At 36.7% G+C, this 115,343-nt stretch carries 86 protein-coding genes, 5 tRNA genes and 1 pseudogene (2 of these 92 cut by a window edge); 47 read left to right on the top strand and 45 right to left on the bottom strand.

Features of this window, described 5'->3' with window-relative positions:
- From ACFINO_RS02905 to ACFINO_RS02890, 4 genes are all read right to left on the bottom strand, one after another.
- Positions 1–102, bottom strand: partial view of an integration host factor subunit alpha gene (locus tag ACFINO_RS02905; RefSeq protein ID WP_375633144.1) — the beginning only. The gene continues 213 nt to the left of window position 1, outside the view; the window shows 102 of its 315 coding nt (coding positions 1–102); its start codon is at positions 100–102; its stop codon lies off the left edge, out of view.
- A gap of 77 nt (positions 103–179) precedes the next feature.
- The gene (locus ACFINO_RS02900; RefSeq protein WP_375607115.1) at positions 180–1,154 is read right to left on the bottom strand and encodes a beta-ketoacyl-ACP synthase III; all 975 of its coding nucleotides are present in this window, start codon (positions 1,152–1,154) and stop codon (positions 180–182) included.
- A gap of 49 nt (positions 1,155–1,203) precedes the next feature.
- Positions 1,204–2,274: a phosphate acyltransferase PlsX gene (gene plsX, locus ACFINO_RS02895; protein WP_375655017.1), complete on the bottom strand. Its 1,071-nt coding sequence runs from the start codon at positions 2,272–2,274 to the stop codon at positions 1,204–1,206.
- A 149-nt stretch (positions 2,275–2,423) separates the two neighbouring features.
- The gene (locus ACFINO_RS02890; RefSeq protein WP_375618504.1) at positions 2,424–2,981 is read right to left on the bottom strand and encodes a DUF177 domain-containing protein; all 558 of its coding nucleotides are present in this window, start codon (positions 2,979–2,981) and stop codon (positions 2,424–2,426) included.
- Between the two features lie 221 nt (positions 2,982–3,202).
- Between ACFINO_RS02890 and ACFINO_RS02885 the strand changes: the two genes are divergently transcribed.
- On the top strand, positions 3,203–3,682 hold the full coding sequence (locus ACFINO_RS02885; protein ID WP_375607172.1) for an outer membrane protein assembly factor BamE: 480 nt from the start codon (positions 3,203–3,205) through the stop codon (positions 3,680–3,682).
- A gap of 75 nt (positions 3,683–3,757) precedes the next feature.
- Here the strand turns inward: ACFINO_RS02885 and nusB are convergent, their stop codons facing one another.
- The 6 genes from nusB to glyA all read right to left on the bottom strand — a co-directional run bounded on the left by nusB (position 3,758) and on the right by glyA (position 8,297).
- Entirely contained in the window at positions 3,758–4,228 is a 471-nt protein-coding gene (gene nusB / locus ACFINO_RS02880) for a transcription antitermination factor NusB (protein WP_015856452.1), read from the bottom strand.
- A 2-nt stretch (positions 4,229–4,230) separates the two neighbouring features.
- The gene (locus ACFINO_RS02875; RefSeq protein ID WP_375611572.1) at positions 4,231–4,686 is read right to left on the bottom strand and encodes a 6,7-dimethyl-8-ribityllumazine synthase; all 456 of its coding nucleotides are present in this window, start codon (positions 4,684–4,686) and stop codon (positions 4,231–4,233) included.
- 81 nt (positions 4,687–4,767) lie between these two features.
- Positions 4,768–5,385 (bottom strand): riboflavin synthase, encoded by a 618-nt coding sequence (locus tag ACFINO_RS02870; protein WP_375655016.1) that lies wholly within the window; start codon positions 5,383–5,385, stop codon positions 4,768–4,770.
- Positions 5,367–6,497 (bottom strand): bifunctional diaminohydroxyphosphoribosylaminopyrimidine deaminase/5-amino-6-(5-phosphoribosylamino)uracil reductase RibD, encoded by a 1,131-nt coding sequence (ribD, locus tag ACFINO_RS02865; protein ID WP_375633148.1) that lies wholly within the window; start codon positions 6,495–6,497, stop codon positions 5,367–5,369. The genes ACFINO_RS02870 and ribD overlap by 19 nt, the downstream gene beginning before the upstream one ends.
- Entirely contained in the window at positions 6,490–6,972 is a 483-nt protein-coding gene (gene nrdR, locus ACFINO_RS02860) for a transcriptional regulator NrdR (protein ID WP_375633149.1), read from the bottom strand. The genes ribD and nrdR overlap by 8 nt, the downstream gene beginning before the upstream one ends.
- Before the next feature lie 11 nt (positions 6,973–6,983).
- Entirely contained in the window at positions 6,984–8,297 is a 1,314-nt protein-coding gene (gene glyA, locus ACFINO_RS02855; protein ID WP_375634485.1) for a serine hydroxymethyltransferase, read from the bottom strand.
- Between the two features lie 323 nt (positions 8,298–8,620).
- On the opposite strand from glyA, the gene argC reads away from it, so the two are divergent.
- A complete protein-coding gene (gene argC / locus ACFINO_RS02850) occupies positions 8,621–9,553 on the top strand; it encodes an N-acetyl-gamma-glutamyl-phosphate reductase (RefSeq protein ID WP_375655015.1) in 933 nt (310 codons plus the stop codon).
- 20 nt (positions 9,554–9,573) lie between these two features.
- On the opposite strand, the gene ACFINO_RS02845 is transcribed toward argC, so the two are convergent.
- The 4 genes from ACFINO_RS02845 to hfq form a co-directional block, all read right to left on the bottom strand.
- Positions 9,574–10,650 (bottom strand): COX15/CtaA family protein, encoded by a 1,077-nt coding sequence (locus ACFINO_RS02845; protein WP_375655023.1) that lies wholly within the window; start codon positions 10,648–10,650, stop codon positions 9,574–9,576.
- Between the two features lie 151 nt (positions 10,651–10,801).
- Positions 10,802–12,628 carry a hypothetical protein gene (locus tag ACFINO_RS02840; RefSeq protein WP_375655014.1) on the bottom strand — a complete coding sequence of 609 codons (1,827 nt, stop codon included), beginning with the start codon at positions 12,626–12,628 and terminating at the stop codon, positions 10,802–10,804.
- 149 nt (positions 12,629–12,777) lie between these two features.
- Positions 12,778–14,115 carry a GTPase HflX gene (gene hflX / locus ACFINO_RS02835; protein WP_375633154.1) on the bottom strand — a complete coding sequence of 446 codons (1,338 nt, stop codon included), beginning with the start codon at positions 14,113–14,115 and terminating at the stop codon, positions 12,778–12,780.
- 53 nt (positions 14,116–14,168) lie between these two features.
- The gene (gene hfq, locus ACFINO_RS02830) at positions 14,169–14,408 is read right to left on the bottom strand and encodes an RNA chaperone Hfq (RefSeq protein ID WP_005773461.1); all 240 of its coding nucleotides are present in this window, start codon (positions 14,406–14,408) and stop codon (positions 14,169–14,171) included.
- A 652-nt stretch (positions 14,409–15,060) separates the two neighbouring features.
- On the opposite strand from hfq, the gene ACFINO_RS02825 reads away from it, so the two are divergent.
- From ACFINO_RS02825 to mazG, 8 genes are all read left to right on the top strand, one after another.
- On the top strand, positions 15,061–19,620 hold the full coding sequence (locus ACFINO_RS02825) for a hypothetical protein (protein ID WP_375655013.1): 4,560 nt from the start codon (positions 15,061–15,063) through the stop codon (positions 19,618–19,620).
- A 1,000-nt stretch (positions 19,621–20,620) separates the two neighbouring features.
- Positions 20,621–22,939, top strand: coding sequence for an NADP-dependent malic enzyme (locus ACFINO_RS02820; RefSeq protein ID WP_375618513.1), 2,319 nt, complete (start codon positions 20,621–20,623; stop codon positions 22,937–22,939).
- 189 nt (positions 22,940–23,128) lie between these two features.
- Positions 23,129–23,413, top strand: a complete 285-nt coding sequence (locus ACFINO_RS02815; protein WP_005773457.1) for an acyl carrier protein — start codon at positions 23,129–23,131, stop codon at positions 23,411–23,413.
- Between the two features lie 10 nt (positions 23,414–23,423).
- Positions 23,424–24,599 carry a beta-ketoacyl-ACP synthase gene (locus ACFINO_RS02810; protein WP_375655012.1) on the top strand — a complete coding sequence of 392 codons (1,176 nt, stop codon included), beginning with the start codon at positions 23,424–23,426 and terminating at the stop codon, positions 24,597–24,599.
- Positions 24,600–24,614: 15 nt separating this feature from the next.
- Positions 24,615–25,889, top strand: a complete 1,275-nt coding sequence (locus ACFINO_RS02805) for a beta-ketoacyl-ACP synthase (protein WP_375633157.1) — start codon at positions 24,615–24,617, stop codon at positions 25,887–25,889.
- Positions 25,890–25,946: 57 nt separating this feature from the next.
- On the top strand, positions 25,947–26,975 hold the full coding sequence (locus ACFINO_RS02800) for a zinc-binding dehydrogenase (RefSeq protein WP_375633158.1): 1,029 nt from the start codon (positions 25,947–25,949) through the stop codon (positions 26,973–26,975).
- Between the two features lie 6 nt (positions 26,976–26,981).
- Positions 26,982–27,911: a lipid A biosynthesis lauroyl acyltransferase gene (locus ACFINO_RS02795; protein WP_273791402.1), complete on the top strand. Its 930-nt coding sequence runs from the start codon at positions 26,982–26,984 to the stop codon at positions 27,909–27,911.
- A gap of 33 nt (positions 27,912–27,944) precedes the next feature.
- Positions 27,945–28,760: a nucleoside triphosphate pyrophosphohydrolase gene (gene mazG, locus ACFINO_RS02790; RefSeq protein ID WP_375633159.1), complete on the top strand. Its 816-nt coding sequence runs from the start codon at positions 27,945–27,947 to the stop codon at positions 28,758–28,760.
- A 70-nt stretch (positions 28,761–28,830) separates the two neighbouring features.
- Here mazG and ACFINO_RS02785 read toward each other — a convergent pair whose 3' ends face one another.
- A complete protein-coding gene (locus ACFINO_RS02785) occupies positions 28,831–29,196 on the bottom strand; it encodes an iron-sulfur cluster assembly accessory protein (protein WP_375633160.1) in 366 nt (121 codons plus the stop codon).
- 607 nt (positions 29,197–29,803) lie between these two features.
- Between ACFINO_RS02785 and ACFINO_RS02780 the strand changes: the two genes are divergently transcribed.
- Positions 29,804–29,880, top strand: a tRNA-Pro gene (locus tag ACFINO_RS02780).
- Positions 29,881–30,132: 252 nt separating this feature from the next.
- Here the strand turns inward: ACFINO_RS02780 and ACFINO_RS02775 are convergent.
- Complete coding sequence (locus tag ACFINO_RS02775; protein ID WP_375613075.1) at positions 30,133–30,600, bottom strand: Hsp20 family protein; 468 nt, start codon at positions 30,598–30,600, stop codon at positions 30,133–30,135.
- A 260-nt stretch (positions 30,601–30,860) separates the two neighbouring features.
- On the opposite strand from ACFINO_RS02775, the gene ACFINO_RS02770 reads away from it, so the two are divergent.
- From ACFINO_RS02770 to ACFINO_RS02760, 3 genes are all read left to right on the top strand, one after another.
- The gene (locus ACFINO_RS02770; RefSeq protein WP_375655011.1) at positions 30,861–31,778 is read left to right on the top strand and encodes a serine aminopeptidase domain-containing protein; all 918 of its coding nucleotides are present in this window, start codon (positions 30,861–30,863) and stop codon (positions 31,776–31,778) included.
- An 842-nt stretch (positions 31,779–32,620) separates the two neighbouring features.
- Positions 32,621–32,983 carry a cell cycle two-component system response regulator CpdR gene (gene cpdR, locus ACFINO_RS02765; protein ID WP_005773448.1) on the top strand — a complete coding sequence of 121 codons (363 nt, stop codon included), beginning with the start codon at positions 32,621–32,623 and terminating at the stop codon, positions 32,981–32,983.
- Positions 32,984–33,080: 97 nt separating this feature from the next.
- A tRNA-Val gene (locus ACFINO_RS02760) sits at positions 33,081–33,155 on the top strand.
- Positions 33,156–35,017: 1,862 nt separating this feature from the next.
- Here ACFINO_RS02760 and ACFINO_RS02755 read toward each other — a convergent pair.
- From ACFINO_RS02755 to ACFINO_RS02735, 5 genes are all read right to left on the bottom strand, one after another.
- A tRNA-Arg gene (locus ACFINO_RS02755) sits at positions 35,018–35,094 on the bottom strand.
- Between the two features lie 39 nt (positions 35,095–35,133).
- Positions 35,134–35,439 carry an ETC complex I subunit gene (locus ACFINO_RS02750; RefSeq protein WP_375617799.1) on the bottom strand — a complete coding sequence of 102 codons (306 nt, stop codon included), beginning with the start codon at positions 35,437–35,439 and terminating at the stop codon, positions 35,134–35,136.
- An 88-nt stretch (positions 35,440–35,527) separates the two neighbouring features.
- Positions 35,528–35,604 (bottom strand) — tRNA-Pro (locus tag ACFINO_RS02745).
- Positions 35,605–36,315: 711 nt separating this feature from the next.
- Positions 36,316–37,005 (bottom strand): DnaA regulatory inactivator HdaA, encoded by a 690-nt coding sequence (gene hdaA, locus ACFINO_RS02740; protein WP_375617798.1) that lies wholly within the window; start codon positions 37,003–37,005, stop codon positions 36,316–36,318.
- The gene (locus tag ACFINO_RS02735) at positions 37,002–38,213 is read right to left on the bottom strand and encodes an AI-2E family transporter (protein WP_375617797.1); all 1,212 of its coding nucleotides are present in this window, start codon (positions 38,211–38,213) and stop codon (positions 37,002–37,004) included. The genes hdaA and ACFINO_RS02735 overlap by 4 nt, the downstream gene beginning before the upstream one ends.
- A 158-nt stretch (positions 38,214–38,371) precedes the next feature.
- Here ACFINO_RS02735 and purM point away from each other — a divergent pair, with 158 nt between their 5' ends.
- The gene (purM, locus tag ACFINO_RS02730) at positions 38,372–39,481 is read left to right on the top strand and encodes a phosphoribosylformylglycinamidine cyclo-ligase (RefSeq protein ID WP_375655010.1); all 1,110 of its coding nucleotides are present in this window, start codon (positions 38,372–38,374) and stop codon (positions 39,479–39,481) included.
- Entirely contained in the window at positions 39,478–40,089 is a 612-nt protein-coding gene (gene purN / locus ACFINO_RS02725; protein ID WP_375633163.1) for a phosphoribosylglycinamide formyltransferase, read from the top strand. The genes purM and purN overlap by 4 nt, the downstream gene beginning before the upstream one ends.
- Positions 40,090–40,368: 279 nt before the next feature.
- Here purN and ACFINO_RS02720 read toward each other — a convergent pair whose 3' ends face one another.
- Positions 40,369–42,903, bottom strand: a complete 2,535-nt coding sequence (locus tag ACFINO_RS02720; protein WP_375655009.1) for a response regulator — start codon at positions 42,901–42,903, stop codon at positions 40,369–40,371.
- Between the two features lie 219 nt (positions 42,904–43,122).
- Between ACFINO_RS02720 and ACFINO_RS02715 the strand changes: the two genes are divergently transcribed.
- Positions 43,123–43,599, top strand: coding sequence for a hypothetical protein (locus ACFINO_RS02715; RefSeq protein WP_375634478.1), 477 nt, complete (start codon positions 43,123–43,125; stop codon positions 43,597–43,599).
- 51 nt (positions 43,600–43,650) lie between these two features.
- Here the strand turns inward: ACFINO_RS02715 and dksA are convergent, their stop codons facing one another.
- On the bottom strand, positions 43,651–44,067 hold the full coding sequence (dksA, locus tag ACFINO_RS02710; protein ID WP_015856486.1) for an RNA polymerase-binding protein DksA: 417 nt from the start codon (positions 44,065–44,067) through the stop codon (positions 43,651–43,653).
- 308 nt (positions 44,068–44,375) lie between these two features.
- On the bottom strand, positions 44,376–44,915 hold the full coding sequence (locus tag ACFINO_RS02705; protein ID WP_375606632.1) for a flavin reductase: 540 nt from the start codon (positions 44,913–44,915) through the stop codon (positions 44,376–44,378).
- A 146-nt stretch (positions 44,916–45,061) separates the two neighbouring features.
- Here ACFINO_RS02705 and rpe point away from each other — a divergent pair, with 146 nt between their 5' ends.
- The 10 genes from rpe (at position 45,062) to ACFINO_RS02655 (ending at position 54,164) form a co-directional block, all read left to right on the top strand.
- The gene (rpe, locus tag ACFINO_RS02700) at positions 45,062–45,748 is read left to right on the top strand and encodes a ribulose-phosphate 3-epimerase (protein ID WP_375633165.1); all 687 of its coding nucleotides are present in this window, start codon (positions 45,062–45,064) and stop codon (positions 45,746–45,748) included.
- Positions 45,748–47,055, top strand: coding sequence for an adenylosuccinate lyase (gene purB, locus ACFINO_RS02695; protein ID WP_375655022.1), 1,308 nt, complete (start codon positions 45,748–45,750; stop codon positions 47,053–47,055). Before rpe ends, purB begins: the two co-directional genes overlap by 1 nt.
- Positions 47,056–47,123: 68 nt before the next feature.
- Positions 47,124–47,672: an RBBP9/YdeN family alpha/beta hydrolase gene (locus ACFINO_RS02690; RefSeq protein WP_375655008.1), complete on the top strand. Its 549-nt coding sequence runs from the start codon at positions 47,124–47,126 to the stop codon at positions 47,670–47,672.
- 173 nt (positions 47,673–47,845) lie between these two features.
- Positions 47,846–48,610: a phosphoribosylaminoimidazolesuccinocarboxamide synthase gene (purC, locus tag ACFINO_RS02685; protein ID WP_273791179.1), complete on the top strand. Its 765-nt coding sequence runs from the start codon at positions 47,846–47,848 to the stop codon at positions 48,608–48,610.
- A gap of 78 nt (positions 48,611–48,688) precedes the next feature.
- On the top strand, positions 48,689–48,928 hold the full coding sequence (purS, locus tag ACFINO_RS02680; RefSeq protein ID WP_375611546.1) for a phosphoribosylformylglycinamidine synthase subunit PurS: 240 nt from the start codon (positions 48,689–48,691) through the stop codon (positions 48,926–48,928).
- 11 nt (positions 48,929–48,939) lie between these two features.
- The gene (gene purQ / locus ACFINO_RS02675) at positions 48,940–49,611 is read left to right on the top strand and encodes a phosphoribosylformylglycinamidine synthase subunit PurQ (protein ID WP_375633167.1); all 672 of its coding nucleotides are present in this window, start codon (positions 48,940–48,942) and stop codon (positions 49,609–49,611) included.
- Between the two features lie 291 nt (positions 49,612–49,902).
- Positions 49,903–52,113 carry a phosphoribosylformylglycinamidine synthase subunit PurL gene (purL, locus tag ACFINO_RS02670; protein WP_375634475.1) on the top strand — a complete coding sequence of 737 codons (2,211 nt, stop codon included), beginning with the start codon at positions 49,903–49,905 and terminating at the stop codon, positions 52,111–52,113.
- A 58-nt stretch (positions 52,114–52,171) separates the two neighbouring features.
- The gene (locus tag ACFINO_RS02665) at positions 52,172–52,405 is read left to right on the top strand and encodes a BolA/IbaG family iron-sulfur metabolism protein (protein ID WP_005773427.1); all 234 of its coding nucleotides are present in this window, start codon (positions 52,172–52,174) and stop codon (positions 52,403–52,405) included.
- Between the two features lie 98 nt (positions 52,406–52,503).
- Complete coding sequence (grxD, locus tag ACFINO_RS02660; RefSeq protein ID WP_015856495.1) at positions 52,504–52,836, top strand: Grx4 family monothiol glutaredoxin; 333 nt, start codon at positions 52,504–52,506, stop codon at positions 52,834–52,836.
- A 71-nt stretch (positions 52,837–52,907) separates the two neighbouring features.
- Positions 52,908–54,164 (top strand): multidrug effflux MFS transporter, encoded by a 1,257-nt coding sequence (locus ACFINO_RS02655; protein WP_375655007.1) that lies wholly within the window; start codon positions 52,908–52,910, stop codon positions 54,162–54,164.
- A gap of 339 nt (positions 54,165–54,503) precedes the next feature.
- Here the strand turns inward: ACFINO_RS02655 and parC are convergent, their stop codons facing one another.
- Both parC and aspS read right to left on the bottom strand, forming a co-directional pair.
- Positions 54,504–56,753 (bottom strand): DNA topoisomerase IV subunit A, encoded by a 2,250-nt coding sequence (gene parC, locus ACFINO_RS02650; protein ID WP_375633171.1) that lies wholly within the window; start codon positions 56,751–56,753, stop codon positions 54,504–54,506.
- 774 nt (positions 56,754–57,527) lie between these two features.
- Positions 57,528–59,321, bottom strand: a complete 1,794-nt coding sequence (gene aspS / locus ACFINO_RS02645) for an aspartate--tRNA ligase (protein ID WP_375636836.1) — start codon at positions 59,319–59,321, stop codon at positions 57,528–57,530.
- Between the two features lie 132 nt (positions 59,322–59,453).
- Here aspS and rnd point away from each other — a divergent pair, with 132 nt between their 5' ends.
- Both rnd and ACFINO_RS02635 read left to right on the top strand, forming a co-directional pair.
- Complete coding sequence (gene rnd, locus ACFINO_RS02640) at positions 59,454–60,608, top strand: ribonuclease D (protein WP_375617784.1); 1,155 nt, start codon at positions 59,454–59,456, stop codon at positions 60,606–60,608.
- Positions 60,609–61,253: 645 nt separating this feature from the next.
- A pseudogene (locus ACFINO_RS02635) lies at positions 61,254–61,438 on the top strand (DNA-binding protein).
- Between the two features lie 276 nt (positions 61,439–61,714).
- Here the strand turns inward: ACFINO_RS02635 and ppx are convergent.
- Together ppx and ACFINO_RS02625 are read right to left on the bottom strand one after the other, a co-directional pair.
- A complete protein-coding gene (gene ppx, locus ACFINO_RS02630; protein ID WP_375655006.1) occupies positions 61,715–63,232 on the bottom strand; it encodes an exopolyphosphatase in 1,518 nt (505 codons plus the stop codon).
- A gap of 6 nt (positions 63,233–63,238) precedes the next feature.
- Positions 63,239–65,419, bottom strand: coding sequence for an RNA degradosome polyphosphate kinase (locus tag ACFINO_RS02625; protein WP_375634470.1), 2,181 nt, complete (start codon positions 65,417–65,419; stop codon positions 63,239–63,241).
- 325 nt (positions 65,420–65,744) lie between these two features.
- Here ACFINO_RS02625 and ACFINO_RS02620 point away from each other — a divergent pair, with 325 nt between their 5' ends.
- Together ACFINO_RS02620 and ACFINO_RS02615 are read left to right on the top strand one after the other, a co-directional pair.
- Positions 65,745–65,993 (top strand): zinc-finger domain-containing protein, encoded by a 249-nt coding sequence (locus ACFINO_RS02620; protein ID WP_375617781.1) that lies wholly within the window; start codon positions 65,745–65,747, stop codon positions 65,991–65,993.
- Positions 65,994–66,045: 52 nt separating this feature from the next.
- Positions 66,046–67,293, top strand: coding sequence for an FAD-binding protein (locus tag ACFINO_RS02615; RefSeq protein WP_375655005.1), 1,248 nt, complete (start codon positions 66,046–66,048; stop codon positions 67,291–67,293).
- Between the two features lie 192 nt (positions 67,294–67,485).
- Here the strand turns inward: ACFINO_RS02615 and dnaE are convergent, their stop codons facing one another.
- The gene (gene dnaE / locus ACFINO_RS02610) at positions 67,486–70,953 is read right to left on the bottom strand and encodes a DNA polymerase III subunit alpha (RefSeq protein WP_375655021.1); all 3,468 of its coding nucleotides are present in this window, start codon (positions 70,951–70,953) and stop codon (positions 67,486–67,488) included.
- 402 nt (positions 70,954–71,355) lie between these two features.
- Here dnaE and recG point away from each other — a divergent pair, with 402 nt between their 5' ends.
- Positions 71,356–73,464, top strand: a complete 2,109-nt coding sequence (gene recG / locus ACFINO_RS02605) for an ATP-dependent DNA helicase RecG (RefSeq protein WP_375655004.1) — start codon at positions 71,356–71,358, stop codon at positions 73,462–73,464.
- A 391-nt stretch (positions 73,465–73,855) separates the two neighbouring features.
- Here the strand turns inward: recG and glmS are convergent, their stop codons facing one another.
- From glmS to ACFINO_RS02580, 5 genes are all read right to left on the bottom strand, one after another.
- Positions 73,856–75,679, bottom strand: a complete 1,824-nt coding sequence (gene glmS / locus ACFINO_RS02600; protein ID WP_375655003.1) for a glutamine--fructose-6-phosphate transaminase (isomerizing) — start codon at positions 75,677–75,679, stop codon at positions 73,856–73,858.
- A gap of 172 nt (positions 75,680–75,851) precedes the next feature.
- Positions 75,852–77,201: a bifunctional UDP-N-acetylglucosamine diphosphorylase/glucosamine-1-phosphate N-acetyltransferase GlmU gene (glmU, locus tag ACFINO_RS02595; protein ID WP_375655002.1), complete on the bottom strand. Its 1,350-nt coding sequence runs from the start codon at positions 77,199–77,201 to the stop codon at positions 75,852–75,854.
- A gap of 14 nt (positions 77,202–77,215) precedes the next feature.
- Positions 77,216–78,001, bottom strand: a complete 786-nt coding sequence (locus ACFINO_RS02590) for a cytochrome c biogenesis CcdA family protein (RefSeq protein WP_375642986.1) — start codon at positions 77,999–78,001, stop codon at positions 77,216–77,218.
- A gap of 46 nt (positions 78,002–78,047) precedes the next feature.
- Entirely contained in the window at positions 78,048–79,037 is a 990-nt protein-coding gene (locus ACFINO_RS02585) for a carboxypeptidase regulatory-like domain-containing protein (RefSeq protein WP_375633193.1), read from the bottom strand.
- Between the two features lie 39 nt (positions 79,038–79,076).
- Positions 79,077–79,400 (bottom strand): HesB/IscA family protein, encoded by a 324-nt coding sequence (locus ACFINO_RS02580; protein ID WP_375633181.1) that lies wholly within the window; start codon positions 79,398–79,400, stop codon positions 79,077–79,079.
- Positions 79,401–79,508: 108 nt separating this feature from the next.
- Here ACFINO_RS02580 and ACFINO_RS02575 point away from each other — a divergent pair, with 108 nt between their 5' ends.
- The 3 genes from ACFINO_RS02575 to ACFINO_RS02565 all read left to right on the top strand — a co-directional run bounded on the left by ACFINO_RS02575 (position 79,509) and on the right by ACFINO_RS02565 (position 85,167).
- The gene (locus tag ACFINO_RS02575) at positions 79,509–80,711 is read left to right on the top strand and encodes a deoxyguanosinetriphosphate triphosphohydrolase (protein WP_375655001.1); all 1,203 of its coding nucleotides are present in this window, start codon (positions 79,509–79,511) and stop codon (positions 80,709–80,711) included.
- Between the two features lie 30 nt (positions 80,712–80,741).
- Positions 80,742–82,499, top strand: coding sequence for an arginine--tRNA ligase (gene argS, locus ACFINO_RS02570; protein WP_375633183.1), 1,758 nt, complete (start codon positions 80,742–80,744; stop codon positions 82,497–82,499).
- A 151-nt stretch (positions 82,500–82,650) separates the two neighbouring features.
- Positions 82,651–85,167: an SPOR domain-containing protein gene (locus ACFINO_RS02565; RefSeq protein WP_375655000.1), complete on the top strand. Its 2,517-nt coding sequence runs from the start codon at positions 82,651–82,653 to the stop codon at positions 85,165–85,167.
- Positions 85,168–85,343: 176 nt separating this feature from the next.
- On the opposite strand, the gene ACFINO_RS02560 is transcribed toward ACFINO_RS02565, so the two are convergent.
- Positions 85,344–85,619 carry a hypothetical protein gene (locus ACFINO_RS02560; protein WP_375642999.1) on the bottom strand — a complete coding sequence of 92 codons (276 nt, stop codon included), beginning with the start codon at positions 85,617–85,619 and terminating at the stop codon, positions 85,344–85,346.
- A 306-nt stretch (positions 85,620–85,925) separates the two neighbouring features.
- Between ACFINO_RS02560 and ACFINO_RS02555 the strand changes: the two genes are divergently transcribed.
- The gene (locus ACFINO_RS02555) at positions 85,926–87,032 is read left to right on the top strand and encodes a branched-chain amino acid aminotransferase (protein ID WP_375643002.1); all 1,107 of its coding nucleotides are present in this window, start codon (positions 85,926–85,928) and stop codon (positions 87,030–87,032) included.
- A 105-nt stretch (positions 87,033–87,137) separates the two neighbouring features.
- Here ACFINO_RS02555 and glpX read toward each other — a convergent pair whose 3' ends face one another.
- Positions 87,138–88,124 carry a class II fructose-bisphosphatase gene (gene glpX / locus ACFINO_RS02550; RefSeq protein WP_375634464.1) on the bottom strand — a complete coding sequence of 329 codons (987 nt, stop codon included), beginning with the start codon at positions 88,122–88,124 and terminating at the stop codon, positions 87,138–87,140.
- 143 nt (positions 88,125–88,267) lie between these two features.
- On the bottom strand, positions 88,268–89,584 hold the full coding sequence (locus ACFINO_RS02545; protein WP_375633188.1) for a homoserine dehydrogenase: 1,317 nt from the start codon (positions 89,582–89,584) through the stop codon (positions 88,268–88,270).
- A 1,254-nt stretch (positions 89,585–90,838) separates the two neighbouring features.
- Between ACFINO_RS02545 and ACFINO_RS02540 the strand changes: the two genes are divergently transcribed.
- The 3 genes from ACFINO_RS02540 (at position 90,839) to ACFINO_RS02530 (ending at position 94,457) form a co-directional block, all read left to right on the top strand.
- Positions 90,839–90,913: transfer RNA gene (locus ACFINO_RS02540), tRNA-Glu, on the top strand.
- Positions 90,914–91,696: 783 nt separating this feature from the next.
- The gene (locus ACFINO_RS02535; RefSeq protein ID WP_375633834.1) at positions 91,697–92,911 is read left to right on the top strand and encodes an NADP-dependent isocitrate dehydrogenase; all 1,215 of its coding nucleotides are present in this window, start codon (positions 91,697–91,699) and stop codon (positions 92,909–92,911) included.
- Between the two features lie 118 nt (positions 92,912–93,029).
- Positions 93,030–94,457 carry an MFS transporter gene (locus tag ACFINO_RS02530; RefSeq protein WP_375643009.1) on the top strand — a complete coding sequence of 476 codons (1,428 nt, stop codon included), beginning with the start codon at positions 93,030–93,032 and terminating at the stop codon, positions 94,455–94,457.
- Between the two features lie 43 nt (positions 94,458–94,500).
- On the opposite strand, the gene ACFINO_RS02525 is transcribed toward ACFINO_RS02530, so the two are convergent.
- Together ACFINO_RS02525 and tgt are read right to left on the bottom strand one after the other, a co-directional pair.
- Positions 94,501–95,700: an MFS transporter gene (locus ACFINO_RS02525; protein WP_375617766.1), complete on the bottom strand. Its 1,200-nt coding sequence runs from the start codon at positions 95,698–95,700 to the stop codon at positions 94,501–94,503.
- Positions 95,701–96,979: 1,279 nt separating this feature from the next.
- Entirely contained in the window at positions 96,980–98,098 is a 1,119-nt protein-coding gene (gene tgt, locus ACFINO_RS02520) for a tRNA guanosine(34) transglycosylase Tgt (RefSeq protein WP_375634460.1), read from the bottom strand.
- Positions 98,099–99,105: 1,007 nt separating this feature from the next.
- Here tgt and ACFINO_RS02515 point away from each other — a divergent pair.
- Positions 99,106–99,228 carry a hypothetical protein gene (locus tag ACFINO_RS02515; RefSeq protein WP_375633837.1) on the top strand — a complete coding sequence of 41 codons (123 nt, stop codon included), beginning with the start codon at positions 99,106–99,108 and terminating at the stop codon, positions 99,226–99,228.
- A 305-nt stretch (positions 99,229–99,533) separates the two neighbouring features.
- Here ACFINO_RS02515 and ACFINO_RS02510 read toward each other — a convergent pair whose 3' ends face one another.
- The 5 genes from ACFINO_RS02510 to ssb all read right to left on the bottom strand — a co-directional run bounded on the left by ACFINO_RS02510 (position 99,534) and on the right by ssb (position 104,709).
- A complete protein-coding gene (locus tag ACFINO_RS02510) occupies positions 99,534–100,046 on the bottom strand; it encodes a peptidylprolyl isomerase (RefSeq protein ID WP_375654999.1) in 513 nt (170 codons plus the stop codon).
- An 18-nt stretch (positions 100,047–100,064) separates the two neighbouring features.
- A complete protein-coding gene (locus ACFINO_RS02505; RefSeq protein WP_375654998.1) occupies positions 100,065–100,658 on the bottom strand; it encodes a peptidylprolyl isomerase in 594 nt (197 codons plus the stop codon).
- A gap of 2 nt (positions 100,659–100,660) precedes the next feature.
- Positions 100,661–101,167, bottom strand: coding sequence for a pantetheine-phosphate adenylyltransferase (coaD, locus tag ACFINO_RS02500; RefSeq protein WP_375634457.1), 507 nt, complete (start codon positions 101,165–101,167; stop codon positions 100,661–100,663).
- Positions 101,168–101,191: 24 nt separating this feature from the next.
- Positions 101,192–103,975, bottom strand: a complete 2,784-nt coding sequence (gene gyrA / locus ACFINO_RS02495) for a DNA gyrase subunit A (protein WP_375654997.1) — start codon at positions 103,973–103,975, stop codon at positions 101,192–101,194.
- 227 nt (positions 103,976–104,202) lie between these two features.
- Complete coding sequence (gene ssb / locus ACFINO_RS02490) at positions 104,203–104,709, bottom strand: single-stranded DNA-binding protein (protein ID WP_375633841.1); 507 nt, start codon at positions 104,707–104,709, stop codon at positions 104,203–104,205.
- 333 nt (positions 104,710–105,042) lie between these two features.
- On the opposite strand from ssb, the gene uvrA reads away from it, so the two are divergent.
- The 4 genes from uvrA (at position 105,043) to ACFINO_RS02470 (ending at position 111,542) form a co-directional block, all read left to right on the top strand.
- The gene (gene uvrA / locus ACFINO_RS02485; protein ID WP_375654996.1) at positions 105,043–107,958 is read left to right on the top strand and encodes an excinuclease ABC subunit UvrA; all 2,916 of its coding nucleotides are present in this window, start codon (positions 105,043–105,045) and stop codon (positions 107,956–107,958) included.
- 1,074 nt (positions 107,959–109,032) lie between these two features.
- Complete coding sequence (locus tag ACFINO_RS02480; RefSeq protein WP_015856528.1) at positions 109,033–109,371, top strand: P-II family nitrogen regulator; 339 nt, start codon at positions 109,033–109,035, stop codon at positions 109,369–109,371.
- Between the two features lie 59 nt (positions 109,372–109,430).
- Positions 109,431–110,840, top strand: a complete 1,410-nt coding sequence (gene glnA / locus ACFINO_RS02475) for a type I glutamate--ammonia ligase (protein ID WP_375634454.1) — start codon at positions 109,431–109,433, stop codon at positions 110,838–110,840.
- Positions 110,841–110,996: 156 nt separating this feature from the next.
- The gene (locus ACFINO_RS02470) at positions 110,997–111,542 is read left to right on the top strand and encodes a hypothetical protein (protein WP_375621407.1); all 546 of its coding nucleotides are present in this window, start codon (positions 110,997–110,999) and stop codon (positions 111,540–111,542) included.
- Positions 111,543–111,576: 34 nt separating this feature from the next.
- Here ACFINO_RS02470 and ACFINO_RS02465 read toward each other — a convergent pair whose 3' ends face one another.
- Entirely contained in the window at positions 111,577–112,359 is a 783-nt protein-coding gene (locus ACFINO_RS02465; RefSeq protein ID WP_375643021.1) for an ATP12 family chaperone protein, read from the bottom strand.
- A 646-nt stretch (positions 112,360–113,005) separates the two neighbouring features.
- On the opposite strand from ACFINO_RS02465, the gene ACFINO_RS02460 reads away from it, so the two are divergent.
- The 3 genes in view from ACFINO_RS02460 to ACFINO_RS02450 are tightly spaced (each overlapping or abutting the next) and all read left to right on the top strand, a layout consistent with a single transcriptional unit that may run on beyond the window.
- A complete protein-coding gene (locus tag ACFINO_RS02460; protein WP_375654995.1) occupies positions 113,006–113,566 on the top strand; it encodes a prephenate dehydratase domain-containing protein in 561 nt (186 codons plus the stop codon).
- Positions 113,553–114,758: a DUF6421 family protein gene (locus ACFINO_RS02455; RefSeq protein WP_375654994.1), complete on the top strand. Its 1,206-nt coding sequence runs from the start codon at positions 113,553–113,555 to the stop codon at positions 114,756–114,758. Before ACFINO_RS02460 ends, ACFINO_RS02455 begins: the two co-directional genes overlap by 14 nt.
- Positions 114,755–115,343, top strand: the 5' portion of a protein-coding gene (locus ACFINO_RS02450) for a DMT family transporter (RefSeq protein ID WP_375654993.1). Its footprint extends 356 nt past the window's final position; 589 of the gene's 945 nt are visible here — the first part of the coding sequence; its start codon is at positions 114,755–114,757; its stop codon lies off the right edge, out of view. The genes ACFINO_RS02455 and ACFINO_RS02450 overlap by 4 nt, the downstream gene beginning before the upstream one ends.

The following is a 115,343-nucleotide window of genomic DNA, read 5'->3' as shown; positions in this document are numbered from 1 at the left end:
CAAAACCAATTCGACTAAAGCTGCTGATTCAGTATGTGACAAGCCCACTCTTTTACAAACTACGCTCGCTAAATCTGCACGCGTTACTGTCTTACTTGTCATTATAACCACCTATTAAAATATTAAAAATTACAAAATGACTTATACGTTTTCTTGAAATATGGTCAAGTAGCCATAATTTACCAACGAATAAGAATTGCTCCCCATGTAAATCCACCTCCCATGGCTTCTAACATGATAAGATCTCCTTCTTTTATTTTTCCATCGCAAACAGCTGTTGTTAAAGCCAACGGAACTGATGCAGCAGACGTATTACCATGTTGATCAACGGTAATCACAACTTTATCTAGTGAAATTCCTAGCTTTTTAGCAGATGCTTCAATAATGCGCTTATTAGCCTGATGAGGTACAAACCAATCTAATTGTGAAGAATCCATACCTGCAGCTGCAAAACAATCATCAACCACATCCGTTATCATACCAACAGCATATTTAAAAACTTCTCGTCCTTCCATACGCAAATAGCCTGTCGTTTGTGTTGTTGAAGGTCCACCATCAACATATAGCTTATCTATATAAGCACCATTAGAGCGCAATTTCGCAGACAATATACCACGCTCAAAAGCAATATCCCCCTCAGTTTCTTGTGCTTCCAAAATAACAGCACCCGCACCATCACCAAACAAAACACATGTCGTACGATCTTCCCAATCTAAAATTCGAGAAAATGTATCGGATCCAATAACTAAAATTCTTTTAGCTCCCCCACACCGTAAATAAGAATCTCCTGTTGTTAAAGCAAAAATAAAACCAGAGCAAACAGCTTGAATATCAAAAGCAAATCCATGGCTCATTCCCAAAGCATGCTGAATTTCAACAGCAGAAGCAGGAAAAGTACGATTCGGGGTAGACGTTGCTAAAATAATACAATCGATGTCTTTTATTGTTAAACCAGCATTTGTAAGTGCTGCTTGCGCAGCCTCAACTCCTAAAGAAACAGTTGTTTCATTTTCACTGGCAATATAACGTTGGCGTATTCCTGTACGCTGAACAATCCATGAATCTGACGTTTCAACAAACTTTGCAATCTCATCATTTGATAAACTTCTTTTCGGCAAAGCACTTCCTACACCACGTATAATTGACCGAATCATTCAGCTCTTACCTTTTCTTCAAATTTTTCATTTCTATTATAAGAGCTTATCATAAGGACTCTCCATTCATCACCGCTTCATCTTCTTGGTCAAAAAGTGTTTCTTTATTTTCATGAAATCGCCGTAAATCAGCCGTTATTTTTTGTAAAAGTCCATTATTAACCATTTTATAACCAACGCGGATAGCAGAAGCAAAGCCATTAGCATTAGCACTGCCATGACTTTTTATAACAACACCATTCAAACCTAAAAGCACTCCTCCATTCACCCTATCAGGATCCATTTTATGTTTCAGTATACGAAAAGCACCCCGTGATAAAAAATAACCAAGAGATGTTAAAAAAGAACTGCGCATTGCAGAGTTTAAAATCTCTCCTATCTGTCGTGCGGTTCCTTCTGCGGTTTTTAAAGCGATATTACCAGAAAACCCCTCTGTCACAACAACATCGACTGTTCCTTTTCCAATGTCATTGCCCTCAACAAATCCTTTATATTCCAATCCTTCTAATTGCACTTCACGCAATATCATTCCTGCTTTTTTTATTTCATAAAGTCCTTTAACCTCTTCCACCCCCACATTTAAAAGCCCAATACTTGGTCTTTCAGTGTGATATAAAGCGCGAAACATACCTGCTCCCATAACCGCCAAATCAACCAACTGACTAGCAGAGGCACCAATTGTTGCTCCAATATCTAAAACAATACTCTCACTGCGCAGTGTTGGCCAGATACCCGCAATACCAGGACGTTCAGCCTCTGCAAGCATTTTCAAACAAAAATAAGACATGGCCATGAGTGCACCCGTATTACCAGCAGAAATGCAAGCATCAGCTTCACCATTTTTTACCGCTTCAATGGCGTACCACATTGATGATTTACCACGTCCATTACGAAGTGCTTGGCTTGGCTTTTCATCCATGCGTGTATAACTTTCTGTAGGGCAAAAGCGCGATACAGAATCCAAACAGGGATATTTTTTTAAAACCGGACGAACAGCCTCCTCTACTCCATAAAATAGAAAATAAATATTTGATAAATATTTTTGTACAATTGCTGCTCCTGCAATAGCTGCTTCTGGACCGTAATCACCGCCCATGACATCCACAGAAATTCTAATCACGCTTGCATATCCCACATCTTTTCATTTACATCTTTAAATACATATTATGATTTTTGGCTCCTGAATACTCACACAGCACATCTTGCGAAAATCGCTTCGCAGAAAATACCGTTTAGCATACAATAGATATTTTTTGTATGTTTTTACAATCACTTCCAATTTTTCAAAACAGAAAATGGAGAGAATTTTCGCTCTGCTTCTTCTAAATTTTCACCCATATTCATCTTTATCCCTTCTTTACGTGGATAATGATTAATAGACAACTCAAAAAACTCTTCCATGATTGCGCCAATATCAATTTTATCATCATAAAATACTTCAGGAGTATCAAGCCCCTCCACATCTAAAAACAATTCCCCTGTATCCTCTGATATTTTGGGCTTCATCAAATTTGAATCTTCAGGAACAAAAACAACCTCAATATTTTCACAAAGGATATTTTCTAATGGTTCTAATGTAACAACACATAACTGTAGTATACGCGCTTGCAACAGACCTTTTATACGCACTCCGCGTTTTTTCCACGGGAAAATATGGAATTTTCCCTCACAAGATTTTACTTCAATTAAATCATGGTTCTGGGCTAAATGTGTACATTCTTTTTTGTTTGCACAAAAATGAACCCTTATACCTTTAGCAGGTAGAGAACGTACAGATATTGGATAAGCCAAAGCAAATGTCATTTGAGGAACATTTTGAACATTCATTGACAACTCCCAAACATAAAAACGCGTAAAGCACTATGTTTTTATTTATCTCAAGTATTTATGCATTTTTTTCTTTTCTAAAGAAATTCTATATGGCATAATTTGCTTTATAACAGGGAAACTCAGTGTAAGCTACGGTAGATTAAGTTAAAATTAGAAAAAACTTGAGGTTGCCTTCTTGTCCTACATCTCAGTATAAAAAGGAGATACTATTGTTTCAAATGCCTCACATAATAGCCTTAATCAAACGTAAATTATTGATTGGTCTATCAATAGCAAGCATAGGAATGCTTGCTGGGTGTAGCCTTCTTGATTCTTCAGGTTCGAGCCAAATTTATAGAGAAGGCTATGTTCTTGATAAAAATGCTCTAAGTTCTATCTCTATTGGCTCAAGTCAAGAGCAAGTTCTTTTAACTTTAGGGACCCCCTCATTAAAAACAAAATATGATAATGAAGTTTTTTATTACATCTCACAGACACGTTATCGTGGGATGCAGTTTATGAAAACAAAGATTATTGATCGCAAAGTTTTAGCCATTTACTTCAATAAAAATAATCAGGTTGCAAAAGTTGCAAATTACGGATTACAAGACGGTCAAGTGTTTGATTTTATTACACAAACAACGCCAACTGTAACAAAAGAACATCCTTTCTTAATTCAAATTATAAAAGGCCCTGCGAATTTGCCACCCCATAACTGAATTATATAGTCTGCATACCGTTTCAATATTATAGGTCTGATAATATCAGATCTATAATAGGGGGATTTGTAACTCTTAGAGGCGAACTTTTTTTGCCATACTGTCAAGAACTGCATTAACAAGTTTTGGCTCATCACCTTCAAAAAACGCCTTTGCTATGTCAACATACTCATTCATGACAACCGCAACGGGAACATCTTTACGGTTGATCAACTCCCATAAACCTGCTCGTAAAATTGCTCGCAATATAGAATCAAGACGTGAAAGAGACCACTCTGCAGAAAGCTGTTGATGAAGCAGAGGATCAAGCTGCTTTTGATCTTTTACAACACCCGTTATAATAGCCAAAAACCATTGAAAATCAGCTTCAAGATATTGGTCTCCATCAATATCTTTTCCCAAACGATAAGCCTCATACTCAGCTGCCGTTTCCATCACCCCCGAACCCACGATATCCATTTGATAGAGTGCTTGAACTGCAGCGAGTCTTGCTGCTCCACGTTTATTGGCTGAACGCGGAAAATGTCTGCTTTTTATATCAGCCATATTTAACGATTATCTCCAAATCTCTTTTTTAGAGCGATCATACATAAAGCAGCTTCAGCCGCAAAACCACCTTTATTTTTGTCATCTAATTTTGCACGCACCCATGCTTGTTCTTCGTTTTCAACAGTCAAAATACCATTTCCAATAGCCAAGTGCTGATGAACAGTTAAATCCATCAATGCACGACAAGAATCATTAGCAACAATTTCAAAGTGATATGTTTCACCTCGAATAACACAACCAAGAGCAACATAACCATCATACGATATCTTGTTTTGTTCAGCAAAAGCTATTGCACTTGGTATTTCTAATGCTCCAGGAACCGTTACAACATCATAACTTGCTTCAGCTTTTTGCAAAGTATTCACTGCACCTCTCAAAAGTGCATCAGAAATCCCCTCATAAAAACGTGCCTCAACAATCAATACGTGAGGCTTTTTACCTATCTCTTTCATCATAATGGAATTCCACAAAAAACGAATCAAAAAAATCAAAGTTATAAAGCATAAAATTCTGAAAACGATCAATAGAGTGTTGGCTTATTCATCTTCTCTTTTTAAAGCAAAAAGTTTTGCAGCATAACGAGTAAGTTGATCAATTTCCAAATTGACCCGATCTCCAATTTTAGCTTGTCCCCACGTTGTCATTTCAAGTGTATGGCGAATAATAAGAACATCAAAAACACAATCCTCAACACCATTAACAGTCAAAGATGTCCCATTAAGTGCAAGAGATCCCTTATTAACAATGAAAGGCATAAATTGTCTTGAAACTTTTAAATAAAAACGAATTGCATCCCCTTCATTTTTTTGATCAATGATTTCAGCCAAACCATCAATATGACCAGAAACTAAATGTCCTCCCATTTCATCACCCAATCGAAGCGAACGTTCCAAATTAACAAAAGTTCCTTTTATCCATTGTGCAAGATTCGTTAAACGTAATGTTTCTTCCCACGCCTCAACAACAAACCAATTGGTATCTTCTTGCTTTAATCCTCGCTCTACAATTGTCAGACAAATTCCTGAACAAGCAATTGACGCGCCAATTGCTAAGCTTTCTATAGCATAGCGGGTAGAAATCTTTAAACGCATCCCCTGCTTTAAAGGTTGAACATCTTCAACACAACCAATATCCGTTATAATTCCTGTGAACATAATGTCTTACGTCTCCACTTATAAAAACGGTCATTTCCAAACATTCTTGTCTCAATCTCATGAAACTGCGAGAGATAATTTCCAAAATGAGGGGCTTCAATACGATTTTTGCCTAAAACAATAGGGGTATGAAAACATATCAAATGATCAACACAACCAGCATTCAAAAATTTTTCCCCTGTCTTGACGCCCCCTTCCAATAAAACACTATTAATCCCATGTTTATAAAGCATCTGTAAAAGAGCAAAGGGTTCTACACAACCATTGTTCATCTCGACCGAATAAACAGACACACCATATTGCTCCAATGCATTTTTTTTGCTTTTCTTTGAAAGATCCACATCACAAATAACCCATGTAGGAATTTTTATGGCTGTTTGGACAACTTTTGCATCAAGGGGGATAGATAAATCTGCATCCAAAATAATACGAATTGGTGAGCGCATTTCCATCCCTGGCAAGCGGCAATTGAGTTGTGGATCATCTGCTAATATAGTACCAATACCAACGAGGATAGCATTATTTTGAGCACGTAGAATATGCGTATGAGCATGAGAAAGTGTTCCACTAATTTTTACGCTGCCCTTCTCTCTTTTTCCAACACCATTATCGGCAGAAATTGCCATTTTAAAAGTGACCGCACAGCGTTGTATCTTCCTTATGCACCAATGCGTCCATAAGGATTCAAAAGCCTCTTCAGCTAAAATGCCCTCAACCACTTCAATACCCGCTGCTCGCAAAAGAGCAATACCATGACCATCAACACGCTTGTCACAATCAGTCAGCGCAACAACAACTCGAGAAACACCTGAATCAATAAGCGCATTCACACACGGCGAAGTTTTTCCATAATGCGCACAAGGTTCTAAAGTAACATAAGCAGTCGCTCCTTGAGCCAAAGAACCTGCCATGTGTAAAGCTTGCACTTCCGCATGAGGACTCCCATGAATAGCTGTTACGCCATAGCCAACAATAAAAGCCCCCACAGCACCATTATCGTTTCGCACAATTAACGTACCAACGGAAGGATTCTCACCTGTAAGACCGACATGACGTTCTGCTAAACGAATAGCTGCAGCCATAAACCGTTCATCTTGCACTTTTTTATTCATCAAAACGAGATTCTGTATCCGCGATACCCTTTGACAATTCATCTATAACATCGTGAAAATCGCTTGCATTACGAAAATCTCGATACACAGAAGCAAAACGAATATAAGCAATATCATCAATTCTTTTCAATGCTTCCATCACAAGATGCCCAATTTTTTCTGAAGCAATCTCTGGTTCTCCCAAACTTTCAAGCTGGCGTACAATGCCAGAAATTGCTCGTTCAATATGATCAGGATCAATATTGCGCTTACGTACAGCCACATCAACTGATCGCATTAACTTATCACGATCGAAGAGTTCACATCGTCCACTTTTTTTAGCAACCAAGAGCTCACGCAACTGAACACGTTCAAAAGTTGTAAAACGACCACCACAAACGGAACACACACGGCGGCGGCGAATCACTGCCCCCTCTTCTGCTGGACGTGAGTCTTTGACCTGTGTATCCTCATATTGGCAGTAAGGACAGCGCATCCTTTGTATCCTTAACGAGTGGTAAGATAAGAGTAAAGAGGAAATTGATTCGTTATATCTTTTACCTTTTTCTCAACAGCCATTTCAACGACATGATTATCTTCATCACTTTTTGCACTCCGAAGACCATCAAGAACTTCTGAAATCAGATGACCAACTTGAATAAACTCTTTTTCTAAAAAACCACGCGTCGTGGCAGCAGGTGATCCCAAACGAATTCCTGATGTTATAGATGGCGTTTCAGAATCAAAAGGAATGCCATTTTTATTGCAGGTAATATGAGCGCGTCCCAAAGCCAATTCAGCACGTTTACCTGTTAGATTTTTGGAACGTAAATCAACCAACAACAAATGATTATCTGTACCACCAGAAACAATATTAAAACCATTACCCTGTAATGTTTTTGCTAAAGTTTTCGCATTAGCGACAACATTAGCACTATAACTCTTGAAAGAGGGACGCAAAGCCTCCTCAAACGCAACAGCCTTTGCGGCAATCACATGCATTAAAGGACCACCTTGAAGACCAGGAAAAATTGCAGAATTAATTTTTCTGGATAAAGCCTCATCATTTGTCAATATTAAACCACCACGTGGACCTCGAAGCGATTTATGTGTTGTTGTTGTTACAATATGCGCATGTGGAACAGGTGAAGGATGCACGCCACCAGCAACAAGACCAGCAATATGAGACATATCAACGAGTAAATGAGCACCGATTTCATCTGCAATTTCACGGAATCTTTCCCAATCCCATAGCCGTGGATAAGATGAGCCCCCTGCTATAATAAGTTTTGGCTTACGTTCTTTTGCAAGCTGCTCAACCTCATCCATATCAATAATCTGATCTTCTTGACGCACACCATAGGAAACAACATCAAACCATTTTCCTGACATATTAACAGGTGAACCATGCGTAAGGTGACCACCAGCATTTAAATCCAACCCCATAAATGTATCACCAGGCTGAAGTAAAGCTAAAAAGACAGCTTGATTCATTTGGCTACCAGAATTAGGCTGTACATTCGCAAACGCAGCACCGAAAAGCTGTTTTGCCCTTTCAATAGCTAAATCTTCAACGACATCAACAAATTGACACCCACCATAGTAGCGCTTTCTTGGATAACCTTCTGCATACTTATTGGTTAAAACAGACCCCTGCGCTTCAAGGACCGCTCTTGAAACAATATTCTCTGAAGCAATCAGCTCAATTTCATGTTGTTGACGCTCAAACTCCCCTCTAATTGCGTCAAAAATTGCACCATCAACAGTTTGTAAATTATCATTAAAAAAGCGCTTTTGTGCGTCATTTTCTTGCTGAGTCATAAAACACATTCCTAACATAAAAAAATAAAGTCAAGGAACGATAACACAGCAAACCATGCAAACCAAACATTTTAAACTACTTACACTCAAAAATAATGAGGTAAATATTTATCTTAGTTCTTTGTTATAAAAACAACGAAAAACTTCCCTCTCGAGAATGGTAAAAAATGAGATTACATTTCTTTTTTTACACTCTTATTTGTTTACACCTTTTACAAAAGGTATCTATAATCTAAAGAAATTCAATAATTTAATGATTAAAAATAATTTATAATGTGAAAAGCTGAATATAATAGGCAAAGTTAATACGAAGGCAAATAAGAATGCTAATCAAAGTTTTTATTGATGGTGAACATGGCACAACCGGACTACAAATACAAAAACGCTTAGAAAGGCGTACAGATTTAAAACTACTCTCTCTTGCTCATAAAGATCGCCATAATGTTCATCTGCGACAAGACTATCTTAATCAAGCCGATATTGCTATTTTGTGTCTTCCAGATGATGCTGCACGCAAAACAGTTCATTGGCTTAAAAAAAATAAAAACATTAGGATTATTGATAGCTCGACAGCCCACCGTGTTGCACCAGACTGGGTTTACGGTTTTCCTGAAATGACAGCAGGACAAAGAAAGCGCATCCAAGCAGCACATTATATAACCAATCCCGGATGCTATCCTACCGGTGCCATTAGTTTGATTCGTCCACTCCGTGAAGCAGGATTGCTAGACGCCGATTATCCCATCTCGATTAATGCAATCTCCGGCTATACCGGTGGTGGAAAACAGTTGATTTTACAAATGGAAAATCAATCTCAACAAAATATTCAGGACAATTATTTTATCTATGGTCTTAATCTTGAACACAAACATGTGCCAGAAATCAAAATCTATGGACAAATCAATCAAACCCCAATTTTTATACCAAGTGTGGGTCGTTTTCCCCAAGGAATGATTGTGAATCTTCCTCTGCATCGCCATTTATTCACAAAATCAGCAAACTGTTCTGATTTGCGCGAAATTCTCGCAAACCATTACGATGGACAAAATACCATTTTAGTAGCATCACAAGAAGAAACTGTTTCACTTGAAAGACTTAATCCAGAATGTTTAGCCAACAAAGATGGTATGAAACTGTTCGTATTTGGAAATGATCGTGAAGGCATTTTTAATCTCAGCGCCCTATTCGATAATTTAGGAAAAGGCGCATCAGCTGCTGCTGTCCAAAACCTTGATTTAATGCTTTCAGGCAACTAAACTTCATCTAGATACAAGCTTTATTCAACAGCACAAGATGCCCCTTTTGTTGCTCGCCAATGCGCAACAACAAAACACAACACGACTAATGCCATACTTTGATGAATGAGCCCCAAACTTATCGGAACCTCATGTAACAGTGTCAAAATACCTAAAAGTGCTTGGATAATAATCATACCACAGATAAGAAATGCACGACGAGAGTGGGTTGAACGGGGAACATTTTTTTGTACATAGAAAGCATGAATAGCCGAGGCAATCAATAAAAAATAAGCAAAAAATCTATGAATAAACTGAACCGTTAAGGGATTTTCGAATAAATTGAGCCAAACAGGACGATGCTGTAACAATCCATCAGGAATAATCTGACCATCCATAAGGGGCCATGTATTATAGACTTTTCCTGCATGAAGCCCTGCAACCAAAGCACCCCAATAAATCTCTATCAAGACGAGAATAACAAGCCAAGCCGCAAAATATTGCACCTTTTGATTTGCTGGCTTTTCTGAATATTCTGCAAGCCCTCGAGATAAATAAGTAACAAAAACAATAACAAAACATGCCGTTATAAGATGAAATGCCAAACGATATTGGCTCACACTTGTTAAACTACTTTGCCCAATCCCTGAAGCAACCATCCACCAACCAATAAAGCCTTGAAAGGCGATAAGAATAGGTACAACAATAAGCGGGAGTAAGATATTTTTTTCAACACGCTTAGTCGCCCAAAACCAAATGAGCCCCAATAAAGCGACAAGACCAACAAGACGCCCAAGAACACGATGCGCCCATTCCCACCAAAAAATGACCTTAAAAGCACTTAAGGTCATATCAGGATTAAGCAGCTTATATTGTGCTATCTGTTGATATTTTAAAAATTCCTCTTGCCATTGATCCACACCAATCGGTGGAATAACGCCGTGTATTGGCTTCCATTCCGTTATAGATAATCCTGATCCCGTCAAACGAGTAGCGCCACCCACTAAGACAATTGCCAAACACAGCAATAAAATAGAGTAAAGCCACACCTGTATATGTTTTCTATTTTCCTTTTGCACAGGCGTTAAAATGCTATTGTTTAATCTCTTTACTACCATATCTGATTGCCCCACGCTTCTCTCCAACTAAAATGCATTTTAAAATTTAAACATTAACTCTTTGTCTATTTTAGTATGTACTACAACTTTAGCAAAAAACAAGCGTACCACTATAACATGCGATACATATTTCTTTTTTACTTTACGAAGCTTATGATGCTACAACGCGATAAACAGTCTTTGGAAAGCTGTCTACCATCCGCATCATCCATTCTTGTTCATTAAGAACAGTATTACAAATATAATAGTCTGTTAGCTCTGCAAATTGCTCAAACCCATATTTTGGTTCGCTTGCCATCTCTAGGATGATAAAATCATATTCTTTTTTAAATTCTTGTAATATATGAAAAATATCATTTGAAAAATCTTGTGCTGAAATGGCACTTGTTACCCCCTGAGGAAGAATATCAACCCCCGTATCATAATCACGGTAAATAACATCATGCAACTTGGCATTGCCCGTTAAAATATCACTCAGTCCGCGATGTGGACCAATGACTTTCTCTATTTGTTGACCAGAAATATCGACCAACAAAATTGTTTTGTTCTCTTTTGTGAGATGAAGTGAAAGCTTTGCCGCTGTCCGTGCAGCCTCTGGTCCAATGATTGAAATAATGGTTGAAGCACGCCATTTCAAAACATCAGATAATCCCTCTATCGTAATAAAAGCTTCAAAATTTTTCATTTCTTGAGAGACTAAAATATTCTCATTCTTCTTAAGAGAATTTTCTTTTGATCTCAAATCCTCTTCTGAGATTTGGTCTTTTTTCCTTTTAAAGCACGGATAGAATAACAAGATTCCTAGCAAAAGAGTAAGGAAGCTGGCCAATGCACTCACAAGAATATTTTTTCCATAAAGAGCCATAAAAGAAATTGGTGCTAACGTTATTGGCATAACCACGTGGATATTTGTATTTTGTAAGAGAAGAGGATTATCACTCAATCCCCAATATGAACCAATGACTTTTTCTCTTCGTTGAACAGACTTGCTCATCGCTTTATTTTGGACATCGATCGCTGCTTTTATTTTATTTTCAAATTCATTAAATATTTCATTCAAAGATTGGGATTGATCTCTTATAAAAAAACTCACCCTTTTTTGAAGCTGTTTTTCCAATTCCGTTGCAATAACCTCATCTGAATGAACTTGATAAACAATCTGTAAAATTTTATTTTTTAATTGATGAGAAACTGTCTCTAATTCTGCAGTCATCGCTTTAATTTGAGGATGTGTCCACCCTAATTGTGCAGCCATATGTGCTCTTTGCGTTTCCAAGAGATCACGTTTAGATTCCAGAGAAACAATTGCTGAATTGCCTGCAATAAACGATAAAGACAGTAAAGACTGCCCATTTTCACGCATCATGTTAATCGTTGAATTCAAACTTGTTAAATGAATACGCTTTAAAGTTGCTTGCGTTAATTGCATCGAAAGATTATGAAGTTCTGTTTGTTTTACACCACGCTGAATAAAAGAATCAATAGATTTACGAAATTCCTGCACGATATTAAGGATTGCAATATTATCATATTGTTTGTCTTCTAATTTATCATTTAACAAGAATTGTTTCTGTTTTATGATTGCTTGTGAAAATGCGGAAAACCAAGTTTCCAACCCACGTTGAGCTGCTTCAAGTGTCTCGGCTTCAAAAATAAGATCGATAAAATCACCATGACGCGATAAACGGATATTTTCATGATTTTTTTTCTTATAAGAAGCACTTAAAGAAAAATTCGAATCATTGAAGAACATAGGCTGTGAAAACAAAAAAGCGATAACATTGTCTTGCTTTTTAATTGGTAATGGCTTTCCTACAGAATCAGATAATGAAAATGTTAAAGTTGCTTGGTAACCACGGGGCTGGACAAAATAATACAACCAAATCAAAGATACACATAGAATTTGTAATAGCAAAACAATCAAAATGCTTCGCCATACGGTACGTACGAATAGTCTTTTATTACATGTAAGACTCATCTTTATTTTAACCAGCAAAATACTTCTTCATATTGTTTTATTAAGAGAAAGTAGTAACTATCCTCTTAACTTGCTGTCATATTATTTTGAGATAATAAAAATATAAAATTTAAGCACAAATGTTCAAAAATATTTTTAAAGAACTTAATTCATATTTTTTTGAGGCTCTCTAGTTGTTTTTTTGCTTCAGAAGTAACAACCGCTCTAATGGTAATAGACCCATCATCATGCCCTTCTTGCACTATTTCCGCAGAGTTTTCATAAAACCAATCAATAAGCGACATTTCATGAGGTTGTAAAAGATATTCAATGCTTTGCACCTCTCCAAAAATTAGCTTTTCAATGGCTCTTAATAATTGATCGAGTCCATCCCCTTTAAGTGCTGATACCATGAGAGCAGGATTTAATCGCGTCTTTGCGCTTGTTTGTAAAACATTCAATGCTTGCTCATCTAACATATCAATCTTATTCCAAACTTCTATGATGTGCTCCATATCATCAATATCGATATCAAGACTTGAAAGCACTTCTAAAACATCTTGGGCATGTGCTCGATGATCAAGATCTGACATATCTCTTACATGAAGAATGAGATCCGCTTCAACCACTTCTTCAAGGGTTGCTCTAAAAGCTGCAATCAAATTCGTTGGCAAGTTAGAAATAAACCCTACAGTATCAGACAAAAGAACAGTTTTTCCATGGGGAAGAACAACTTTGCGCAAAGTCGGATCAAGCGTTGCAAATAACATATTCTTTGCTAAAACATCTGCACCGCTTAAACGGTTAAAGAGAGTTGACTTTCCTGTATTCGTATATCCTACCAGTGCCACAACAGGATAAGATGTTTTTTTCCTTTTTGCTCTATGAAGTGCACGCGTTTTAATAACCGTTTGCAATTCGCGGCGAATACGAATAATTTTTTCTTGTAAAAGACGCCTATCTGCTTCAATTTGCGTCTCACCAGGTCCACCTAGGAAGCCACGCCCCCCCCGTTGCCTTTCCAAGTGCGTCCAACTCCGCACAAGCCTCCCTTTTTGATAGGACAAACGCGCTAACTCTACTTGCAAAACTCCTTCTTTTGTTCGTGCACGGTCCCCAAAAATTTCAAGAATCAAAGCCGTTCTATCGATAACTTTGCAATTCCACAATTTTTCTAAATTACGCTGCTGTACTGGCGTTAAAAAGTGATCTACAATCACAAGCTCAATAGAATATTCATCTATATAACAGGTTAACGCATCTACTTTACCTTTTCCAAAGAGAGTCGCAGAGCGAGGCGTTGCAATATTTATCGTTTCATAATTAACAACTTCTAACCTTATGGCACGTGCTAACCCCAATGATTCTTTAACACGAGAAGATATAGAACACTCTCTCAAAGAGCTTTCACTTCTATTTTCTTGAAAAATCGGTATCAAAACAAGTGCGCGCACCTGTCCTGTATTCTGCGAAAATACCCCTCCTAATCTCTCATTTTCATTTATCATAGCAATCTAAGTACTTTTAAATGGGATAAGAGGTCTATCTTAAAATGATATGTTTACTCAGGACTTTCACCCTCAAACATCTGTACAGGCTGTCCAGGCATAATCGTAGAAATAGCATGCTTATAAACTAATTGCGCGTGTCCATCTCGGCGCAAAAGAACACAAAAATTATCAAATGAAGTTACAATACCCGTGAGTTTAACGCCATTGACAAGAAAAATTGTAAGGGAAATTTTTTGCTTACGCACCGTATTTAAAAACACATCTTGCAGGTGTTGTGATCGCTCTGCCATTATTCTTACACCTTTATCTAGATTGCATAAAATATTCGTGCATGCATATCGACTGAAAAATATCCAATTGTCAACGTAGAAGCTTAAAAATTCAGCAACAAACAACTGAAATTAGAGAAAAAACGGCTCTTTAACACAATAATAAAGTACAACTTACGAAAAGCTATATTAAATTAAAAATTTTTCCACGTTTACTTTTTTATGAGCTTACAATTCAAAGGCATACTTTTATACATCCTAAGCTATTACAGACTATATGTGATGATGAATCTGCTTCGTTTAGAATCAATAAAAGTAAGCGGACAACAACATTTATTAACGATTACCGATATTAAAGAGAGGCATTTGCACCTTACTGTATATATAACCGCTATTAAAGTCCTTATTTCAAAGACTGCCGGCTTATAAAGCTTTCTATAAACACAAGTTGTAAACAGTATTTTTGTTTTAGTTAGATTTAAATAATAAATTGTTTTTACTATATTTTATAACATTTTTAAACAGGGTACAAGAAACCGCGTTAACTTTATCTTGATAAGTTTTTAAAATTTTTCCCTAAGCATATTCCTTTCTAAATAATTAACAGCTAGTATGTAGAAATTATGTGGAAGAGGACGTATCCCTTTTCCGGCTGTAAGAGTACGAGGCGAGTATGGCACGCAGAACAAAATTGCAAACATTTGAAGTTGAAGTTGAAGAAGCCCTCACAAAAGCTATGAACTTTGATTTCGATGACACAGAATTTGAAACGATATCATCCAATAATTCTGAAAATGTTGTTAATGTCGATGATCTGATTCAAAAAATTGCAATGGCAGAAGAAGAATTTTTTGCTGAAAACGGTACGTCAACTTTTGTTTCTAATATTTATGATGAAGCTGTTATTGATAAATCCGTTGTTGAACAGCTTTTTGCTCCAAAACCTTCACCTGATATTTCAGGTGGAACCGTTCATAATACATTATTGCCTACAAAACTTCTTCCCGCAAATGATGATATAACAACCCCTGTAAATTTTGGACCATTCAAGCAGCGTTCTTCCTCTCGAGTCTACTGGTATACAACAGCGCTTAGTGCTTTATGGGCAACGGGAGGAGCTTTTATTGCGCATAAGCTCGCACCTACCGGACTCAGCTCCTTATCCAATATCAGCACTTTTGTTACATCCCCAACAGGACTTACTGTAGCAGCCGGAACAGCAATTCCTATCCTTATATCTTGGGGCGTTGCTCAATTAACAAAACGTTCAAACGACTTGCATAATATTGCGCTTCTTATGACCAATGCTGCACAGCGCCTTAGTGAACCACAACATCTATCTGAAAAACAAGCTATTGCTATAGGGCAAACCATTCGTGAAGAAGTAGCAGCAATGAACGAAGGTATTGAACGTACCCTCGGACGTGCTGTTGAACTTGAAGCAATCATACAAGGTGAAGTTCATAATCTAGAACAAGCCTATGCTGAAAATGAATCACGCATTCACACATTAATCAAAGAATTGAGTAATGAACGCATAGCCATTTTGAATCATGCAGATCGCGTACAATCAACAATTAAAGGAACCCAAGAACAACTGAGTGATGAATTTGGTTTGGTTACCTCTAACATTGTAACCAATGTTGAAAAGCTTGCACAAACCCTTTCTCAAACTTTACAAAAACAAGGCGAAGACCTCGTTGAAAAACTTTCCTATGCTGGTGATGGCGTAACAAATCAGCTTGTTGAAAAATTTAACAAAACAACAACACAAATTCAGCAGAAAAACACGGAATTTTTTCATGAATTAGGAAAAAACTTCGATGGCTTTGCAAAACGATTTGATCATAATGAAAAACAAATAGAAAAAACTTTTAATGAAACAGCTGAAAAAGCAGAAGTACATGTTGCTAAAATTGCAACACATATACAAGCAGTAACAGATCAAACTTTGCACGCTGTCGATGAAAAGTTTAAAGCCTTGGATAAAGCTCTTATTGATCGTAATAATCAATCTCTACAGAATTTTGATGAGAAGATCTTAAAGCTCGACGACCAAGCACATAAACTCTCTTCTAAATTTGATAACGTAACCTCGCAAGCAATTGGAGCCTTTGAACAACGTTTAGCAACGGTTGATCTTTCTCTTAAAGAACATAGTGATTCCATCATTGATTCCTTTATAGAACGCAGTCAGGCTTTAGAGGATAATGCTGAAAAACTTGGTAACTTCTTGGAAGCTCATGTCTTGAAAATAAATGAGAACCTCCAAGAAAAAACAGCAGACATTACCCATGCATTTACAAATGGACGTGAAGCTATTCTTTCTGCAATTGATAAAAGTAAAGAAAGTCTGAGAGAAGAAATTCAATATGTCGACAATGCCATTGTTGATATCATACAAGAACGTTCACAAGATTTTAAAGTACAACTTTCTGATCAACGAGCTCTTATGGCAGACATGCTCGATAACGAGAAGAATAAAATTGCGGATACATTAAGAAATCAAATTGATGTTTTATCCCAAAATACTTCTCATATTGAAAAAGTTTTGGCTGACAATATTCAAGTCGTTGATAAACAAGCTGAAAATCATATTACAAACATCATTCAATGCACTGAAAAGTTACAAGATGTCATTGTACAAAGTTGTAATACAACCCAAGATGCTTTAGAAGCACAAGCGAGAAATATTGATATCCGTGCCGATGCTCTGCGCGACTCTTTAGCGATTAATAGTTTTTCTCTCAATGAAGTTCTTGCCGATCAAGCACGCACACTTGAACAACGCATGGAAACAATCCATAATCTCATTGCAAAAAGTGATATACGTGTCGATGTTGCATTGAAACAACAAATAGATTTAGTTGAGAGTGCAATTGTCGCCAATAATAAAAACATTACTGAAACGGTTCAAGATCATATCAAAAACCTTGAAAGCCATGCCGAAATTTTAAAGAATACGCTCTCTCAATCGAGTGGTGTTTTCTTTGAAACCCTTGAAACACGTATGGAATCATTCGATACAGATCTAGAAGATCGTGCACACAAAATTTTTGAACGGACAACAACGCTAGAGGAAACATTATCTGAAAAATTTAGCCAAATCTGTGAAGCCATTGATATGCAAACATCTGTTATTGAGGAACGTTCTGACACATTAAAAACGTCTCTCATGATTAATAATGAGCAAAGTCAGATAATTCAACAAGCGCTGGAAAGCAGTGTTGACAATATGCGTGTAACCTTAGAAGACTCTGTTAATACAGTGACAGATAACCTGCATAATAAGATTATAAAAGCTTCTGATATTCTTTCTTCTACGAGTGAACAAATTCTTTCATCTGTTACAAATGTTACTGCACAAGCAGAAAATATTCTCTCAGAATCAGGCAATCGCATTGTATCAAATGTCAAAAAAACTGTTTATGATACCAGTGAAAAAGTTCTGTCAGTTCTGTCTGAACAAACAGCGCATACTGTCGAAGCTTTCGCAACAGCCAGTCATAATGCACAAGCATTATTGAATGAAACTATTCACACATCAACAACAGCAATAGAACAAGTTCTTAATGAACGCTGTGATGTTCTTCATCACTCTATGCAAAATCTTAAAAATAATTTAGGATATCAACTCTCTGATGTAACGAGCCGTCTGGAAGATGCTGGAAATCAAACAACAACACAAATTTCAGAACATGTTGGAAAAATAACAGAGCTTACAAATCACTTAAATCAAGCAGCGCAAAATACGACAGAATCAATTGATTCTTTAACACAGCATATCGGTGAACAACTCTCTCTTTCCACACAAAATGCTGAACAAAGAATTTATGCACATAATGAATCTTTAGTGAATAGCTTAACCAAAGCTAACTCTGAAACACTTCAAACAATAACGATTATGAAGGAAGAGCTTGTTAATAATGTCTCATCCATCTTAACACAGTTGAATCAATCAATTTACAATTTTCAGGAAAATAGTAATGTTTTATTATCGGCTGTTCAAAATATTGATGGGCAGTTTAATGAGAGTACGAATAATTTTTTCCGCAACACGGACCAAGTAGCAGAGCGTTTGTCAGCCTCAAATCAAGCGCTCAATACTAATGTTGAAATTCTGCAAGGACTTTCAAAGAGTACCTTTGAACAAATTAATCATATAACGAGTAGTTTTGGTGAACATGCAAAGACACTTTCCCAAACTATTCATGTTCTTGAACAGTCTGAAAATTCACTTAGTGCAACACTTGAAGAAAAACATAATACGCTTTCTGTATTAAGCGATGCTCTTGTTTCAAAGTCTCATGAAATTAATCAAATGATTGGGCATTATGAAAAAATCTTCAACTTAGCACTTGAACGCTCTGATAAGAATGCGCGTAACTCCACAAATTCATTCCAACAATCACTTAATAAGCTTGTTAGTGAAGCATCAACGCGTTTTTCAGAAGCAGCAGAAGATATACGTCGCTCCGCTGATGAAGTTCGTTTAGAGCTTTCAAAGATTAATAATGATATCAATGAAAATGTAAAAAAACTTCCAGAAAAAACAAAAGAAACAACGCAAACAATTCGCACAGCTTTGAATGAACAGATTACAGCGTTACAAGATTTAGTCAGTGTTATACAAAATGATCAAAAGAGCGCACAAAAACAGCTAATATCAGCATTTCCTACATCATCAATGTTTAATCAAAAAAGTGACAGTTCCACTGAGTCTGTTAAAAAGATTGTGCCACCTAAGCCTATTTTGCAACAAGATCAAAGCAAAAAAAGACCAAATAAATGGGTATCAAATCTCTTAGAAAGAGCTTCACGTGAAGAAACATTTTATGATGCTCCCCCTAGTGATGATGTTTTAACATCAGTGCAAACAAAACCATCTCCTGCAAACTGCTCTCTTAATTCATTAGCTTCTGGTATAGTGCAAGCTATTAATCACAATGCCATTGTTGAGCTATGGGATCATTATCAACGTGGACAAAAAAACATCGTAACAGAACGCCTTTATACCTTAAATGGACAAAAAATATTTGAAATGATTAAGAAAAAATATATGAGCGATTTTGGGTTTAAACGTTCAGTGAATCAATATGTTACGGATTTCGAAAAGCTCTTACGTGATATATCGCGCAGTTCTGGCTCTTCCAACTCAGTTCGCAAGTACTTGATATCAGATACCGGAAAAGTTTATACTATGCTTGCTCATGCAAGTGGTCGAATCCAATAACAAATAAGAAAGTGGAAAAAGATATTTTTCCACTTTCTCTCTCCAGTTGTTTTAATGGCTCATCATAGAATGCTTTTTTTTCAACTGTAGCTTTGTACTTCAAAGGTTGGGATAATTGGCATGCGGTTTTCTTTGACATCCTAAGCAATAACCCTAAAGAAGCGTAATGGCTTATCAAACAACGTATCATTCTAAGAATGATAAAGCATGTCTTCTATTTCCTTATCTTTTTCTTAACTCCTTTATTTTTCATAGTTTCATAAAGGTACAAAATCGGTAATAATTATTTTTATTAATTGTGAAAAAATTCATGCTTTTGTATTAAAATAGCTCATAGAAACACTTCTATTTATTTTTTTTAATGTTTTTTATCCACATATTACTCTCGTTGAATTATCTAAGTAAATATTTTTTATTATATTAGGTGAATTTGAGCTAAAAGAATCTTATTGTATTCAAATTTCTCATTCAACATACGAGATGATTCATTATAAATTATAAAGTTCGCATTATTAAGAGTTCAATTGAATAATAAATAAAACAACTCCCATTTTTAAAGTTCCAATTTCCTTTTAAATAGCTGCAAAAATAATTTATAAATTGCAAATTGTTATTTAAAATTTCTTCTACCTCCCTATAGAAATTTAAATAAAGAAGATGAAGTTAATAGAAAGCACTCTTCTTTTCTTTCCTTAAGTTGTAAGCATTGCAAAAAAAATAATGGCTTGGTAATGTAATTATTAGTAATATTTTATTCGTTTGTAGACTAATCAATTTTTACGGGTTTTATTAAGGAAAGAAAAAACTAATCGTGCTGCTATCAATGAAATTATTCATGCACACAAACAAAAAGAATTATCAAACTGGTTTTACAATCCAGAAGAGTTTTCTCATACTCATACATTTTGATATTCAGAGAAATGAGGATTTATTAGTGGACAAAACCTTATCGTAGATGGAACATCTCATATACACATACGCTAACTTGGATATCATAAAAATGTCTAGAGAACAAAATAGTGATTTCAGTTCACCAAAAGCTGAACTTGACAGTGCCGCACTTTTTTATCACCAACACCCAAAACCTGGAAAATTGGAAATACAAGCAACAAAACCTCTTGATAATCAACGTGATTTAGCTCTTGCTTATTCTCCAGGCGTTGCAGCACCATGTCTTGCGATTCATGAAGATCCCAATCTTGCTGCTCAATATACCTCCCGTGCTAATTTAGTCGCTGTTATATCCAATGGAACTGCTGTTCTTGGTTTAGGGAACATTGGTCCACTCGCTTCCAAGCCAGTTATGGAAGGCAAAGCCGTTTTATTTAAAAAATTTGCGAATATTGATGTTTTTGATATTGAAATTGATGCATCCGATATAGAACAAATGGTACAAACAATATCGACCTTAGAACCTACATTTGGTGGTATTAATCTTGAAGACATTAAGGCTCCTGAATGTTTTGACATCGAAGAAAAACTTCGTGCTAAAATGAAAATTCCAGTTTTTCATGATGACCAACATGGAACTGCCATTATTGTTTCTGCGGCTGTATTAAATGCCTTAAATCTTTCAGGAAAAAAAATTGAAAATGCAAAAATAGTTACCTCAGGTGCAGGTGCTGCTGCCCTCGCTTGCCTTAATCTTTTGGTTCGTCTTGGGGCAAAAGTTGAAAATATTTGGCTTAGTGACTTAGAGGGAGTTGTATATGAAGGTCGCAAGACCCTTATGGATCGTTGGAAAATCAATTACGCACAAAAAACGGACGCACGAACTTTATCTGATATTATTGATGATGCGGATATTTTTCTAGGCCTATCTGCGGGTGGTGTTTTAAAGCCTGAATATCTTAAAAGAATGGCTCAAAATCCACTCATTTTAGCACTGGCTAATCCAGTACCAGAAATTATGCCTGAAGAAGCACGCTCTATACGACCAGATGCAATGATCTGCACAGGACGCTCTGATTATCCCAATCAAGTTAATAATGTCCTTTGTTTTCCCTATATCTTCCGTGGTGCATTAGACGTAGGTGCTAGTGCAATTAATGAAGAAATGAAAATGGCCGCTGTTCATGCGATTGCTGCCCTTGCACGTGAAGAAACTTCAGATGTTGTAGCACGTGCATACTCGAAAGAACCACCCAATTTTGGACCAGACTATCTGATCCCCTCTCCTTTTGATCCGCGTTTAATACTGCGTATTGCTCCCGCTGTTGCTAAAGCAGCAATGACAACTGGTGTCGCCATTCGTCCCATTGAAGATATGGAGGCCTACTATGATATCCTCAATCGATTTGTCTTTCTTTCTGGTTTAACAATGAAACCTGTTTTTGCTGCAGCAAAAACAGCAAAACGTAAACGCGTCATCTATGCCAATGGTGAAGATGAACGCGTCCTTCGTGCAGCACAAGTTGTCATTGAAGAACAAACAGCAACGCCCCTCCTTATCGGCCGTCCACATGTCGTAGAAGCAAGATTAAAACGCTTTGGTTTAAGAATTCGTCCTGGTATAGATTTTGAATTAACAAACCCTGAAGATGATCCACGTTTTCGTGATTATGTTAATTTATTTTTTCATTATACAGGGAGGCGTGGTGTTACGCCTGAAATGGCAAAAACAGTAGTGAGAACATCAACAACGGCTATTGCTGCCCTTGCCGTTATGCGTGAAGAAGCAGATGCAATGATTTGCGGCTTAGAAGGACGCTTTGAACGTCAACTTGAATTGATTGAACAAATTATCGGTCTTGATCCTCATGTTCACCGTTTTTCTGCTATGAGTTTGCTTATCTCTCAACAACGTACTCTTTTCCTCACAGATACTTACGTCAATGAAAATCCTTCTGCAGAAGAAATCGCTGAAATGACTGTGTTGGCAGCTCAAGAAGTTGAAGCATTTGGAATAACACCAAAAGCAGCCTTATTATCACACTCAAACTTTGGTTCTAAAAACACAGAAAGTGCGCGTAAAATGCGACGAGCAACAGAAATTCTTGCCAAATTACACCCTGATTTAGAAGCAGATGGTGAAATGCATGCTGATGCTGCCCTTTCCAAAGTTTTTCGTGATCGTGTTTTTCCTAATTCTCGTCTTAAAAGTGAAGCTAATTTGCTTGTCTTTCCAACACTTGATTCAGCCAATATCACGCTCAACACTGTTAAAAGCCTCACAAATGCACTCCATGTTGGTCCTATTCTAATCGGGGCAGCACGTCCCGCCCATATCTTAACGCCTTCAGTAACTTCCCGGGGAGTTGTTAATATAACAGCCCTTGCTGTCCTTGCTGCCAATAGAAAAAATAGTCTTGTAAAATAAATGCGCAATAAAATTTCAAAGTTTTTTAAATATTGAGATATAGTATTTCATGTACTGTAAACCTCTTTTCTCTATAGATAAAGACAGCTATATTCTGGATTAAGTCTTTTTTTTAAAGAGAAAAAAGGCTAGAAGAACAATATTAAATGTATTTTGAATTTACTAACTCTATAATAAGGAATCCGTACATTGCCTTCCACGTTTGATAAAGTTGCTGATATCATTGCAGAAATCAGTGAAATTGATCGCAATACAATTACACCTGAGAGTCATACAATTGACGATTTAGGAATCGACAGTCTTGATTTTCTTGATATTGTTTTCGCTATTGATAAAGCTTTCGGAATAAAAGTCCCTCTAGAACAATGGACACAAGAAGTCAACGAAGGTACCGTTGCAACAGAAGAATACTTTGTTCTTAAAAACCTTTGTGCAAAAATTGATGATCTCGTTGCCTTAAAACAGGCGGAGTAGTTTTTTCGCCATGCATGATCAATCTGTATTCATTACTGGTATAGGTCTCATAAGCTCTCTGGGGGCAGGAACTGATCAACATTGGAATCTCTTAAATGATCCAATCCGTACACCAAACCTAGATTATACAACTTTTTCACCTTACACGGTTCATAAATTGCCCGAAATTGATTGGAGTTTACAAATTCCTAAAAAAAGTGATCAACGGCAAATGGGAACATGGCAGCGTCTTGGTACCTATGCGGCTGGTCTTGCTCTTGATGATGCCGGCATAAAAAATAATGAACAACTCACTTCAACAATGGATATGATCGTAGCGGCAAGTGGGGGAGAACGTGATATTACTGTTGATACACAGATTCTTTCTAAAGCGCGCGCAGTTGCCGATCATGCTTCTATGTTAAATGTTGCTCTTTCAACTGAACTTCGTCCAACATTATTTTTGGCACAACTTTCAAACCTTTTGGCAGGAAACATTTCAATTGTTCATAAAGTCACTGGATCATCTCGTACATTTATGGGAGAAGAAGGCAGTGGTCTTTCTGCACTTCAAATTGCTGTAGCTCGTATTAAATCAGGTCAAAGTACCCATGCTCTTGTAGGAAGTTCCTATAATGCACAAAGTTATGATATGTTGTTGGCGCATGAGCTTGGTGGTCTTTTAACCCATAATGGATGGAGCCCAGTGTGGGATCGTGGAATCTATCCAGGCGGCGGTGTCATAGCAGGTTCTGGTGGGATCTTCCTAGTTATTGAAAGTGGAGAACATGCCAAAAAACGCAACGCACGTGCTTATGCTGAAATTAGCCAAATTATTACAGACCAAACAGATAGAACCAAAATTCCACTTAGAGATTCAATTGCAACAATGTTAAAAACTGCGGGCGCTAAATCTGCCTTAGCCATTTCAGCAGCCTCAGGAGCTCACGAAGCAACAAAAGCAGAACAAAATGCTCTTGATAATGCTGATCTATTTTACCGTGGCATTACAACATTATTTGGTTATATGCGGGAAGCACAATTTCCTCTAGCTCTAGCTCTTGCAGCACTTTCAATTGAAAAAAAACGCGGTTTTCCAGTGTTAAGTCCTCATGAAAAACCTTTTTCTAAAGAAGTACGTGAAATATTTGTTACAACGATTGGTATAAAAAGAGCTGAAGGTATTGTGCGTCTTACTGCTGTTTGAAGGGGAATTTCTATAGTGAAATATCATGATCATTTTGGGCGTCCACTTGTAGCAATAACTGGTGCAGGCATTGTCACATCACTGGGACAAGGGAAACATGAAAATTGGCAAAAATTAACTAGCGGTGTAAGTGGTATCCACAAAATAACACGTTTTCCCGTTGAGGGATTAAATACATATATTGCTGGAACAATTGATTTTCTTAAAGAAAGTACACTTGGTGCTTCAGCTCTCTCTGAGAAGCTTGCACATCTTTCTGCTGAAGAAGCTTTAGAACAAGCTACTATTGATAAAAAAAATTTTAATGGACCACTCTTTCTAGCTGCTCCTCCTGTTGAACTTGAATGGAAAGCACGTTTTAGTCTTGATCAAGAGGAAGAATTCAATAATGAGCCTTCTTATGCACATCTTCTTAAAGTCTGTAAGGATAAACTCCATGAGACGCTTTTTGAATCCACACAATTTGGTGCAATTGCAGAAAAACTTCAAAAAACATTTGGCACAAAAGGACTTCCTGTTACACTTTCCACTGCCTGTGCATCTGGTGCAACAGCAATTCAATTAGGTGTTGAGTCTATTAGACGGAGAGAGACAAATAGAGCTCTCATAATTGCGACAGATGGATCAGTTTCAGCAGAATCTCTTATTCGTTTTTCGCTACTATCTGCTCTTTCAACTCAGAATGAGCCTCCAGAAAAAGCAGCAAAACCCTTTAGCCGTGATCGAGATGGTTTTGTTATGGCAGAAGGCTCAGGCGCTCTTGTTCTTGAATCTCTTCAAAGCGCATTAAACCGTAATGCTACAGTTTTAGGAATTTTAGCTGGCTGTGGAGAAACCGCCGATGACTTTCACCGTACACGTTCAAAACCCGATGCATCACCAGCAATTGAATCCGTTCGCAAAGCTTTAGACGATGCAAAAATAACCATCAATGAAATTGACTATATTAATGCCCACGGAACTTCAACACCTGAAAATGAGAAAATGGAATATCTTGCATTATCAACAGTATTCGGTGATCTTTTAGAGCATATTCCTGTCTCTTCTAATAAATCAATGATTGGGCATACATTAACTGCTGCTGGTGCAATAGAAGCGGTTTTTTCGCTTTTAACCATTCAATCGGGAATACTTCCACCGACAATAAATTATGATAATCCTGACCCTACTATCCCTTTAGATGTTGTTCCTCATCATAGCCGTAAGTCCTGTGTCAATGCGGTTTTGTCAAACTCATTTGGATTTGGTGGTCAAAATATGAGTCTTGTTATCACTGCATATAAAGGATAATCCTTTAATAATAAAATTTTATAACGCTAACCAATAATATATTTAAGGGGGATGATAATGCGTGCACTGAAACTCTTCGATGATCGTCGGCTTGAAATCACCAATATTTCCCCGCCATCTTCACCTAGTATAGGTGAAGTAACTGTGCGGATAAAAGCCGTTGCTCTTAATCATATTGATGTATGGGGATGGCGTGGCATGGCTTTTGCGAAAAGAAAAATGCCACTCATCATTGGTGCAGAAGCCTCTGGTGAGGTTATACAAATAGGAGATGGCGTTGAACATCTCCAACTTGGACAGATTGTCTCAATTTATGGTGCACAAACCTGCGGAGTATGCCAAGCTTGTCATGAAGGACGGGATAATCTTTGCAGTAATGTAAAGGGAGTCTATGGTTTTCACCTTGATGGATTTGCGTGTGAGCTTGTCAATTTGCCAGCACGTTTATTAGTTCCATCACCTCCCCAATGTGATGAATTGCAAGCAGCAGTTGCTCCAATTACTTTTGGTACCGTAGAACATATGCTTTTCGATAACGCAAAACTACAAGCAGGAGAAACAATCCTGGTACAGGCTGGTGGCTCAGGTATTGGTTCTGCAGCCATTCAACTTGCAAAACACATGGGCTGTACAGTTATCACAACTGTAGGTTCAGATGAAAAAATTGCAAAAGCGCACTCTCTTGGGGCAGATCATGTGATTAATTATCGTAAAGATCGTTTTGAAGGTGTAGTGCGTAAATTAACCCAAAAAAAAGGTGTTGATGTTGTTTTTGAGCATGTTGGTGTCGATACATGGAACGGTTCTCTGTTATGTATGAAAAAAGGAGCACGCTTAGTGACTTGCGGTTCTACCTCTGGTGTTTCAGCACCAATAAATCTCATGCAATTATTCCAGCAACAGCTCAAGATATTCGGTTCATTTGGCTGCCGTATGGAAAATATGAAAAATGCCATGCAAAAAATGGCACAAAAAGCCGTACACCCTGTCATTGATACAATTGTTGGGCTGGATGAAATTGATACAGCTTTAAAACGAATGGAGAGTCGTGATGTTTTTGGTAAAATTATCCTTAAAATCGATTAAATCATGATGAAGCTTTCTCTTAAAAATCTCATATATCGTATTAAAATTATAGCTAAAAAAATATCCTACTTGTTATGGGCATATCTACTCTTTGGTTCTTTATTTATTCTAAAATGTTTTCCAGCCAAAATGGGAATTTCTTTTTTTGCTTGGTTAGCAAAAAAAATTGGTCCCCTTGTACATCGTCATCAAATCACACTTGCAAACCTTAGGAGTGCATATCCAGAAAAAACAGAGCAAGAACTCCGTGCGATTGCAATAGAAATGTGGGAAAATATAGGACGTTTCCTAGCTGAATATATTTTTCTTGATAAAATTTTTGATTTTGATCCTCATGCAGACGAGCCAGGTTTCATTGAGGTTAAAGGCATTGAAATATTTGAGCGATTAAAAAATGAAAAAAAACCACATATTTTTTTCACCGCACATACTGGCAATTTTGAACTTCTGCCTATTTGTGCACAAAGTTTTGATCTTAATGTTACGGTATTATTTAGACCACCCAATAATCCCTATGTTGCCAAACGAATCCTTAAAGCACGACAAACTTCTATGGGACATCTTGTTCCCTCCAAGGCCGGTGCAGCATGGGCATTAGCAGCCAAATTAGAAGAAGGTGAAAATGTTGGTATGCTCGTTGATCAAAAATTTCGCCGCGGTATCATGGGAACATTTTTTAACAGACCTCTTAAAACAAACCCCTTAATTATAAAACTTGCTCGACAATATGACTGTGATATTTATCCAGCACGTTGTATTCGTTTGCCTAGTGGACGTCATCGTTTAGAGTTATATGAACATGTAGAACTTCCACGTGATGAAAAAAATGATATCGATATAGCTGCTTCTACGCAAAAATTAAATGATATTGTTGAATCTTGGGTCCGTGAATATCCTGGACAATGGATGTGGTTACATAGACGTTGGGACATCTAACATAAGCTCTATTGCTTACAAAGGAAGTGCAAAATGTTAGCCTCAAAAGATATCAGAGATCTCACTACAATTATCACTGCATTACGAAACTCTGATAATGGTTGTATCTGGCATAAAAAACAAACTTTTGAATCCCTCATACCCTATATGCTCGAAGAAGTTTACGAAGTCATCGATGCCATTGAACGAAAAAATCGAAAGGATCTCTGTGAAGAACTTGGGGATCTTCTTTTACAAGTTGTCTATCATGCTACCATAGCACAAGAAGAAGGCAGCTTTACTTTTGAAGATGTTGTTTATGCAATCACGGAAAAAATGATTCGACGCCATCCTCATGTTTTTGGAAATGCCGAGCAAAAAAAACGAGGATTTATAAAAGAGGAGTGGGAATATATAAAAAAAAGAGAACAGGTTGAACAAAAAAGAATGTGCGAAGAAAAAAACAACAATTCCTCCACAAGCATACTCGCAACAGTAAAACAAATCCAGCCAGCAAACCAAGAGGCACTTGCTTTACAAGAAGCAGCAGCTAAAGTAGGTTTTGATTGGCAAAAAAGTGATAAAGTTTTTGAAAAAATAGAAGAAGAACTGGAAGAGCTCAAAGAAGCCATCAAAAGTAAACAAAACTCAGAAATAGAAGCAGAGTTTGGAGATCTCTACTTTATACTTCTTAATCTCGCGCGCCACTTAGCGATTGATTCACAAAAAGCATTAAAAAAAACGAATATAAAATTTCGAAATCGTTTCGCCTATATTGAAGAAAAGCTATCCACTCAATCTAAAACACTCACTGACGCATCCTTGAATGAAATGGAAGCACTTTGGAAGCAAGCTAAAAATGAACGATAAAAAATAGTAGATTTCTTCTACCTAAAAGAACAAGCCCCTCTAAAATTACTAAATTATAATTTAGCTCAGCTCAATTTGTTTTATATTGATCCTGCGTAGCAGGACGAAGTTCCACCGATTCGCCACACCCGCATGCTGAAACTTGATTAGGATTTTTAAAGACAAAACCAGACCGCAACGTTGTCACTTCATAATCCATCTGCGTTCCTAATAAAAATAATACCGCATCATGTGCTACAAAAACACGGGCACCATTCACTTCAACAACATCCGCAGCTATCCCCTTTTCTTTGACAAGAGTAATTGTATACTCCATCCCTGCACAACCACCTTTTTTGATACCAACAAGAATACCCTGTGCATCTTTTGCATCCATAATCGCTTTAACACGATCCACTGCTGCTTGCGTCAAATTTATTACCGAAAAACGGCTCATCCTTTACTCTTTTCTTAGTTCAATAGACACTTTGAAAGTTTTTCCTCTATAATATTTTATCTGATATTTTAGAAAAAAAAACGAAACATCAATTAAAGCATTCTGACCTTGTTTATTTGGATAAAAATACATACCCGTAAAACGAGATTTGTAATTATACAATCCAGAACTTACAATTTTTTATCCACATAAAATGCAAAATACCTCATCTATAAAACTCTAAAAAACGAAACTTTTCAAAACCATACATTCACTCCTCTTCTTTTGAAAATCCTTATCTTTTTAGAAAAGTAACGATTAGGTAAGAAAACAATATACCTTCCGCACTCATTTGCTCCAATTCATACCCCTAAAATCACCAATCTTACCCCCCTCCTCACAATCTCAAAAGTAATTAAATGCATACATCTATTAACTATAAAGCTAAAAATTTAATGATCACAAAGAATTTTACAAATTCGTTATTTATCTTGAATTAACAACAAAATATTGATGTCCAAAATTTTTACTTTCAAAAGCTCTAAGTGCAAAAGCATTTTAGATTTTATTCTGTTTATTTTTTCTCTTGCCTTTAAAGAAACAGTCATTTAATCGTTTTACACGAACTCGGAGCGTAGCGCAGCTTGGTAGCGCACTTGACTGGGGGTCAAGGGGTCGTGGGTTCAAATCCCGCCGCTCCGACCATTTTTAAAATGCTATAAAATAAGCTTACTTAAAAAGTGAATTATTATGCATTTCAATTGCACACACATGATTTTTTTCTTCAACGTAGAATAATGTGCAATGATATTTTATCATAAATTCGAGATAAGCTGTTTTATTAAAATGCGCTTCGCTCTTAGGAAAACACATACGAAACGCGAGACCTTTTGCCTCGCGTTTTTTATTCTTCAGAAAAATTTATAATTATCCGATCTCATATTTTCTAAATTTTCTTTACACGATAACGTCGCTGTTATCATTTTTTGTAATGGATGGTGACATCTGTACGGTTATCTTTTTGGGTTTTAATTCAGCTGGCATTTCCCTTTTAAGCTGAATATGAAGAAGCCCATCTCCAAGTTCTGCCCCAATAACCTTAACATGATCAGCCAAATGAAAACGCCGTTCAAAAGCACGCGAAGCAATACCTCGATAAAGGAATTCTCGCTCTTCATCATCATTTTTAGACTTTCTGTCTCCCTTAACGATCAGCTGGTTACAATGCGTTTCAATATCAATTTCATCTTGAGAAAAACCAGCAACAGCCATAGAAATTCTATAAGAATCTTCAGTTAAACGCTCGATATTATAAGGGGGATAAGAAGAAACTTCGTCTGGTTGTGTTCTAGAATCAAACCAGTTAAAAAGATGATCAAAACCTACTGTGGAACGATAAAATGGTGAAAAATCTACTTGACGCATAATATTGCCCTCCTCTAGAGCGACTATAATTTATAATTAATTCACAAAGTTCCCACATGGCAAACTTACTTGTGAACCTGCGGCCCCATCATGGCAACCGCACTATATTATCTAGTAATCGTTTTTCTTTATTTCAACTCTTTGGGACCTAAATTGATAAAAACTATCTAAAAAGCAATATACCCCTTTTTTAATCCTCTTTCTTCATTACATAAATATCAAAGCACTAAACGGCAAATACACTGTAAAAAGGATTTCAATTGGAAACACCTCTTTATCCCATAGACTGGGGTTCCACTTCTCTTAATATCCATCATGATACTCTTAAAATAGCAATAGATCACGAAATTCGTTTTGCTATAACATATCCTGAGGTGAAAAAATCTAAGGGAACAATTGTTATTCTCAAAAGCTACGCAAATACTTTAGAAAAATATTTTTTATTAATAAATGAAATTTCTAAACGCGGTTTTCATACAGCAATATTTGACTGCTTTGATCAAAAAAAAATATCCTTCAAGATAAGAAAACAAAGACGATATCATTGTTTTGATATAAATAATGATATTAATGACTTATATAAATTTCTTAAAAATATTGTTTATCCTAATTATCCGCCGCCTTACTCTATGCTCACCTATGGCATAGGTGGATTGATAGCACTTAGCGGATTAGATCTCATTAATCATCAGTTTAATAGATTGCTCTGTGTTTCTCCTCTTTTTGCTCCATTCGGCAATAAAACGAATAGTTTTCAACATAAATTAACACAATTTCTTTCTGATATAGGTCTTGGCTTTATACCAGTGAAAGATGGGAAAAAATTAAACAAGACAAAACAAAAAAATATACAATTGGGACACATACATAAAGTGCCGCTCCCTTCCATTAAGCCCCCAACATCCCAATGGATGGCTTCAGTATTTAATGCGATTGATTCTATGAAGAGAAATGTACTTCATGGAAATTTACGAATCCCAACACTCTTTATTCTTGCCAATCAAAACAATATTGCAAACAACATTGAAGTGCGGCAATTATGCCAACACACACGTCTAACAGAAAGTATTACTATTACAGGCGCTGAACTGGATACAATTATGGTTAACGAAGATTATAAAAAACAATTTTGGGCTGCATTTGATGCCTTTATTCCCGATAATGTATCTGTAAAATAACACTAAACCTTAATTTCCGCTCCACCCCATCAAAAAAGAAAATTTCTACGAGCATTGGATCTACAAACACTTTATAAATATAATAGATTTTTCTTTCCAACCACTCATATGATTCGTTTTCTAGCCTTTACAGGCAAGCCATGACCTAAATATTCACCACGCATTCTAATAAAAAACTAATATACAAAGTATATCATTACATTAAATAATATTATTTTACATCATAAAAAATAACTTAATAAAAAAACTATTTATATAAATAAAAATAATAAATATATCTTAATATAACATGATACATATTTACAAATAAAGCATCAAAATACTATTTTTGATCTTTTATTAAGTGATAATTTAATATTATATCTAGGAAAACAATAGTTTTCATCTATTTAAGAAAAAAATTGAAATAAAGCGCATTTATAATATTTATTACAAATCTCTATAAAAACAAATAACTATAAAATTTCTATTTCTTAGGAGAACTTTTTAAAAACAATAAATTAACATAATATTCTTCTAATTTCTCGATATATGAAAACCCTACAATAACGGTTTTCATAAGTTTTTTAATGGAATTCTGATAATAATCAGTAACTTTAAAAGAAAAGATAGTAATAAATCATCTTAGTAGTTTTAGAGAACCCCTTCTTTTTTCAAAATCACATATATTTCGAATTTAACCAACTCACAACGAATATGCTGTATTTTGAATCAGAATGTAAGAATTAACCATTTTGCCATTCATTTCAATTATGAGCATTTTACCATCTTTTTTATAAATACTCTATATTGTATAATTGATGCGGCAAAACTCTGACAAATGGAGCCATTGGAATATAATCATGAAACGAATCCTGCTCGCAGAAGATGATAACGATATGCGTCGCTTTCTCGTAAAAGCCCTAGAACGTGCAGGCTACGAAGTCGCCGATTTCGATAATGGTATTAGCGCATATGAACGTTTACAAGAAGAGCCATTTTCCCTTCTCCTGACTGATATTGTGATGCCAGAGATGGACGGAATCGAACTTGCACGACGTGCGACTGAGATTGACCCCGATTTACGAGTAATGTTCATTACGGGTTTTGCAGCGGTAGCACTCAATTCAAATAGTGATGCCCCTCCTGATGCAAAGGTTCTCTCTAAGCCATTTCACTTACGTGAACTTGTCAATGAAGTTGAAAAGATCCTTATCGCTGCTTAAAAAGTATTTTTTAAAGTTATTTGCATCTGTTGAAAGAGAAAATAAAATTAGGCATTGACGTTTGGCATTCTATATGGTGTATGCAACATCAATGAATGGGCGTGTAGCTCAGCGGGAGAGCACTACGTTGACATCGTAGGGGTCACAGGTTCAATCCCTGTCACGCCCACCATTCAACTTTATAGTATAAATAAATTATCGAATTATCGTATTCTTCCAAGGTACGGGATGCGTAAATAAAGATTCGGAAATAAGATTTTGCAACATGCCTCTACAAAGGGCATACTTTACGGAGTGTTTCTAATATTTTTTACGTTCTGATAGCGCCTCTTGGGGGAAAAAGTATCACAAACGTAATAACAGCCTCATTTTTCAACAGATTAGAAGTTTGATTTTAAAATTCTTTCCACAAGCATAGGCTTCCGTTCTAAAAAATATTGTTTATTTCCTGATCTATCCTCTGTTTTTCTTAATTCTTTCATGTCTATTGGTATACACTTGTTGTCTAAACAGTTAGATATAACAACAGTCACTTCGATAGATATAAAACACTTAACCTTAGAGCTGTATTTTGAGTTTACCAATTACAGATTATAATAAAATATTAAAAAGAGTAAAAAACACGGTAAAAGCAAATTTTTTCATTCTAAAAATACATTGATTTATAATCATGTTTTATTGTTTGCCATGTTGAATGAGAAATCCGAATATCGTAATGTTTTCTCATTTCAAACCTATTTATATTGAATCAAACAAAACCGTCTCTCTTACACGTCATAAGAGGAATTAGTATTAAGTAAAAATTGTATAAAAAAGCACAAAAATGCCGATAAATGCCTCAAGTGCTGAGATCTATTGCAACATCGGAGGCTGACAAATAGGCAAAGTGTATGATAATGTCAGCTTATTTCTTCATAAGTGTAAAGATGATGGAGCTCAATGGATTTATCATTGTACCATTCACGAGCGCCAGAGTGAAGTGAGCTTTAAGAGATATCTCTTAAAACAAAGCCTGTAAAATGGCATTCTCCTCACACTGTATTCCTATTGAAATAATGATCACCTTGAACCGTGTGAGTTTAGATCTTCAGAGCTCATCTGTATAACATTTTAATGTGATTGTTATCCAATATTAAAATACTTCTAACATGATGTACAAACTATAAAGAAATAAGAAAAAACATTTGAAAATGTAAATATGAAATCTAAAATTTAACTCTAAGATACAATCTATCTTCATTCATATAAATATACAGTATACATTCTTAAACCTATAAGACTAAGAAAACCTAAACATTGATGAAACCTATAACCCTACCTGAGAAACAGTGACAATCATGTTAAATCAAATTGTCCGCAAGTGTCTCTCATTGAAAAAAACAATATCTTATCTGGACGGCACATATAACATCTTTTTATACGAAAAAACTATAAAGAAGTAATTCGTTATGAATCACAGCTTCCAAGACAAGAAGATATTTTCCACCTCTTGTGCCATCTGTAAATTCTCATCATAAACAGATATCGTTTTTATTCTTCAATGTTTCATAAACTGTTCTAAATCGAATCCATCATGCCTTGTATCTAATCAAAATCGATCTTACCAAAGATCATGCTAAAAAACGTAATAATATTATTCATAAAAAATAAAAAAATCACAATAGATGTTTTTGGGCAATTTCACCAGCATTAGCCGCAATGCTTAAATCTAATCTAAGAAATAAAATATTCATTTTCAGAAAGATGAAAAGAAGCTCATAAAAAAGAGTTTTTGTAATCTGTTTCCTAAAGCATGTGATATAGTAGCAACACTCGGCAAGAATATGCAATGCTAAAGTTTCAGCAATCAAAAGCAATTTTTACTGAAAAAAGAGAAAACAGCATCATTTTATACTAAAACAGTCAACAGAAAACGTTTAGCAACAAAATAAACCAAAAAACATCAAAAAGATTCGGGATTATACAGAAAAATAAGCTAATAGAATAAAAGGAAAACTCTCTAACTTTTTATAGCCTATAAATATCATTTAAACATGGTGATCCCGACAGGATTCGAACCTGTGACCCACGGCTTAGAAGGCCGTTGCTCTATCCAGCTGAGCTACGGGACCCAACTGATTATTTTCTCAATTCAAAATAGCATCTTCAATTCAATGTGTCCAAGAATGCTGCCGATCACTGCGAAAATTATCAGAATAAGAAATAGCACGTCGAATCGATGTATGTTTCTTTTCTACACGGTAAGAGATAGCATTCTTACGTGCAAAAGCAATCGCTTCTTCCTTCCTATTAAATCGAATCCTTACCTGATTATTCATATCAGACGTTGCTGTGTAGCCCATAAGAGGTTCAAGCATTTTTGCTTTCATTGGCTCATACTCTAGAATCCAAAAACCTGTATTCCCCTTACCTGACTGCATAGCTGTCTTAGCAGGACTATAAATACGTGCGATCATGCCTTTTTCCTTCAGATTACACAACGCTTGGATGATAGTTTTCACCACACGTACCCAATTGGGTCATTCTCACACACTCAATCAAATATGGTCGGAGCGATAGGATTCGAACCTACGACCCCCTGATCCCAAATCAGGTGCGCTACCAGGCTGCGCTACGCTCCGCCATTTACATTTACTTGATGCACATTTCCTAAAATTTTCACAACAGAAGTGCAAGAGAAAAACACACTTTTTTTTAATTTTGTTGTATTTCTTTACAAAAAAGCACATTTTTTAATTTTTCCCTCTACTCAATAACAAATTTATTGACAAATAGTAGAAAATAACTTCCGTAAGAAAATCCAATCTATATTAAAAAATAACGAATTTCTCTATAAGGATTTCATAATTTTTATCCTGTTTTAAGCAAGCTCTCATTGTATCAAAACACATTCCACAGATACAATTTTAGAAAAAAATGACTTAAATATTATAGAAAAACTTTCCCAAAGAGAACATAAGCCAAAAAATTCAGCTGTATTAAGCTTTTTTCCCCTCTTTTTCTATCTTCCCAAAGACTCTTTTATTAAAAATTCTAGAATCTTCTACAATCCAAATCCATAAACAACAAACATTTTTTCAAAGCACAAAGGTTTTATTATAAATAAAATACAGCGCTCTTTTTAGAAAAATTTTCAAATACGAAGATGGTAAGAATTCAACATCATACAATAAAATCTCAAAGCTATTTAAAATAAAAACACGATAAGAGTAAAAAATACTATTTTTTACTCTTATATAGATATCCAAAAAGAAAAAAATTTAAATGACTTGTCTTCCACATATTGAAACGATAATAGAAGGACAGAATAAGTAAGCCATGATAAGGAGTATTTACGGATTTCTTCTATTTAAAACTTCAGCAATAACAGCACGTGTTATTTTTCTTTTTCTTTGTAATGCCAACTGATCAACAGAATCAATAACACGCTTCAATGAAAATAAAGAACGTTCACAACGGCTTACAAGATAATAAACCGTATCTGGATGTACAATAAGTTGCCTATCGGAAAAAAGCTTAAATGCAACAGCTGTTAACAATGCATCATCAGGCTGATTAATTTCAACGAACATCACCGAATTAAGGCGACTTTTTAGATCATTTAACATTAAATTCCAAGCGGAAGGAAGTGTTTGTGCCGTCATCAATAAAGTAGCTTGTCGTGCATCAAGATTTGCTTGCTTAATACTGTTAATTAAATGAAAAAGTTCTGTCTCATTGATTTCACCTGTATCAATATCCTCTATTAAAAATGATCTGCCTAAAGAAGCCATAGTAACAGCCTGATCAAGTTCATTGTGCTGAATCCTGAAAGCATCTGCTTTTTGGAGCCATATATTAGAAAAATGCGTTTTTCCAGATCCTTCTTTACCAACCAAAACTGCAATAGGTAAGCTCCAATTGGGCCAGTGATCAATAAGCTGAAAAGCCATACGATTGCTTTCCGTTACCACTAAATCCTCAAATTGAAAAATCGGATCATAAGGAAAATTTAAAGATAATTGCGTTTCACGCCCATTCATTTTAGCGGCTCCGAATTTCCGCTTCGCGAATACATCTGAGAACTCAGATAAGTATGAAGAGCAAAACGAACTAAAACGCCAACAGCCGCTGCCGCAGGAACAGCAACAAGCATACCAGTAAAACCAAAGAGTGAAGAAAAAGCAAAAAGTGAAAACATCAACCATACAGGATGTAATCCCACTGATGAACCTACAAGCTTGGGTTGAAGAATATAACCTTCAATAAATTGACCAATTAAAAAAAGTGCCATCACAACAATGATTCCCCCCCAATTATTGGGATAAAACTGGACCCATGCAATACCAACAGAAAGGACCAAACCACTCATTGTGCCGATATAAGGAATAAAGCTAATAAGACCAATAAACATACCAATCAAAAGACTAAAATTGAGTCCTGCAATCGTTAAACCAATAGCATAATAGCCTCCCAATATGAGACAAACTGTTCCTTGTCCACGAACAAAGCCTGCAATAGCTCTATCCATTTCATGAAAAATACTACGGACGGTTTCAAGATGATCACGCGGTATTAACGAATCGATTGCTGTTACCATACGTGGCCAATCTAATAACATATAAAATGCCACCACAGGTGCCACAACAAATAGGCTAACGATATTAACGATTGACTTTCCTGACTTTAAAAGTGAATTCAAAAGAGACGTAATAAAATCCGAACCTTCGCCCAAAAATCCTTTAATATTATTCCGTAATTCATTTGGATCACTTCCAAAATAGCGCCTTAACCAATCAAAATCATGCTCAACAAAAAAGGTTTGAATACGATTAATATAAACAGGTAAACCATCACTCATAAATTGCTGTATTTGCCAACTAATAACAGGAATCAAAATAACTAAAGCAGCAACAAAGGTAATAACAATAAATAAGGTAATAAGGACAGTCCCAAACACACGACGAATACCAAATTTTTCAAGTAATTGAACAATGGGATTGAGAAAATAAGCCAACACAATCCCTGCCACAAAAGGAAGCAAAATCGATCCAAAAACAAACATAAAAAGAATGAAAAAAATCAGCGTACCAAGCCAAAAAAAGATTTGTCTTTTCATATTATTCGGCAACGGTAATTGAGTATACGCTGGCACATAAGTCTTATAACGATCACGAGATGTATTCTCACTCACTTTCTTTCTCATAAGTTGCCAAGAAGACTGTTCGTGATTATCTGATATCTTGCTCATAAAATATCCTAAAAAAATCTTCACAAAAAATTATAAACAACTTCAAAATAAGGTACAAGAAAAGTTGCTTATTTTCTTATCAATATCTCTTGCAGAGAGAACTCTATCATGGCATTGCATAATATCAAAACCTGATTTTCCATTAAAGGAAGGCTCCAATGAGCAATCAAGATCTTACAAATAATAAATCCAAGGCTGGGGATAAATCCAAAGCTGGTCTTACCTACGCAAAAGCCGGTGTAAACATCGATATGGGTAATGCTATGGTAGAAAAAATTAAACCCTTTATACGCGCGACAAAACGAGCCGGAGCAGATGCAGAAATTGGCGGGTTTGGTGGCCTTTTTGATTTAAAAGCAGCTGGCTTTACAGATCCTATCCTAGTAGCAGCCAATGATGGTGTGGGAACAAAATTAAAAATTGCCATTGAAGTGGGGCACCATAACACTGTAGGTATTGACCTTGTAGCTATGTGTGTCAATGATTTACTCGTACAAGGAGCTGAACCTCTCTTTTTTCTGGATTATTTTGCAACTGGAAAGCTCGACCCTGAACAAGGTGCTGCGATTGTTTCTGGTATTGCAGAAGGATGTAAACAAGCCGGTGCTGCTCTTATTGGAGGAGAAACTGCAGAAATGCCAGGAATGTATGCAGAGGGAGATTATGATCTAGCCGGTTTTGCTGTAGGAGCATGCGAACGCAGCAAGCTACTCCCTTCAAAAGATTTGATAGAAGGTGATGTTATATTAGGTCTAAGCTCCTCTGGAATTCATTCCAATGGCTTTTCGCTTGTTCGACGAATCATCCAGAAAAATTATCTCAAATGGAATAACCCTGCCCCTTTTTCCCCCGAAAACAGCCTTGGTATAGCACTTCTTACACCAACACGCATTTATGTAAAATCGCTTCTTCCCATCATGCGAAAATATGAAGGGATTAAAGCTCTTGCTCATATTACGGGTGGAGGCTTTCCTGAAAATATTCCACGTGTCCTTCCATCTTCTCTCTGCGCTGAAATTAATCTTTCTACCATCAATGTTCCAGCAGTATTTTCATGGATTGCCAAACAAGGTAAAATAGAAGAAAGAGAAATGTTAAGAACATTCAATTGTGGTATTGGCATGATCATTATCGTAGCACAGCATGCAGCTGAAACAATTACACAAGCTCTTGAAAGAAAAGGAGAAACTGTAACTCCCCTTGGCATTTTAACAAAATGCCAAGATCAAAATAAAGGAATACTTTATAAAGGGGTACTGCATTTATGAAAAAAAAAATTGTCGTTTTTATTTCTGGTAATGGGTCCAATATGGTCGCCCTTGCTCAAGCTAGTCAACAAAAAGAATATCCTGCTGAAATCGTCGCGGTTATTTGCGATAATCCGCGCGCAAACGGTATTGAAAAGGCGCAAAACCATAACTTACCTATTCATATTGTTGATCGTAAAATTTACAAAACAAAAGAAGAGCATGAAGAAAATATTTTTACGATTTTAGATCAATATAAACCGGATTTTCTCTGCTTTGCAGGGTATATGCGTCTTATCTCACCACGTTTTGTAAAACTTTATGAAGGACGAATTTTAAACATTCATCCTTCTCTTTTGCCTTCATTTAAAGGCTTAAACACACATGAAAAAGCTTTACAAGCAGGTGTAAAAATCACGGGTTGCACTGTTCATCTTGTTACAGAAGACATGGATGCAGGAAAAATCCTTGCCCAAGCAGCCGTTCCAGTCTATCCCCATGATACTGCTGAGTGCTTAGCACAAAGAGTTCTTAAAGTAGAGCATAAACTCTACCCCGAAGCTTTAAAAGCATTTATTGAAGGAAAGAGCAAAATGATAGATACGCAACAACAGCTTTTATCTTTTTGAGTGTATCAACAATCTATTAATCAGCATATTTCAATGCTTTACACATAGTTTTTGCTCAGTTTCTACAATTGAAAATCTCTATGAAATGTTGACATAATAGAGTCCATCTCTTCATAAATTTTTGCACAAAATATGTGGTGTTTTTGAATTTTAGTTCATTTTCAAAATTCTTCTTTATTCAGTTCTATGACATTATCATAAACACTATTTATCAAAATACTCTCGTATTTCGCCTAAAAAATCTTAAAATACGCAATTTTCTATTGCATAATTTTTTGCTCATGACGAAAGTGTTTCTTTAACTGTTAGAGCTAACTGTTTGAGTGTAAAAGGTTTAGATAAAAAACCAAAAACAGCATCTTGTGGAAGATTTTTAGTAAAAGCATCTTTTGCATATCCAGAAACGAAAAGAAATTTGATACCAGGATAGTTTTTACGGACTTCCTTCAATAAAGTGGGTCCATCCATTTCTGGCATCACCACATCGGAAACAATAATATCAACATCTCCTTTTTGTTCCTCAAGAATAGAGAGTGCTTCCACCCCACTTGCTGCCTCTAAAACCGTATATCCTCTCATTTGAAGAGCTCTTACCCCCCCCATTCTGACCGCATCTTCATCTTCAACCAATAAAACAGTCGCAGATCCTGTTAAGTCTATATTTTTATCTTTCTCTTCATCTTTTTCAATCTTTTGAGAAATTTCTCCTTTTATATTGGGGATATAACGGGGAAGAAAAATATGAAATGTTGCTCCTTCACCTTCTTTACTTTCACAATAAATATACCCACCGCTCTGCTTGATAATTCCATAAACCATTGATAAACCAAGTCCTGTTCCTTTTCCAACTTCTTTTGTTGTAAAAAATGGCTCAAACATTTTTTCTTGTATAGCAGCAGATATACCAGCCCCTGTATCTGAAATAGTCAATTGCACATACTCGCCAATTGCTAATCCAAGATGATTAAGTTCAGCACTTTGTTGCTTTGTAATATTATTTGTCGCAATCGTAACAATACCTCCATCTAACATGGCATCACGCGCATTAATAACCAAATTCATAATAACACGCTGAAAAGATGCTTGATCAACTTCAACGCTCCACAAATCTCTTCCATGGATAATTTTTAACTGAATATTATTCCCCAAAAGTGGTAAAATAAGATTGCGGATATCTGATAAAAATTCAGTAAAATCAACTTCTTCAGGTCGAAGTGTTTGCTTTCTAGAAAAAGCTAATAATTGCTGGACAAGAGCAGCTGCACGATTAGCATTGTTTTTAATATTGATCAGATCAGCATGAGCAGGATCAGAACTACGATGCGTATTTAAAAGAAGATCACACGACATTAAAATTGCTGTTAAAACATTATTAAAATCATGAGCAATGCCGCCAGCCAATTGTCCTACAGCTTGCATCTTCTGACTTTGCATCATTTTATCTTCAAGAGTTTTTTGTTCGGTTGTTTCAATCACAGAGATAATAAGCAAATCTTGCAATGCATCACCGTGATAGGGCGGTACAGACATAATATGGAGCCGTAAATGGCATTCTTCATTTTTTTCTAAAACAGTTTCTAGAGAAACAAAATAATTTTTATTTGTCGCAATTCTCTGAAAAGAACGCTCTAACTGCACACAATCACGACGAGAAATAACATCATAAAAATTGACAGCTTTGTCCATACATCCCGTAAGTGATGAAAAAGCTTTATTCATATGAACCAATTGCCCTGCATGATCCACCACAGCTATTGCAAAAGGACTAGCATCAAAATATTCTCCTAATATACTGGGTAATTTTAATTGATCATCTTCTTCTTTTTGTATTTGTTGTGGAATGATCACAATACGATAAATGGCCTCCTCTTCTAAGAGAGAAGAAACAGATATAAGACAATGGAATATTTTCTCACAAGTCGTGTGTGAATTTAAACATAACGAAAACCTATAAGGTAAAGAGTAACCTGAACTTTGATATCTGTTGGTTTGCAAACAGATATCACTCCATGAGCTCTTAGCGCCAACGCTATCAAATAACGAATCAAAATTATGTTGACCAATTGAGAAATTCGCTAAATCAATTGAGAACCATTCTGCAAAAGGCGCATTGGCATAAAGAATAGTTCCTTGTCTATTAACGGATACAAAACCAATAGAAGCTTGATCCAAGTGATTGATAGCCTCTTGAAGGTTCGAGAAAAAAACTTCTCGCGTTTGTTGTAAGTGCGAAATATCAGTAATACGCCAAAATAAAAGCTTTTTTTTCTGTTTTGTGATAGGTTGAACGGAAATATTATACCAAACAGATTTTTTTGGTGTAGAATCAGTAAAAATTGGCTGTTCTACTCTTAATTCCTCTTGCGCTGCAAGATTATTACAGGCTGCAACCTTTAAGCGGTACGAGAGTGCATCAGCTCCTGGAAGATCCGCAATAACCCTATAACAAGACACTTCAGGCTTATAGGTCAGAATTTTTCGATAGTTTTTATTAGAATAATAAACAAAACCAGAAAGATCAGAGATTACAATTGTATCATCGCTCCTATTAAAGATGCTAAAATCAAAATCTTCATGCGACCACACATGATATCTTAAAATTCCCATTCCACACAAAACGAGTGTTGCAACACCGATCATTGCTAGAATCAAAAAAGATATTGATATCGCCTGTTGCAAATAGTTTTGTGTATAAAAAAAACCTAAAATACCCACAATGAAAAGAAAACCTAATACAAAAACAACACCAAAAATCACAACTCTCCGATGAAACGAAGACGCTGATCTTTCATTATTCTCAAAATCTTTATCCATCTCTCTTTGCCTTAGCTTATAGCTATTTCTTATGTCACAAAACTTCCTTTATATTCGTTGTTATGTTGTTATAAAGTATATACTATGATATTATCTAAGATAAGCTCGCTTAATATTCAAAAGTTTATTTCTTACCATTATAAGTGAACCTTTTGAGGGTATGTTTATAAATTTATCTCAATAAAAAATAATATTTCCATCCAAAATGGGAGAAAATCTATGTATATCTGGTTATCAGAGCAAATAGGTGTATCTGCTGCAAACATAACGATAAGCTTTTTGCTTTTTATAATAACAATCGCAGCTATTACCGTAATTATCGTGTTTTTACGTCGCTTAGGTACGGGAAGATACAGCATTAATAGAAAAAAAAGTCTATCACGATTAGCATTATGTGAAGTAATTTCTATAGATCGGGCACGCCGCCTTGTTTTAGTCCGTTGCGATAATAAAGAACATTTGCTCCTTATTGGCGGATTAACAGATGTGGTTGTAGAATCTGATATTACTGGTACATCAAAAATACAAAAAAGAGAAACACACACACATCTAAATTCCGCCCTTCCAGAAAGAAACGATATATCGGATAAAAGTCCCTCTCCTTTTACGAATCAAGCAGTAAAAGATTCAGCCATCACCGCCGAAATTGAGGGGCGGCAAGAACCATCTTTATTCATTCCTACCCCTCAAAAATAAAATATACAATTTTATCACCACGAATTTCGTTTGTTTATCATCTCAATAACCTTAATCATCGCGATAAACTCTTTCACGTCGTTCATGACGTTCTTGCGCTTCCAATGACAAAACGGCTATCGGCCGAGCCTCGAGACGCTTTATACTAATGGGTTCGCCGGTTTCTTCACAAAAACCGTATGTCCCATTATCAATGCGCTCTAAAGCAGCATCTATTTTTGAAATAAGTTTCCTCTGACGATCACGAGCACGTAATTCGATTGTACGATCAGTTTCACAAGAAGCCCGATCAGTCAAATCGGGCTGACCAACATTCTCTTCCTGCAAATTTTCCAAAGTCTCACGAGCTTCTTTTAATATATCATTCTTCCAAGAAACCAATTTAGCACGAAAATACGCCTTTTGCCGCTCATTCATAAAAGGCTCATCTTCACTAGGGCGATATTGACCATCAATCTCTTCGCTCATGCAATAAAAAACCTCCACATATGCTATGTGCGGTCTATATATTGTGCAATACCCATCAACACAAGAGTAAAATGTTTTTTCATAACAATCGACGAATATATCTAAATGCACTGTTTAGGTTTGATCGCTTTTTTATGTAGATTGGATTCTTGATCAAATCTCATCCAGAATCATTTTTCTCGCTTATTGAAAAACCTTAAAAAGAAGGAAATCAGATATCAGAGCCATCCCTCCCCTACTCTCTACATTGTTTAAAATCTAAATGAAGCAACAATAAATCATTTCATCAATGCAAAAAAATAAAATCTTTATAAAGGCAAAGTGTGATATTCACGTTTCAAATACATCAAAGCATCTTTTTCTTTATTACAGTTAATTGCAACAACCTCACCAATCAAAACACAATGAGTTGCGTGTTCGTGCCAACAAATCAAACGACAATCAAACGACGCTAGAGCGTCTGAAAGACTGGGCGCCCCCGTTTGCAAAGCTCCCCATTGAGCAACATCAAAACGCTCATTTTGTGTAGAATTGCAACGCCTCGAAAAAACATCCGCTAATGAGCGATGTTTTCCTGCCAAGCTATTAACACAAAAATTTCCATTCTCCATAAACACCTGATTCTTTAAATTATGACGCATGAGACAAACAAGAAGGGTTGGAGGATTATCAGATAAAGAACAACACGCCGAAACAGTCACCCCACGTCTTCCCTTAATACCATTTGTTGTCACAATATGCACAGCTCCTGCAAAAAGACTCATGGCATCTCGATATTCTTGGGAAGAAACCGCAATAGTATGTTTATGTTGAAGTTCAGGCATCAAATATGTTTTATGATTCGACATATCTTTCACTTATAAAGCTTTAAAATTTTAAGCAATCTTTCCATAAAAAGACCTATAATACATATTTTTTCTTTTCCGTCATAACACAAAAAATATTTGTGTATACACAGCGATATGATAAAAACTGCCAATCTAAGGAGATTTTAATGCCCCATGCACATCTCATTTCGCCTTCTCTCTTGGCTTCTGATTTTTCTAAACTTGGACAAGAAATGTTAGATGTTGTTGATGCTGGTGCAGATTGGCTTCATCTTGATATTATGGATGGGCACTTTGTTCCTAACATCACCTTTGGTCCTGAAATTGTCAAAGCTCTGCGCCCATTAACAAAAGCAATATTTGATGTCCACCTGATGATCGCACCAGTAGACCCTTATTTAGAAGCTTTTGCAAAAGCAGGTTCAGATATTATAACTATTCATGCTGAAGCAGGTCCACATCTTCATCGTTCATTACAAACAATCAAAAAAATGGGGAAAAAAGCAGGAATCGCACTCAATCCAAGCACCCCTGAACATATCCTTGAATATTTGCTTGATCAATTAGATCTCATTCTCATCATGACGGTCAATCCCGGTTTTGGTGGACAAAGTTTTATTCCAGAAATAAAAGATAAAATTAAGCGCGTTAAAAGCATGATTGCAAACCGCCCTATTGATCTTGAAGTTGATGGTGGTATCACCGTTGATACAATTGGGATAGCTGCAAAAGCTGGTGCAAATGTATTTGTCGCAGGCTCTGCAATTTATAAAGATGGAAATAAAGAGCTTTACAAAACACGTATTAATGCATTGCGGCAAGCCGCAATCCTCTCACAACAAGGAAAAAAATGATGATCGCACGTTATTCCCGCCCTGCAATGGTAACAATTTGGTCTCCTGAAACAAAATATCGTATTTGGTTTGAAATTGAAGCCCATGCCTGTGATGCCCTTGCTCAATTAGGGATTATTCCGAAAGAAGCCGCCAAAGTCATTTGGGGAAAAGGGGCAGCAGCTAAATTTGATATCAATCGCATTGATGAAATTGAAGCAATTACCAAACATGATGTTATCGCATTTCTAACCCACCTAGCTGAATTCATTGGACCAGAAGCACGTTTTATCCACCAAGGCATGACATCATCTGATGTTCTCGATACAACGCTGAACATTCAATTGATGCGTGCGAGTGATATTTTGCTAGAGGATATAGATCAACTTCTTGAAGCATTAAAAAGACGGGCTTTTGAGCATAAAGAGACAATCACCATTGGGCGGAGTCATGGCATTCATGCCGAACCGACAACATTTGGAATCAAGTTTGCTCTTGCATACGCTGAATTTTCCCGTTGTCGCAAACGTCTTCTTGCCGCACGAGAAGAAATTTCTACTTGCGCGATTTCAGGAGCTGTAGGAACTTTTGCAAATATCGATCCACGCGTTGAAGCACATGTAGCAAAAGCCTTGAGGATGCGTGCTGAACCGGTTTCCACCCAAGTAATACCAAGAGATCGTCATGCTATGTTTTTTGCAACACTTGGTGTTATTGCTTCCTCTATTGAAAGGCTAGCAATAGAAATACGCCATTTACAACGAACAGAAGTTCTTGAAGCAGAGGAACATTTCTCACCTGGGCAAAAAGGTTCATCGGCAATGCCTCATAAACGTAATCCAGTTTTAACAGAAAATTTAACTGGATTAGCCCGTATGGTACGTGCATTTGCACTCCCAGCCATGGAAAATGTAGCTCTTTGGCATGAACGTGATATTTCCCATTCATCTGTTGAGCGTTATATTGCTCCAGATGCGACTATTACACTTGATTTTGCTCTTTCTCGCCTCACATCTGTCATTGAAAATCTCATTGTCTATCCAGAAAATATGCAAAAAAATCTCAATAAATTCCGCGGTCTTGTTCACTCACAACGGGTTCTTTTAGCACTCACACAAGCAGGGATTAGTCGTGAAGATTCTTATCGGATTGTACAACGAAATGCGATGAAAGTTTGGGAACAAGGAAAAGATTTTTTAGAAGAACTCCTCAACGATAAAGATGTTACAAAAGCTTTAAGTGAAGAAGAACTTCGCGAAAAATTTGATCTTTCTTACCACACCAAACATATCAATACGATTTTTAAACGTGTTTTTGAAGAACAATAAAGCGACATAGAAAACCAAAATCCATTCCACCTATGATCAAAAATCTGTTGTAACAAAGAAAACAATTCATGAAAGCAAATCAACTCGATATTCTTATTGTTCCTGGCTACAAAGGATCTGGTCCAGATCATTGGCAAACACGCTGGGAAAAAAAATTGTCGACAGCCCGCCGCATTGAACAACTCCAGTGGTCAAAGCCTGTTTGTGAAGAGTGGGTTAACAAAGTTAAAACCGCCATCGCAAAAGCTCAAAGACCTGTTATGCTTATTGCTCATTCATTAGGAGTTCCCAGTGTTATTCATGCAACTGTACACAATACAGAAAAAATTTGTGGCGCTTTCTTTGTTGCCCCTCCAGATGTCGCCAATGAAAAAATACGTCCCAAACATTTAATGACATTTGGCCCCTATCATCGCCAAAAGCTTCCTTTTCCTTCTATTGTCATAGCCAGTCGCAACGATGAGTTTTGTCAATTTTCAGTAGCAGAAAAAATTGCCAATGATTGGGGATCACTCTTTGTTGATGCTGGGTATTCTGGCCATATTAACGCAGAATCCGGACACGGACCTTGGCCTGAAGGGCTTATGGTCCTCTCTCACTTTCTTGCAAAAATTTGATCCAAAAGAGGTGATCTTCTTTCTCATCGCTTATGTATCTTCACCTTTGGATAAACGTGTAATGATAAAAATTATAAAAGTATCATAGCAATATCATTGAGAAATTCTATCAATTAGGATAGTATCATTTATCAATGTTATTAAAAACCTCTCAAGATAAATAGAGAATCATGATGAATCGTCGCCACCGTATTTATGAAGGCAAGGCTAAAATTTTATATGAAGGACCTGAACCAGGGACTTATATTCAATTTTTTAAAGATGATGCAACTGCCTTTAATGCAAAAAAACATGAAATTATCGACGGAAAGGGGGTTTTAAACAACCGAATTTCGGAACATATTTTTAGCCATCTTGGACGTTTGGGCATCCCAACACATTTTATCAAACGTATAAACATGCGCGAACAGCTTATTAAAGCGGTGGAAATCATTCCGTTGGAAGTTGTTGTTCGCAATGTTGCTGCCGGCTCTCTTGCTAAGCGTTTAGGACTGGAAGAAGGAACCCCGCTTCCGCAATCCATCATTGAATTCTACTATAAAAATGATTCTCTCGATGATCCTATGGTAACGGAAGAACATATCACAGCTTTTGGGTGGGCTGTCCCACAAGAGATAGAAGATATCATGCAACTTTCAATTCGTATTAATGATTTTCTTTCTGGGCTTTTTGCCGGTGTTAACATCCAATTAATTGATTTTAAAATGGAATTTGGTCGCCTGTGGGAAGATGAAACAATGCGCATTGTTCTTGCTGATGAAATCTCTCCTGATTCTGCGCGACTATGGGATATGCACACACAAGAAAAAATGGATAAAGACCGTTTTCGTCGTGATATGGGAGGGCTTATTAATGCCTATCAAGAAGTTGCCAAACGTCTTGGTATTATGAATGAAAACGAACCAACACGACCAAGTGGTCCCGTTCTCGTAAAGTAAAAACAAGGTAAAAAACATCACCTTATACAAACACCCCTCTTCAAAGGAGAGGTTCTTTTAAAAAGCAGGAAGCAAAAAATGAAAGCACGCATTACAGTTACTTTAAGAGAAAGCGTTCTTGATCCACAAGGAGAAGCGATTGTCGGTGCTTTAAAAAGTTTGGCTTTCGAAGGCATTCAATCTATTCGTCAAGGAAAGGTTTTTGATATTGTTCTTGATGATCTACCTTCTGAAACTGCAAAGAAAAAACTTGAACAAATGTGTGAAGAGTTACTCGCAAATACTGTCATTGAAAATTATACAATCGAACTTCTGTAAGTGAAACGCTCATGAAAACTGCCATCATTCAACTTCCTGGATTAAATCGTGATCGAGATATGATTGCAGCATTACATCATATAACGGGAGTTGAGCCACTAAAAATTTGGCAAACAGAAACAACAATTCCAGATGTAGATGTTATTATTATTCCTGGTGGTTTTTCCTATGGCGACTACTTAAGATGTGGTGCAATTGGAGCGCGAACTCCCGTCTTAAAAGCCATTCGTGAAAAAGCACAAGAAGGTACGACAATAATAGGTATCTGTAATGGATTTCAAATTTTGTTGGAAGCAGGATTATTACCCGGTACTTTAATGCGTAACGCTTCTTTAAAATTTGTTTGTCGTGAAATCAAACTTGAAGTCGTTAACGCCAAGACAAAATTTTCTCGATATTATTCTAAAGGACAAATTATTCGTTGTCCTGTTGCCCATCATGACGGAAATTATTTTGTTGATAGTGAAACATTGAAACAAATGGAAGACAATGAACAAATTGTTTTTCGCTATGCAGAAAATACAAACCCGAACGGCTCAATGAAAGATATTGCTGGTATTGTTAATAAAGTTGGTAATATTCTTGGTATGATGCCCCATCCTGAAAACTTTATTGAACCCGCCCACGGAGGTACTGACGGTCGTTTACTTTTTCAAAGTGCTTTAGAGTTAGTAAATGGATAATGCTGCAAAAGTACTCGCGCTCCATAATTTAAAAAAACAAGGATTTATACCATTTCTCGCATCATAAATCTATAAACAAAGCTCTTCACAAACACAATGGATATTATTTTCTAAACACATAATTATTTAAGACCATTTTTAGTCTTAAATCCCACCAAACAAACGGACAAAATCTTTAGCTTACTGTCTATAAATATTTTTATTATTAAACAACATTATTGTTTATAATATAAGCTGCTAGGTAAAAAAATAAAAATACTAAATTTCGATTAATTTGACGGATAAATACTCATGAAGCCTTGCAATAACATCACTATTACACCAGAACTCATTGCACAACACGGGCTAAAAGAAGATGAATATCAACGTATCCTGACGTTAATCGGTAGAGAACCCACATTTACTGAACTAGGAATTTTTTCTGCAATGTGGAACGAGCATTGTTCCTATAAATCATCTAAAAAATGGCTAAAAACTCTTCCGACAGAAGGAAAATGTGTCATCCAAGGACCTGGTGAAAATGCTGGTGTTGTTGATATTGGCGAAGGACAATGTGTTGTTTTCAAAATGGAAAGCCATAACCACCCTTCTTATATTGAACCTTATCAAGGTGCAGCGACAGGTGTTGGTGGTATTTTACGTGATGTCTTTACAATGGGAGCCCGTCCTGTTGCTGCTATAAATGCATTGCGATTTGGTGCTCCTGATCACCCACGAACACGCCATCTTGTTTCTGGTGTTGTTTCTGGAATAGGTGGTTACAGCAATTCTTTTGGTGTTCCAACGGTTGGTGGAGAAGTAAATTTTGATGAGCGTTATAATGGCAATATCCTTGTTAACGCTTTTGTCGCCGGTATTGCAAAGACAGACGCCCTTTTTTATTCTAAAGCACAAGGCATCGGACTCCCTGTTGTTTACCTTGGTGCAAAAACAGGACGTGATGGTGTCGGTGGGGCAACAATGGCCTCTGCTGAATTTGATGATTCAATCAGTGAAAAACGCCCAACTGTTCAAGTAGGTGATCCTTTTACAGAAAAATGTCTTCTTGAAGCATGTTTAGAGCTCATGGAACTTGGAGCCGTAGTTGCTATTCAAGATATGGGGGCAGCAGGACTTACCTCTTCTGCCGTTGAAATGGGTGCAAAAGGAAATCTAGGGATACAGCTTAATCTCGATACAGTTCCTGTTCGAGAAGAAAACATGACAGCCTATGAAATGATGCTTTCTGAAAGTCAAGAGCGCATGCTCATGGTTCTTAAACCAGAACTAGAAAAGCAAGCAGAAGCAATTTTTCATAAGTGGGGGCTGCATTTTTCTATCATTGGGAAAACAACCGATGATTTACGTTTTCGTGTATCTCATCAAGGGGAAGAAGTTGTCAATCTTCCCATCAAAGAGCTTGGTGATGAAGCGCCTGTTTATGATCGTCCTTGGAGTGAGCCGGCAAAAAAAACATCCTTGAAAGCAGAAGACGTCAAAAAAGTTGAAAATCTTGGTGATGCGCTTCTGAGCTTATTGAATTCTGCTGATCAAAGTTCTCGGCGATGGGTTTATGAACAATATGATACTCTTATCCAAGGAAATAGCCTTGTTTGTCCAGGAGGTGATGCAGGCGTTATCCGTTTAGGAAACAACAGCAAACGTGCTCTTGCTTTTTCTTCTGATGTAACACCTCGCTATTGTGAAGCAGACCCTTATGAAGGAGGAAAACAAGCTGTCGCAGAATGCTGGCGAAACATTAGTACGACAGGTGCAACACCACTGGCTGCTACAGATAATCTCAATTTTGGTAACCCTGAAAAACCTGAAATTATGGGACAGCTGGTTTTTGCTATTAAAGGTATAGGAGAAGCTTGTAGAATCCTCGATTTTCCTATCGTTTCAGGCAATGTTTCTCTTTACAACGAAACAAATGGGGATGCCATTCTTCCAACCCCCACAATTGCTGGTGTAGGTCTTCTTAATGATTGGTCTAAAATGGTAACAATAAGTGGTATGCAAAATGGAGATATTCTTGTTTTAGTAGGAAATTGCGGCTCCCATTTAGGACAATCAATCTATGCACGTAACATTTTAAATATTGATGCAGGTGCCCCCCCCCCTGTAGATTTACAACTTGAAAAAAAGCATGGTCAATTTATTCGAGATGTCATACATCGTGGTTTTGTTCATGCTGCTCATGACATTTCTGACGGAGGATTAGCGATAGCACTTGCTGAAATGGTGATTAAAGCAGGTAAAGGAATCAAAGTAAAATTAAGCAATAAATCACCCCATCATGCAGAACTTTTTGGAGAAGACCAAGGACGTTATCTTTTAGCCGTCAAACCTCACTCTCTTAATAGTCTTAAAGAGCTCGCACAAATAAGTGCAGTTTCTTTAACAGAGCTAGGTCAAGTTGCAGGTGATGCACTTGATATAGATGGAATACTAAAACTTTCTATAGACAAACTCACAAAAGCCTATGAAAACTGGTTTCCACAATTTATGGGTGAAGAGTAAAAATTGTTTTTCTCTTAAACAGCCTTTATAAAAAAATGAACAACATAGGAGAATAATGATGGCAATGAGTGCCCATGCAATTGAAACGCTTATTCGTGAAGGCATTCCTGATGCTACTGTAACAATTCGTGATCTTGCTGGAGATGGGGAACATTATGCTGCAGAAGTTATTTCTGAAAGTTTTCGTGGTAAAACCCGTGTTCAACAACATAAAATGGTCTATGATGCCCTTAAAGGCAATATGGGAAATGACCTTCACGCCTTAATGTTGCAAACAAATATCCCAAAATAATCTAAAATTTCTTCTTGCATTCACTCATTTAATACGATTAAAAACAGTATGAATATAAATTACACACTTATAAAAATCTGAAATATCGAGGGATAAAAATGACCACTGTTCATGATTTTATTGACAACGAGATTAAAACAAACGACGTCATTTTATTCATGAAAGGAACACCTGATGCTCCGCAATGCGGGTTTTCAGGACAAGTTGTTCAAATCCTTGACTATTTAGGATTGAATTATAAAGGAATTAATATCTTAACTTCTAACGAATTGCGTCAAGGAATTAAAGATTACTCAAATTGGCCAACAATTCCACAGCTGTATATCAAGGGTGAATTTGTCGGAGGCTGTGATATTGTTAAAGAGATGTTTCAAAACAATGAGTTACAGGAACTTTTGAAAGAAAAAAATATTCCCTGTAATCAATCATAGGTATCTTTCATTTTATTCAGACTCTTAAAAAGAGCTGTTTTCAGACGAAATTTCTATTTCAAGGATGCCATATGTCATATTCAGTCGATGAACAAACGCATAGTGATGCGATTAGAAAAAAAATTGGCTATAAAGAATTTGTTATTCTTATTGCTTCGCTCATGGCTATTAACGCTATAGCTGTTGATATTATGCTGCCAGCTATGCCTAATATTTTAGATGGTTTAAATGTTCTCAATGAAAATGATCAACATTATATCATTTCGAGTTATCTTATTAGCTATGGTATTGCTCAAATATTTTTCGGTCCAATAAGCGATAGGTATGGACGACGTAAACTTATTCTTATTGGTCTTGCTTTTTATTCATTTACGGCGATTGGCTGTGCCTTTGTAACTGATTTTTCTCTCTTACTTATTTTGCGTATCTTACAAGGTATTGGAGGAGCTGCTATGCGGGTTCTTACAGTTTCCGTCGTACGTGATCTTTACAGTGGTCGAAAAATGGCAGAAGTTATGTCTATTGTTATGATGGTTTTTCTTGTTGCACCAATGGTTGGTCCCGCAACAGGACAGATCATTTTACAGCTCGGACATTGGCAATATATTTTTATTTTCATGGCAATGATTGGTTTCGGGTTGATGATTTGGATTCAATTCCGCTTGCCGGAAACTCTTTATGCGCAACGCTCTCTTTCCTTTTCTTCAGTCAAACATAATTTATGGATTGTAATAACCAATCGCACAACACTTTGCTATACACTAGCAACTTCGATTATTTTAGGCTGTATCTTTACCGCCGTTAATACATCACAACAAACGTATGAAGGGATCTATAATCTAGGACTTTGGTTCCCTATTGCCTTTGCAGTTGGTGCTGCATTTCAGGCTTTCTCATCATTCATGAACTCTCAACTCGTTGGACGCCTTGGAATGCGGCGTATTGCTCATACTATGCTTTTGCTCTTTTGTATCACTTCATGTGTATGGTTTATTGGCTCTATCTTAACAGATGGTATCCTTCCTTTTGCTTTTTACATGCTGTTATTCTGTATATTGATGTTTGCCTGCGGTGGCATTATGGCCAATTTCAATACACTCGCTCTCGAATCTGTGGGAGAAATTGCTGGAACAGCTTCTTCTGTATCCGGCTTTCTTCAAACATCTATCGGTGCAGGACTCAGCTTTTTTATTGCCCAACAATTTGATGAAACAACCATCCCAAACTCAGCAGGATTTTTCTTTCTGAGTCTCACTGCCATACTTCTCGTCTTATGGGCTGAACGTGGTCATCTTTTTAGGCAATATCATAGTAATCCTAACGAATAAATATTACTACGAAAGATTAATAACATCTCTCTTGAACAATAAGAAGATAAACCTATCAGACAAAATAAAACATCTCCAAATAGAACACTCTTGTGTTAAACATTCACATTGTTTGTTTAAAGGTACAACTCTCGAAATATCAAATCATTTCACGACAGCACCTATAAATGCTGTAATGTTAAAAAACAGTTTTGATTGATTTAACCTGAACAAGATCGAAATAGAAAAAACTTACGCTTTAGGTTTTTCGTTCAATATAAAAATAATAAATTATCTTTATAAATTAATATCTTACACAATCATAAAACCATAGGGAACTTTCCCGTGTATAAAATACATTTAATTGATAAATTTTCCTGATTTTGGAAATCCTCTTGGAACCAAACGCCCGACGCCCGCACGCATTCCCATCCATTCAATGAGATCATCAGCTTGACGGTTAAAGATTCGTTCAGCTGTATCTTGCCAACTTAAGCCTTCTGATAAATTAAAAGTCTTGGCATCAACAACAACACCTTCTTTATAACGCTGTAAACGAACACCCTTACCGCGATTCATTTCTGGTATTTGTTCAATAGAAAAAATAAGCATTTTACGGTTTTCACCGACTACAGCAACATGATCACCATTTACCGGAACACAAAGCTTTACCTTATCAGGAGCTTTCACATTCATCACTTGCTTTCCTTTTCGTGTATTGGCGATCACTTCTGCAGAAGAAACAATAAAACCATTACCGTGAGATGAAACCAAAAGCAATTTTTCCTCGGCGTGATGCACAAAAGCTGTGAGAACATCGTGCTCATCATCCATATCAACTAAGAGACGAATAGGTTCACCATGTCCCCGCCCTCCAGGTAAACTATTTGCACCAATAGCAAAAAACTTTCCCCCCGTACTGATCAGCACAATCTTGTCGGTCGTAAATGCTGGAAAGGCTAACTTTAAACTGTCTCCTTCTTTAAAAGAAAGTGCTTTATAATCGGTCAAATGTCCCTTCAAAGCGCGCATCCACCCCTTTTCAGAAATAACAATAGTAATCGGTTCTTTTTCGATCATTGCTTGTTGAATATCATCAAGATCATGTCTTGGTGCCTCTTCAAACGTCGTACGTCTTTTCCCCAAGAGTGTTTCAGGACCAAAAGTGTTTCGAACTTTTTTGATTTCTTCTGAAATTATTTTCCACTGTTTTATAGGAGAAGCTAACAAATTCTTTAGCTTTTCTTTTTCAGCTTTCAAACTTTCAAATTCTTTACGAATTTCAAATTCCTCAAGCTTACGCAAAGAACGCAAGCGCATATTAAGAATAGCTTCAGCTTGATTTTCTGTTAATTCAAAACGACTGATCAGCTTCTTTTTCGGTTCATCATCTTCACGAATAATCTGAATGACCTCATCGAGATTTAAATAGGCAATCAGATATCCATGAAGAATTTCCAATCGGCTATCAATTTGATCCAGCCGATAATGAGAGCGACGAATAAGCACTTCCTGACGATGTTCAAGCCATTGCTTCAAACTTTCTCGCAAAGAAAGGACATTAGGTATTTTTCCCAAAGACAAAACATTCAGATTAAGGGGAAATCTTACTTCAAAGTCAGTCAATTTAAAAAGAGACTCCATGAGGAGCTCCGGATCAACCGACCGATTTTTAGGAACCAGCACGATTCTGATATCTTCTGCTGATTCATCTTGGATATCCTCAAGCATTGGCAATCGGCGTGCAAGCAATAACTCTGCTGTTTTTTCAATAAGACGTGACTTTTGAATCTGATAGGGAATTTCAGTCACAACAATCACATAAGAACCACGGCTACCAGGCTCCTGATGCCAACGTGAACGCAAGCGAAAAAATCCACGCCCAACACGATAGGATTCCTCAATACTTTTTTTAGGTTCAACTAAAATTCCCCCCGTCGGAAAATCAGGACCAAGAACAAATTGATTTAATTCCTCATCATTTACATCGGGATGCGCAATCAAATGGAGTGCTGCATCACAAAGCTCAGCAACATTATGGGGGGGAATAGATGTTGCCATACCAACAGCAATACCAGAAGAACCATTTGCTAAAAGATTAGGGAAAGCTCCTGGTAAAACAACAGGCTCTTCATCTTCCTCATTATAGGTTAAACGAAAATCAATAGCATTCTCATTAATACCTTCAAGTAACAATGCAGCCACTTCAGTCATACGTGCTTCCGTATAACGCATGGCAGCAGCATTATCACCATCAATATTACCAAAATTGCCTTGCCCATCAACTAACGGATAACGAACAGCAAAACTTTGAGCCAAGCGCACCAAGGCATCATAAATAGACGCATCCCCATGAGGATGAAATTTTCCCATGACATCACCGACAATCCGCGCACATTTCGCATAAGACTGTCCAGGATTTAGTTTGAGAAGACGCATCGCATGAACAATCCGCCGGTGGACCGGCTTCAATCCATCACGTACATCAGGCAATGCACGGTGCGTAATCGTAGAAAGCGCATAAGCCAAATAACGTTCCTGTAAAGCAGAACGTAATTCTATTGGTTCAATATGTTCTTTATCAAAAGGTAAATTCATTTTATCAGACATAGTATTAAAACAACAATTCCCACAATAATAAGAAATTATTTTATAGGATTTATTTAATGAAATCTTCTATGAGTCGGCTTTTTTATTAAAAGTCAATTACATAAAAACAAACGCTGCAATTAGAACATGAATAGAAAATTATATCAATTTGAAAAATTTATACATATCCTTCCCCCTTGCCCTAAGTAATTTATTGAAAGCTTTGTCAAATCCGACGATAATTTAACTGCCCACAAAGAGTTATTTCATCTTTTCTGGAATGACAAAAGCAGCTTTCAAACATCATCTTTTATTATACAGATAAATTGTATAACAATCCCCTTCAGTTTTTCTATGAAAAACTAAAAAAATGTTCAAAGCTTATGAAATTTAAGCTTTTCAGAGTAAGTCGATAGAATGGAAAATCACATTATTCTCATAAAAACGAAGAGACACAATTCTCTGCTACAACGTTGTAAAAACTTCAATAAAAAAATAAATAATGTATTGACATGTAAAGATAATTTATTTTTTTTCAAATAAAATGAGACTCCCGAATATTATAGAATTCTTTCATTTCTAATTTATTCATGATCAAGCAATCATAATTATTTTCTCACCTATCACAAGGAGAAGAGTCTCTATAGAAACAAGCAATAAAAATGCCTCGTAAAAAATTAAACAATAGCGTTTTGCCTATCTAAATTTTACAAACAGTACACACACACCGATGCTCTTGAGAGGCATCAAAACTTCACTCTACGTAGAAAAGATGAAAACAATCCATTATCAACTTTATGAGCTATTTTTGTGAGTAGGAGCCATGCGGATTCCTAAATCACGTAATTGTGTAGGAGAAACATCAGACGGAGCACTCATCAAAAGATCAAGCGCCTGTTGATTCATAGGAAATAAAGCAACTTCACGCAAATTTTTAACACCTTGCAACAGCATAATGATGCGGTCAATTCCCGCAGCCATACCACCATGTGGCGGAGCCCCATAATGGAATGCACGATAAAGACCACCGAAACGATCTTTCACAACTTCCTTAGAAAGTCCTACAAGTTCAAAAACTTTAAGCATCATTTCTGGTAAGTGATTACGAATTCCACCTGATGCAATTTCATAACCATTGCAAACAAGATCATATTGAAAGGCTTTAATAGTAAGAGGATCTTGACAGGCAAGAGCATTTTCTCCCCCTTGAGGCATGGAAAAAGGATTATGTCCAAAATCAATCTTTTTTTCATCTTCATTCCATTCAAAAAATGGAAAATCAACAATCCACGCCAAAGAGAAACTATCTCTATCAAGAAGATCTAATTCTTCCCCTACCCTTGTGCGTGCTGCTCCGGCAAAAGATGAAAACTTTTTTGGATCGCCAGCTACAAAAAAACAGGCGTCCCCACTTTCAAGTCCAAGCTGTATACGGATTGCTTCAGTCCTCTGTTCACCAATATTTTTGGCGATAGGCCCTGCTCCTTCAAATTTTCCTTCTTCTTCACGCCAGAAAATATAGCCGAGTCCTGGTTGCCCCTCGCCTCGTGCCCATACATTCATACGATCACAAAAAGCACGACTTCCACCCGTTTTAGCTGGGATAGCCCACACTTGTGCATTCTCATCATTCGCTAAAATTTGAGCAAAAACTTTGAAACCAGAATTATAAAAATGCTGAGAAACATCTTCCATAATGATCGGATTACGTAGATCAGGCTTATCAGAACCATATTTTCGCATTGCTTCATCGTAGGAAATGCGAGGAAAGCTTTGTGTCACAGTTTTTCCATCTGCAAATTCTTCAAAAATAGAACGCATAATAGGTTCCATAGTTGCTAAAACATCTTCTTGCTCAACAAAACTCATTTCAACATCTAATTGATAAAATTCACCAGGAAGACGGTCGGCCCTTGGATCTTCATCTCTAAAACATGGAGCAATCTGAAAATAACGATCAAAACCTGACATCATCAACAACTGTTTATATTGCTGTGGTGCTTGCGGTAGCGCATAAAATTTCCCCTGATGAACACGACTTGGAACCAAAAAATCACGCGCTCCTTCCGGCGATGAAGCTGTCAAAAGTGGCGTCGTAAATTCCGTAAAACCATTATTTTGCATAGCCCGTCTCATAGCCGCAATAATTTCAGTCCGACGCATGATATTTTTGTGCATAGTCTCCCGACGCAAATCAAGAAAACGATATTTTAATCGAATATCTTCTGGATAATCAGGCTCACCAAAAACCGGTAAAGGAAGCTCATCAGATTTTGAAAGAATTTCTACCTCTTGTGCAAAAATTTCAATCTCACCTGTTGGAAGCGTTGCATTAATAACCTCATCAGAACGAGCACATACCTCCCCATCCACACGAATAACCCATTCAGAACGCACTTTTTCAATAAATTTAAAAGCTGGTGAAGCAGGGTCAGCAACAATTTGTGTGATTCCAAAATGATCACGTAAATCTACAAAAAGAATTCCTCCATGATCACGAACACGATGAACCCATCCCGAAAGACGAACTTGTGTTCCTACATCACATCTACGAAGAGCCGCACAATGATGACTGCGATAACGGTGCATGTTTTTTGCCTTTGATTATAATATTCACATGCGCTACAAACGCTTTTTAATAACCATTTGTCAAGATATGAGAATAAAAACTCAGAAATAAAGTCAATAAAGCACAAATTTAATTTATCGAATTATAATAAAATGATGAATCTTATTACACAAACAACAGATCTTGAAATTGCACTTAACGCTCTACGTACCTCTGATTTTGTAACAGTCGATACTGAGTTTATTCGCGAAACAACTTTTTGGCCTCAACTGTGTTTAATCCAGCTCGCATCACCAGATGTCACAGTTTTGATTGATCCCATAGCACCAAATATTGATTTACAACCTTTTTTTGACCTTATGATCGATAAAAAAGTTGTAAAAGTTTTTCATGCTGCGCGCCAAGATATTGAAACAATTTATCATCTTGGAGGTGTTATTCCTTCCCCTCTCTTTGATACGCAAATAGCAGGATCAATTTGTGGATTTGGTGATTCTATCTCCTATGATCAAATTGTACAACGCTGCACGGGGCATCATCTTGATAAATCCTCCCGCTTTACAGACTGGAGTTACCGCCCTTTGTCTGAAAAACAACTGCTCTATGCACTTGCCGATGTAACTTACTTAAGAGATGTTTACCTGTTATTGAAAAAAAGGTTAGAAAAAAATCAACGTGCTCACTGGATGAACGATGAAATAACAATCCTTTTAAATCCTAAAACCTATGATATGCCAGAAGATGAAGCATGGAAAAAAGTGAAAGGAAAAATTAAAAAGCCACGTGAACTTGCTGTATTACAAAAGATAGCAGCTTGGCGGGAACGTGAAGCACGAAAATACAATATGCCACGTCGTCATATCATAAAAGATGAATGTCTTATAGAAATAGCAACCCAACAACCAAAAGATGAATCTGCATTAAAACGGTTGCGCAGTCTTAATAAGAATTGGGATAAACTCTCAATTGCTCAATCATTAATCAAAGCTGTCCACGAAGGCTTAGAGGTAGATCTTTCTACTTTACCCCCCATTCCTAAACATAATCCACTCAATGATACGACAGCCGCTGTTATCGATCTGCTCAAAGTGTTATTAAAAATTGTTGCAAATGAAAACAGCATTGCCCCTAAAATTATTGCAACATCTAATGATTTAGAAAAAATTGCCAATGGAGGAATAAAGAAAAATATTCCCGCTATGAATGGCTGGCGCTATGAAATATTTGGACAAAAAGCCGAACAACTGCTAAAGGGCCAGATAGGGTTTTACTGTAACGATGGAAAAATAAACACAAAACAGCTTTAATTTACATTTTCATTTTGAAAAATCCATTATATGCTACTCATTATCTACATCAATTGGTATACCCTATAGGCCAACGGAAATAGGATAAATAAAGCCTACTTCTGACAAAGTTAAAAAATTAAATAGTAAACTCTTATTAAAATGATAGCTAAATCTTTATCAGGTCAATCAAATAGCAATCCCATTAAAAATAATCTAAAAAACAAACAGCTCCTTATTTAAAAGTTTTGAAAAGAAAAAGTTCTGATATAAAAGCGCATTCATTACAAAAATAGCAGCCTAGAAATAGGAACAAACAAAGATATAATGCCTCACGTCACCATATCATATTAAAAAACTACCGAGATTGCAATCTAACAATCAAAAACAAGCCAGCATAACAACTAAAATACCTAACAAAAGCAATATATTGATTTCTAACGATAATCTAGCGTTATTTATATTGAATTAGACCTCCGAATATCGTAAGATTCTCTCATTTCATCTCAATAAGACTCATAAAGTTTCACATAAGAAATTATATGATAAAGCGCTGTTTTTTATAAAATAAACACCTTTCAAAGGATTCAAAAATCATGGTTAATAAATAGTTATGATTTATTTCTATTTTTTATATTGAAAGGATTTTATAATGACTGAAATGATATTCTTTTGACAGACCGTAAAAGTGCAAAACTGTTTCATATGAGTATTTCAACATTCCAGCGTCATGTAACCAATGGATCTCTCCCAAAATCTTTAAAACTTGTTTTTTATCGCGTTGGTTACAATCGAATCTTATCAAGATAATCGAGCAAGCTAAACAGAAACATTATAACGACGCAGCATAAAAAGAAAACCTTTTCACGTAAAAATGGACAAAACTTTTCATTTTCACATGAAGCTTATGAAGTGAAAAATCCATCCTGTGACGCAAATAACAGAATAAAAAATTATGTTTTCTTTTATGAATGCTCAGGCATTAACAAATGCTTTGCGTGGTGTCTAGCATGGGCGCGTTATGGAACAAGTCCTATTGTCCAGCTCATGATGATAGGCTACCTAGTTTATCCCTCGTCAATAGCCCTATATTATAAGACATAAAACACGAATAAATTAGGAAAAAATCAAAAAATTTCAAAAGCGAGAGGTTGTTTTATTATTTTTGATAACTTCTGTAATCGTCCAAAAGGACGTTCTCCTAATAATCCAGCGTAATTCTTTGGGATCTGCAGGATAATATGATCTGCTTTTCTATGCCACAATAAATGAGGTAAAATTCCTGCAACAGAAGCACTGAAAAGATGAGCAATACGCATAGTTTCGCCAAGAATACGTGCTTTTTCAATTATATTTTGAGTTGCTAATTGAAAAATGGGAAGAGATTCTTTATCAACCAATAAACTCGTATTGCGAAAAAAAACAGCAAGCGCCGCGTAAAGGCGCCCTTCATGAGAAATTCCTGGATAAGATCCTAAAGCTATTTGATTTGCTGCTTCATTGCCTCGATAATCTGGATGTATACGCCAACCAATATCCGCAAGAAGACAAGCGGCTTGACGATAACGGCATTCATTTTCCGTTTCTGAAATTCCAAAAACTTCAAAAGCATTCGTCGTAAAATCAATGAGTTCTTCTGCTTGTTTTGGTGAACGTGCCCGTAAAATAGCCATTTCTGTGCATGCTGCAATGAGAGGATCTGAAAGTCGAATCGCCTGCGGCAATCGTGAATAAAGAAAACCTTCACGAACGCCAGCACCAGAAAAGATTATCTTTTCAAACTCCATACACTGAATGAGTTCAATAAGAACTATTGCCCCATAAGATAAAAGTTTTCGACGGTTCTGAGAAACCGCTGCAATCCCTCTCATATTATCAATATTGCCACGTGCTACAAGACGTAAAAAGTTCTCCATTTCAACAGCATCAACTTCATAGCCATGCATAACAGGAAGCCGATAGTGTTTCATTGCCATATGGAGTTTTGCCAAATTACGCCATGTCCCCCCTACTGCATAAAAATAACGTGCTATACCTTTACGAGTACGAACAACAGACGATTTATAAAATTGCTCATGTACAATTTTTGTAGCTACAGCACTATCATTATTTGACATATACTGTAGCCTTAAACCACCCAATGGGAGCGTTATCCCTTCACCAACATCAGAATGATCAATATCAATCAGCTCAAGACTTCCACCACCAAGATCCCCAGAAATACCTTTTGGTTGATAAAAAGTAGACACAACTCCATATGCTGAATACATAGCTTCTTCACTTCCTGAAAGAAGATATATTTTATTTTGCAAAATATCTTCAGCATGCTGAATAAATGCTACGCCATTCTGTGCATCTCGTGCTGCTGCTGTTGCTAAAGTATAGACCTCATCTGCCCCAATCTGTCGACAAAGCGTACGAAACCGTTTCAGTGTTTGCAACGCCATTTTCATCGATTTTTCTTCTAAAAATCCTGTTTTCGCCACACCATGACCGAGACCACAAAGAATCTTTTCATTAAATAAAACTGTTGGTGATCGAACAAGCCCCTCATAAATAACCAACCGAACAGAATTTGAGCCAATGTCAATAACAGCAACAGGCTTACGCCCTTTTAACCGACCTTGAGCATCTCTATATGTCATTGGATTTTAGTCTTTATGTATTTCGGCTTGTTGCCGATGCAACGCAACCAAGCGCGAAACAGAAGACTCAAAAGACTCATTTTCCCCCGCAAAACTTGTATTGGCCATAAAATACTCCTGCGCATTAAATAGACTTTCACCTATCTGCGGTGTAATACGTTTTGATGTTCCATCCTTAAGTATATCAAAGCTTTGTTGATTATCAATGATATTAGCTAACATAATCTGTAAAAGAATTTTTTGACGCACTATTTTATTAAAAACCGGAACCAATATTTCAATACGATAGTCCAAATTACGAGGCATCATATCAGCAGAGCCTAAGTAAACGAGTGCATTTTCATTAGGCAAATCTTGACCATTCCCAAAACAAAAAATGCGACTATGTTCAAGAAAACGCCCGACAATTGATTTTACACGAATATTATCCGAAATTCCTAGAATACCAGGACGTAAACAACATATCCCCCGCACAACCAAATCAATTTGCACCCCTGCTTGACTGGCACGATATAAAGCATCAATAATTTCAGGATCAACCAATGCATTAACTTTCATCCAAATAGCAGCAAACCTTCCCTGTTGTGCATGAACAATTTCTCCCTCAATATGCTCTAAGATACGACCACGCAATGTTAAGGGTGAAAAAGCAATCTTCATTGTTTCATTTGGACGCTCATATTGCGCAATATAATTGAACAATAACGCAACATCATGAGCGATATCATCATCCGTGGAAAAAAAAGAAAGATCGGTATAAGTTTTAGCGTTAATGGGATGATAATTTCCTGTTCCAAGATGAACATAAGAGCGAAGACGTTTTCCCTCACGTCTCACAGCTAATGACATCTTAGCATGCGTTTTTAATGCAATAAAACCAAAAATAACTTGAACCCCAGCACATTCAAGATCCCGGGCCCAACGAATATTTGCTTCCTCATCAAAACGTGCTTTAAGTTCTACCAAAGCAGTCACAGACTTTCCCTGTTCAGCTGCTTCAATCAAAGCGCCAACAATTGGACTATCATTTGATGTACGATAAAGTGTTTGTTTGATTTCCACAACATCAGGATCGCAAGCAGCTTGACGTAAAAATTGGACAACAACATCAAATGTCTCATAGGGGTGATGAATCACAATATCATTTTCACGAATAGCCGCAAAACAATCTCCTTTATGTTCACGAATACATTCTGGAACACGAGAAATATAAGGAATAAATTTGAGATCATCACGGGGAATAGAAACAATTTCTGATACCGTATTAAGCGCTAAAAATCCATCAAGAACATTAATACAATTATCAGGAACAGCGAGACTATTCGCTATAAATTGGCGTAAACTCTCTGGCATTTTTGCGTCAAACTCAACTCGAATAACCTGCCCACGGCGCCGCCTTTTAAGAGCAGTTTCAAAAAAATGAACAAGATCCTCAGCTTCTTCTTCTACTTCAATATCACTATCTCGGATTACTCTAAATGTACCAATTTCTTTAACCTCATAGTCAGGAAATACATATTTAATAAAAAGGCAAATAACATCTTCAGATGCAATAAAACGAAAATGATTGCCTTCTTGAGGAAGAAGAATAAAACGCCTTAAAAGCATTGAAATAGACAACAACACTGTGTGTGAGTTCTGATCAGTTTCTCCAGACAATTGAAGCGCAATAGAAAGCCCTAAATTAGGAATAAATGGAAAAGGATGAGTAGAATCAACAGGCAAAGGTTTTAAAACAGGAAAAATTGTCTCAAGAAAATATTTTTCAAGCCATGACTTTTCAATTTCTGAAAGATCATCAGAACAAATAATTTCAATATCATTCTTTTTTAATTCATCACGTAAAACATTCAATTCTCGTAGTTGGTGAGCCTGCAGCTTTGAAATCTCAGCTAATACAATATCAAGTTGTTCCTGTGGAGTGTGCCCATCTGCACTGCACGCTGTAACGCGAGCACGAATTTGAGCTGCTAGTCCTGCAACACGAACCATAAAAAACTCATCAAGATTTGCAGCTGAAATAGAAAGAAATTGTAGACGTTCTAATAAAGGATGTTTCGAATTAGCCGCTTCCATCAAAACACGATTATTAAATTGTAGCCATGAAAACTCTCGATTAATAAACCGTACCGGATTTTTCATTGTTATATTCGATATAGAAATTTTATCTACCACCCTCTGTTCCATATATCCTAAATAATTTTCTTTTACATTTTCTAAAATCCCTGACGAAATATCTCACATAATATTTGATAATATGTTATCATCATAATAATATATCAATGCCTAACTTCCCTCATCATTTTTCCATTTAATATTTTAAAATACTTGGAATTATTGCTATACGCAAAGCACTAAAAGTAAAACAACTATTCTAATATAGCATAAAAGAAGAGAAATTTGTCTTAAAAAGCAGCTTGCATTATTCTACGCTTTATTACAAACTCACGCCTATAAAATAGAAGAGCCCAATCATAGCTGATGAGAAAATTTATTCTGGAGTTTGTACGCCATGTCTGATCACAACATTCCTCATTTTCAAAATGACCTTGGATATAAAACAATCGAAATTGGTGTGAAAGAATTTATGTGTGTAGGCGCTACACAACCATTCGATCATCCTCATATCTTTATCGACATGGGAACAGCAGATGAGAAAATTTGCCCTTACTGCTCAACCCTTTATCGTTATGTTCCCTCACTATCATACAATCAAACAAACCCAACAGGATGCTTATATAATCCAGAAAAGCTATTATAATTGCGTTTTTTGGCTTTCTTAATAACTACTCTTTTAATTCTGCTTGTTTAATATGAAATCATTTGTAGAACAATCACCCATCATCGTTGGGGGAGGAATTGCTGGTTTAAGCACCGCTTTAGCACTCGCTCATAAAGGAATTGCAAGCACCATTATCGAAAAGTGTAAGCAACTTGAAACGATAGGCGCTGGTATTCAACTGACACCAAATGCAACATCTATTCTTGCTCGCTGGAAACTTCTTAACAAACTCTCTGAAGTCGCGACAATCCCACATTTTTTTGAGTTAAAAGATGGATTATCTTTAAAAATACATCTACGGGCTCATCTTATTAATCTAACAGAAAAATATTGGAAAGCCCCTTATCTGACGATTCACCGCGCGGCTTTACAAAAAATTTTATATAATGCAGTGATTGAAAATCCTTTGATCAAATACAAAGCAGGCGAAACGATTGTATCTTCTACCCAATCTGCAAGCAACATTAAAATCACGACAATAAAAACAGATACGGCAACAGAACAGCTTTATTCAACGCCCCTCCTGATTGGATGTGATGGCGTTTGGTCAACATTACGGCAACAATCTCCTTTTCATGAAAAAGCAAATTTTAGTGGCTTTATTGCTTGGCGTGCAACAACAACATCTGATAATCTTCCTCAAAACTTTCGTTCTTCATTGCAAAATATGAAGACAATTACGGCTTGGATGGGATCAAAAAATCATCTTGTTGTCTACCCCATTCAATCGTCAGAAAAAATTTTTAATTTTGTCGCCATTACGCATGGAGAAAATTCAAAAGAAGGATGGGCCCATAAAGGAGATAAAGAAAAACTCAAATCTCTTTTTAAAGATTGGAATTCAAAAATCTTACAAATCTTCGATCATATTGATGAATGGAGCTATTGGCCACTTTTTCAAATGAAACAAAATCGTTTTATCGGTTTAGAGAAACAAGTATTTGTTGGCGATTGCGCACATGCTGCCTTACCTTTTGCAGCACAAGGTGCCGCTATGGCAATCGAAGATGCCGCCACATTAGCAAAAGCACTTTCATTGAAAGATTTTTCATTAACGAAAGCACTTTCGCTTTACGAAACAATACGCACCCCCCGTATTGCAGCAGTAAAAAAACGCGCAGATTTCAATAGATTAGCCTATCACGCAACCGGTCCCATAGCAATTGCACGCAATCTCATGATGAAAATTCGTACACCAGAGAGCATTATGTCAGATCTCAATTGGCTTTACATGTATGATGCGATGAATTCTATAAAAAATAATGATAAAAACTTATAAAATTCTTCCGGCACTTTGAATATTACGAAAGAACGAGATTTTTTTAATTTTATGACACTAAAAAAATATCATAATTTACTCAAATAAACGCAATATTTTTCGAAATCTACAATCCGATTTTAAAAGCTCAATTTTTAGCTCTCCTAAAAGCAAAAACACCACTCAAAATCAGCTCCCATCTTTAATCTTTCTTTAACTCAATTCTACATCAACAACACCCTGAATTAATTTCATAGCATTTGCGACATGTGAATTTACCTTATATCGCTTAGGAAGCGCAATTTCGACTTCTCGCAATCCATCCTCTTGAATTAAAATAAGCCCAACCTCTCCATTCCCCCCAAGATTTAAATTTTGTTCAATTTGTGGAAGCATATCAACTGTTTTTATAAAGAGACGCATCATTTTATGCTGTTGTAATGATTCATTTTCCAAAGACTGAATTGTTTCAATTCGCAAACTAACTCCTTCAGAACGATTTTCTGCGCTCACCGTAATAATAAAAGATTTTCCGGGTTCTAGCATCTCTTCATAATCCGAGAGTGCCTCAGAAAAGAGAACTGCTTCATATTGTCCACTTGTATCAGAAAAATGAATAATTCCCATTTTTTTACCAGATTTTGTTTTGCGCACGCTTTTTGCCACAACAGTTCCAGCAAGCCGTGCAGCTGTTGCTCCCCCTTTAACGGCATTGGCAAAATTACCCCAAGTCTGAATGCGTTTTTTGTCCAGAATAGCTTGATACTCCTCCAAAGGATGCGCAGAAAAGTAAAAACCTATAGCTTGAAATTCTCGATAAAGTTTCTCAGCCGGCAACCAAGGGGTTGTTTGCGATAAAATCAATGGTTCTTTTAATCCGCCTGCCATTCCAAATATATCAACCTGCCCGCTAGAATTGTCATCGAGAATACGAAGTGCACGCGCATGAAGGGTTCCAAGATTGGCTAATAAAACCTCACGTGCAATGTTAAAACAATCAAAAGCACCAGCACAAACTAAACTTTCCATCGCACGCTTATTAACAATACGAGGATCAACGCGCGCACAAAAATCTTCCAAATCCTTAAAAATCTTATTCCCACGACAAGAAACAATATGATCTACAACAGTTTCTCCCACACCTTTAATGGCAGCAAGAGAATAATAAATACTGTTATCACCAACCTCAAAAACACGATGAGATGTTTGTATAGAAGGTGCAATAACTTCAATACCCAACCTTAATGCTTCGCGTCGAAAATCATTGAGCTTATCTGTATTCGTCATATCATATGTCATTGAAGCAGCTAAAAACTCAACGGGATAGTTTGCTTTCATATAAGCTGTTTGGTAAGAAACAATTGCATAAGCAGCAGCGTGCGATTTATTAAAACCATAATCGGCAAATTTTGCTAAAAGATCAAAGATAATATCAGCTTGATCTTTATCCACACCACCTGCAACAGCTCCATTGATAAAACGCGTACGCTGTTTTTGCATTTCAGCATGAATTTTTTTCCCCATAGCACGACGTAGTAAATCAGCTTCTCCAAGCGAATAGCCAGCAAGAACCTGAGCAATCTGCATCACCTGTTCTTGATAGACAATAACACCTTGTGTTTCTTTAATCAGATGATCTATCTTAGGATGAATAGAAGAAATTTCCTCTTCCCCATGTTTGCGTGCATTATAGGTTGGAATATTCTCCATTGGACCTGGACGATAAAGTGCAACCAGCGCAATAATATCTTCAATACGGTCTGGCTTCATTCCAATCAACGCCTTGCGCATACCAGAACTTTCCACCTGAAACACGCCAACCGTTTCACCACGTGCCATCATAGCATAGGTTGCTTCATCATTCAGAGGAATATTTGATAAATCTATTTTAGTCCCCTTTCTGGCAACAAAATCGACTGCCATTTTCAAAACAGTAAGCGTTTTTAATCCAAGAAAATCAAATTTTACCAGCCCCGCCTGTTCCACATATTTCATGTTAAATTGTGTAACAGGCATATCAGAACGAGGATCACGATACATCGGGACAAGCTCCCAAAGTGGACGATCTCCGATAACAATCCCAGCAGCATGAGTTGAAGCATGACGATAAAGTCCCTCCAACTGAAGTGCTATATCTAATGTGCGGACAACAACGGGATCTTTTTTCTTTTCCTCTTCAAATTTAGGTTCATCCTTAATAGCATCAGCTAATTCTACCTGAATTCCTGGCGTGGCAGGAATTAATTTTGTAAGATAATCCACCTGACGATAAGGAACTTCTAAAACACGCCCCACATCACGCAAAACTGCACGTGCCTGTAACTTACCAAAGGTAATAATTTGAGCAACTTGATCACGTCCATATTTTTTTTGAACATATTGAATAACTTCTTCGCGCCGCTCTTGACAAAAGTCGATATCAAAATCTGGCATCGAAACACGATCTGGGTTGAGAAAACGTTCAAAGAGAAGAGAAAACCGCAAGGGATCCACATCAGTAATTGTCAATGCATAAGCAACAAGTGAACCAGCACCAGAACCCCGTCCTGGTCCAACGGGAATGTCATGAACCTTTGCCCATTTTATGAAATCTGAAACGATAAGAAAATATCCAGAAAATTGCATACGCGTAATAACTGAAATTTCATAATCAAGCCGCTGTTCATAATCTGCAATCGTATACCCTTCAGCCAACCCTATTGTTTCAAGCCGCATCTTCAAACCAGCTTTAGCCTGATTTAACAACTCACTATCTTCTATTTCTAAAGTAGTTTCTGAATTAACAGATTGTTCTATAAAACGAGGCAATATCGGTTTTCGAAGAGGCGAGGCAATATGACAACGCAATGCAATTTCAACACTATTTTCCAAAGCTTCTGGAAGATCAGAAAACAGTGTAACCATTTCATCTTGTGACTTCAAATAATGATCTGGCGTCACACGTTTGCGATCTGGATTAGAGACAATTTGTCCTTCTGAAACAGCCATCAGCGCATCATGCGCTTCATACCCTTCTCTTTTCAGAAAAAAGGCTTCATTCGTTGCAACAAGAGGAATTTTATGCGCATAAGCCAATTCAATAAGATCAGCTTCTACACTCCGGTCATAAGAACTATGCCGTTGTAACTCCACATAAAGACGATCCGCAAAAGATTTTTTCAAATAAATTAAGCGCTCAACAGCGTGTTCTTTTTTCTCTTCCGCCAAAGAAAGATTAATAGGTCCTCCCTTTCCACCCGTTAAAGCGATTATTCCTTCACTGTGTTCTGACAACCAATCAGCTTTAATATGAGGAGGATCAGTATCACACTTATCAAGATAAGCACGGCTCACAAGACGAACCAAATGAGCATAACCGGTTTCGCTAGCTGCCAAAAGAACAATAGAGCAAAAATCAGAAGGATTACGCCATTTAGCCAAACGTGAATGATCATTTTCATCACAAAAATCAACAGTAAGCTGACAACCAATAATAGGTTGGACCCCATGAGAAAGACAATGCTGTGAAAATTCCAAAGCACCAAATAAATTATTGGTATCGGTAATAGCAATCGCTGGTGCATGATCTGAAATCGTCTGTTGAATAATTTGGGGGATTTTTAAAGCCCCTTCGAGCAAGGAATAAGCTGAATGCACTCTCAAATGAATAAAGCGAGGAAGAGAATTTTTGTTCTCTTGCATTTGCATTTTATTTTTTACCACTCTCACAATTTCCCACTACAAAATAAATACTAAACAGCACCCCTTATAAAAGAAAAAACTTCTGTTTATCATCAAACTTTAAAGCTATAAATTCATCATCCTACATAGGAGCAATATCCCAATTTTATTAATATTTATAAGAGAGTTCTATCAAGAAAATGCTTCTATTCACAGCAAATAAACACCTAAAATAAAAAGAAAAACAATATACCTCATCTAAGCACTTTAATTTTTGACCATTTAATTGTATTTTTCTTTAAATATTAATTTCTCTTCCTAAAGTTCAATGTGTAAATAAAGCAACCTCCTCTTTATGACTTTATCCCCAAAAAGCTCTTCTAAAGGTCTAGAAAAAACAAAAAGGGCAGGTTAAATTTGCTCATGCCTCCAAGTCTTCTTACCCCACTTTTTAATTCTATCCGAACTCTTTCTGGTATTACACCTAAAGTCTATGGTTTATTGACCAAACTCTTAGATGTTAATCCCACACAACGCGAAGCAACCCTTATTGACCTTCTTCAATTAATGCCCCATTCCGTTATAGACCGCAGAATGCGTCCCAACATTACTTGTGCAAAAGAAGGAGATACTGTTACGCTCGAAATTATCATCGATCAGCATCAACCACCACCCCGTGGTCACAACCGAATTCCCTATCGTGTTATTGCCCATGATCAGACAGGAAAAATAAATTTAGTCTTTTTTCATGCTCAACCTCTTTGGCTAAAAAAACAACTCCCCGAAGGAAAAAAAGTCATTATATCAGGAAAAGTTGAATGGTTTAATGGACAGCTTTCAATGGCGCATCCAGACTATATTGCCCCAAGCGAACAATCAAATCAGATACCTCTCATCGAACCTGTCTATCCCTCTACTGCAGGACTAACTGTAAAGACACTAAGACGCGCCATACAAAACGCTCTTGATTTTATTCCTCTTCTACCAGAATGGATAGATAAAAATGTAAAAAAGCAGCAAAATTTTCCTTCTTTTTCTGTTGCTTTACGCCGTATCCATGCGCCCATTAACCCCAATGATCTATCCTTAGAAAGTACAGCACGCAAACGTCTTGCCTATGATGAATTGCTCGCTTGTCAATTGGCACTAGGACTCGTGCGTTTGAAAACTAAATCTCTTGTTGGCACTTCTCGACCATCAACAGGAATTTATACTAAAAAATTGCTCAATATCCTCCCCTTTCAACTCACAACCGGACAAAAAAAAGCAGTAGAAGATATCGCAAATGATCTTGCTTCACCAGAACCGATGCTAAGACTACTTCAAGGTGATGTAGGCGCAGGAAAAACTGTTGTTGCATTGATGGCAATGGCACAAATTGCTGAAAATTCAGGACAATCAGCTTTAATGGCACCAACTGAAGTGCTTGCTAGGCAACATTTTGCCACCATCGCTCCTCTTGCCGAAAAGGTCGGATTACAAACAACGCTTTTAACAGGACGAGAAAAAGGGAAATTGCGGACAAATATCGTGAATGATATTCTGTCAGGTCAAGTTTCTATTGTCATCGGAACCCATGCTCTCATACAAAACAGTGTTACTTATAATAATCTCGCTTTAACCATTATCGATGAACAACACCGTTTTGGTGTCCATCAACGTATCGCTCTTACAGAAAAAGGTAATAAAGCTGATATGCTGGTTATGACCGCCACGCCCATTCCGCGCACACTTGTCTTAACAGCTTTTGGTGATATGGATGTATCTAAAATTACCGAAAAACCAATGGGACGTCAACCCATTACAACAGCAACGCTTTCTTTGAAACGTCTTCATGAGCTTATAGAGAGAATCGCAATTGCATTAGAAAAAGGAGAGAAGCTCTATTGGATTTGTCCTTTAGTGGAGGAATCGACAGCTCTTGATCTCACTTCAATTGAAAACCGCTTTGCATTTCTCCATGAGTGCTTTGGAGCACACGTTGGTATGATCCATGGAAAAATGTCTACAGCAGAAAAAGAAGCCGCTATGGCATCTTTTAAATGTGGAAATACACGTATTTTAGTTGCAACCACAGTCATTGAAGTGGGAGTAGATATTCCAGATGCTTCGATCATTATCATCGAACACGCGGAACATTTTGGCCTTTCACAATTGCACCAATTACGTGGACGTGTAGGACGAGGCGATAAAAAATCTTCCTGCATTTTGCTCTATAAAGATCCACTGACTAAAACAGCAGCAACACGCCTTAATATTATCCGCAATACAGAAGATGGTTTTGAAATCGCTGAAGAAGATTGGCGCCTACGAGGCGAAGGAGAGCTTTTAGGTACAAAACAATCCGGAGTCCCAGAATTTCATATAGCAAACCTTGCTGTTCATAGCGATCTTTTGTCAATGGCAAGAAAAGATGCTCGTTTATTTTTACAACGCGATCCTCATCTTTCTTCTGAGCAAGGACAAGCTTTACGGTTGCTCCTTTATCTTTTCGGACACAACGATGCTGCACGCCTCTTACGAGCAGGATAATAAAGACCCTCTAATAAAAAACTTAAATACTTTTCTGTTTAAATATGGTTTTCTCTCTTAGAATTACCCATAAATGATCTACGCAGTCTCTTACCATCTTTATGCTTCATGAACGAATAATAAATCAACAGCACTATCTTCTCTCTCAATCTGAATTATTCTTGCATTAAAACAGTAGAAGCAATATTGCGTCTTTTTTTACCATTATGTTCACATAGCTGATCCATTTTTTGATAGGTAAGAAGATATTTTTTGTTTTATCGTAAAGGATTGAGAAAGAAAAAAACTGTCTACAGCATTCTCGTTCAACAGAGAAAAATGGAAAAATAAGCTTTATTATAAATCAATTTCTTACACTTGATTATTCTTCAAAAGATTCAAAAATATACTTTTATTCAACCGTAACTGATTTTGCTAAATTACGGGGTTGATCAACATCTGTTCCTAATAAAACAGCCGTATGATAAGCGATTAACTGAACAGGGAGTGCATAAATAATAGGAGAAATAAATTCTGGAACATCTGGCAAAGTGATCGTTGATAAGGTCTTAAGAAAAGCCACCTCTGCTCCTTTTTTATCGGTTATTAAAATAATACGACCATTACGCGCTACCACTTCTTGCATATTAGAAAAAGTTTTTTCAAACCACTGATCATAAGGTGCAACAACAATAACGGGTATTGTCTCATCTACCAGAGCAATTGGTCCATGCTTTAATTCACCTGCCGCATAACCTTCAGCATGAATATAAGAAAGCTCTTTCAGTTTAAGAGCTCCCTCCAAAGCAATCGGATAAGAAGTTCCACGTCCCAGATAAAGAACACTTTTTGCATTCACCAAATCACGACAAATACATTCAATTTTTCTCTCTAATTTTAAGACCTCATTTAAAATACGTGGAACTTCTGCCAACTGTTGAACCAGTTTCTTTTCCATTTGAGCCGAGAGATAGCCACGTTGTTTAGCAGCACTAAGAGCGAGTGAAGCAAGCGTTGCCAATTGACAGGTAAAAGCTTTTGTTGAAGCAACACCTATTTCCGGTCCGGCAAGTGTTGGGAGAATAAAATCAGCCTCCCTTGCCATTGTTGATTGCTCTACATTCACAATTGTTGCTGTTTTTACACCCCGCTCACGACAATAACGCAAAGAAGCCAATGTATCAGCTGTCTCACCAGATTGAGAAACAAACAGCGATAACACATCAGACGTTATAGGAGGTTCACGATAACGAAACTCCGAAGCAACATCATTATCAACACTTAAAGCGGCAAATTTCTCAAACCAATAGCGCGCAACTAAGGTTGAATAATAAGCCGTTCCACAACTCGCAAAAAGAAGCCGATGAATATTTTTCCAATCAATCAAATTCTCAAGCGGTCTAACGACATAATTTCCAAGGTCAAGATAATGCGCCAAATTATGAGAAATCACTTCAGGTTGTTCAAACATTTCCTTGTGCATAAAATGACGATGATTACCCTTAGAAATCAATAAAGCCCCTTCGAGTAATGTCGTCACAGGACGTTTTACCGGTTGGTTGTTAGCATCATAAATTGTAACACCCTCCCGTGTGAGAACAGCCCAATCCCCATCTTCCATATAGCTAATATAATCAACGAATGGTGCCAAAGCAATCGCATCTGAACCCACAAAAAATTCATCTTTTCCATAACCAATTGCCAGAGGTGGACCAGAACAAGCAGCAATCATAAGGTTATCTTCACCTTCGAAAATAAGAGCAATAGCAAAAGCCCCCTGCAGCCTTTTCCAACTAGTACGCATAGCTTCTTGCGGAGAAAGACCATCTTTTAATGCACGCGTTATTAAATGTGCAATAACTTCCGTATCCGTCTCTGTTTCAAAGATACAACCATCCTCTATGAGTTCCTTTTGCAATTCTACAAAATTTTCAATAATACCATTATGAACAATCGCAAGCTTTTCAGTCACATGGGGATGCGCATTGCGTTCAACAGCAATTCCATGCGTAGCCCAACGGGTATGACCAATCCCTAAACTTCCCTCCAGAGGTGTTTTTTTTAATTTTTCTTCTAAATGAACAAGCTTCCCCTCAGCACGTACACGATAAAGATGCCCATTATGGACTGTTGCCACCCCAGATGAATCATACCCTCTATATTCAAGACGTTTTAACCCCTCAACCAAAAAGGACGTAACACACCTCTTTCCAAGAATTCCAATAATTCCACACATTAAAAAGCTCCAACCCTCATCTTAAGATTTAAATCTTATAAAACAATCCAACAGCCTTTATTTAAAACTATAAATAATAAAATAATTCAAACATGGAGTACGGCAATCTTTAAGAATAAACATCCTATCCATCGTTAGATTAACACGAAACAAAGGAATAGACTGAAAATAATCATTTTTTCTGTTTGTTTTCTAACAAGCGCTCTCGAAATTTTGTCGCATAGCCCTCTTTTATAACCTGTCGTGCACGCCCAAAAGCCATACTGTTCATAGGAATATTTTCAGTAATAACACTTCCTGAAGCAACATAAGAGCCATCCCCTATTACCAATGGGGAAACAAGTGCCGTATTAGACCCAACAAAAGCATGATCACCAATTATGGTTTTATATTTGTTAAATCCATCATAATTACAAGTAATCGTACCAGCTCCAATATTGGTATGTGCACCAATTTCGGCATCACCAATATAACTTAAATGATTGATTTTAGAAGATTCTCCTACCTTAGCTTGTTTGACTTCACAAAAATTTCCAATCTTTACGGACTTCGCCAACTCTGTTCCTGGACGCAAACGTGCATAGGGACCAATCTGTGCATCCTTACCAACCACAGCACCCTCGAGATAACTAAATGCATGAATAACAGCACCAGATTGTACTTTCACGCTTAATCCAAAATAAACATTTGGTTCTATCACCACCCCTGGTTCAATTTCTGTATCATAAGAAAAATAGAGTGTTTCTGGTTTTAAGAGTGTAACACCCGATAACATTAAATCGCGCGCTTTACGTTTTTGCCACAAAGAATCAGCCTCAGAAAGCTCAAGACTGTTGTTAATTCCTACAATATCTTCAAAAGGAACTTCAACAACACGCACATCTAATCCTTCGCGTATTGCAAGAGCAGCAATATCTGTTAAATAATATTCTTTTTTCACATTGTTATTACCAACCTTCTCTAAAAGAGAAAGTGCAAGTTTTCCACGCATAGCGAGTATTCCACCGTTACAAAAAGAAATCTTTTTTTCTTCATCGCTAGCGTCTTTTTCTTCTACAATTGCGATCAATTGACCATTTTTCTCGAGAAGACGCCCATAACCTGTTGGATTTTGGGTATGAAAACCTGCAAAAACAACATCTGCTCCATCAGCAAGCTGTGCACGCATTTGGTTCAATGAATCTTGCTGAATGAGAGGCGTATCCCCAAAAACAATGAGAACATCATCCACTTCCTTTTGCAAAGCTAAACGAGCAGATAAAACAGCATGAGCTGTTCCTAAACGCTCTTTTTGTTCAAAAATCATCGCATCTTTTACAAATGACTGAACAACGTGCGTAACCTCCTTAGCATCAAATCCCACAACGACTGCTAATTGTGAAGAGCCTGCCAATTCTATTTGTTTTAGAACATGGCATATAAGAGGCAATCCAGCAATTTTATGAAGTACCTTAGGCAGAGACGATTTCATGCGCGTCCCCTCACCTGCAGCAAGAACAATAGAAAGACAACTTCTAACCATAGAAACACATAAGACTAACGAGAAAATCCAAAAAAATTCATAATATCGTGCCAACGAATATCTTCAATATAACTCAACGAAGGATAATGTTCTAAAAGCCAAAATGAAAGATCCTGCATAGAGCCTGTTAAAAACAAAATCCCTGTAAGAATAAGAAAAACACCAATAATTTTTTCAACTTTTCCTAAATGAATACGAAAAGCTCCTAAAAATCGCATAAAACTGCTCGAAAATAAAGCTGCCAAAATAAAAGGAATAGCAAGACCTAATGCATAAACCGCTAATAGAACAGCTCCCTCTCCCACAGTTTCTTTTGTTCCAGCAAGCGTTATAATAGGGCCTAAAATGGGGCCAATACACGGTGTCCAACCAAAAGCGAAAGCTAACCCAATAATATACGCGCCTAAAGGACCAGAAGGTGTTTTTTTGGTCTGAAAACGCGCTTCACGGAATAAAAAAGCGATCTTGAAAATCCCCAAAAAATTTAAACCAAAAATAATAATGACAATTCCAGCAGCAAGGGCGAACCAATCACGATAATAACCGATGAATTTCCCAATTGTGCTAGCACTGGCACCTAAAGCAACAAAAACAGTCGTAAACCCGAGAACAAAAGCAATAACAGAAGACAATAAAGCCCACCGTACAAAGACTTTCTCATCACGATTTTTTGAACGAAAATCATCAATACCAACACCTGCCATATAGCACAAATAAGGAGGAACTAATGGCAAAACGCAGGGCGACAAAAAAGAGAGTGCCCCAGCAAAAAACACACCAACTGTTGAAATTTCAATCAAAACTCATACCCCGTCTCTCATCATAGTTTACCCCCATGAACAACAATCAATCCACATCTTCATCAATTCGTTGCATATTTTGCTCATTCGCCACCACACTTATATCTTCATCATGACCAGAAACGACTGAAAAAACTTTTTGATAGATTTTATCTTTATTTTTAGCAATTGCAATATACTCTCCCTCCGCTAACACGAGTGAAACATAAGCACCAACTGTTTCATAAACGATATCACCAGAATCATTGGCAAGAGACCAACTTGTATCTGCAAGCGCTTCCCCTCCTTCTTGTCGTACCAGCTTTAAGACAATCTGAGCAGCCTGATGTTCAAGGGTAACTTCTGTCATTTTACCAGCATCCACTTGAATATCCGAACGAGCCGTCGCATTAATAGAACCATAATGGGAAGCAACATGGTAGCGGCCAGCTTTTAAACGCACAACTGATTGGGGTTTAACATTTGATAAAATCACCCCCGTATCATCATTTTCTTTTTCATCCTCATAAATGGTAAAACGTAATTCCTTTTCATTCATTACACCATTGAGCAGTGTTGCATTTAAAATGACTCCACCAGCCTCAAGATTAAAGTTTTTTACAAGACTCTGTCCATTTTTTAAACGAATATGGCGCACAGCACTCATATGACCAAATGAGACATGAACAAGATAATTTCCTGGTTCGAGATCAAAACGCGCACTTCCCCCCTTATAGGTTGCCACTAATGGTAATTTATTATCAATCCCTAGAATAGGGGCATAAACCCGCCAGACAAGCCCTTTTTCAATATCCGGATGACTATTTGTTAATCGAGCATTCAAAATGAGTTGTGTTTGAGATGCTACATTTTCTTTTTCCTGCTCTTGAGACTTTACAATAAAACTCCTTGATTGTCCCTGCTGCTGATCTTTCCCTTCTCCTTCTTCAGAAAAAGCACAGTGGCTCCAGATCAATAAAGTAAGCACCACGCACAACCATACACATCGGTGCACTATTTTTATAAGAATACCCATTCTCACATTGTTGACCAACATGATATTTTTTTCAAGAAACAATATCACAAAGCCATCATTTTAAATTGAAAAACTCACACCACAACCACATGATGAAACAGCATTGGGATTGTGGATTTGAAAAGACTGCCCCATAAGATCATCAACAAAATCAATCTCAGCTCCTTCCATGAAAGGAAGTGATAGTAAATCAATAAACACAACAGCCCCATCTTTTGTGAGAACGAGGTCATCTTTACACATTTCAGAAACCAAGTCATATTTATAAGAAAAACCAGAACACCCACCACCTTCAACAGAAATACGCAATGCTATTTTATCGGGTTCACGCAAAAGTATCTGTGCAATTTTTTTGGCAGCAACATCTGAAATTTTCACATTCATTTTATATATCCTTGCATTAAACCATCAAGAAAGAGTATCCCATACTCAAAGAGCAGTTTATTTGTCATAAACCACTCTCAATTTTAAGATGATAATGGGCAACTTGCAATGGATATAGGCAATATCAACTTTAATTACCAATCTCGAGCAGTGTACAGTGCTCATCCGCAAACAAGCCGTGGTAGATTATTCCATGAAACGATGAGTACCACACGCTCACCTTTTCAACGAGATAGAGATCGTATTATCCATTCTAATGCATTTCGACGTCTTAAACATAAAACGCAAGTATTTATTGCTGACGAAAGCGATCATTATCGTACTCGCCTAACCCATTCCATAGAGGTCTCTCAAATTGCAAGAACATTAGCCCGTGCCCTTTGTCTTGATGAAGATCTTGCCGAAGCCATTGCCCTTGTTCACGACTTTGGACACACGCCCTTTGGCCATGCTGGAGAAGATGCACTTAATGAAGCCATGGTACATTATGGCGGCTTTGATCATAATGCACAAGCATTACGCATTGTCACAAAACTAGAACAGCGCTATGCAAATTTTGATGGACTTAACCTTACATGGGAAACCCTCGAAGGACTTGTAAAGCATAATGGTCCCCTTTTAGGTCCTCACGCGAAGAATAAGGAAGTTCCTATCGATATTTTACAATACAATGCAGAGCAAGACCTTGCACTCGATTGTTTTGCAGGACTAGAAGCGCAATGTGCTGCTATTGCAGATGATATCGCATACAATGCGCATGATATTGATGATGGTCTACGTTCGCAATTTTTAACACTCGATCAATTTGAACATGTTTCACTAACAGCAACAATATTAAAAGATATAACAGATGAGCATCCCCACCTCGACCAAGCGCGTCGCGGTTACACACTTGTACGAAGACAAATAACAACCATGGTTGAAGATGTTATCAAACAATCACAAGAAAATTTAGCACGCATCAAACCAACAAGCATAAACGATATTCACCAAGCAAAACAAACTATTGTCACCTTTTCACCGACAATGATCGTTTATGAAACAGAACTAAAAAACTTTTTATTTAAAAATCTTTACTACCATGAACAAGTTCTTAGTCGTCGCAATGCAGCAAAATGCATTGTACAAAAATTATTCAATTGTTATTATGAAAATCCAAATACAATGCCTGAAAGTTGGCAGAGCAAAACAGTGCACTTAAAAAATCAAGAGTTAGCACGTTTGATTGCTGACTTTCTTTCAGGCATGACAGATCACTACGCTCTACGTGAATATCACCGTTTATTTGACCATACAGATAATTTCGTCTAATGGCTTTTGGCATCATCATGGAAGCTAAATATGAATATCTTTAAAAACTTCGAAAAAAAAATTAAGAGATCAATTGAATTATCTGATATAAAAGGAAAAAATGGAGAAGATCTAGATTTATCAAAAATCACTGTTGATCCTCCGCGTGATTCCTCCCATGGTCATTTATCAACCAATGCTGCTATGGTGCTTGCAAAATCTATTGGAATCAATCCACGTGCACTTGCAGATAAAATCATAGAACTTCTTAAAAATGATTCCTCTATCGAAAATATAGATGTTGCCGGTCCTGGTTTTATAAACATAAAGCTTACAAAATTATTTTGGCAAGATGCTATAAAATCCATGCTTGAATCAGGCACTTCTTATGGTCGTATTCCAATGGGACAAGGAAAACGCGTCAATGTTGAATATGTCTCAGCAAATCCGACAGGACCAATGCATGTAGGACACTGCCGCGGAGCGGTTGTTGGGGATGTTCTCTCCAATTTGCTACAATTTACGGGCTATAACATTACGAAAGAATATTATATCAATGATGCTGGTCAACAAATCGAAGTCCTCGCCCACTCTGTACTATTGCGCTATCGTGAGGCTCTTGGGCAAGAAATTAATGAAATTCCAGAAGGGCTATATCCTGGAGAATACTTGATACCATTGGGACAATCACTTGCTCAAGAGTTTGGTGACCAACTCCTCACGATGGATAAAGATGAAGCCTTATCTCTTGTGAAAGAACGTGCAATTCATGCAATGATGTCCATGATTCGCGAAGATTTGGCTGCTCTTAATATTTATCATGATATCTTTTTCTCTGAGCGAATGCTTTATGCAGATAATGCACGCGCCATTCGTAACACCATTAACGACCTCACTTTAAATGGTTATATCTACAAAGGAAAACTCCCCCCTCCCAAGGGACAAAATACAGAAGATTGGGAACCAAGTGAACAAACTTTGTTCCGTTCAACAAATGTTGGTGATGACCAAGACCGTGTTTTAGTCAAATCTGATGGTTCTTACACTTATTTTGCTGCTGATGTTGCTTATTTTCGGGATAAATTTAATCGTCATTTTGATGAAATGATTTATATTCTAGGCACAGACCATGCTGGCTATGTAAAGCGGCTAGAGGCAATGGCAAAAGCAATTTCTGGGGATAAAGCTAAATTAAGCGTCTTCTTATGTCAATTGGTAAAACTTTTTCGCAACGGTCATCCTGTACGCATGTCAAAAAGAGCGGGATCTTTTGTCACTCTACGGGATGTTGTCGAAGAGGTTGGGCGTGATCCTGTGCGTTTTATGATGTTATACCGTAAGTGTGAAGCACCTCTTGATTTTGATTTTGCAAAAGTAACAGAACAATCAAAAGATAACCCCATCTTTTACGTACAATATGCAAGTGCACGTTGTCACTCAGTCTTTCGTCAAGCACAAGAAGCGCTTCATATTAAAAACTTTTCAAATGATACATTAATCGCCCATCTTCATCGATTAACAGATGACCATGAAATATTGTTAATACGCAAACTTTCTGAATATCCACGTATCATTGAACAGGCCGTCGTTCATAAGGAACCGCATCGATTAGCGTTTTATCTTTATGACCTTGCTTCCAGCTTTCACACCCATTGGAATAAAGGGAGTGAAAATCTCAATTTACGCTTTATTCAACCTGATGATAAAGAGTTATCCTTTGCAAGATTGGGGTTGATACAAGCTGTTATCAATATTTTATCATCAGGACTTACCATCATAGGAGTCGAAGCACCAATAGAAATGCGTTGAAAAAGTTCTATAAATACATACAATAGGTACTCTATTGATAAACTTTTTCATGTATCCTTGCATGAGAGGGGGAAAATTTATAATTTTAATATAACAAATCAAAATCAACCATTGATTGCACGCAGATGCAAATCACCATGTGAGAAAAGCTATGAGCGATAACGATCGCAAAAATCTACACGAAACAAAACACGATCATGAACACCATGATCCTTTGGAAAGGCTTACGCGCATTTTTAATCCGCACAAACAAAGCGGAAACCAAAATGAGCAATCTTCTTTACAGACAGATCGATCAACATCTCACCCCGAAACATCATCCCATGATGATGATTTTGATTTGTCCTTTCTAGAAGAGGAACTTGAAAATAATTTAGCACATAACTTACCGTTTGATGATCAAAAAAAACAATGGGACTTGCGTGCAACCAGCAACGCAACAGCCTCAGATATTGCACAAACTGTTTCTTTCAACCATTCAAAACAAAATAATTTATCTGAAGAGAAATATTCTTCACCTAGCAGTCATGATGAAGAACAAATTTTAGATGAGCTTTCTCCATTACCAATCCCAAAGAATCAATCCCCTCAAGAGAAAACAACAGCAACCAGTGCTGATCCGTTTCTTAAAAAAAGTAACCTTATTTCACAATCAGAATCAGAAAATTTCTTTTTTGATAAATCTGAAAGGCGCGAAAATAAGAAAGAGATTCCAGAATCTGTTGAACAAACCAATCGTTTTTCACAAACAAATTCACAACAGCCTAAAACTACGGATATACAACAAACTTATGATGACAATCAAAACCTCTATGACACTCCTGTAAACCATCCCTATAAAATTTCAGCTGATCAAGAAAATTGGATCAAAAAAGATTATCCTGATGTCTCCTCTTCTACAGAGGCAAATGAGTTTTTCTCATCTTCTAATCTTATGTCAGAAAGACAAAACACTGCAAGAAATCAAACAAGAAGTACCTTCTCCTCACCTTTAGATTCTCCACCAGTTGATAGACAATCTTATTTAAAGGGGGCTTCACAAGAAGATCATACAACCAATTATCCCCATTTTTTTGCAGAAAACCCCTCACAACAAAAAACTTATGGCGAAAAAGTTCCGATATATGATGAGGCTCGAGCCCAATACATCAATAACGCCGAAGGTGCCTCTAACCCAAATAGAGAAATTTCATATAATGAAAATAATTTAGATGAGTTTCTTTCCTCATCCCCCTCTTTAAATACAAAACAAACGGATGGCTTTTTTGCCCATAACTATACGCACAGAGATACTCCCCCTCCCAATGTTGATACTTATAAATTTTCAGAGGAAATCGTAGAAAAAACTGGTCCTATTATGGTTCCAGAAGTCCCGTATGAAGCGCCAGAATATGATGTGCCAACTAGTGGTGGTTTAGAAGAAGAATTTGCTGATGTACTTAATGTAGGAAATGTCCCAACGGATAATTTTTCTCAAAAACAACAGAAAAATGAAGTTTTTAGTGAAGTTTTTCATCAGTCTATGCAAAATTCAAAAGAAGGTGTTTATGTAAACTCTAAAGAACAAAATTCCGACTATTTTTCTTCTGACAATATGGAATATAATTTTCCCCCTTTTAGCGAGAATTCATCATATACAAGCTCAGATGAGGTTCCCACGCATCCACCAGCTCCTCCTCCCTTAAAAAGTTTTATTTTTAGTAAAACTTTCGTTAAAGGTATTTTTATACTTATTTTAATAGGAATTGGGTTTTCTGCTTATTCGCATTTTTTTATGCCATCACAAAAAAATGAAGAAACGGTCATTATCCACGCTGATAATACGCCTTTTAAATTCAAACCAGAAACAACTGAAACGAAAAATGATGTTGCACATAATTTAGATATCTATAAACAAACAACTGAACAAAATGAGAAACAAGAAAATACACAACAATTTCTTATTGATAACTCTGAACAACCTGAAAATTTAAAAGAATTAAACCCTGAAGAATCTTCAAACATTTCCTCATCGTCTTTAAATGAATCTGATGTTGAAGATGCAGTCACAGAAGCTATAAATCATACTATTCCAATGCGAGAAGTACAAACTGTTATTGTCAATCAAGATGGTACAGTTACACTAGCCCCCGCGCATCAAACAAACAGTAAAACTGCTGCTCAATCTGAAGAAAGCATTGATCAAGCTTCTAATGAACTTCAAGATTCGTCCCTTGTTTCGTCGCATAATTCTGATATAAACGACCAAGAAAGAGATCATGATCTTAAAAATAATATTGATAAAATAATCGCAGAAAATAATTCTAGCTCAAATATTGAAGAAAAATTTATCCCTATTCCTTCTCATGCAGAAAGAAATACACAAGTTGAAACAACAGCCGCGTCTCGCCCCATATCACCAAACAGAGTCGCAGCACAAAATTCAGAAAGTTATTACGTACAACTTGCATCTCAGCCAACGCATGAGCTCGCTAGAAGTTCTTTAAAAAATATGAAATCTAAATTTGGATTCCTTATCGGTACCCGTTCTTTAAATATTCAACCCGCTTTTATACCAGGAAAAGGCACTTATTACCGTGTTCGGATTCAAACACAAGACCGTAATGAAGCCATAATCCTTTGTGAAACCATTAAAAGTTCTGGAGGAAGTTGCTTCATCACGCGCTAAACCAATAATGCAACGGTTATTAAAACCGTTGCATTATTTATTTCCATACCATTTAATTACTTATCAAAAACTTCAGAAATTAAAATCGTCTAATCTTTTTTATGTCTTTGCGCTGACTTTATTCTTTAGTCTACGTCGATTTTCGTCCTATCTAAAAGATTATATTTATAAAAAAATCACTCCGTACCCTTATAAGTATAAGGTACAGAAGGAAGCGAATTTAAATCTTTTTTGGGCGTTGTTACGCTTTGGCTTGTTTCTGGAGTATTATAACGCGAACTATGTTCAGGAGATTTTGCAAAAAAAGATCCTAAAAAACCAAAAACAAACCAGAGAATAACGACCGCAAGAAGAATAGCAAAAATACCCTTAGCAATTGAAACACGTTGTTCACTATCTCTTCTTTCTGCTGCCATACGTTCTTCATATGTGCGATAATTTTTATCAATCATAGTAGATTCCTTTTCTCAATTCCCTTACCTTTTAATTTCTAGACAATATGCATATATGAAATTATTCAGATACTTATTTTGAGAAAACGATAATTATAGAAAAAAGTTCCAGCTTACTTCATAAAGTTGAGAAAAAGAGGCGAGAGTAGAATTAAAATATCTATCATAGCCTTTGAATTCTATAATAAACCTCTTTGTGTTTTATAATAAAACATTGACACAAAGGTTTTGTTAATAATAGAGTTGTGATCAAAATATCTCATTATTTTTATTAATAAAAATGAAACATACTCAAAAGGTTTTTTTATGAAATCTCCTATATCGTCGCTTCCCTTAAAAATAGAAAAACACCCATCTCCTCTGTCAGAAGAAAAATGTGAAGAAATTTTAAAAAGTCCCGGTTTTGGTCAATTTTTCACAGACCACATGTGTACTATTCAATGGACTGAAGACAAAGGCTGGCATAATGCCATCATTTCTCAATACAAAGCTTTAGAAATTAACCCTGCAAGTACCGTTTTACATTACGGACAGGAAATTTTTGAGGGTTTAAAAGCATATCGAGCAAAAGATGGGCGCATCTTGCTCTTCCGTCCTGATGCCAATGCACAACGCTTTATAGAATCAGCGAGGCGTTTAGCTATGCCAGAATTGCCAAAAGATATTTTTCTGGATGCCGTTCATCAATTAGTAAAAATTGATCAAAAATGGGTTTCTAATCATCCCAACGCTAGCCTCTATATCCGTCCATTTATGTTTGGCAATGAAAACTTTTTGGGAGTCCGCCCTTCTCAAGAATATCTTTTTTGTATCATAGCCTCTCCAGTTGAATCCTATTTCAAAGGAGAAGAAAAATCTGTCAATGTATGGATTGAAACAGATTATAGCCGCGCTGGTCCAGGGGGCACAGGCGCTGCAAAATGTGGAGGAAACTATGCAGCAAGCTTACTGGCACAAAAAACTGCAACTGAAAATAATTGTAGCCAAGTACTCTTTCTTGATATGATTGAACATAAATGGATTGAAGAACTTGGTGGTATGAATGTCTGCTTTATTATGGCAGATAGTACACTTGTAACCCCTGCGCTTAACGGCACTATTCTTCCAGGGATAACTCGTGATTCAATCTTAAGGTTAGCTCAACAAATGGGATTAAAAATAGAAGAGCGTCCTTATTCTTTTGCAGCACTTCAAGAAGATGCAAAGAGTGGACACCTTAAAGAAGTCTTTGCTTGTGGTACAGCTGCCGTTGTCACATCAATTGGTCGTTTTAAATATAAAGGGGGAGAATTTATTATTGGAAATGAAACAGTTGGAGGAGTTACAAAGCAGCTTCGTACACAATTGGTTGGCCTTCAAAAAGGGAACATAGAAGATAAAAATGGCTGGGTTCATTCTGTCCAGCTCTCATAATAATAAGATATTCTCATATCTATAAACGCTTCCATAAAAATAGATTCATGGAAGCGTATTTCCTAGAAAAACTCCCTCTATTTTTAATGACGAAAAAAGAAAGCATTAATCAAATTTTGAATGATCTCTATGCTGCGCTTTAATATTACGGACTGTACCCGTATGGGAGCGCATTATGAGAGTTTCCGTTTGAATGTAACGAGATGTAAATTTAACACCAGAAAGCATATTGCCATCTGTCACCCCTGTTGCTGCAAACAAAACATCACCCTTTGCCATTTCTTCCATTGTATAAGCTTTATTGGGATCACTAATCCCCATTTTAGCTGCACGAGCAATTTTCTCTTCTGTATCTAGCAGCAAACGACCTTGCATCTGTCCTCCAATACAGCGCAAAGCAGCAGAAGCTAAAACACCTTCAGGAGCTCCCCCAATCCCCATATAGATATCAATACCTGTTTCTTCTGGATCAGTTGTATCAATAACAGCAGCAACATCTCCATCCCCAATCAAGCGAATCGATGCCCCTGTTGCACGTACTTCATTAACCAATTTTTCATGACGAGGTCTATCCATAATACAAACAACAATCTGATTAACAGCCACTCCTTTAGCCTTCGCAAGAGCATGGATATTATCGGTAGGACAAGCATCTATATCTACTACTCCCTTTGGATAACCAGGACCAATAGCAATTTTTTTCATATAAACATCAGGAGCGTAAAGGAGATTACCTTTTTCAGCAATTGCAATTACTGCCAAAGAATTGGCAATATTTTTAGCACAAAGTGTTGTTCCCTCTAGTGGATCAAGTGCAATATCGATCGCCAACCCACTTTGAAGACCTACTTTTTCTCCAATATAAAGCATAGGCGCTTCATCCCGCTCACCTTCACCAATCACCACTGTACCATCAATAGGCAATCGATTAAGTTCCTGCCGCATTGCATCTACAGCAGCCTGATCCGCAGCTTTTTCATCGCCACGCCCGCGCCAGCGTGCAGCAGCAACAGCAGCACGTTCAGTAACACGTACCAATTCAAGCGTCAAAATACGATCAAGTCCATTTAAAATCTTCTGAGTTGTGGGCATATGAAAAAATCCTACCGAATGAATACCAGAAAAAATATGAGTCCTTATTAAATACTAAGAATAAAGTTTTTGGCAAAGATGAAAATTTTCCACAAGAAACAAAAGAACTCAAGCTTGCCTTTTTGTCATTATCAAGAAAGTTATCAATTCTCTGCCATAGGCTCAATACGAATAAATTGAGATTTTGCAACAAGATGTCCATCTTTTTCAATTTCTGCAAGTGCCTGTCGTACATTCACCTCTGTTGTTTCATGCGTAATTAAAATAATTGTTTTTTCAATTTGATCTTCTACAAAAGATCTTTGAACAATCGACTCCAATGAGATGTGATTATCAGCCATATGCCTTGCAACCGCGGCAAAAACACCAGTACGATCATGAACATTTAAACGAATAAAATAACCCCCTGCATGATGCGAAATACGTGCTTTTTTATGAGGAGTAAGTTCTAATGCTGGACGTCTTAAAACAGGTGCATACTGAAAACCAGAACGCGCTTTTGCTATATCAGCCAAATCACCAATAACGGCTGATGCTGTTGCCATTCCTCCGGCGCCAGGACCAGAAAACAGTAATTCACCTAATAAATCACTTTGAATAGAAAGAGCATTGGTTACGCCATTTATCTGTGCAATCATTGAAGATGTTGGTACCATTGTTGGATGAACGCGTTGCTCTATTCCAGAATCCGTTTTTAATGCAACTCCTAAAAGCTTAATCCGATACCCTAATTCATCAGCTGCTCGAATATCAATTTGCGAAATATTATGAATTCCTTCAACATAAACATCATCTAACGAAACAGCTGTTCCAAATGCCAAGCTTGTCAACAAAGCTAATTTATGAGCAGTATCATTTCCCTCAATATCAAAACTTGGATCTGCTTCAGCATATCCAAGTCTCTGTGCATCTGCTAAACAATCTTTAAATGAAAGACCTTCCGTAAACATGCGTGTTAATATATAATTACAGGTTCCATTGAGAATACCATAAATTCGCGATATCTGATTACTGACAAGTGATTCTCTCATCGCTTTGATGACAGGAATTCCCCCTGCAACAGCTGCTTCAAAATGAAGAAAAACTCCTTTTTTTTCTGCAATTATAGCCAGCTCTACTCCATGTCGAGCAAGAAGGGCTTTATTGGCTGTTACAACATGATGTCCCGCCTCAAGCGCTCTCTTAACAGCGGTGTACACCACATCCAATTCACCACCAATTAACTCTACAAAAACATCAATCTCATCAGAAGCAGCCAACTCCACGGGTGAATCAAACCATTTTATATCACTGAGATCAATTCCACGATTACGGCTTTTATCGCGCGCACTAACAGCAACGACTTTGATGAATCGCCCACATTGACAAGCTAAACTATTCGCTTTTTCACATAGAGCTCGAACAACTGAAGTACCAACCGTACCAAGTCCCGCAACACCAACTTTTAAAGCTTCTGCCATTATTAACCACTGATCCCTCTCTTCACTGAAAAATCGTTTAAATGATGTGCCAATCAACACAAAGAATACTTACATCCATAAGAACAAAAGAAATACCCCGCTCTATTCACTTCATGTTCTCCAATAGAATTATTCCCGCTTGTTCAATCAACATTCCTAAAAATATAATATTTATTGTCTTCAAAGATTTCAGAATCTTTATAAAATATCTAATTCAGAATGAAAATCTGTAAAACTGATAAATGCAAATTGCCATAAAGAAAAGTTCTAAAAAATAATCAATAACAAGTTAAAGAATATTAAGGACTTAGTAAGAAAGAATAAAAACATCTCTTCTAAATTAACAAATACGGAACAAAAAACATTCTTTCATATGAAAAATTAAGAGAATGGATAAAACAAAGTAGATCAGTAAATAATAACACATTTCTTCCTACCATTCCATAGTTTGAAATATAAATCTTTAATGCAAAAATCTTAATGCACTTATATATCAAAATAGAACCTTACATTAAAGTAAAAAACAAGACTTAATATGTGCACACCATAATTCTGAAATATTATAAATATGGAGAATAAATTTGCAAAACTCAAATATTTTACCTAAACTTACTGCCACCTCTTTGAAAAACTAGCGAATTGAAATGACAAAAATCTCAATCTACCCTTTACCCATGCTAATTCATTTTCAAATAAATAACCTTCTCAACATGTGAGGGAACAAATGAAGGGGTTTTAATTTTAAATTCCTTATAAACATGTAAAAGTAAAGATAAGAAAAATATTTTTAATATATTCTGTAAATAATTGCTTTAATATTTTTATTTTCATCATACAGAATCCATTTATATTTTTTAAAATAAAATTAATCTATGGTTTATGCCTAAAAAAACTTTTGTATGATTGGTATTATTTGCTAATTTGGTAATAAATATTTGTTTTATACTTCATAAATTATACAGTTTTTTGCTTTATGATAAGCTCAAATGAGAAATCTTCTGTATAAAGGCTCTTTCTAGCAAGTTAAATAATATTCTCATGTACAAGCAAAGATAACAAACGATAAAATATGCAAAAAATAAACACACTTAAAATAATGTTTTGATCATTTTTGCCTACTAGTCAAACTGAAAAGAAACAATCCAAACAGGAATTGCTCAAAAATTATTCAATAAAACACACTTTTTTCAAAAAAAATGACACAGAGGGCTTGCGAAGTAAAAAGATCCTCTCTATAAGCCTCATCAATGGTTTGCGCCCATCGTCTAGCGGTTAGGACATCGCCCTTTCACGGCGGAAACAGGGGTTCGATTCCCCTTGGGCGTACCATAATTCTTTTTTCTATGTGTAATACATTCATTTTATTCGTATTCTTAAAAATGAGGAATGCATAAATAAAAACGAGGGAATAAGATTTTTAAAGGGATCTCTTCGTAAAAAAGATACAAGAATCATTAGATAATTGATTTCTTTGTTGCATTTCGAAGATAGTGTTTTACTGCGCAAAGTTAATAACAATAAAAATCGATAAAATATAAAAATTAGAAGGTTCTAGCTCGTGATCCGGTGAGTTTATAAGCCATATTCTTGCGTATACCGTTAATTTTTAAATTAAAACCAGCCACATCATTTATACGTTTTTTCCAACCTTCAAAATTGAAGTTTCTCCCAAACGCATTTTATATGAAGCATTTCTAATTACAGTGCCTTTTCACATTAAACTTTTCTATAAACAAACAGACCGTAATCTTAGAATTGAAATGCGATATAAAAATAGATTCTTATTCACCTAACACAACAAATCAAGAAACTATAATTTAGAATACAATCAACTTATTAAATGGAAACTCTGATAATAAAAATGCATAATCCTTGACCCCCAGTGATCTAACTACCTTATCTATTAAACAGATTCTTCATCAATCATAGAATAATTATAGATTTGCAAACACATCACTTCTTTTCAAAAATTAAACCCTCCAACAAAATTTACACTCTATTGATCATAGATTCTAAAAGATCATATTTAAGTGCTTTTTTCCCTTATTTTTACTTTTCATTATAAACTTGAAAGTGCTATAAAGTAGTATCGCTTAAAAAAAAGGACTTCTAATGGCAAAGATCAAAGTAGAAAACCCCGTTGTTGAACTTGATGGGGATGAGATGACCCGTATCATCTGGAAATATATCAAAGATAAATTAATCCATCCCTATCTCAACATTGATCTCAAATATTATGATCTTTCCGTCGAAAATCGTGATGCAACCAATGATCAGGTCACTATCGATTCTGCCAATGCTATCAAAAAATATGGGGTTGGTATAAAATGTGCAACCATCACACCTGATGAGGCACGCGTTAAAGAATTTAACCTAAAAAAAATGTGGAAATCACCTAATGGCACAATCCGCAATATTTTAGGAGGAGTCATTTTTCGCGAACCCATTATCTGTAAAAATGTCCCTCGCCTTGTTCATAACTGGACAAAGCCAATTATTATTGGACGTCACGCTTTTGGTGATCAGTACAAGGCAACAGATTTTAAATTTCCAGGAAAAGGGAAATTAAGTATTAAATTTGTAGGTGATGACAATCAAGTTATTGAACATGATGTTTTTGATGCCCCAAGCGCAGGGGTTGCTATGGCTATGTATAACCTTGATGAGTCAATTCGTGATTTTGCTCGAGCATCCTTTAATTATGGACTACAAAGGAATGTCCCAGTTTATCTTTCAACAAAAAATACCATTCTAAAAACTTACGATGGTCGTTTTAAAGATATCTTTCAAGAAATATTTGATACGGAATTTAAAACTGAATTTGAAAATCGTAAATTATATTACGAACACCGCCTCATTGATGATATGGTTGCTTCTGCAATTAAATGGTCAGGAGGCTATGTATGGGCATGTAAAAACTATGATGGTGATGTTCAATCTGATATTGTTGCCCAAGGCTTTGGTTCTCTCGGTCTCATGACTTCTGTTCTTATGACACCAGATGGTAAAATTGTTGAAGCAGAGGCAGCACACGGCACCGTAACACGCCATTACCGTCAGCATCAAAGAGGCGAAGAAACATCAACGAACTCTATTGCATCTATTTTTGCATGGACGCGTGGACTAGCGCACCGTGCTAAACTAGATAACAATGAGAAGTTAAAAAACTTTTCCACGACATTGGAAGAAGTTTGTATTAAAACCGTCGAAGAAGGTTTTATGACTAAAGATCTCGCACTTTTGATTGGGCCTAAACAAAAGTGGCTTTCTACAACAGGTTTCCTCGATAAAATTGATGAGAATCTCAAAAAAGCAATGGGCAATTAAGTTATTACTTAAATTAAAATTCAAAGCTCTAAACAGAGCTTTGAATTTCTCTTGGCAAATTCAAAGAAGTACCTTATAAGTAAAAAGAGGATAAATTTTTATTAAATAGCAAAAAACAGTGAAAAAACAGGGCTGGTCTGCGCTTTTATTGGGTAAAAATGGTCTTTGCTTTTTAACGTTTACAGGTGGAGTTGTGTTACACGCCACTAACGTTTATATTGTTATTACTATTTTACCCTCTCTTATGAATCATATTGGCAGTGAAATATATTATTCTTGGGTAGCTACTGTCTTTATTACAGCTTCACTCGTGGGTACTTCACTTGCAACAAAAATATTAGGGAAATTAGGTCCTCGCAATGCGTATGTTATTTCTGGACTTATCTTCACCCTAGGCACTTTTATGTGCAGCATTTCTTCATCTATGCCATTGTTTTTAATAGGACGCTTTATTCAAGGATTTGGAAGTGGTTCTTTGTTATCCCTATCCTATTCCATGGTACGGATTGTTTTCAGCCCATCTTTATGGTCACATGCATTAAGTATTATCTCTGTAATGTGGGGAATATCAACCTTGTTAGGACCAGCAATCGGGGGGCTTTCTGTATATTATGGCCTATGGCGAGCATCCTTTTTGGTCATTGGCGTATTAGCTATATTTTTCTCACTCATCGCCTTTAAATTTTTACCAAAAAAGAATGAAAACGATGTTCCAACACCCCCTCTTCCTCTTCTCCAGCTTTTCATACTCACCTTATTGATTTTTATTATTTCTGTTGGAGGGGCTATGGAGTCTACAATAGCAAAAATTTGCGGATTAGTTATCGGACTTAGTCTTCTCTTTGTTCTAGCAAAAATCGAATCATCTACCCCTCATCCTATGTTGCCCCGCAAATCCTTTTCTTTCTCTTCTGAAATCTTTTCTGTTTACGCATTGATACTTGTTATGACAACAGTCGTATACAGTATAGAACTTTATTTTCCACTTTTTCTTCAAGAGCTTCATGGGCAAGCTCCACTTATTGCTGGTTATATAGCAGCACTTATGAGCCTAGGGTGGACATGTGGAGCCATCTCAAGTGCTGGTGTCTCCACAAAAAAAATTCGCAACATCATTGTATACTCGCCCCTATTAAAACTGTTAGGCATAGTGATTCTTTTATGGCTCATCCCAACAGAAGTTTCCGCGCTTAAATATATTTTTATTATTTGCTTAGCACTGTTTTCTATTGGAATCAGTGCGGGCATAGCATGGCCACATTTGCTCACAAGGATCTTACAATGTGCAAATGATGAAGATGCTCTCCGTGCCAGTGAATCCCTTACCTCTGTACAACTATTTTCAGCGGCCTTAAGTGCAACTCTAGCAGGAGTCATCACCAATCTTGCTGGTCTCTTTAATCCTGGAGGAACAATAGGAATGATCTTAGCAGCAAAAACTCTTCTTATAGTGCTCATGGGTCTTTTATTTTGTCTTGCTATTCCATTAGCACTGCGCATTTCTTACTGCATATTAAAAAACCCAACAGGACATTCCAATAACTAAAAATAAATATAAAAATTCCTTCTTCATTTTAAAAATGAAAGTATTAAGCATGCTTTTCCATATACCATGAGACGCAAAAAACCATTAATCCACACAAAGTTAGAACACTTCCTAAAACAGCTGTATATTCATAATTATAACCCAATTTTAAAACTAATGCTCCAGATTCTGCACCAAGAGCGTTGGCAATATTAAAAGCAGACTGCATTAATGCTCCTGCCAAAATCTGTCCCTGTAGTGCAACATCCATAATTTTTGTTTGTATAGAAGGCATAGCAGCAAAAGAAGTTCCAACAAAAAAGCATCCTATTGCCGCTGTTAACGGAGCATAGGATAAAAAGAAAAAAACAAAAAAAACAAATACGCTCCAAAGCATAGACAAAAATATCATCGGCGAAATACCAATTTTAACGGCCAATTTAGGCCCCAAGAGATTTCCTACCACCATACCCAATCCAACTAACGGCATGATAAATGGTACCAACTCAAGTGAAACACCAGAAATATGCATTAACGTTGGCTTGATATAAGTAAAAACAGAAAATAATCCTGACGCTCCCACCGAAACCATCAACAAAAGAAGCCACACCTGCTTTTGCTTTAATGCACCCATTTCTTGCAAAGGATTCGTTTTTGGAAAAATTGAATCACAAGGAAAAAAATTCCAAATAAGCAAGCTACACAATAAAGCAATCATACCCACAAGGATAAAAGCAATCTGCCAACCAATAAGTTGACCAATCCAAGTAGCACTTGGTGCTCCCAAAACGGTTGCAATTGTTAAGCCGAGCATAACATATCCAACAGCTTTAGAACGTTCTTTCATTTCTACCATTGAAGAAGCAACCATAGCCGCAAGTCCAAAATAGATTCCATGGGGAAGTCCACTGAGAAAGCGTAATACTACTAATATGCTAAAATCAGAAAAAAAGGCACTAGCAATATTTGCTAAAGCATAAAAAAGCATCAATCCTATCAAAACAGTTTTGCGTGATACCTGAGCTGTTGCCACAGCTAAAAGAGGTGCTCCAATCACAACTCCTAATGCATAAGCAGAAATATATTGACCAGCGGTAGGAATATCAACATAGGAACTTCGTGCCATCTCTGGCAGTAGCCCCATTGCAACAAACTCTGCAGTACCAATAGCAAAACTGCCCACGGCAAGAGCTAAAATTATTAAACGTCGTATTCTCGAATCAATTCCCAATACAAGAACCTTTTGTTGATAAGAATCCCTCATATCATCACTTCTGAATAGGAGTTTTAACTGTAAATATCTGTAATACACACAAACAAAAATTCAAAACATTGTTATACGCATGCCCAATAGTCCCCAATAAAGTTTTAGAAATATTTTGATATATAAAGCATTTTATGGAGTTTTAAGTAAGATTCTTTAATGGAAAATCTTTGAAAACCTCAAGATCATAGACGTATTCACCTATTTCTATCAGATCTACCAGATAATAAACTTTGTCTCCTCTTTTTAGCCGTTGAAATTTACAGTGAAAAATTTATTTTACAACGATATACTATACCCTATAAATAATTCTAAAATTTGCTGAATAATGCATTTCAAACAAGTGAACAATATCTCATCATTATCTTGATACAAAGATAAAACCTCTCCCCCAATTATTGTTGCTTTATTTTTGCTATCTAAATGCAGATCCCCCAAATCGATAAGCTATAATTTCAACTCTAGGCCATTCTTATAAATTATTATAGAGTCTTTTAAAAATTCTCATGATAATAGTGCTTGGTTTCTAGATTTATTAAATATCCTCTTTTAGGCATCTTTCCCCCTCCCTCACAGAGGAATCGCATCAGATATCTAACTCACTATCTGTAAATTAAAATATTCACGTAAATATATTATTGATTATTTTCAGATAAATTCTATAAACAAAGTATAAAATAAATATAATAATTTTTATTTCAATATATCTATTAATATTTTATAATATATTATAATTATTGTGATTATTGTTTAATTTATTATGACATAATATATATAGTTTTATAATATTAATAATATTAAATAAATCTATTTTAAATAAATTTATATATAAAAACTTAAAAAATAAAATTATAACATTTTAAATTTTGTAATTTTATTTTAGTTTTCTTTTAATTTTCTAAAAATTTATCTATTCGATTGTATATAACCTATTCTTTACCTTTAGTAATAAAAAACACAAATTATCTCATAAAAATACAATTTTCATACTTCTTTAAGAGTTCGCTAACGCCTCATTAACATTGTTGCTTTAAACAGTCATCAGAAACAGAAATAAACTGTTTTTCTCCGGATCAGGTAGCGCGTACCGGAGTAACAGTTTCTGTTTTATATAGTAATTAGAAAAAGAATATATGCCCTATAAAACCGCACTTCTATATCTTAGGATAGTGGAATTTATAATTTTGGAAGGTGTTTCTAATTTCATATTTTTAGCTAAATTTGTAAATGCAAGAATAAATTCAATAAAAAAATGAAACGCTATATTACGATTAATATTTTAGCGTCCTTGTGCCCATAGAGCGCGCGTTTCAGCGCAAAAATCAGCATAACAGCCTTCTTCAATGGCATCACGAATTCCCTGCATCAGTTGTTGATAATAAAAAAGATTATTCCAAGTCAACAACATCCCCCCAAGAGATTCACCAGATTTAATCAAATGATGCAAATAAGCACAACTATAATCATGTGCTGCTGGACAAAGTGACTGCGGATCAAGAGGATGTGGATCTTCTGCATAACGCGCATTACGCAAATTAATTCTACCAAAGCGGGTAAAAGCTAAACCATGACGTCCTGCACGCGTCGGCATAACACAATCAAACATATCAACACCACGAGCAACACTTTGTAAAATATCATCAGGTGTCCCTACCCCCATAAGATAGCGTGGTTTATCCTCTGGTAAAATCGGACAAGTAGTATCCAATACTGCTGTCATAACACTCTGCGGCTCACCAACAGCAAGCCCTCCAATAGCGTAACCTTTTAAATCCATTTCTTTTAATGCTTGAGCAGAACGTTCACGTAGTTTCATATTATCACCACCTTGAACAATACCAAACAATGCTTTATTGGGCTGATCTCCAAAAGCTGTTTTACAACGCTGCGCCCACCGCAATGAAAGTTCCATAGCTTTTTCCATTTCTTTTTCAGTTGCAGGTAACGCAATACATTGATCCAACTGCATCTGGATATCCGCACCAAGAAGTTCTTGAATTTCGATAGAACGCTCTGGACTCATTTCATAGTAAGCTCCATTAATGTAAGAGCGAAAAATCACACCTTGTTCAGTAATTTTACGGATTCCCGCCAATGACATAACCTGAAAGCCACCAGAATCGGTTAAAATAGGTCCGCTCCAGCGTGAAAATTCATGTAATCCTCCCAAACGCGCAACACGTTCAGCTCCTGGACGTAACATTAAATGATAAGTATTCCCTAAAATGATATCTGCACCAAGATCACGTATCTGATCCATATACATAGCCTTAACGGTTCCTGCCGTTCCAACAGGCATAAATGCGGGTGTACGAACACATCCTCGCCCCGTTATAATTTCGCCTCGACGTGCATACCCATCTTGAGCAATTTTTCTATAATGAAATGTCTTTATCATAACTCTCGTCTTTTTGATTCCATCACTGCATATCTCTATAGAAAGAAAAAAGATATCCCCTTACGAGCATTGTCATAAGCTTTATGAATTAATTTTTGATTCGCTCAATATTGTAACCAGCATAAAAAATTAAACGAGATAAAAGAACATTTCTTGTTAAGAAATCACCATAATAAAAGTAATAATCTAGCTCCAGAAAAATAGTAAAATCCTTATAATATCATACCTCAAAATACCTACGCTTAACGCACTAAAGCCTTGATAGAACTACAAAATTATTATCACAATAATCTCATCTTCACATACTTCCATAAGCAATAACTTTGTACGCATAGAAGAAAATTCTGAACGCATTGTACAGCCTACAATATTGTTTACTTTTACAGATAAAAATTTTTCATCTGCTGAGCACGGTGATCCCCACGCTTAATAAAAGCGCAAATGAGCATAATCATTTATCCCCTTACAATATTGAGATAGCTCTTGGCACTTGAGATAATTCACAAAAGGAATTAACGTGTAAAAACACTTAAAAAAACTAAAAATGCTTTTTGTAAAGATTCTCAAATATCAAAAGCTCTATCGTAACATTAGAGGCTGAAAAAGCGTATGATGTCCCCCTCTTGCTCCTTCACAAGCTTTAAAGATGGTGGTGCATAATAGATTTATAGCTTTAAAACTATACACGCCACGAACGTCATTATGGAAGTGAATGTTGATATGTACTGAGAAATGCTTCTTAAAAAACACGTAAATGTGCAACATTAAGTATATTCCATTTGGAGCGTTCCTCTATTAAAAAACGAGAAAAATAAAAGCGTAAGTCCATGCATAATCTTCATTATTTAAAAGATATTGCATTAGATACTTAAAAAAAGTAAAGTTGAATTAAAAAGGAGATGGCAAGACTAGCCATTTGTTTCACTTCTGCGCCTTTATTATATTCTTCTAAGATTAATTCTTATTTTAAAGATTACACCAATATACATAAACGCTGATTTTCCACCTTGCTAGGCAAAACTGGAGCAGCTAGTAAGGCTCTTATCCGTATTAATATGTGTGCGGCTGCATTAGGATTGGATGTTGATTTACAAGCAGCAACAAAAGCACACGCTCTCTCAGGAAAATAACATCATAAAACCATTAATAGACCAACAATAAATTGAAGAGAAATGCCGAATTTTTTATAAAACACTTTTCCAAACAAAAACCATAACATAACAGACTTTGCGTTTTCTTATTCTGACAGGTGTTTGTACAAATCCTTTACATTATACTCTTCAGGAAGATCCGATTGAAGTAAATATATGGACAATTCTTAGCTCGAAATTATAAAAGGTAAGCGTGATACTACAAAATAGTTTTGTGTGCCTTTATTGATCAGAAAAGAGTATTTTTTCTTAGAAACTTACAATTGAAGTCAGTATAATTTATACTATTTTGCATCCGCAGCAATAACGGCTTTGGTAATTGAATCTGGATCTGCAACAGGTTCACCACGTTTAATTTTGTCAACATTTTCCATACCTTCAACAACCTGTCCCCATATGGAATATTGACGATCAAGCCACGGAGCATCTGCAAAACAAATAAAAAACTGAGAATTAGCAGAATTTGGATTCTGACTACGTGCCATAGAAACTGTACCACGCTTATGAGAAAGATTTGAAAACTCTGCTGTTAAATTTATTTTTTCTGCCCCCCCCATACCAGCACGTGATAAATCGAATTTATCACTATCCTTCTTTCCAAATTGCACATCCCCTGTTTGCGCCATAAAACCATCAATAACGCGATGGAAAATAACATTATCATAAGCACCTTCACGTACCAGTTCTTTAATACGTGCAACATGACAAGGTGCTAAATCAGCAAAAAGCTCAATAACAACTCTGCCCTTTGTTGTTTCAAGAATTAAAGTATTCTCTAGATTTTTATTCTCAGCCATATGGAAAGCTCCCTTGATTCATTTCTCAACTTGTAAAGTAGCAGCATTAATAACATCAGGATTTTTTACAGATCCATTATTACTTGTCGTACCTTTTTTTATTTTATCAACAACATCCATCCCCTTTATAACCTCTCCAACAACCGTATACTGACCGTTTAAAAAAGCAGTATCATCAAAACAAATGAAGAATTGAGAATTCGCGGAATCCGGATCTTGTGATCGTGCCATCCCAACTGTACCACGCTTAAACGGCTGTTTTGAAAACTCTGCCGGTATATTAGGATAATTTGAGCCCCCCATACCAACGCGTTTCAGATCAAAATCTCTACTGCCCTTTTTTCCAAATTCTACATCACCAGTTTGTGCCATAAAGCCAGGAATTACACGATGAAAAACAACATTATTATAGGCCCCTTCCTCTGTTAATCTTTTGATTTGCGCAACATGTTTTGGCGCCAAATCAGGACGCAGACGAATAACAACATCACCATTGTTGAGAGATAAAACAAGAAGGCTTGCATCACTTGCTGGGCTAGGATTACCAGCGACAGGGGACAATGAAAAAAAACAAAATACACATATCAAAACAGCAAAAATTCTACGAGACACACTTATTCTCCCTTAAAAGATTGGTATTTCAAGCTTAAAGCTTGTGCAACATTGGGCGGTACAAATGGTGTCACATCACCTCCCATAGAGGCAATTTGGCGTACCAATGTAGAAGTTATCGCACGCCCAGAAACACTTGCCGGCAAAAAAACAGTTTGCAATTCAGGAGCCAGAATGCCATTCATCCCTGCCATTTGCATTTCATAATCAAGATCAGTACCATCACGCAATCCACGAACGAGAAATGAAGCACCAACTTCACGCGCCTTCTCAATGAGAAGGTTACTAAATGAAAGAACCTGCAATCGATTAGAATCTGCACCAAACAAGTCTTTCCCTACCTGCATAATGAAATCAACACGCTCTTCAAAGCTAAAGAGTGTTTTTTTGTCAGCCTGTATACCTATAGCGACGACCACCTTATCAGCTAACACAAAACACCCTTTTAAAACATCAAGATGACCGTTTGTAAGAGGATCAAATGAACCTGCGTAAAGAGCAATTTTCATGATTTTACTCCTTCCTCTTCAAAATTATTTTTCTTCGCTCATATCAATCGTATCAGAATGCTTCACACTTTCATCATCTAATGAACTCGTATCATCTTCAGGTTCAGAAATACGTTCAACCGATACGACTCTTTCACCTTCAGCTGTATTAAAAATCGTAACGCCCTTAGTTGAGCGCCCAGCAGTACGAATTCCCTCAATAGGGACACGAATAAGCTGCCCCCCATCTGATACCAACATAATTTGATCTTGCGCCTTCACCGGAAAAGCCGCTACTAATTTACCAATTTCAGCTGTTTTAGATGGATCTGTTGCGCGAATCCCTTTTCCGCCACGTCCCGAAATCCGGAACTCATAGGAAGAAGAGCGTTTACCATAACCAAACTCACTCACCGTCAAAAGCATTTGTTCACGTGCATGAAGTTCTGCATAACGTTCATCTGTTAACTCTGTTTCAGCACCCCCATCTTCCTCATCAAGAGTTATAATATCTTCAATATCAGCATCTGCACCAGAAGCACGCCGTTCACTCATTACACGTTTAATATAAGCAGAACGCTCAATGGACGTCGCCTCGACATGCTCTAAAATTGTCATCGAAATGACTTTATCGCCTTTAGCTAAATTGATACCACGAACTCCCACAGAATTACGCCCAGCAAAGACCCGAACATCAACAACTGGAAAACGGATACATTGTCCATTGGCTGTTGTTAGAACAACATCATCATGTTCTGTACAGGTTTCAACAGAAAGAATTTCATCTTCTTCATCAAGTTTCATCGCAATTTTACCATTACGATTAACCTGAACGAAATCTGATAATTTATTACGACGCACAGTTCCACGTGTTGTCGCGAACATAATATCTAATGCACTCCAGCTCGCTTCATCTTCAGGCAAAGGCATAATCGTTGTAATACGCTCACCTTGTTGTAAGGGAAGCATATTGATCAAAGCCCGCCCACGCGATTGGGGTGTCCCCAGCGGCAGTCGCCAAACTTTTTCCTTATAAACAATCCCACGTGATGAAAAGAAAAGAACCGGAGTATGCGTATTGGCAACAAACAACCGCGTTACAAAATCCTCATCCTTCGTGGACATACCAGAACGCCCCTTACCACCACGTCGCTGTGCACGATAGGTATTAAGAGGCACACGCTTAATATAGCCACTATGGCTTACCGTTACCACCATATCCTCTGATGCGATCAGATCTTCACTCTCCATCTCAGCGCTACCAAAACCAAATACGGTACGTCGCGGCGTTGCAAATTCCTCACGAAGAGCACTCAACTCATCCTTAACAATACACATAATGCGTACACGTGATGCCAAGATCTCAAGATAGTCAGCAATATCCACACCAATTTTATTCAATTCATCAGCGATTTCATCACGCCCAAGGGCTGTCAATCGTTGCAAACGCAATTCTAAAATAGCACGCGCCTGTTCTTCAGAGAGATTATAAGTACCATCCTCATGAATAATATGACGAGGATCATCAATAAGTTTAATCAAAGGCGCGACATCCATCGCTGGCCAGCGTCGCTCCATTAACTGTGCACGTGCTGTCTGCGGATCAGGAGCTTTGCGAATAAGCGCTATAATTTCATCAATATTGGCAACAGCAAGGGCAAGTCCAACCAAAACATGTGCTCGCTCACGCGCTTTACGCAAAAGATATTTTGTTCGCCGACTGACAACTTCTTCCCGAAAAGAAACAAATGCACGAAGCATATCAAGCAACGTCATCTGTTCGGGTTTTCCCCCATTCAAAGCAACCATATTACAACCAAAGGAAGTTTGTAGCGGCGTATACCGATATAATTGGTTTAAAACAACTTCCGCAACAACATCTTTCTTCAGCTCAATAACAACGCGATATCCATCACGATCAGATTCGTCACGCAAATCAGAGATTCCCTCAATGCGTTTATCGCGCACCAATTCAGCCATTTTCTCAATCATTGTTGCCTTATTAACTTGATAAGGGATCTCACTCACAATAATTGCTTGTCGACCACTGCGAATTTCTTCGATCTCAACTTTAGCACGCATAATGATTGAGCCACGCCCTGTTTCATAAGCTGCACGAACACCAGAGTGGCCAAGGATAATACCCCCTGTAGGAAAATCCGGACCAGGAATAATTTCAATTATTTTATCGAGTGTGATATCGGGATTATCAATCAAAGCGATACAACCATCAACGACTTCACCAAGATTATGGGGAGGAATATTGGTTGCCATTCCCACAGCAATCCCCCCTGACCCATTAACCAAAAGATTGGGAAAACGCGCTGGCAAGACAACCGGTTCACGCTCACGCCCATCGTAATTATCCTGAAAATCAACAGTATCTTTATCAATATCAGCTAAAAGTTCTTCTGAAACTTTTTCTAAACGACACTCAGTATAGCGCATAGCCGCGGGTGGATCACCATCAACGGAACCAAAATTTCCCTGACCATCAATCAATGGATTTCTTAAAGAAAAGTCCTGCGCCATACGTACTAAAGCATCATAAATTGAAGCATCACCATGGGGATGAAATTTCCCCATAACCTCACCAACAACACCAGCAGATTTACGATATGACTTATTAAAAGAAAGCCCCATCTCATTCATAGCATAAAGGATACGTCGATGAACAGGCTTAAGACCATCACGAACATCAGGGAGTGCACGTGAAACAATCACGCTCATCGCATAATCGAGATAGGAGCGTTGCATTTCATCAATAATACTGATTGGTTCAATACCTGTTAGCACATCACGTTCTGGGTGTGGAGTAAGATCGGTCACAATTTTAAAACTTTCAAAAAAGAATCATTTCACTTTATTTATATCGAAAAATACACCAAAATGCTAATTTCTCCCCCATGACAAAAAGTCATTTAACAATATTTTTCAATATGTTATTAATTTATGTTAAAATTACCAATAATAATCAACAATTTTCACTTCGCTAAACTTCAAAAATCTGAAACAAACAAATCATAAAGTAATCGTAATACGACAAATAAAGACTCTTAAAAAGGTACGTCATCATCTAATTTGTGTGAAAAATTTTCTCCCAATTGATTATTATTTTGACCAAACGTATTTCTCTGATTTGAGTTACTATCGGCAAAGCCACCACTATAACTCCCCCCTTGACTTGCTCCTTGCTCCCCGCCCGCGGCTCCCCGCCCATCAAGCATTTGTAATTCGCCACGGTACTTTTGCAAAACAACCTCTGTTGTATAACGGTCATTTCCATTTTGATCTTGCCATTTTCTTGTCTGTAACTGCCCCTCAATGTAAATTTTGCTGCCTTTTTTTAAATATTGCTCTGCAACTTTGACAAGGTTTTCATTAAAAATAACAATATTATGCCACTCAGTGCGTTCTTTTCGCTCATTTGTATTCCTATCACGCCAACTTTCTGAAGTAGCAATACGTAAATTTGCCACTTGGTCACCAGAATTCAAACGGCGGATTTCAGGATCCGCACCAAGATTACCAATCAGAATAACTTTATTAAGGCTACCAGCCATCGCATAAACTCCAAAATTTTAATTCGTAAAATACTCTGTTTTATAACAGTTATAACCATCTCGACCTTCAATTTACATGTCTGCAATTGACCTTCAATATGGATATTGCTATCCTTTCCCAATATTGTATCCGTGTAATTATAACAAAAGATGATAAAGACGCATAGTTTATTCCACCACAAGAGAATAAAAAGCTGCTCATTTGTATTTTTCTTTTCACAAAACTTATACCTTCCTTTAGCATTAAAGCAGTTAAACACATTGTAATTCTAAAAAAACAGTTTTATTCCATTTTAGGTGCTCAATTTTTGCCACATATGCCAAGGATAAAGTATGACTCATCAAAAATATATCTCCATTCGCGGTGCACGTGAGCATAACCTTAAAAATATTGATCTCGATCTTCCTCGTGATAAACTCATTGTTATAACAGGACTTTCTGGATCAGGGAAATCATCCTTAGCGTTTGATACAATTTACGCTGAAGGACAGCGTCGCTATGTCGAAAGCCTTTCAGCCTATGCACGCCAATTTTTGGAAGTCATGCAAAAACCTGATGTCGACCGTATAGACGGTCTCTCTCCAGCTATCTCCATTGAACAAAAAACAACCAGTCGCAATCCTCGTTCAACGGTAGGTACCGTTACTGAAATCCACGATTACATGCGTCTTCTCTTTGCACGTATTGGTATTCCTCATTCTCCTGTGACAGGACTTCCTATTGAAAGCCAGACAGTAAGCCAAATGGTGGATCAAATTATGTCCTTACCAGAAGGAACGCGAATTTTTATTATGGCCCCTTTGGTGCGAGGACGAAAGGGAGAATATAAAAAAGAGCTAACAGAACTTTTAAAAAGAGGATTTCAACGCGCTAAAGTTGATGGAAAATTCTATGAAATCGCTGATATTCCACCTCTTGATAAAAAATATAAACACGACATCGATGTCGTGGTAGACCGCATTGTTGTACAGAAGGATATCACCTCTCGCTTGGCTGATAGTATAGAAACCTGTTTACAGCTAGCAAATGGGCTTGCCATTGCTGAAATGGCAGACCAACCCTTAGCACAAAAAGAAACGACAAAGGAATCTGCTCATAAGTCGAAAAATAATACACACAAACGGCTCATTTTTTCAGAAAAGTTTTCCTGCCCTGTATCGGGTTTTTCTATTCCTGAAATTGAACCACGCCTTTTTTCGTTTAATAATCCTTTTGGCGCCTGTCCTCTCTGCGATGGACTGGGCATCAAAAAAGCAATGGATCCACTGAAAATTGTGCCCAATAAAAATCTTACCCTCAAAAATGGCGCCATTGCTCCTTGGGCTAAATCGGATTCACTTTATTATAGCCAAACCCTAGAAGCATTAGGAAAAGCTTACGGTTTCAAACTCACAGATCAATGGTGTGAACTCTCTAATGAAGCACAACAGGCTATTCTCTACGGTACAAAAAGAGATGAAATTTCTTTTATCTATAAAAATAATTCTGGTTCGCATAAAACGACCCAACCTTTTGAAGGAATCATCCCTAATATGGAGAGACGCTGGAAAGAAACCGATTCTGCTTGGTCTCGAGAAGAAATCGAACGTTATATGTCTTCTTCGCCCTGCCCAGCTTGTCACGGTTATCGTTTAAAACCAGAGGCACTTGCTGTAAAAATCAACGGAATGCATATTGGGCAAATATCAGATCTTTCTATTCTAAAAGCAGATGATTGGTTTGCCAATGTTCATCAATATCTCACAGAAAAACAACGTAATATCGCCGTACGTATTTTAAAAGAAATTCGTGAACGTTTGGCTTTTTTAAATCATGTAGGATTGGAATATCTTACCTTGTCTCGAAATTCAGGAACGCTTTCAGGTGGAGAAAGCCAACGCATTCGGTTGGCATCCCAAATTGGTTCTGGTCTTACAGGCGTTCTTTATATTTTAGATGAACCATCTATCGGTTTACACCAACGCGATAACGAACGCCTGTTGGAAATGCTGCGCCATTTGCGCAATCTTGGCAATACAGTTATTGTTGTTGAACATGATGAAGATGCTATTCTCACAGCGGATCATGTTGTCGATATGGGGCCTGCCGCGGGCGTTCATGGTGGAGAAATCATAGCGCAAGGGACACCGCAGGAAATTATAGAAAATTCAGCCTCTCTCACAGGCCAATACCTTTCAGGAAAAATGGCTGTTAAAATGCCGACAGAGCGACGCAAAATATCAAAAACGAAAATACTTAAAATCATCGGCGCCAAAGGCAATAACCTCAAAAATATCAATGCGAATATTCCTCTTGGAACCTTCACATGCATAACTGGTGTTTCTGGAGGAGGAAAATCAACATTTCTTATTGAAACGCTTTTCAAAGCAGCATCACATCATATCATGGGCTCTCATCACAGCCCTGCCAGCTATGACAAAATTGAAGGATTAGAATTTCTTGATAAAGTCATCGATATCAACCAGTCCCCTATTGGACGCACCCCACGCTCTAATCCCGCAACCTATACAGGCGCTTTTACACCGATTCGTGAGTGGTTTGCCGATCTTCCAGAATCAAAAGCCCGCGGTTACAAAGCTGGGCGTTTTTCATTTAATGTTAAAGGAGGACGTTGCGAAGCATGTCAAGGTGATGGAGTCATCAAAATTGAAATGCACTTTTTACCTGATGTCTATGTTACTTGCGATGTCTGTAAAGGAAAACGCTATAACCGAGAAACACTAGAAATAAAATTCAAAGGACAGTCTATAGCCGATATTTTGGATATGACAATTGAAAAGGCAGAGGAATTTTTCCAAGCTATTCCCACTATTCATAATAAAATGGAAACTCTCATTAAAGTAGGATTGGGTTACATAAAAGTAGGACAGCAAGCAACCACACTTTCTGGTGGGGAAGCACAACGTGTAAAACTTGCGAAAGAACTTTCTCGTAAAACAACGGGACGTACACTCTATATTTTGGATGAACCGACAACAGGTTTACATTTTCATGATATTTCCAAACTTCTTGAAGTGCTTCACGAACTAGTCGAGCAAGGCAACACAGTTATAGTCATTGAACATAACCTTGATGTTATAAAGACAGCCGACTGGATTATTGATTTAGGACCAGAAGGTGGAGATCGCGGTGGTGAAATTGTTGCAATTGGACGCCCTGAAGACATCATTAAGGTTCCCGCTTCCTATACGGGAAAATTTCTAAAACATGTTTTACTGCGCCCATCTCTCTATAATTCCAATTCTTAGAAACGCTTTCTATTGTAAAATACAGTATACTAACAAAGCCTGTACTTTTATTATTACCTGTAAACCAACACCTAATTCCAGTGGTGCAACATGTTTGAAGCAAAGACTAAAAACAATTTAGCGCTTTATAAGCTGTTTCAGTTGTCGTATTATCAAATAAGAATGGGCGCATAATTGCGTATTTATTCTCTGTTTTGTTTATACCTGAAACGACCAGACAGCCTAAACTGGGAAGAATACGAAGTTTTAAGGGTATAAATAAGTTCCTATCTTTCCATTTCCTTTTAATTTATCTTTATGATTTTCAAAGACATCCACAGCAATATCTTATAATGAAGATTGCCATTGCTTCACGCTTTTATTTATCGCGTTCCTTAATGAAGATCACATTCCTCACGAAGGGACAAAACGCCCCAAACGGAATATATTTGCGTTGCCAATTCCCACATCTGTTTTAAAGAAACATTTCTCAATGCTCTCAAGCCCATTTCACGACGGCTCCTATGAATGCTATAATGATAAACTCATTATTGTACACCACCATCTTTACGTTTACGAAGAAGCATAATCGGCATCATCACACTTTTTTCCAATATTTGTCTTCCCTACTCCCTAATATTGTAAAGCCTTTAGTTATCGAAAGCTTTCATAAAAAGCATTTTATTTATTTTTTCAAATGTTGTTATCCACACACTCATAACTATTTATGATATATAAAAGTATCGTTTTGATTGATTGACGATAAAAAGATCTAAAATGAGAAAATCTTACGCTATTAGAATTTCTCATTTAATGTGGAGAGAGTCTAATTATCCTTATAAGTCAAGATATTATCTAACAAAAAAGAAACAAAACTCTTTTATTATATTATTTGAATTCTTGTATAAGAATTGTAAGTTTTTTTCCAAAAAAACAGTATTTGGCTGTATTCTACAAAAGAAACTCTCCTAAAAGAGCTTAGAGTATCATTATTTTCGACTTTTTGTGCACAAAGTATCTGTTGGACATCTTACAGTTGTCAATATAATGTGATGCAGTCTAAAAAGACAAAATAACGTTGGAGATAATTTCAGCATGAAAAAAATTGAAGCCATTATAAAACCTTTCAAACTTGATGAAGTGAAAGAAGCGCTTCAAAAAATTGGGTTACATGGTATTACAGTAACAGAAGCGAAAGGTTTTGGTCGTCAAAGGGAACATACAGAACTTTATCGTGGTACGAAATATGTTGTTGACTTTCTACCTAAAGTAAAGATTGAAATTGTTGTGTCCGATGAAAAACTGGAACAAACTGTTGATGCAATACGTAAAGCAGCTCAAACCAAACATATAGGGGATGGAAAGATATTTGTCTTTTCCATTGATGATGCAATTCGTATAGGCACGGACGAAACCGGTATCGATGCCCTTTAATAAATAACGAGAAAATTCACTTTTTTATCCACCTCAACGCCATATTAAGGAAATTGAATATGACAACCGCATCAGATATTATCAAACAGATTACAGACAACGAAATCCGTTTTGTTGATTTACGTTTTACTGATCCACGAGGAAAATTGCATCATATTACAATGGATATCGCAGAGATCAGCGAGGATACTTTTAGTGATGGTGTCATGTTTGATGGTTCTTCAATTGCTGGTTGGAAAACAATTAATGAATCTGACATGATTTTAATGCCAGATCCAGCAACAGCACATATTGATCCTTTTTTTGCTCAATCTACTTTGGTCATATTTTGTGATGTACTTGATCCTGTCTCTGGTGAGTTTTATCGTAGAGATCCTCGTTCTATCGCCAAAAGGGCTGAGGTTTATATGAAATCTTTAAACATTGGAGATACAATCAATGTGGGTCCAGAAGCTGAGTTTTTTATCTTTGATGATGTACGCTATAAAACGGACCCTTACAACACAGGGTTTAAACTCGATTCAAGTGAACTTCCCTCTAATGATGATACGGAATATGAAACAGGAAATCTAGGGCATCGCCCACGAATAAAGGGAGGCTACCTTCCTGTTCCGCCGATTGACTCCTGCCAAGATATGCGTTCTGAAATGCTCACAGCACTCAAGGATATGGGCGTACAGGTCGAAAAACACCATCACGAAGTAGCAGCAGGACAACATGAATTGGGTATTCGTTTTGATACACTTGTTCGCGAGGCTGACAAGATGCAAATTTTTAAATATGTTGTACATCAAATAGCAAACAGCTATGGGAAAACAGCAACCTTCATGCCAAAACCAGTTTTTGGTGATAACGGCTCTGGAATGCATGTCCACATTTCCATTTGGAAAGATGGTAAACCCATTTTTGCAGGAAATGAATATGCCGGACTATCAGAAACCTGTCTGTTTTTTATCGGTGGTGTTATTAAGCACGCAAAAGCAATAAATGCTTTTACCAACCCATCCACAAACTCCTATAAACGTTTGGTTCCTGGTTATGAAGCTCCTGTTCTTCTTGCCTATTCAGCACGTAATCGTTCTGCATCTTGCCGTATTCCTATGAGCTCCTCACCAAATTCAAAACGCGTAGAAGTTCGTTTTCCAGACCCAACAGCAAATCCCTATTTGGCATTTGCAGCCCTTTTAATGGCTGGTCTTGACGGTATCAAAAACAAAATTCATCCCGGACATGCTATGGATAAAGATCTTTATGATCTTCCCTTAAAGGAACTTAAAGAAATCCCTACTGTTTCAGGAAGCCTGCGTGAAGCGCTTGAAGCACTTGACAAAGATCGTGGCTTTCTTAAAGCTGGCGACGTTTTTGATGATGATCAGATTAATTCCTTCATTCAAGTAAAGATGCAAGAAGTCTTGCGTTACGAAACAACACCCCATCCTGTTGAATTTGATATGTACTATTCTGTTTAAACAATCAATACGCATTCTTTTGATTTTAAAAATGGAGGCTTTTGCCTCCATTTTTGTGGATATTCTTCTCATGCAAAAGCGCAAGAGGCTTTTTGCTCGTCCGCTTTTCCTTTATAATGTGTTGAATCTCTTCAAATGAATTAACAAAGGTTTCTAATGCCGCGAATTTGTTTTCTCGTTCCCGTTCTTTTATGCATTGTCTTTATCACATCAACAACTAAAGCACATACAATAACCAACCAAAAACTTACAACTCTTGAGAAAGCAACATCTGCTTATAGTAAAGCACTTAAAAATGCCGATGCAAATGCCATCTTAAATGCTATTCCTCCCCAAGTCATCAACCGCTTAACCGCCAAAAAAAATCTTAATCAATCACAATTTCTACAAATCATGAAAAGCCAAATAGAACGGTTGGCAGAAAGTTACAAGATTGAAACGATCAACATTGATCAAAAACAAAAACGTGAAGGTACCCTTGATAATGGTACCCCTTATTTTGTTATACCCGTGGAGCTTGTAACCACAACAAATGCTGGAAAAAAATGCTCTATTCAAACTGAAATTATTGCCCTACTTCACGATAACCAATGGTATTTTATCCGTGGCAATGACGAAGCGCTCTTAACCATAACCAATGAACTATTTCCTGGACTTGATAAAGTAAAAACCAATCCTCAAAAAGTCACAAAAATACTCTGAGCGAAAAGAATGCACGTAAATAAAAGATTTTCCCCTATAAACAAGTTGTAACAATTGTAGCAGCAGCATTAAATTCAACTTTTTTATGAGCACGGCGTGCTATTGTGTCTTTATCCGTTCCCCATTGCTCCATCATCCAATCTTCATCTAAATGGGCAATAGACCAAGCATGATCAGCATCAATGTTTCCCGCAGCAACAGCAAGAGCAATGAGAGCAGATCCCGTTAATGTTGTCATCATATGAAGTGCCGCAAGTATATAAGCAGACTCAACTCTACGTAAATAATGACTCACAGCTTGAAGTGCTTCTGGTGATTGTTCCACATGCATCAGCCCTTCTGTCAAATAAAACCGCGCACCCAGTTTTTTTTCTGCCCAATCTAATAAAGGATCCCATTGTTCAGATTGTTTTTGCACCAACTCTTTAGGTGTCTGTGCACGATAAAAGATCATATCACATGCAACGAAACGCAATAAATCTTCAAAAACCGCCTGCATATCATCAGCGATACCATCAATAACAGTATTAACCAAACGCGTCATCGGCATTTTTGCAGGATCAACAACGTGCTTTTGGTTCTCAAATTCCTGAGCAACGTATTCAGCAAACACTTCTGTTGGCACATGAAAATGACGCCTTGCGGGCGTTTTTACAGGACGTTCATCCAACAAAATCGTAAAGCCGCCCTCCTCACAAGCGATCTTCACTTGCTTATAAAACCGTTTTGGGTGTGATTGGAATGAAAGATTTTGAATCTTTTGAACAGAACTCTTTTTATTCAATGGCATATCAAAATGATCCAAAATCTCACGCATATTTGTTTACCTCTGATTTTTTCAAGAAAGCGACTGTTTCTTTAGGTTCTGTAGCTTCAATAAGGTTTAATCTGACCTTCTTAACGATTCCAAAGAAGAAAAAAATCTTGCCAATCTCAATCTAACTTAAGAGTTATATTTCATGTTTCTTTTACAAACAAGACAATGATGATTGCCTTTTATATATTTAATACAATCATAATAGTAAAACAATTTTTAAAAGTATTATCTTAATTAAGACGTTAAATATATTGAGTTTTATGGCAAAGATGTTCACGCCTTACCAATTTGCTTATTATTCACCTATAATAGTATTATCAATATGAACAGATTCAAAAACGCTGCTCATCCAAAAAATGATAGAGCAGTGCGGTTTACGTGTCATTCACCTTCGCTTAACCATTCCAATAATTCTCTAACATATCCAATAAATACCCTGCATAGAATTTTTCTGCTCAATTACTCCCCTAAAAGACGCTGTTTTACGGCATGATAGAATAATGAACAGACAAAATTATAATTGTAAATTTTCTTTCATATATACATTATTTTATAAAGCACTAAATTACTTAACGCATTGTGCTTGATATACTCTACATATTACACTAATTTAAATTTAGGCATATAATTATAAAGAATAGAGATCATGCAATCTGAAAATAATACTTTTATCTATACACTTGGCCCTGCAGATACTAACTGTGCAGCAGCAGCACAGTGGTGGCTTGACAATCACAATAAAAATATTTTGTTCACTGACTCGAGATCCCGTATTATCTTATACGCAACTCTTGAAGAAGCATTTAATGAACTTGCTCAGAAAAAGGATGGATATCTCTTAAGCTGTGCTGCTTACCCTGATTTGCATACACTCATATTTACCCGTTTAGGTGATATGCAATTATTTGACAGCTTTATCATGCCTACTCACTCTATGGTTTTAGCTAAACGCAATAACATTGATGAAATTAAAACCGTAGCGACTCATTCTGCCCCGCAATCTTTGGTAGCTCATCAATATGACAAAGTATTTGCCAACAGCAATGCTGATGCAGCCGTTCTTTGTAAGGCTGAAAAAGCCGATGCTTGTATCACAACATCAGTTGCGGCAAATCGCTATAAGCTGAATATTGTCGAAAATTTTGGACAAGTGCCAATGGCCTTTTTGCTCCACTCACTAAAGTCAACTAATCATGAAAAAATCTGAAGCGCTTCTTTCCATTGTTAACTTGGTTGACAAATTCCGTATGCGCCAAGAACGAGATGGGAGCATTAAAGAACCAACTTCAGCAGATAATAATATGATCAATGAATTGATCACTCTGCTGAACCACCATGCCAATATTCTTGACGGATTATCTCCAAAACTTTTAGCGACCATTTCTGATGATCTTCATCAGTGGATAATCAGCGGTTTAACGACCCCTCCTAAATTTGATAACACTTTGGCTGCTTTCAAAGCCCCATTACCAGATGCTCCCTTGTTTTTCTTGGCTCCAATGCGTGCAACAAATGGACCTGATCCAGAAGGATTCCAGCTGGAATTAGTTACAGGATATCGTCATGAAACGGCCTATCTTGCTGACGCCTCAAAATATACAAATAATTATCTATCACCTTTTCAATGTATAAAAATGGGAATAGCATCAAGAGGTTTTTTAGAAGGCAATTGCATTGTTCTATTCCCAGAATCTGTAGCGGCTGCTCAAAAAATTGATAAGCAAGCATTTGCTTTGTTTTTTTTCAGTAAATTCTTTGATATTTACAACAAGCAAACAATTGTGGAAGCTGAACGTTTACTCGGTCGAGATAGTAAATTCCTGTTCGGTCAATTGCATAGTCGTAACTTATCCAAAGAAGACATTTACGATGCTCGCTGTTTGTGGGGCTATTATCATGACTATGCACATCATACCGGACCGCGGCCATTGGATAAAAATCTGTATATAAAATTAAATTGGTTTACAGGTCTTCTAGAAGAAACTAAAGTTGATTTAATTACAGTGCGTATTATGCTACAAAATCATCCAAAATTTTGGAAAGAAATAACTGAATTTATCCTATTAGAACGCATATTTCGTTATCCAAAAGATTCTGATCAGCATATGACATTCGATGCTGGTACAGGGATCTTGCTTTTTGAAATATTGATGCGGAACAAAGCATTGATTGAAACAAATCAAGGTTATCTTCAATTTGATTTGGAGCGTCTTGAAAAAGTAATAATATTGATGATAGCAGATATAGAAGCACTTGAAGCATTAGATGATGACGCTTATTTGGCAGGAGCTAAAGATTATATCCAAAATAATCTTGGTAAGCCGCAAACTTCACAGTCACGATTTAATTTTTCAACATCATCTTATGCACAGCGAGTGATTAGAGGATTAAATCATTGAGTTTTATAAAAGGACGATTATTATTATTTACTTTTGCCATTCTAGCATTGTTTTCCATAAGTTGGTTATTATCTAAGAATTTGGTTAGCAATATACCCGTCATGCATGCGGTTGGACTTAGGTTGTTTGCCACCGCTGCCACCTTATGGCTGATTGCAGTATTTCGTGAGAAAGCTGTTTTCAGATCCCTACCATTGCTTTCCATGATACCTTCTTTTTTAATTCTCTCAGTGTTAGGATTCTCGCTGTATTTTGTATGCAGCTTTGGTGCATTAAAATCGCTCAAAGCCAGTGATTTAACCATGGTGCTCGCTACTATTCCAGGAATTACTTATATATTAGGTGCATTGACAAATGTCCTTAAATTCTCATGGCTGAAGCTTAGTGGAGTGATAATTGTCAGTGTAGCAGCTGTGGCATTCAATATAAACAATGGAGAAGGTGGATACAGCCTAATAGGAATAGCTCTTGCTTTAACAGCAGCCCTTTCTTACTCTGCTTATGGCTTATTGTCTAAACGTTATCTTAAAAATCTACCTTTGCTCACCTCACTGGCTTGGATCACGACAATTTCTGCAGCATCAT

Source organism: Bartonella sp. AA83SXKL, from assembly GCF_042196965.1.
Taxonomy (GTDB): Bacteria; Pseudomonadota; Alphaproteobacteria; order Rhizobiales; family Rhizobiaceae; genus Bartonella.
The sequence above is the reverse complement of the archived record's forward strand: the minus strand, read 5'-3'. Positions and strand labels throughout refer to the sequence as shown.

Excerpts from the sequence above, each read along its gene's own strand:
- ACFINO_RS02900 (WP_375607115.1), bottom strand. The coding sequence starts at position 1,154 with ATGATTCGGTCAATTATACGTGGTGTAGGAAGTGCTTTGCCGAAAAGA.
- ACFINO_RS02890 (WP_375618504.1), bottom strand. The coding sequence starts at position 2,981 with ATGAATGTTCAAAATGTTCCTCAAATGACATTTGCTTTGGCTTATCCA.
- ACFINO_RS02885 (WP_375607172.1), top strand. The coding sequence starts at position 3,203 with ATGCCTCACATAATAGCCTTAATCAAACGTAAATTATTGATTGGTCTA.
- nusB (WP_015856452.1), bottom strand. The coding sequence starts at position 4,228 with ATGGCTGATATAAAAAGCAGACATTTTCCGCGTTCAGCCAATAAACGT.
- ACFINO_RS02875 (WP_375611572.1), bottom strand. The coding sequence starts at position 4,686 with ATGATGAAAGAGATAGGTAAAAAGCCTCACGTATTGATTGTTGAGGCA.
- ACFINO_RS02870 (WP_375655016.1), bottom strand. The coding sequence starts at position 5,385 with ATGTTCACAGGAATTATAACGGATATTGGTTGTGTTGAAGATGTTCAA.
- ribD (WP_375633148.1), bottom strand. The coding sequence starts at position 6,497 with ATGAATAAAAAAGTGCAAGATGAACGGTTTATGGCTGCAGCTATTCGT.
- nrdR (WP_375633149.1), bottom strand. The coding sequence starts at position 6,972 with ATGCGCTGTCCTTACTGCCAATATGAGGATACACAGGTCAAAGACTCA.
- glyA (WP_375634485.1), bottom strand. The coding sequence starts at position 8,297 with ATGACTCAGCAAGAAAATGACGCACAAAAGCGCTTTTTTAATGATAAT.
- argC (WP_375655015.1), top strand. The coding sequence starts at position 8,621 with ATGCTAATCAAAGTTTTTATTGATGGTGAACATGGCACAACCGGACTA.
- ACFINO_RS02845 (WP_375655023.1), bottom strand. The coding sequence starts at position 10,650 with ATGGTAGTAAAGAGATTAAACAATAGCATTTTAACGCCTGTGCAAAAG.
- ACFINO_RS02840 (WP_375655014.1), bottom strand. The coding sequence starts at position 12,628 with ATGAGTCTTACATGTAATAAAAGACTATTCGTACGTACCGTATGGCGA.
- hflX (WP_375633154.1), bottom strand. The coding sequence starts at position 14,115 with ATGATAAATGAAAATGAGAGATTAGGAGGGGTATTTTCGCAGAATACA.
- hfq (WP_005773461.1), bottom strand. The coding sequence starts at position 14,408 with ATGGCAGAGCGATCACAACACCTGCAAGATGTGTTTTTAAATACGGTG.
- ACFINO_RS02825 (WP_375655013.1), top strand. The coding sequence starts at position 15,061 with ATGGCACGCAGAACAAAATTGCAAACATTTGAAGTTGAAGTTGAAGAA.
- ACFINO_RS02820 (WP_375618513.1), top strand. The coding sequence starts at position 20,621 with ATGTCTAGAGAACAAAATAGTGATTTCAGTTCACCAAAAGCTGAACTT.
- ACFINO_RS02810 (WP_375655012.1), top strand. The coding sequence starts at position 23,424 with ATGCATGATCAATCTGTATTCATTACTGGTATAGGTCTCATAAGCTCT.
- ACFINO_RS02800 (WP_375633158.1), top strand. The coding sequence starts at position 25,947 with ATGCGTGCACTGAAACTCTTCGATGATCGTCGGCTTGAAATCACCAAT.
- ACFINO_RS02795 (WP_273791402.1), top strand. The coding sequence starts at position 26,982 with ATGAAGCTTTCTCTTAAAAATCTCATATATCGTATTAAAATTATAGCT.
- mazG (WP_375633159.1), top strand. The coding sequence starts at position 27,945 with ATGTTAGCCTCAAAAGATATCAGAGATCTCACTACAATTATCACTGCA.
- ACFINO_RS02785 (WP_375633160.1), bottom strand. The coding sequence starts at position 29,196 with ATGAGCCGTTTTTCGGTAATAAATTTGACGCAAGCAGCAGTGGATCGT.
- ACFINO_RS02775 (WP_375613075.1), bottom strand. The coding sequence starts at position 30,600 with ATGCGTCAAGTAGATTTTTCACCATTTTATCGTTCCACAGTAGGTTTT.
- cpdR (WP_005773448.1), top strand. The coding sequence starts at position 32,621 with ATGAAACGAATCCTGCTCGCAGAAGATGATAACGATATGCGTCGCTTT.
- ACFINO_RS02750 (WP_375617799.1), bottom strand. The coding sequence starts at position 35,439 with ATGATCGCACGTATTTATAGTCCTGCTAAGACAGCTATGCAGTCAGGT.
- hdaA (WP_375617798.1), bottom strand. The coding sequence starts at position 37,005 with ATGAATGGGCGTGAAACGCAATTATCTTTAAATTTTCCTTATGATCCG.
- ACFINO_RS02735 (WP_375617797.1), bottom strand. The coding sequence starts at position 38,213 with ATGAGCAAGATATCAGATAATCACGAACAGTCTTCTTGGCAACTTATG.
- purM (WP_375655010.1), top strand. The coding sequence starts at position 38,372 with ATGAGCAATCAAGATCTTACAAATAATAAATCCAAGGCTGGGGATAAA.
- purN (WP_375633163.1), top strand. The coding sequence starts at position 39,478 with ATGAAAAAAAAAATTGTCGTTTTTATTTCTGGTAATGGGTCCAATATG.
- ACFINO_RS02720 (WP_375655009.1), bottom strand. The coding sequence starts at position 42,903 with ATGGATAAAGATTTTGAGAATAATGAAAGATCAGCGTCTTCGTTTCAT.
- ACFINO_RS02715 (WP_375634478.1), top strand. The coding sequence starts at position 43,123 with ATGTATATCTGGTTATCAGAGCAAATAGGTGTATCTGCTGCAAACATA.
- dksA (WP_015856486.1), bottom strand. The coding sequence starts at position 44,067 with ATGAGCGAAGAGATTGATGGTCAATATCGCCCTAGTGAAGATGAGCCT.
- ACFINO_RS02705 (WP_375606632.1), bottom strand. The coding sequence starts at position 44,915 with ATGTCGAATCATAAAACATATTTGATGCCTGAACTTCAACATAAACAT.
- rpe (WP_375633165.1), top strand. The coding sequence starts at position 45,062 with ATGCCCCATGCACATCTCATTTCGCCTTCTCTCTTGGCTTCTGATTTT.
- purB (WP_375655022.1), top strand. The coding sequence starts at position 45,748 with ATGATCGCACGTTATTCCCGCCCTGCAATGGTAACAATTTGGTCTCCT.
- ACFINO_RS02690 (WP_375655008.1), top strand. The coding sequence starts at position 47,124 with ATGAAAGCAAATCAACTCGATATTCTTATTGTTCCTGGCTACAAAGGA.
- purC (WP_273791179.1), top strand. The coding sequence starts at position 47,846 with ATGAATCGTCGCCACCGTATTTATGAAGGCAAGGCTAAAATTTTATAT.
- purS (WP_375611546.1), top strand. The coding sequence starts at position 48,689 with ATGAAAGCACGCATTACAGTTACTTTAAGAGAAAGCGTTCTTGATCCA.
- purQ (WP_375633167.1), top strand. The coding sequence starts at position 48,940 with ATGAAAACTGCCATCATTCAACTTCCTGGATTAAATCGTGATCGAGAT.
- purL (WP_375634475.1), top strand. The coding sequence starts at position 49,903 with ATGAAGCCTTGCAATAACATCACTATTACACCAGAACTCATTGCACAA.
- ACFINO_RS02665 (WP_005773427.1), top strand. The coding sequence starts at position 52,172 with ATGGCAATGAGTGCCCATGCAATTGAAACGCTTATTCGTGAAGGCATT.
- grxD (WP_015856495.1), top strand. The coding sequence starts at position 52,504 with ATGACCACTGTTCATGATTTTATTGACAACGAGATTAAAACAAACGAC.
- ACFINO_RS02655 (WP_375655007.1), top strand. The coding sequence starts at position 52,908 with ATGTCATATTCAGTCGATGAACAAACGCATAGTGATGCGATTAGAAAA.
- parC (WP_375633171.1), bottom strand. The coding sequence starts at position 56,753 with ATGTCTGATAAAATGAATTTACCTTTTGATAAAGAACATATTGAACCA.
- aspS (WP_375636836.1), bottom strand. The coding sequence starts at position 59,321 with ATGCACCGTTATCGCAGTCATCATTGTGCGGCTCTTCGTAGATGTGAT.
- rnd (WP_375617784.1), top strand. The coding sequence starts at position 59,454 with ATGATGAATCTTATTACACAAACAACAGATCTTGAAATTGCACTTAAC.
- ppx (WP_375655006.1), bottom strand. The coding sequence starts at position 63,232 with ATGACATATAGAGATGCTCAAGGTCGGTTAAAAGGGCGTAAGCCTGTT.
- ACFINO_RS02625 (WP_375634470.1), bottom strand. The coding sequence starts at position 65,419 with ATGGAACAGAGGGTGGTAGATAAAATTTCTATATCGAATATAACAATG.
- ACFINO_RS02620 (WP_375617781.1), top strand. The coding sequence starts at position 65,745 with ATGTCTGATCACAACATTCCTCATTTTCAAAATGACCTTGGATATAAA.
- ACFINO_RS02615 (WP_375655005.1), top strand. The coding sequence starts at position 66,046 with ATGAAATCATTTGTAGAACAATCACCCATCATCGTTGGGGGAGGAATT.
- dnaE (WP_375655021.1), bottom strand. The coding sequence starts at position 70,953 with ATGCAAGAGAACAAAAATTCTCTTCCTCGCTTTATTCATTTGAGAGTG.
- recG (WP_375655004.1), top strand. The coding sequence starts at position 71,356 with ATGCCTCCAAGTCTTCTTACCCCACTTTTTAATTCTATCCGAACTCTT.
- glmS (WP_375655003.1), bottom strand. The coding sequence starts at position 75,679 with ATGTGTGGAATTATTGGAATTCTTGGAAAGAGGTGTGTTACGTCCTTT.
- glmU (WP_375655002.1), bottom strand. The coding sequence starts at position 77,201 with ATGGTTAGAAGTTGTCTTTCTATTGTTCTTGCTGCAGGTGAGGGGACG.
- ACFINO_RS02585 (WP_375633193.1), bottom strand. The coding sequence starts at position 79,037 with ATGTTGGTCAACAATGTGAGAATGGGTATTCTTATAAAAATAGTGCAC.
- ACFINO_RS02580 (WP_375633181.1), bottom strand. The coding sequence starts at position 79,400 with ATGAATGTGAAAATTTCAGATGTTGCTGCCAAAAAAATTGCACAGATA.
- ACFINO_RS02575 (WP_375655001.1), top strand. The coding sequence starts at position 79,509 with ATGGATATAGGCAATATCAACTTTAATTACCAATCTCGAGCAGTGTAC.
- argS (WP_375633183.1), top strand. The coding sequence starts at position 80,742 with ATGAATATCTTTAAAAACTTCGAAAAAAAAATTAAGAGATCAATTGAA.
- ACFINO_RS02565 (WP_375655000.1), top strand. The coding sequence starts at position 82,651 with ATGAGCGATAACGATCGCAAAAATCTACACGAAACAAAACACGATCAT.
- ACFINO_RS02560 (WP_375642999.1), bottom strand. The coding sequence starts at position 85,619 with ATGATTGATAAAAATTATCGCACATATGAAGAACGTATGGCAGCAGAA.
- ACFINO_RS02555 (WP_375643002.1), top strand. The coding sequence starts at position 85,926 with ATGAAATCTCCTATATCGTCGCTTCCCTTAAAAATAGAAAAACACCCA.
- glpX (WP_375634464.1), bottom strand. The coding sequence starts at position 88,124 with ATGCCCACAACTCAGAAGATTTTAAATGGACTTGATCGTATTTTGACG.
- ACFINO_RS02545 (WP_375633188.1), bottom strand. The coding sequence starts at position 89,584 with ATGGCAGAAGCTTTAAAAGTTGGTGTTGCGGGACTTGGTACGGTTGGT.
- ACFINO_RS02535 (WP_375633834.1), top strand. The coding sequence starts at position 91,697 with ATGGCAAAGATCAAAGTAGAAAACCCCGTTGTTGAACTTGATGGGGAT.
- ACFINO_RS02525 (WP_375617766.1), bottom strand. The coding sequence starts at position 95,700 with ATGAGGGATTCTTATCAACAAAAGGTTCTTGTATTGGGAATTGATTCG.
- tgt (WP_375634460.1), bottom strand. The coding sequence starts at position 98,098 with ATGATAAAGACATTTCATTATAGAAAAATTGCTCAAGATGGGTATGCA.
- ACFINO_RS02510 (WP_375654999.1), bottom strand. The coding sequence starts at position 100,046 with ATGGCTGAGAATAAAAATCTAGAGAATACTTTAATTCTTGAAACAACA.
- coaD (WP_375634457.1), bottom strand. The coding sequence starts at position 101,167 with ATGAAAATTGCTCTTTACGCAGGTTCATTTGATCCTCTTACAAACGGT.
- ssb (WP_375633841.1), bottom strand. The coding sequence starts at position 104,709 with ATGGCTGGTAGCCTTAATAAAGTTATTCTGATTGGTAATCTTGGTGCG.
- uvrA (WP_375654996.1), top strand. The coding sequence starts at position 105,043 with ATGACTCATCAAAAATATATCTCCATTCGCGGTGCACGTGAGCATAAC.
- ACFINO_RS02480 (WP_015856528.1), top strand. The coding sequence starts at position 109,033 with ATGAAAAAAATTGAAGCCATTATAAAACCTTTCAAACTTGATGAAGTG.
- glnA (WP_375634454.1), top strand. The coding sequence starts at position 109,431 with ATGACAACCGCATCAGATATTATCAAACAGATTACAGACAACGAAATC.
- ACFINO_RS02470 (WP_375621407.1), top strand. The coding sequence starts at position 110,997 with ATGCCGCGAATTTGTTTTCTCGTTCCCGTTCTTTTATGCATTGTCTTT.
- ACFINO_RS02465 (WP_375643021.1), bottom strand. The coding sequence starts at position 112,359 with ATGCGTGAGATTTTGGATCATTTTGATATGCCATTGAATAAAAAGAGT.
- ACFINO_RS02460 (WP_375654995.1), top strand. The coding sequence starts at position 113,006 with ATGCAATCTGAAAATAATACTTTTATCTATACACTTGGCCCTGCAGAT.
- ACFINO_RS02455 (WP_375654994.1), top strand. The coding sequence starts at position 113,553 with ATGAAAAAATCTGAAGCGCTTCTTTCCATTGTTAACTTGGTTGACAAA.